Annotated in this window: 108 protein-coding genes, 1 pseudogene and 1 riboswitch (1 of these 110 running past the window's edge); of the genes and pseudogenes, 70 read left to right on the forward strand and 39 right to left on the reverse strand. The window is 69.7% G+C overall.

The window, feature by feature from the left end:
- Window positions 1-389, forward strand: the end of a protein-coding gene (locus QSK05_RS02060; RefSeq protein ID WP_285593287.1) for a PP2C family protein-serine/threonine phosphatase. It extends 481 nt beyond the left edge of the window; the window shows 389 of its 870 coding nt (coding positions 482-870); its start codon lies off the left edge, out of view; its stop codon occupies window positions 387-389.
- Here the strand turns inward: QSK05_RS02060 and QSK05_RS02065 are convergent.
- Both QSK05_RS02065 and QSK05_RS02070 read right to left on the reverse strand, forming a co-directional pair.
- A complete protein-coding gene (locus QSK05_RS02065) occupies window positions 376-1,950 on the reverse strand; it encodes a hypothetical protein (RefSeq protein ID WP_285593289.1) in 1,575 nt (524 codons plus the stop codon). The genes QSK05_RS02060 and QSK05_RS02065 overlap by 14 nt on opposite strands.
- Window positions 1,951-2,048: 98 nt before the next feature.
- Window positions 2,049-2,558: a MarR family winged helix-turn-helix transcriptional regulator gene (locus QSK05_RS02070; RefSeq protein ID WP_285593291.1), complete on the reverse strand. Its 510-nt coding sequence runs from the start codon at window positions 2,556-2,558 to the stop codon at window positions 2,049-2,051.
- 96 nt (window positions 2,559-2,654) lie between these two features.
- Between QSK05_RS02070 and QSK05_RS02075 the strand changes: the two genes are divergently transcribed.
- Both QSK05_RS02075 and QSK05_RS02080 read left to right on the forward strand, forming a co-directional pair.
- A complete protein-coding gene (locus tag QSK05_RS02075) occupies window positions 2,655-3,029 on the forward strand; it encodes a DoxX family protein (RefSeq protein ID WP_285593292.1) in 375 nt (124 codons plus the stop codon).
- Window positions 3,030-3,072: 43 nt separating this feature from the next.
- A complete protein-coding gene (locus QSK05_RS02080) occupies window positions 3,073-3,648 on the forward strand; it encodes a mismatch-specific DNA-glycosylase (RefSeq protein ID WP_285593293.1) in 576 nt (191 codons plus the stop codon).
- On the opposite strand, the gene QSK05_RS02085 is transcribed toward QSK05_RS02080, so the two are convergent.
- Genes QSK05_RS02085 through QSK05_RS02100 form a run of 4 tightly spaced genes read right to left on the reverse strand, consistent with a single transcriptional unit; the run spans window position 3,629 to window position 6,456 of the window.
- Window positions 3,629-4,105, reverse strand: a complete 477-nt coding sequence (locus QSK05_RS02085; RefSeq protein WP_285593294.1) for a Dps family protein — start codon at window positions 4,103-4,105, stop codon at window positions 3,629-3,631. The genes QSK05_RS02080 and QSK05_RS02085 overlap by 20 nt on opposite strands.
- Complete coding sequence (locus QSK05_RS02090) at window positions 4,102-4,527, reverse strand: Fur family transcriptional regulator (protein WP_352299677.1); 426 nt, start codon at window positions 4,525-4,527, stop codon at window positions 4,102-4,104. The genes QSK05_RS02085 and QSK05_RS02090 overlap by 4 nt, the downstream gene beginning before the upstream one ends.
- Before the next feature lie 37 nt (window positions 4,528-4,564).
- Window positions 4,565-5,245: an alpha/beta fold hydrolase gene (locus QSK05_RS02095; protein WP_285593298.1), complete on the reverse strand. Its 681-nt coding sequence runs from the start codon at window positions 5,243-5,245 to the stop codon at window positions 4,565-4,567.
- A 47-nt stretch (window positions 5,246-5,292) separates the two neighbouring features.
- Window positions 5,293-6,456: an endonuclease gene (locus tag QSK05_RS02100; RefSeq protein ID WP_502879726.1), complete on the reverse strand. Its 1,164-nt coding sequence runs from the start codon at window positions 6,454-6,456 to the stop codon at window positions 5,293-5,295.
- A 179-nt stretch (window positions 6,457-6,635) separates the two neighbouring features.
- Here QSK05_RS02100 and QSK05_RS02105 point away from each other — a divergent pair, with 179 nt between their 5' ends.
- The gene (locus QSK05_RS02105) at window positions 6,636-7,172 is read left to right on the forward strand and encodes a GNAT family N-acetyltransferase (RefSeq protein ID WP_285593302.1); all 537 of its coding nucleotides are present in this window, start codon (window positions 6,636-6,638) and stop codon (window positions 7,170-7,172) included.
- Between the two features lie 105 nt (window positions 7,173-7,277).
- Here the strand turns inward: QSK05_RS02105 and QSK05_RS02110 are convergent, their stop codons facing one another.
- Entirely contained in the window at window positions 7,278-9,125 is a 1,848-nt protein-coding gene (locus QSK05_RS02110; RefSeq protein ID WP_285593303.1) for a bifunctional metallophosphatase/5'-nucleotidase, read from the reverse strand.
- Between the two features lie 213 nt (window positions 9,126-9,338).
- Between QSK05_RS02110 and QSK05_RS02115 the strand changes: the two genes are divergently transcribed.
- The gene (locus QSK05_RS02115) at window positions 9,339-9,983 is read left to right on the forward strand and encodes a 5-oxoprolinase subunit B family protein (RefSeq protein WP_285593304.1); all 645 of its coding nucleotides are present in this window, start codon (window positions 9,339-9,341) and stop codon (window positions 9,981-9,983) included.
- A complete protein-coding gene (locus tag QSK05_RS02120; RefSeq protein WP_352299682.1) occupies window positions 9,983-10,852 on the forward strand; it encodes a 5-oxoprolinase subunit C family protein in 870 nt (289 codons plus the stop codon). Before QSK05_RS02115 ends, QSK05_RS02120 begins: the two co-directional genes overlap by 1 nt.
- A 103-nt stretch (window positions 10,853-10,955) precedes the next feature.
- On the opposite strand, the gene QSK05_RS02125 is transcribed toward QSK05_RS02120, so the two are convergent.
- The gene (locus QSK05_RS02125) at window positions 10,956-12,341 is read right to left on the reverse strand and encodes a uracil-xanthine permease family protein (protein WP_285593306.1); all 1,386 of its coding nucleotides are present in this window, start codon (window positions 12,339-12,341) and stop codon (window positions 10,956-10,958) included.
- Between the two features lie 298 nt (window positions 12,342-12,639).
- Here QSK05_RS02125 and QSK05_RS02130 point away from each other — a divergent pair, with 298 nt between their 5' ends.
- From QSK05_RS02130 to QSK05_RS02140, 3 genes are all read left to right on the forward strand, one after another.
- Window positions 12,640-13,512 carry an oxamate carbamoyltransferase subunit AllH family protein gene (locus tag QSK05_RS02130; protein WP_285593308.1) on the forward strand — a complete coding sequence of 291 codons (873 nt, stop codon included), beginning with the start codon at window positions 12,640-12,642 and terminating at the stop codon, window positions 13,510-13,512.
- Between the two features lie 367 nt (window positions 13,513-13,879).
- Window positions 13,880-14,902 carry an IPT/TIG domain-containing protein gene (locus QSK05_RS02135; protein WP_285593309.1) on the forward strand — a complete coding sequence of 341 codons (1,023 nt, stop codon included), beginning with the start codon at window positions 13,880-13,882 and terminating at the stop codon, window positions 14,900-14,902.
- 150 nt (window positions 14,903-15,052) lie between these two features.
- Window positions 15,053-15,772, forward strand: coding sequence for a maleylpyruvate isomerase family mycothiol-dependent enzyme (locus QSK05_RS02140; RefSeq protein ID WP_285595151.1), 720 nt, complete (start codon window positions 15,053-15,055; stop codon window positions 15,770-15,772).
- A gap of 40 nt (window positions 15,773-15,812) precedes the next feature.
- Here the strand turns inward: QSK05_RS02140 and mmuM are convergent, their stop codons facing one another.
- The 3 genes from mmuM to QSK05_RS02155 form a co-directional block, all read right to left on the reverse strand.
- Complete coding sequence (mmuM, locus tag QSK05_RS02145; protein ID WP_285593311.1) at window positions 15,813-16,688, reverse strand: homocysteine S-methyltransferase; 876 nt, start codon at window positions 16,686-16,688, stop codon at window positions 15,813-15,815.
- Window positions 16,689-16,703: 15 nt separating this feature from the next.
- Window positions 16,704-16,979 (reverse strand): DUF4235 domain-containing protein, encoded by a 276-nt coding sequence (locus QSK05_RS02150; RefSeq protein WP_285593314.1) that lies wholly within the window; start codon window positions 16,977-16,979, stop codon window positions 16,704-16,706.
- A 102-nt stretch (window positions 16,980-17,081) separates the two neighbouring features.
- Complete coding sequence (locus QSK05_RS02155; RefSeq protein ID WP_285593316.1) at window positions 17,082-17,234, reverse strand: hypothetical protein; 153 nt, start codon at window positions 17,232-17,234, stop codon at window positions 17,082-17,084.
- Window positions 17,235-17,305: 71 nt separating this feature from the next.
- A riboswitch (TPP riboswitch) is annotated at window positions 17,306-17,411 on the forward strand.
- An 81-nt stretch (window positions 17,412-17,492) separates the two neighbouring features.
- Between QSK05_RS02155 and QSK05_RS02160 the strand changes: the two genes are divergently transcribed.
- From QSK05_RS02160 to QSK05_RS02170, 3 genes are read left to right on the forward strand one after another with little or no spacing between them, the layout of a single operon-like run.
- Complete coding sequence (locus QSK05_RS02160; RefSeq protein ID WP_285593318.1) at window positions 17,493-18,254, forward strand: ECF transporter S component; 762 nt, start codon at window positions 17,493-17,495, stop codon at window positions 18,252-18,254.
- Window positions 18,247-19,767: an ATP-binding cassette domain-containing protein gene (locus QSK05_RS02165; protein ID WP_285593320.1), complete on the forward strand. Its 1,521-nt coding sequence runs from the start codon at window positions 18,247-18,249 to the stop codon at window positions 19,765-19,767. Before QSK05_RS02160 ends, QSK05_RS02165 begins: the two co-directional genes overlap by 8 nt.
- A complete protein-coding gene (locus QSK05_RS02170; protein ID WP_285593326.1) occupies window positions 19,764-20,555 on the forward strand; it encodes an energy-coupling factor transporter transmembrane component T family protein in 792 nt (263 codons plus the stop codon). Before QSK05_RS02165 ends, QSK05_RS02170 begins: the two co-directional genes overlap by 4 nt.
- A 3-nt stretch (window positions 20,556-20,558) precedes the next feature.
- Here QSK05_RS02170 and QSK05_RS02175 read toward each other — a convergent pair whose 3' ends face one another.
- From QSK05_RS02175 to QSK05_RS02200, 6 genes are all read right to left on the reverse strand, one after another.
- Window positions 20,559-21,815 (reverse strand): NADH-ubiquinone oxidoreductase-F iron-sulfur binding region domain-containing protein, encoded by a 1,257-nt coding sequence (locus tag QSK05_RS02175; RefSeq protein WP_285593328.1) that lies wholly within the window; start codon window positions 21,813-21,815, stop codon window positions 20,559-20,561.
- On the reverse strand, window positions 21,812-22,438 hold the full coding sequence (locus tag QSK05_RS02180) for a DUF8596 domain-containing protein (protein WP_285593330.1): 627 nt from the start codon (window positions 22,436-22,438) through the stop codon (window positions 21,812-21,814). Before QSK05_RS02180 ends, QSK05_RS02175 begins: the two co-directional genes overlap by 4 nt.
- Window positions 22,435-23,457 carry an FAD:protein FMN transferase gene (locus QSK05_RS02185; RefSeq protein WP_285593334.1) on the reverse strand — a complete coding sequence of 341 codons (1,023 nt, stop codon included), beginning with the start codon at window positions 23,455-23,457 and terminating at the stop codon, window positions 22,435-22,437. Before QSK05_RS02185 ends, QSK05_RS02180 begins: the two co-directional genes overlap by 4 nt.
- A complete protein-coding gene (locus QSK05_RS02190; RefSeq protein WP_285593336.1) occupies window positions 23,457-23,978 on the reverse strand; it encodes a hypothetical protein in 522 nt (173 codons plus the stop codon). Before QSK05_RS02190 ends, QSK05_RS02185 begins: the two co-directional genes overlap by 1 nt.
- A 161-nt stretch (window positions 23,979-24,139) precedes the next feature.
- Entirely contained in the window at window positions 24,140-25,513 is a 1,374-nt protein-coding gene (locus tag QSK05_RS02195; protein WP_285593338.1) for a sensor histidine kinase, read from the reverse strand.
- Window positions 25,514-25,516: 3 nt separating this feature from the next.
- Window positions 25,517-26,203 carry a response regulator transcription factor gene (locus tag QSK05_RS02200; RefSeq protein WP_231488267.1) on the reverse strand — a complete coding sequence of 229 codons (687 nt, stop codon included), beginning with the start codon at window positions 26,201-26,203 and terminating at the stop codon, window positions 25,517-25,519.
- Window positions 26,204-26,303: 100 nt separating this feature from the next.
- Here QSK05_RS02200 and QSK05_RS02205 point away from each other — a divergent pair, with 100 nt between their 5' ends.
- From QSK05_RS02205 to QSK05_RS02260, 12 genes are all read left to right on the forward strand, one after another.
- Entirely contained in the window at window positions 26,304-27,296 is a 993-nt protein-coding gene (locus tag QSK05_RS02205; RefSeq protein WP_285593343.1) for a hypothetical protein, read from the forward strand.
- Window positions 27,297-27,453: 157 nt separating this feature from the next.
- Window positions 27,454-29,319 (forward strand): molecular chaperone DnaK, encoded by a 1,866-nt coding sequence (gene dnaK, locus QSK05_RS02210; protein ID WP_285593345.1) that lies wholly within the window; start codon window positions 27,454-27,456, stop codon window positions 29,317-29,319.
- The gene (gene grpE / locus QSK05_RS02215) at window positions 29,319-30,116 is read left to right on the forward strand and encodes a nucleotide exchange factor GrpE (protein ID WP_285593347.1); all 798 of its coding nucleotides are present in this window, start codon (window positions 29,319-29,321) and stop codon (window positions 30,114-30,116) included. The genes dnaK and grpE overlap by 1 nt, the downstream gene beginning before the upstream one ends.
- Before the next feature lie 83 nt (window positions 30,117-30,199).
- The gene (locus QSK05_RS02220) at window positions 30,200-31,300 is read left to right on the forward strand and encodes a DnaJ C-terminal domain-containing protein (RefSeq protein WP_285593349.1); all 1,101 of its coding nucleotides are present in this window, start codon (window positions 30,200-30,202) and stop codon (window positions 31,298-31,300) included.
- An 8-nt stretch (window positions 31,301-31,308) separates the two neighbouring features.
- A complete protein-coding gene (locus QSK05_RS02225; protein WP_285593351.1) occupies window positions 31,309-31,764 on the forward strand; it encodes a heat shock protein transcriptional repressor HspR in 456 nt (151 codons plus the stop codon).
- Between the two features lie 11 nt (window positions 31,765-31,775).
- Window positions 31,776-32,261, forward strand: coding sequence for a heme-degrading domain-containing protein (locus QSK05_RS02230; protein WP_285593353.1), 486 nt, complete (start codon window positions 31,776-31,778; stop codon window positions 32,259-32,261).
- 456 nt (window positions 32,262-32,717) lie between these two features.
- Entirely contained in the window at window positions 32,718-33,044 is a 327-nt protein-coding gene (locus tag QSK05_RS02235) for a DUF192 domain-containing protein (protein ID WP_285593355.1), read from the forward strand.
- A 302-nt stretch (window positions 33,045-33,346) separates the two neighbouring features.
- On the forward strand, window positions 33,347-33,700 hold the full coding sequence (locus tag QSK05_RS02240) for a hypothetical protein (protein ID WP_285593357.1): 354 nt from the start codon (window positions 33,347-33,349) through the stop codon (window positions 33,698-33,700).
- 141 nt (window positions 33,701-33,841) lie between these two features.
- The gene (locus QSK05_RS02245; protein ID WP_285593358.1) at window positions 33,842-35,002 is read left to right on the forward strand and encodes an OmpA family protein; all 1,161 of its coding nucleotides are present in this window, start codon (window positions 33,842-33,844) and stop codon (window positions 35,000-35,002) included.
- Window positions 34,999-35,622 (forward strand): hypothetical protein, encoded by a 624-nt coding sequence (locus QSK05_RS02250; protein ID WP_285593359.1) that lies wholly within the window; start codon window positions 34,999-35,001, stop codon window positions 35,620-35,622. The genes QSK05_RS02245 and QSK05_RS02250 overlap by 4 nt, the downstream gene beginning before the upstream one ends.
- Window positions 35,619-36,302 carry a hypothetical protein gene (locus QSK05_RS02255; protein ID WP_285593360.1) on the forward strand — a complete coding sequence of 228 codons (684 nt, stop codon included), beginning with the start codon at window positions 35,619-35,621 and terminating at the stop codon, window positions 36,300-36,302. The genes QSK05_RS02250 and QSK05_RS02255 overlap by 4 nt, the downstream gene beginning before the upstream one ends.
- Window positions 36,299-36,901 carry a hypothetical protein gene (locus QSK05_RS02260; protein WP_285593361.1) on the forward strand — a complete coding sequence of 201 codons (603 nt, stop codon included), beginning with the start codon at window positions 36,299-36,301 and terminating at the stop codon, window positions 36,899-36,901. Before QSK05_RS02255 ends, QSK05_RS02260 begins: the two co-directional genes overlap by 4 nt.
- A gap of 30 nt (window positions 36,902-36,931) precedes the next feature.
- Here QSK05_RS02260 and QSK05_RS02265 read toward each other — a convergent pair whose 3' ends face one another.
- Window positions 36,932-37,534: an LURP-one-related family protein gene (locus tag QSK05_RS02265; protein WP_285593363.1), complete on the reverse strand. Its 603-nt coding sequence runs from the start codon at window positions 37,532-37,534 to the stop codon at window positions 36,932-36,934.
- 517 nt (window positions 37,535-38,051) lie between these two features.
- Between QSK05_RS02265 and QSK05_RS02270 the strand changes: the two genes are divergently transcribed.
- Window positions 38,052-38,765: an LmeA family phospholipid-binding protein gene (locus QSK05_RS02270; protein ID WP_285593365.1), complete on the forward strand. Its 714-nt coding sequence runs from the start codon at window positions 38,052-38,054 to the stop codon at window positions 38,763-38,765.
- A 170-nt stretch (window positions 38,766-38,935) separates the two neighbouring features.
- Complete coding sequence (gene clpB / locus QSK05_RS02275) at window positions 38,936-41,605, forward strand: ATP-dependent chaperone ClpB (protein ID WP_285593366.1); 2,670 nt, start codon at window positions 38,936-38,938, stop codon at window positions 41,603-41,605.
- Window positions 41,606-41,674: 69 nt separating this feature from the next.
- On the opposite strand, the gene QSK05_RS02280 is transcribed toward clpB, so the two are convergent.
- Window positions 41,675-43,726, reverse strand: coding sequence for a S8 family serine peptidase (locus QSK05_RS02280; protein ID WP_285593367.1), 2,052 nt, complete (start codon window positions 43,724-43,726; stop codon window positions 41,675-41,677).
- A 291-nt stretch (window positions 43,727-44,017) separates the two neighbouring features.
- On the opposite strand from QSK05_RS02280, the gene QSK05_RS02285 reads away from it, so the two are divergent.
- Window positions 44,018-47,041, forward strand: coding sequence for a hypothetical protein (locus tag QSK05_RS02285; protein ID WP_285593369.1), 3,024 nt, complete (start codon window positions 44,018-44,020; stop codon window positions 47,039-47,041).
- Complete coding sequence (locus QSK05_RS02290) at window positions 47,035-48,774, forward strand: ATP-binding cassette domain-containing protein (RefSeq protein ID WP_285593371.1); 1,740 nt, start codon at window positions 47,035-47,037, stop codon at window positions 48,772-48,774. Before QSK05_RS02285 ends, QSK05_RS02290 begins: the two co-directional genes overlap by 7 nt.
- Here QSK05_RS02290 and QSK05_RS02295 read toward each other — a convergent pair.
- Entirely contained in the window at window positions 48,771-49,553 is a 783-nt protein-coding gene (locus tag QSK05_RS02295) for an exodeoxyribonuclease III (RefSeq protein WP_285593373.1), read from the reverse strand. The two genes, QSK05_RS02290 and QSK05_RS02295, sit on opposite strands and share 4 nt — an antisense overlap.
- 157 nt (window positions 49,554-49,710) lie before the next feature.
- Between QSK05_RS02295 and QSK05_RS02300 the strand changes: the two genes are divergently transcribed.
- Genes QSK05_RS02300 through QSK05_RS02310 form a run of 3 tightly spaced genes read left to right on the forward strand, consistent with a single transcriptional unit; the run spans window position 49,711 to window position 53,428 of the window.
- Window positions 49,711-52,311, forward strand: a complete 2,601-nt coding sequence (locus QSK05_RS02300; RefSeq protein ID WP_285593375.1) for a putative bifunctional diguanylate cyclase/phosphodiesterase — start codon at window positions 49,711-49,713, stop codon at window positions 52,309-52,311.
- Complete coding sequence (pyrE, locus tag QSK05_RS02305; protein WP_285593376.1) at window positions 52,275-52,844, forward strand: orotate phosphoribosyltransferase; 570 nt, start codon at window positions 52,275-52,277, stop codon at window positions 52,842-52,844. Before QSK05_RS02300 ends, pyrE begins: the two co-directional genes overlap by 37 nt.
- An 11-nt stretch (window positions 52,845-52,855) precedes the next feature.
- Window positions 52,856-53,428, forward strand: a complete 573-nt coding sequence (locus QSK05_RS02310; RefSeq protein WP_285593378.1) for a LemA family protein — start codon at window positions 52,856-52,858, stop codon at window positions 53,426-53,428.
- On the opposite strand, the gene QSK05_RS02315 is transcribed toward QSK05_RS02310, so the two are convergent.
- Together QSK05_RS02315 and QSK05_RS02320 are read right to left on the reverse strand one after the other, a co-directional pair.
- On the reverse strand, window positions 53,421-54,041 hold the full coding sequence (locus QSK05_RS02315; protein WP_285593380.1) for a DedA family protein: 621 nt from the start codon (window positions 54,039-54,041) through the stop codon (window positions 53,421-53,423). The genes QSK05_RS02310 and QSK05_RS02315 overlap by 8 nt on opposite strands.
- A gap of 21 nt (window positions 54,042-54,062) precedes the next feature.
- On the reverse strand, window positions 54,063-54,908 hold the full coding sequence (locus QSK05_RS02320; protein WP_285593382.1) for a DedA family protein: 846 nt from the start codon (window positions 54,906-54,908) through the stop codon (window positions 54,063-54,065).
- Window positions 54,909-55,046: 138 nt separating this feature from the next.
- On the opposite strand from QSK05_RS02320, the gene QSK05_RS02325 reads away from it, so the two are divergent.
- Window positions 55,047-55,688, forward strand: a complete 642-nt coding sequence (locus QSK05_RS02325; protein ID WP_352300206.1) for a TrmH family RNA methyltransferase — start codon at window positions 55,047-55,049, stop codon at window positions 55,686-55,688.
- On the opposite strand, the gene QSK05_RS02330 is transcribed toward QSK05_RS02325, so the two are convergent.
- Window positions 55,666-56,511: a hypothetical protein gene (locus QSK05_RS02330; protein ID WP_285593386.1), complete on the reverse strand. Its 846-nt coding sequence runs from the start codon at window positions 56,509-56,511 to the stop codon at window positions 55,666-55,668. The genes QSK05_RS02325 and QSK05_RS02330 overlap by 23 nt on opposite strands.
- A gap of 663 nt (window positions 56,512-57,174) precedes the next feature.
- Between QSK05_RS02330 and QSK05_RS02335 the strand changes: the two genes are divergently transcribed.
- Genes QSK05_RS02335 through QSK05_RS02345 form a run of 3 tightly spaced genes read left to right on the forward strand, consistent with a single transcriptional unit; the run spans window position 57,175 to window position 61,281 of the window.
- Window positions 57,175-57,696, forward strand: a complete 522-nt coding sequence (locus QSK05_RS02335; protein WP_285593388.1) for a PadR family transcriptional regulator — start codon at window positions 57,175-57,177, stop codon at window positions 57,694-57,696.
- A 13-nt stretch (window positions 57,697-57,709) separates the two neighbouring features.
- Entirely contained in the window at window positions 57,710-58,456 is a 747-nt protein-coding gene (locus tag QSK05_RS02340) for an ABC transporter ATP-binding protein (RefSeq protein ID WP_285593390.1), read from the forward strand.
- The gene (locus QSK05_RS02345; RefSeq protein ID WP_285593392.1) at window positions 58,456-61,281 is read left to right on the forward strand and encodes an FtsX-like permease family protein; all 2,826 of its coding nucleotides are present in this window, start codon (window positions 58,456-58,458) and stop codon (window positions 61,279-61,281) included. Before QSK05_RS02340 ends, QSK05_RS02345 begins: the two co-directional genes overlap by 1 nt.
- A 44-nt stretch (window positions 61,282-61,325) precedes the next feature.
- On the opposite strand, the gene QSK05_RS02350 is transcribed toward QSK05_RS02345, so the two are convergent.
- From QSK05_RS02350 to QSK05_RS02365, 4 genes are all read right to left on the reverse strand, one after another.
- Complete coding sequence (locus QSK05_RS02350; RefSeq protein ID WP_231488241.1) at window positions 61,326-62,102, reverse strand: HAD-IIA family hydrolase; 777 nt, start codon at window positions 62,100-62,102, stop codon at window positions 61,326-61,328.
- A 96-nt stretch (window positions 62,103-62,198) separates the two neighbouring features.
- On the reverse strand, window positions 62,199-63,551 hold the full coding sequence (locus QSK05_RS02355) for an SGNH/GDSL hydrolase family protein (RefSeq protein WP_285593395.1): 1,353 nt from the start codon (window positions 63,549-63,551) through the stop codon (window positions 62,199-62,201).
- Window positions 63,552-63,639: 88 nt separating this feature from the next.
- Window positions 63,640-64,740, reverse strand: a complete 1,101-nt coding sequence (locus tag QSK05_RS02360) for an alanine racemase (RefSeq protein WP_285593397.1) — start codon at window positions 64,738-64,740, stop codon at window positions 63,640-63,642.
- Window positions 64,737-65,927: a lipid II:glycine glycyltransferase FemX gene (locus tag QSK05_RS02365; protein ID WP_285593399.1), complete on the reverse strand. Its 1,191-nt coding sequence runs from the start codon at window positions 65,925-65,927 to the stop codon at window positions 64,737-64,739. Before QSK05_RS02365 ends, QSK05_RS02360 begins: the two co-directional genes overlap by 4 nt.
- A gap of 164 nt (window positions 65,928-66,091) precedes the next feature.
- Here QSK05_RS02365 and QSK05_RS02370 point away from each other — a divergent pair, with 164 nt between their 5' ends.
- The 7 genes from QSK05_RS02370 (at window position 66,092) to QSK05_RS02400 (ending at window position 73,658) form a co-directional block, all read left to right on the forward strand.
- Window positions 66,092-67,498, forward strand: a complete 1,407-nt coding sequence (locus QSK05_RS02370) for a sensor histidine kinase (protein WP_285593401.1) — start codon at window positions 66,092-66,094, stop codon at window positions 67,496-67,498.
- Between the two features lie 123 nt (window positions 67,499-67,621).
- Window positions 67,622-68,389 (forward strand): response regulator transcription factor, encoded by a 768-nt coding sequence (locus tag QSK05_RS02375; RefSeq protein ID WP_352300209.1) that lies wholly within the window; start codon window positions 67,622-67,624, stop codon window positions 68,387-68,389.
- 365 nt (window positions 68,390-68,754) lie between these two features.
- Complete coding sequence (gene fbaA / locus QSK05_RS02380; protein ID WP_285593404.1) at window positions 68,755-69,777, forward strand: class II fructose-bisphosphate aldolase; 1,023 nt, start codon at window positions 68,755-68,757, stop codon at window positions 69,775-69,777.
- Window positions 69,778-69,891: 114 nt separating this feature from the next.
- Window positions 69,892-70,329 (forward strand): DUF3151 domain-containing protein, encoded by a 438-nt coding sequence (locus tag QSK05_RS02385; protein ID WP_285593406.1) that lies wholly within the window; start codon window positions 69,892-69,894, stop codon window positions 70,327-70,329.
- A gap of 23 nt (window positions 70,330-70,352) precedes the next feature.
- Window positions 70,353-71,354 (forward strand): NAD(P)/FAD-dependent oxidoreductase, encoded by a 1,002-nt coding sequence (locus QSK05_RS02390; protein WP_285593407.1) that lies wholly within the window; start codon window positions 70,353-70,355, stop codon window positions 71,352-71,354.
- A 116-nt stretch (window positions 71,355-71,470) separates the two neighbouring features.
- Entirely contained in the window at window positions 71,471-72,760 is a 1,290-nt protein-coding gene (locus QSK05_RS02395; protein WP_285593409.1) for an adenylosuccinate synthase, read from the forward strand.
- A 196-nt stretch (window positions 72,761-72,956) separates the two neighbouring features.
- On the forward strand, window positions 72,957-73,658 hold the full coding sequence (locus QSK05_RS02400; protein ID WP_285593411.1) for a hypothetical protein: 702 nt from the start codon (window positions 72,957-72,959) through the stop codon (window positions 73,656-73,658).
- On the opposite strand, the gene QSK05_RS02405 is transcribed toward QSK05_RS02400, so the two are convergent.
- From QSK05_RS02405 to ku, 5 genes are all read right to left on the reverse strand, one after another.
- Window positions 73,642-74,625, reverse strand: coding sequence for a SigB/SigF/SigG family RNA polymerase sigma factor (locus QSK05_RS02405; protein WP_285593412.1), 984 nt, complete (start codon window positions 74,623-74,625; stop codon window positions 73,642-73,644). The two genes, QSK05_RS02400 and QSK05_RS02405, sit on opposite strands and share 17 nt — an antisense overlap.
- A complete protein-coding gene (locus QSK05_RS02410) occupies window positions 74,622-75,053 on the reverse strand; it encodes an ATP-binding protein (RefSeq protein ID WP_285593413.1) in 432 nt (143 codons plus the stop codon). Before QSK05_RS02410 ends, QSK05_RS02405 begins: the two co-directional genes overlap by 4 nt.
- Window positions 75,054-75,455: 402 nt before the next feature.
- The gene (locus tag QSK05_RS02415; protein ID WP_285593415.1) at window positions 75,456-76,724 is read right to left on the reverse strand and encodes an MFS transporter; all 1,269 of its coding nucleotides are present in this window, start codon (window positions 76,722-76,724) and stop codon (window positions 75,456-75,458) included.
- 257 nt (window positions 76,725-76,981) lie between these two features.
- Window positions 76,982-79,000, reverse strand: coding sequence for an MFS transporter (locus tag QSK05_RS02420; RefSeq protein ID WP_285593416.1), 2,019 nt, complete (start codon window positions 78,998-79,000; stop codon window positions 76,982-76,984).
- A gap of 157 nt (window positions 79,001-79,157) precedes the next feature.
- The gene (ku, locus tag QSK05_RS02425) at window positions 79,158-80,093 is read right to left on the reverse strand and encodes a non-homologous end joining protein Ku (protein WP_285593418.1); all 936 of its coding nucleotides are present in this window, start codon (window positions 80,091-80,093) and stop codon (window positions 79,158-79,160) included.
- Window positions 80,094-80,309: 216 nt separating this feature from the next.
- Here ku and ligD (QSK05_RS02430) point away from each other — a divergent pair, with 216 nt between their 5' ends.
- From ligD (QSK05_RS02430) to QSK05_RS02445, 4 genes are read left to right on the forward strand one after another with little or no spacing between them, the layout of a single operon-like run.
- Entirely contained in the window at window positions 80,310-81,254 is a 945-nt protein-coding gene (gene ligD / locus QSK05_RS02430; protein ID WP_285593420.1) for a non-homologous end-joining DNA ligase, read from the forward strand.
- A 9-nt stretch (window positions 81,255-81,263) separates the two neighbouring features.
- Window positions 81,264-82,199, forward strand: coding sequence for a non-homologous end-joining DNA ligase (gene ligD, locus QSK05_RS02435; protein WP_285593421.1), 936 nt, complete (start codon window positions 81,264-81,266; stop codon window positions 82,197-82,199).
- A 31-nt stretch (window positions 82,200-82,230) separates the two neighbouring features.
- Complete coding sequence (gene mobA / locus QSK05_RS02440; RefSeq protein ID WP_285593423.1) at window positions 82,231-82,815, forward strand: molybdenum cofactor guanylyltransferase; 585 nt, start codon at window positions 82,231-82,233, stop codon at window positions 82,813-82,815.
- Between the two features lie 2 nt (window positions 82,816-82,817).
- Entirely contained in the window at window positions 82,818-83,081 is a 264-nt protein-coding gene (locus tag QSK05_RS02445) for a DUF6457 domain-containing protein (protein WP_285593425.1), read from the forward strand.
- Here the strand turns inward: QSK05_RS02445 and QSK05_RS02450 are convergent, their stop codons facing one another.
- Entirely contained in the window at window positions 83,082-84,149 is a 1,068-nt protein-coding gene (locus tag QSK05_RS02450; RefSeq protein ID WP_285595153.1) for an FUSC family protein, read from the reverse strand.
- A gap of 40 nt (window positions 84,150-84,189) precedes the next feature.
- Here QSK05_RS02450 and QSK05_RS02455 point away from each other — a divergent pair, with 40 nt between their 5' ends.
- Both QSK05_RS02455 and QSK05_RS36215 read left to right on the forward strand, forming a co-directional pair.
- Window positions 84,190-84,411, forward strand: a complete 222-nt coding sequence (locus QSK05_RS02455; RefSeq protein ID WP_285593427.1) for a hypothetical protein — start codon at window positions 84,190-84,192, stop codon at window positions 84,409-84,411.
- Window positions 84,381-84,598: pseudogene (locus tag QSK05_RS36215) on the forward strand (aspartate aminotransferase family protein); the annotation flags it as partial. The gene QSK05_RS02455 and the pseudogene QSK05_RS36215, both read left to right, overlap by 31 nt.
- 95 nt (window positions 84,599-84,693) lie before the next feature.
- On the opposite strand, the gene QSK05_RS02460 reads toward QSK05_RS36215, so the two are convergent.
- Window positions 84,694-85,494, reverse strand: a complete 801-nt coding sequence (locus QSK05_RS02460; protein WP_285593429.1) for a hypothetical protein — start codon at window positions 85,492-85,494, stop codon at window positions 84,694-84,696.
- Between the two features lie 177 nt (window positions 85,495-85,671).
- Here QSK05_RS02460 and purD point away from each other — a divergent pair, with 177 nt between their 5' ends.
- A complete protein-coding gene (gene purD / locus QSK05_RS02465) occupies window positions 85,672-86,979 on the forward strand; it encodes a phosphoribosylamine--glycine ligase (protein WP_285593431.1) in 1,308 nt (435 codons plus the stop codon).
- 44 nt (window positions 86,980-87,023) lie between these two features.
- Here the strand turns inward: purD and QSK05_RS02470 are convergent, their stop codons facing one another.
- Window positions 87,024-87,212: an antitoxin gene (locus QSK05_RS02470; RefSeq protein WP_285593432.1), complete on the reverse strand. Its 189-nt coding sequence runs from the start codon at window positions 87,210-87,212 to the stop codon at window positions 87,024-87,026.
- Window positions 87,213-87,370: 158 nt separating this feature from the next.
- Between QSK05_RS02470 and QSK05_RS02475 the strand changes: the two genes are divergently transcribed.
- Together QSK05_RS02475 and QSK05_RS02480 are read left to right on the forward strand one after the other, a co-directional pair.
- Window positions 87,371-88,615, forward strand: coding sequence for a GNAT family N-acetyltransferase (locus tag QSK05_RS02475; RefSeq protein ID WP_285593434.1), 1,245 nt, complete (start codon window positions 87,371-87,373; stop codon window positions 88,613-88,615).
- A gap of 102 nt (window positions 88,616-88,717) precedes the next feature.
- Window positions 88,718-89,881, forward strand: coding sequence for a GDSL-type esterase/lipase family protein (locus QSK05_RS02480; RefSeq protein WP_285593436.1), 1,164 nt, complete (start codon window positions 88,718-88,720; stop codon window positions 89,879-89,881).
- Here QSK05_RS02480 and QSK05_RS02485 read toward each other — a convergent pair.
- On the reverse strand, window positions 89,868-90,605 hold the full coding sequence (locus QSK05_RS02485; protein WP_285593438.1) for an MBL fold metallo-hydrolase: 738 nt from the start codon (window positions 90,603-90,605) through the stop codon (window positions 89,868-89,870). The two genes, QSK05_RS02480 and QSK05_RS02485, sit on opposite strands and share 14 nt — an antisense overlap.
- 133 nt (window positions 90,606-90,738) lie before the next feature.
- On the opposite strand from QSK05_RS02485, the gene QSK05_RS02490 reads away from it, so the two are divergent.
- The 7 genes from QSK05_RS02490 (at window position 90,739) to QSK05_RS02520 (ending at window position 97,638) form a co-directional block, all read left to right on the forward strand.
- The gene (locus QSK05_RS02490) at window positions 90,739-92,040 is read left to right on the forward strand and encodes an 8-oxoguanine deaminase (RefSeq protein WP_285593439.1); all 1,302 of its coding nucleotides are present in this window, start codon (window positions 90,739-90,741) and stop codon (window positions 92,038-92,040) included.
- A 60-nt stretch (window positions 92,041-92,100) separates the two neighbouring features.
- Window positions 92,101-92,571: a nucleoside deaminase gene (locus QSK05_RS02495; RefSeq protein WP_285593440.1), complete on the forward strand. Its 471-nt coding sequence runs from the start codon at window positions 92,101-92,103 to the stop codon at window positions 92,569-92,571.
- Between the two features lie 94 nt (window positions 92,572-92,665).
- Window positions 92,666-92,923: a phosphoribosylformylglycinamidine synthase subunit PurS gene (gene purS / locus QSK05_RS02500; RefSeq protein WP_231483285.1), complete on the forward strand. Its 258-nt coding sequence runs from the start codon at window positions 92,666-92,668 to the stop codon at window positions 92,921-92,923.
- Between the two features lie 5 nt (window positions 92,924-92,928).
- Window positions 92,929-93,630 carry a phosphoribosylformylglycinamidine synthase subunit PurQ gene (purQ, locus tag QSK05_RS02505; RefSeq protein ID WP_285593445.1) on the forward strand — a complete coding sequence of 234 codons (702 nt, stop codon included), beginning with the start codon at window positions 92,929-92,931 and terminating at the stop codon, window positions 93,628-93,630.
- Window positions 93,631-93,734: 104 nt separating this feature from the next.
- Window positions 93,735-95,981 (forward strand): phosphoribosylformylglycinamidine synthase subunit PurL, encoded by a 2,247-nt coding sequence (gene purL / locus QSK05_RS02510; RefSeq protein WP_352300212.1) that lies wholly within the window; start codon window positions 93,735-93,737, stop codon window positions 95,979-95,981.
- Between the two features lie 57 nt (window positions 95,982-96,038).
- Window positions 96,039-96,701 (forward strand): IspD/TarI family cytidylyltransferase, encoded by a 663-nt coding sequence (locus tag QSK05_RS02515; RefSeq protein WP_285593447.1) that lies wholly within the window; start codon window positions 96,039-96,041, stop codon window positions 96,699-96,701.
- A gap of 82 nt (window positions 96,702-96,783) precedes the next feature.
- Window positions 96,784-97,638: a DUF1206 domain-containing protein gene (locus QSK05_RS02520; protein ID WP_285593448.1), complete on the forward strand. Its 855-nt coding sequence runs from the start codon at window positions 96,784-96,786 to the stop codon at window positions 97,636-97,638.
- A gap of 177 nt (window positions 97,639-97,815) precedes the next feature.
- Here the strand turns inward: QSK05_RS02520 and QSK05_RS02525 are convergent, their stop codons facing one another.
- Window positions 97,816-98,889: a LacI family DNA-binding transcriptional regulator gene (locus QSK05_RS02525; protein ID WP_352299723.1), complete on the reverse strand. Its 1,074-nt coding sequence runs from the start codon at window positions 98,887-98,889 to the stop codon at window positions 97,816-97,818.
- Window positions 98,890-99,153: 264 nt separating this feature from the next.
- Between QSK05_RS02525 and QSK05_RS02530 the strand changes: the two genes are divergently transcribed.
- From QSK05_RS02530 to purM, 10 genes are all read left to right on the forward strand, one after another.
- On the forward strand, window positions 99,154-100,191 hold the full coding sequence (locus QSK05_RS02530; protein ID WP_285593452.1) for a sugar ABC transporter substrate-binding protein: 1,038 nt from the start codon (window positions 99,154-99,156) through the stop codon (window positions 100,189-100,191).
- 4 nt (window positions 100,192-100,195) lie between these two features.
- On the forward strand, window positions 100,196-101,200 hold the full coding sequence (locus tag QSK05_RS02535; protein WP_285593454.1) for an ABC transporter permease: 1,005 nt from the start codon (window positions 100,196-100,198) through the stop codon (window positions 101,198-101,200).
- Entirely contained in the window at window positions 101,197-102,021 is an 825-nt protein-coding gene (locus QSK05_RS02540; protein WP_285593456.1) for an ATP-binding cassette domain-containing protein, read from the forward strand. Before QSK05_RS02535 ends, QSK05_RS02540 begins: the two co-directional genes overlap by 4 nt.
- A 92-nt stretch (window positions 102,022-102,113) precedes the next feature.
- On the forward strand, window positions 102,114-102,917 hold the full coding sequence (locus tag QSK05_RS02545) for a class I SAM-dependent methyltransferase (protein WP_285593457.1): 804 nt from the start codon (window positions 102,114-102,116) through the stop codon (window positions 102,915-102,917).
- A gap of 251 nt (window positions 102,918-103,168) precedes the next feature.
- A complete protein-coding gene (locus tag QSK05_RS02550) occupies window positions 103,169-104,608 on the forward strand; it encodes a DUF1800 domain-containing protein (RefSeq protein ID WP_285593458.1) in 1,440 nt (479 codons plus the stop codon).
- A 141-nt stretch (window positions 104,609-104,749) separates the two neighbouring features.
- Window positions 104,750-106,039 carry a DUF1501 domain-containing protein gene (locus tag QSK05_RS02555; protein ID WP_285593459.1) on the forward strand — a complete coding sequence of 430 codons (1,290 nt, stop codon included), beginning with the start codon at window positions 104,750-104,752 and terminating at the stop codon, window positions 106,037-106,039.
- 157 nt (window positions 106,040-106,196) lie between these two features.
- Window positions 106,197-106,586 carry a sterol carrier family protein gene (locus QSK05_RS02560; RefSeq protein ID WP_285593462.1) on the forward strand — a complete coding sequence of 130 codons (390 nt, stop codon included), beginning with the start codon at window positions 106,197-106,199 and terminating at the stop codon, window positions 106,584-106,586.
- A gap of 17 nt (window positions 106,587-106,603) precedes the next feature.
- Window positions 106,604-106,990: a hypothetical protein gene (locus QSK05_RS02565; protein ID WP_285593464.1), complete on the forward strand. Its 387-nt coding sequence runs from the start codon at window positions 106,604-106,606 to the stop codon at window positions 106,988-106,990.
- An 86-nt stretch (window positions 106,991-107,076) separates the two neighbouring features.
- Window positions 107,077-108,645: an amidophosphoribosyltransferase gene (gene purF / locus QSK05_RS02570; protein WP_285593466.1), complete on the forward strand. Its 1,569-nt coding sequence runs from the start codon at window positions 107,077-107,079 to the stop codon at window positions 108,643-108,645.
- 50 nt (window positions 108,646-108,695) lie between these two features.
- Entirely contained in the window at window positions 108,696-109,817 is a 1,122-nt protein-coding gene (gene purM, locus QSK05_RS02575; RefSeq protein WP_285593468.1) for a phosphoribosylformylglycinamidine cyclo-ligase, read from the forward strand.
- Between the two features lie 257 nt (window positions 109,818-110,074).
- Here the strand turns inward: purM and QSK05_RS02580 are convergent, their stop codons facing one another.
- Window positions 110,075-110,332: a DUF3073 domain-containing protein gene (locus QSK05_RS02580; protein WP_352299730.1), complete on the reverse strand. Its 258-nt coding sequence runs from the start codon at window positions 110,330-110,332 to the stop codon at window positions 110,075-110,077.
- Window positions 110,333-111,154: 822 nt separating this feature from the next.
- Here QSK05_RS02580 and bldC point away from each other — a divergent pair.
- The gene (gene bldC / locus QSK05_RS02585; RefSeq protein ID WP_052533586.1) at window positions 111,155-111,364 is read left to right on the forward strand and encodes a developmental transcriptional regulator BldC; all 210 of its coding nucleotides are present in this window, start codon (window positions 111,155-111,157) and stop codon (window positions 111,362-111,364) included.
- A 416-nt stretch (window positions 111,365-111,780) separates the two neighbouring features.
- Window positions 111,781-112,326 (forward strand): hypothetical protein, encoded by a 546-nt coding sequence (locus tag QSK05_RS02590; RefSeq protein WP_285593474.1) that lies wholly within the window; start codon window positions 111,781-111,783, stop codon window positions 112,324-112,326.
- A gap of 663 nt (window positions 112,327-112,989) precedes the next feature.
- Here QSK05_RS02590 and QSK05_RS02595 read toward each other — a convergent pair.
- Complete coding sequence (locus QSK05_RS02595; protein ID WP_231483268.1) at window positions 112,990-113,226, reverse strand: hypothetical protein; 237 nt, start codon at window positions 113,224-113,226, stop codon at window positions 112,990-112,992.
- Between the last annotated feature and the right edge of the window lie 84 nt (window positions 113,227-113,310).

A 113,310-nucleotide genomic window follows, 5' to 3' on the forward strand; every position in this document is an offset into this window, starting at 1 on the left:
GGGTGCTGCGCGGCGGTGACGACGGCGGTACGGCCGAGGTCTCCCTGCACGAGGCCGTGCCCGGCGACCGCTACCTGCTGTGCAGCGACGGGCTCAGCGACTACGTGGCCGGTGAGGCCATCCAGAAGACGCTGGCGAGTACCAAGCACGCGGGCAAGGCCATCGACCGGCTGATCGCGCTCGCGCTCAAGGCCGGCGCCCCTGACAACGTCACCTGCGTGATCGGTGACGTGGTGGACGAGGACTCCACCCCCACCGTGGACGGCGAGTTCGTCGGGTCGGCCCAGGAACTGGGCGAGGGGGCCATCGAGGCGGCCGAGCAGAAGGTGGCGGAGGTCAAGAGCTCCGGAACCCCGGCCGGAAACTCAGGAATGCTCAAGAGCGCCTGAGCCCGTCGGGTACGGACTCCCAGAGCTGGCCGATGTCGTAGTCGTACACCCGCACCTGCACGCCGTCGTCCAGAGTGCTCACCTGGGCGGGTTCGCCGAGAACGGCGTTCCAGGCGGCTTCCGTACAGCCGTGCGGCTCGTAGTAGTCCGGCACCCAGATCAGGAACGAGCGCTGCGCGGGCCGGGTCAGCCGCGCCGTGTCGCTCACCCACGAGCGGGTCTTCATCTCGCCGTGCGTGCACTTCAGCTCGTAGACGGTGCGTCCGCCCCCGGTCAGGTAACTGGTGACGTTGCCGTACCAGTAGGGAGCGAAACCCTTGAGGACGCCGGTGGTGGCCACCTCGTCCATCAATTGGCTCTGGGCGATCAGGGCGTTCGAAGGACGCCGGTTCACCTCGAGCGCCGAGGCGGCGCCCCAGGCGGTGGTCACCAGGGCAGTAGCACTGAGGACGACCACCAGGGAGCGGGGGAGGCCCACCCGGGCGGGCGCTCGCTCACGCAGGCGGGGCAGCAGGATCACCGCGGTGACGACGAGACCGTAGGGCGCCAGGATCAGGTAACGGCTGGGATGCCCCTCCTGCACGAGCGTGCCGAGGAAGGCCAGCGGCCAGTTCACCGCGACCGCGAACGGGACGAGCTCGCGGGAGCGCCAGAACCACACCGCGCCGATCACCGACCCGGCCACCAGCAGGGCGAGAACCAGCACGGTGAGCACGTCGGCGGCGATCAGCAGGGCGGGGGCGCCGCGCCAGCGCTCGACCCCGGCCTGGGTGGCGGTGTCGTAGGCGAACTGACGCAGGCCGGACGACACCGATGCGAGGGTGGGGGAGAGCTGCTGGGTGTGGTCGATCTCCAGGCCGAACACCCCGACGCCCCACTGCAGCAGCGGTAACAGCAGGAACGAGACGAGCAGGCAGCCGGCCAGGGCGAGCAGGCGAGGGTTCCGGGTGCGCAGCAGGAACCAGGCCAGGGCCAGCACCATCAGCGGCGCGGCCATGAGCACCTGGAAGTACGGGTCGTCGAACCAGAACAGGGTCAGGCCCAGGGTGACCGGCCCGGCCCAACGGCACTGCTTCCGGAGGGAGCCGCGGCCGTCCAGATACCTGGCCGCCAGGGCCAGCAGCAGGAAGCAGAGGCCGAGCTCGATGTTGCGGTAGTTCGAGAGGTTGCGGTTGGAGCCGATGCCGCCGTTCATCGCAGCCAGGAAGAGCAGCGGCCCGGCCAGTTCGTACCAGCGGGCCCGCGGCGCGAGCAGCATCGCCCCGGCGCCGAGCAGCGCGAACGTCGCGGCCGTCAGCACCAGTACCGCGATCAGCAGTTTCGTGGTCGGGTCGAGGGCGAGCTGCTCGATCACCAGGTAGAGCGGGAACTTGAACAGCCAGGTGTCGGCCGGCAGGTGCGTGACGCCGTGGCCCACGTCCAGCCAGGTGCGCACGATGGACTGCTGCGCAGTGGAATCCGAGGTGTAGACAACGCGAGGATGCCGCAGCGCCGCCAGCAGGCCGGCGACCAGCGCGGGCAGGACGATCGCCGCGAGCATCCGGGGCGCGCGTTTCGCCAAGGATGCAGGCCTTTCGTCGGATGCCGACAGTTCCCGGTCAGACTAGTGCGGCGACCCGGTGCGGCGACCAGGAAAACCGGCCGCTTTCACTTCCGTGATCATGCGTCGTCGGTGGGTGAGGGCCAGGCGGCGCACGATCCCTCCGGGCTCAGGCCGTGGGAGATCCGCGTGCCGATCTCGCGCATCTGCCGTACCTGGCTCTTCGACAGCGGATCGAGCACCAGCTGCCGCACGGCCTCGACGTGCCCGGGCGCGGTGGCCACGACCTTCTCCCAGCCCGTCTCGGTCAGCGTGGCCGTGGTGTACCGGCCGTCGGTCGGGTCGGGGGCCCGCTCGACCCAGCCCTGCCGTTCCAGCCGCTTCACCACGTGCGACAGCCGGGACAGGGAGCCGTTGGCCAGGATCGCCAGGTAACTCATGCGCAGGGTGCGCCCCTGAGTCTCGGACAGGGCCGCCATCACCGTGTACTCGAAGTGGGTGATACCGGCGTCGCGCTGGAGCTGGGTGTCGAGGGCGGCCGGGAGCCCGAAGACGATGCCGGCCATGGCGCGCCAGGCGGCCCGCTCTTCGTCGTCGAGCCAGCGGGGCTCGGGGGCGGGGTCGCTCATGAACTCAGCCTAGGCCAGTTTCATGACTTGACCCTTCAAGTCATTGCCCACTAGCTTCACTTGAAGAGTCAAGTTGGCTAACCGAGGAGTGCAGTGATGAACGTAGTTCTGTGGGTGATCGCGGGACTGCTGGCCGCAGCATTCGCCGCGGCCGGCGCGATGAAGGTGGCCCGGTCGAGGTCTCAGATCATCGAGGGCGGCATGGGCTGGGCGGAGAGCTTCACCGACACCCAGGTGAAGCTGATCGGCGCCGTCGAGGTGCTGGGTGCGATCGGGCTGATCCTGCCCGCCGCGCTGGACATCGCCCCGGTGCTCACGCCGCTCGCGGCCGCCGGGCTGGCCCTGACCATGGCCGGTGCCGTGGTCGTGCACCTGCGCCGTGGTGAGACGTCCGGTGCGGTGCCGTCCTTGGTGCTCGGGCTGCTGGCCCTGTTCGTCGCCGTCCTGCGGTTCGGCCCGAACAGCTTCTAGAACAAGGTCCTAGAGTGCAGGTGTGGCGGCGGATTCGGGCAGAGTGTCATTTTCGCGTGAGCAGCTGGAGTCGTACCGCGACACCACGGTTCCCGATCTGCTCGGCCCGGGTCTGAAGCTGCTGTTCGTCGGCATCAATCCAGGGCTGTGGACCGCTGCCGTGCAGGCCCACTTCGCCCGCCGGGGCAACCGGTTCTACCCGGCGCTGTACCGTTCCGGCCTCACCGACCGGCTGATCGACGCCTCGGCGGGGTATGCGGAGGCCGACCGGCAGCACCTGATCGATCGCGGCCTCGGCATCTCGAACATGGCTCACCGCACCACGGCGCGGGCCGACGAGCTACGGCCGGAAGAGCTTCTCGAAGGGGCCCGGCGGCTGGACGATCTGGTGGCCCGGGCCCGGCCGAAGGTGGTTGCTTTCCTCGGGATTACGGCCTACCGCGTGGCTTTCGCGGCACCGAAGGCGAAGATCGGCCGGCAGCCGGAGAAACTGCACGACGCCGATGTCTGGGTGGCGCCCAACCCGAGCGGGCTGAACGCGCACACCCAGCTGCCGGAACTGGCCGAGGCCTTCCGCCGGCTGGGTGTGGCGGCCGGGATCAGCGGTTCTCGGACCTGATCAGCCAGGCCTGCTTCTCCAGGTCGTGCAGGACCGCGTGCAGGAGGTCGGCCGTGGTCGGGTCTTCGGAGTCCACGTCGTCGTGCACCGCGCGCACCGTGGCGGCGGCCTCGCCGATCAGCCCGGTGATGCGGTCGACGGCGTCGGCCGTGTTCACCTCGCCGGTGCCGAAGTCGGTCAGTGTGGACTGCGCGGCAACGGCTTTCGGCCCGGCATCGGGCAGTACGCCGAGGGCGCGCAGGCGCTCGGCGATCGTGTCGCTGTGCTCGCGCGCCACGTCGACCAGCTCGTCGAGCTGGAGGTGTAGGTCGCGGAAGTTCTTACCGACGATGTTCCAGTGGGCCTGCTTGCCGTAGAGGTGCAGGGCCACCAGGTCGACCAGGACCCGCTGGAGGTTGTCGGCCAGGAAGTGGGAGGCGTGGAAACCGCTGTTCTGGGTGTTCAGCGTCTCGGTCATGGTGCGGACCTCTTTTCTTCGCATGCGGTGCACATTCCCCACCAGATCAGCTCGGCCTCGTCGACGTGCGCGAAGCCCGGGTGCGACGCCGGCCGGAGGCAGGGGGCCTCGCCGGTGTGGCAGTCGACATCGACGACCGTGCCGCACGAGCGGCAGACCAGGTGGTGATGGTTGTCGCCCACACGCGTCTCGTAGCGGGTGGGCGATCCGGCCGGTTCGATCCGACGGACCAGACCGGACGTTGCCAGATCATCCAGGGCGTTGTAGATGGTCTGGTTGGAGAGCTGCCCCTCCACCGCCTGCGACAGGTCGGTGACCGTGGCGTGCGGGCGGGTGAGCAGCGCCTCCAGTACGGCCCGGCGAGGTGCGGTGCTGCGAAGGCCTGCGCCCCGCAGGAGCACTGTCGGATCCGTCATGACCATCACTGTACGCCTTGTTTTGAACCTGTCAAAAGAAGCTCTATCGGTCGCCCAGCCAGGTCAGTACCGTCTCGGTGAACTGTGTGGGAAGGCTGTCGTGCACGCTGTGGCCGCCCCCGAGGGTGATCAGCTCCGCGTCGGGGATGCGGGCCACCGCTTCGGCGAGCAGCTCCTGGGACACGTGACTGGTCTCGCCACCGCCGATGATCAGTGTGGGCGCCGTGACCGAGGACAGCCGCTCGCGCAGCTCGAGGTCGCCGGCGGTGATCTGCTGGCGCATCTGCAGAAGCATCTCCCAGTCGAACGGCAGGTCGCCCTCGGGCCGGTCGGGTATCTCGCGCGGCGCGAACGGCGGGCCCGGGGCCACGTCTTCCACCACCAGGCGGCCGACCAGGTCGGGTCGCTCGACCGCGAGCCGGAACGCCACCATGCCACCCAGTGAGTGGCCGAGCACGGTGCTGCCGTGTAGGCCGAGCGAGTCCAGCAGTTCGGCGACGTCGTCGAACATGGCGCGATAGCTGTACTCGGTGGGCCAGGCACTCGGGGAGTGGCCACGCAGCGTCACATTGATCACGCGATGGGCCTGCTCGAAGGCCGGGAGCAAAGGCTCCCAGCTCACCCCGCCCTCGCCCATGCCATGCAGCAACACCAGTACCGGCCCGGAGCCGGTACTGGTATAGCTGATGTCGATGCCGCCGGAAGTGGTGAAAACCGTTGCCATAAGAAGATCTTAGGGTCGGGTCGGAATCCGGGGCGAGGTTTCTTCCGTCAGCCGAAAACCGCGTCCACCCACTCCGGGTGGTCGATGAACGGGTTGCGGTTGTTCTGGAACTGTTCGTAGATGGCGTTGTTGCGGTTCTGCTCGAAGCTGTCCGGCGGGTCTTGCGCGTTCCACTCCAGCAGGGTCGAGAGCTTGCCGAAGCGGGGAGCTGTTCCGCCGGAGGTGTTCTCGTCGAGCGTCAGGTCGGAGAAACCGTCACCGCCGTCGTACCGCACGGCCATGTAGAAGATCATCCGGGCCACGTCGCCCTTCACCGCGTCGCGCGGTTCCCACGAGTCGGAGTCGGTGAAGTTGCCCGGCGCCTCGTCGGATTCGGACCCGCCGTCGTCGAAGTCCTTGTTACTGCGGTCGGAGTTCACCGTGACGTCTTCCGGGCGCAGATGGTGCAGGTCGGTGCCCGGGCCGGTGGCGGTGCCGAAGTCTCCGTGCGACTTGGCCCAGACGTGCTCGCGGTTCCAGTCGTCGGCGTCGCCGCCGTTCAGGCTCTTGGACCGGCTCGTGCCGCTGTACAGCAGGATCACGTTGCCGGAGTTCTTCGGGTCCTGGTCGGTGACCTTCAGCGCGTCCCAGACCTGGTCGTAGGACAGCTTCTGCACGTCGGTGGAGATGATCTGGTGCAGTGCCGTGTGCAGGCTGTTGCCGGTCTTGCCCACGGCGTCGTCGTAGTAGTCGCCGATGCCGGACGAGGGTGGGGACGTCGTGGTCGGGGTGGCGGTCGGGGGAGTGGTCGTCGGGGTGACCCCGGACGCGCTGATCGCCGTGGGTGACTTCAGCCCGGGGTGGGAGAAGTAGGCGCTCAGGGAGCCGGTGACGTCGAGCCGGGTGCCGAGGAGGCCCGGGTTGGTCTTCAGTCCGTACGCGCTGCGGTAGGCGCTCGTCACCTGCACGTAAAGCATGTCGCCGGTGTCGGTCTCGCTCGCCGAGTCGGCCAGGGCGATGGCGGTGTCGCCGGTGAAACCACTGCGTTTGACCGTGCTGGTGGCGGTGGGCTCACCCACCACGTAACCCCGGACGGTCTGGCTGCTGCCGGTCTGCTGCGAGATGGCCGCGGCGACGGTGAGCGGTGTGACCGCGGCGACCTGCGCCGCCGGTTCGGCCGTGGCCACGGTCGGGGCGACCGCGATACTGGTAGGACTCGCGCAGCCGCTCATGGCAGCCAGGGCGAGAGCAACGGCAGGGACGAGGAACCTCGCCCGATGGTGCGTATCGGTCATCACTGGATATTTCCCCCAAGCCGGTCAGGTACGGAAGGGATGACTGAGCGATTCCAGGTGACAGGTTGGTCACCGACCAGAGACACCAGGTGCTCGTGAGCAATATCTTCCCCTATGTGACCACAGACCACGTGATCCGTGACGCACGACTTGCGGACGCTGCCGCCTGCGCGGAGATCTACGAGCCCTATGTCCGTGAGACCACCATCAGCTTCGAGGCCATGCCCCCGACCGCGGAGGAGATGGCCGGGAGGATCGCCGACGCCATGGTGCGTCACGCCTGGCTGGTGCTCGAGGTGGACGGGGCGGTGGCCGGTTACGCCTACGCCAACAAGCTCGGGGTGCGCCCGGCCTACCGCTGGGCCTGTGAGGTCAGCATCTACATGGCCCGGGACAGTCGTCGCCGGGGCGGCGGCCGGGCCCTGTACGAGGAGCTGCTGGGGCGCCTGGAGAAGCGCGGCTACCGGCAGGCCATGGCCGTGATCTCGATGCCGAACGGGCCGAGTGTCGGGCTGCACGAGGCATTGGGCTTCAAGCAGGTCGGGTTCCACGAGAACGTCGGCTTCAAGAAGGGCGAGTGGCTCTCCGTCGCCTGGATGCAGCGCGCCCTCGGTGAGGGCGCATCCCCCGGACGCCCCGCCGAGCCGCGCTGACCTGCGTTCCCTGTCCTTTCTCGACCAGGAAATCGGCCAGGAAACGAGACAGCGCCCCCGGCGACCGTGGGAGGTCACCGGGGGCGCTGCGCGTTCAGTGGTGGATCAGTCGAGCGCGGTGACGCGGTTCGGGGTCGGGCCGGTCACCGGGGAGTTGGCGGTGAGGTAGGTGTTGAAGGCGTCCAGGTCGACGCCGCCACCGATCCGGTTGGTGCCTTCCTTGAGAACGAGGAAACCGTCACCACCGTCGGCCAGGAACGAGTTGACCGTGATCCGGTAGGTGCTGGTCGGGTTGATGACCGTGCCGTCCAGCTTGATGGTCGACGCGTTCACCTTGCTGCCGACCGCAGCCGACTTGGAGTAGCTGTAGGTGAAGCCGTCCGAGACGCCCATGTGCAGGAACTTGAGGCTGCCGTCGGTCTGCGTCGTCCACTGCTGCTCGAGCATGGTGTCGATCTGTGCGCCGGTCACGTCCATCGAGACCAGCAGGTTGCCGAACGGCTGCACGGCGAACGACTCGCCGTAGGTGACCTTGCCGTCGCCCTCGTTAGCGACACCGCTGGCGTAGGTCAGGTCGGTCCGCACGCCACCGGGGTTCATGAACGCGATCTGCGAGCCACCATCGCCGGCGGCCTGGGTGGCGGAGAGCTGGGCGTCGGCGATCAGGTCGCCGAGGCTGGACTCACCGTCGCGGCTGACGCTGCGCTTGATGTCAGCGGTGATCTCGCCGATCACCTTGTTGGCGATGGGTGCCGCCAGGGCGCTCCACTTGGCGATGGCCTTGGTCTGGTCCGCGGCCTTGGCCTGGGTGCGCTCGACCAGGACGTTCTTCGACGTCGACTGGGTGCGGATGACGTCCTTCGTCTTCTTGCTGATCTTCAGGTTGGTCTCGGTGACCGTGCGGCCGTAGGACAGGTCGCTGGTGACCAGACGCGGGTTGCCCTTCGGGTCCGGGATGGTGCAGTTGTAGGAGTTGTGCGTGTGACCGGAGACCACCAGGTCGATGCTCGAGTCGAGCGTCTTCGCGATGTTCACGATCGGGCCCGAGATACCGGCGGAACTACCGGAGTTGCAGTCGAAGTCGTAGGTGGCGCCGGTGGGCGGGATGCCGCCCTCGTGCAGCAGCACCACGATCGCCTCGACACCCTTCTTGCGAAGGTCCTTGGCGGCCAGGTTGGCGGAGACGACCTCGTCGTTGAACTGGACGTCCTTGACACCGGCCGGGGCGACCAGTTCGGTCGTGCCCTCGAGGGTCATGCCGATGAAGCCGACCTTGACGCCGTCGACCTTCTTGATCGAGGTCGGGGGCAGCACGGTGCGGCCGGTCCGGGCCTTGAACCAGTCGCCGTAGTTCTTGGCCTTCTTCGGCTTGGTGACCTTGACGCCGTCCTTGTACTCGACGTTGGCCGCCAGGTACTGGAAGTCGGCTCCGCTGTAGCCGTCCGTGTCGAAACAGCCCTCGGTCGGGTGGCAACCGCCGTACTGCATGCGCAGCAGTTCGGTCACACCCTCGTCGAACTCGTGGTTGCCGACGCTGGAGACGTCGACGTCCATGTTGTTCAGGGTCTCGATGCTCGGCTCGTCCTTGAACAGGCCGGACATGGAGGGTGAGGCGCCGATGAGGTCACCGGCGGCGACGGTCAGCGTGTTCTTCTGACCCTTGCGCAGGGTGCGGAGCTCATTGGTGAGGTACTCCGCCCCACCGGCCAGGACCGAGCCCGTCGTGGTGGTCACGGTGCCGTCGGTGCCGGTCGGCGGTTCGAGGTTGCCGTGATAATCGTTGAAACTGAGGATCTGAAGGTCGACGGTCTTGTCGGCCTTGGGCTTCGACTTCGCCGCAGCCACGTCGCTGGCCTGGGCAGGTGAGGACGGCAGCGCGAACAGGGCTGCTGCGACGGTGCTCGCGGCGACTGCCGCGGTGAGCCCGCCTCTCCGCTTGATGAGGGGCTTCATGTGGGCAAGCTATCCACTGACTGTGTGGGGATCCAGGAACTAAAGGGCAATATCGGGTTACAGCGGCAGAATTGATCTGATGTTCACACAGCTAAGACCCAGATTCCGTTATCGATTCTTGACTGCTTCCACCGGTGTCACGATCAATGTCCGCTGCGCGCCTTCGAAGGAGCCGCGCAACGCCTCCGGATCGGGGAACCTGTGATGTCAGCTGTGCCCAGCACTGTCCCGAGCACGTCGCTGATCGCCTGGCCGGCGGGGGAGTCCGGCTATCTCATCGACGTGCCCCAGGCCGACCCCGCCCTGGTCGCCCAGGGACTGCGGACCATGGCCGGGCGACGGCGCATCCAGCTGGTCGACGTCGTGCCGGGTCTGTCCACGGTGCTCGTCGTGCTGGCGGACCCCATGCCCTACCCCCTCTTCCGGGTGCTGCTGGCCGAGATCGAGCAGGAACCCGTCGAGGCCGCGGCCGACACCGGCATCATCACCCTCGACGTGCGCTACGACGGCCCCGATCTGGAAGAGGTGGCTTCCCTGACCGGGCTCAGTGTGCGGGAGGTCGTCGAGATCCACACCGGAACCGATTTCCACGCTGCTCTGAGCGGTTTCGCACCTGGCTTCGTCTACCTCACCGGTGTGCCCGAGCAGTTGCGGGTGCCCCGGCGGTCCGAGCCCCGGTCGGGCGTGCGGGGCGGATCCGTGGCGCTCGCCGACCAGTTCACCGCCGTCTATCCGCGCCGGAGTCCGGGCGGGTGGCGGCTGATCGGGAGCACCACAGCGCGCCTGTGGGACGAGAAGGCGGATCCGCCGGCCGTGATCCGTCCCGGCATGACCGTTCGATTCCGGCCGGTCGTTTGATGTTCCACGTGCTTGACCCGGGTCTGTTCACCACGATCCAGGACGACGGCCGCCCCGGTCACGCGCATCTGGGCGTGCCGTCGTCCGGTGCGCTCGACCGGTTCTCGTTCCGCCTGGCCAACCGGCTGGTCGGCAACCCGGCCGGGGCGGCGGTCCTGGAGACCACCCTGCGCGGTCCGCGGCTGCGGTGGGAGGGGACGGCTCCGGTCACGGTCGCGGTCACCGGGGCCCCGGCACCGGTGCTGGTCGACGGCCGGCCCGCCGCCTTCGACGCGGCGGTGCGCGTGCGCCCCGGACAGACGCTCGAGATCGGTGCGATCACGGCCGGGTTGCGCTCGTACATCGCCTTTTCGGGTGGGCTGATGGTGGACGCCGTGCTCGGCAGCCGTTCCACCGACGTTCTCAGTGGGTTGGGTCCCCCGGTCCTGACCGAGGGCTCCGGGCTACCGGTCGGCCCTCCGGGTGAGGTGCCGCCGGTCGATTTCGTCGCCCCGCCGGGCATTCTCCGCGACCCGGTGCTCGACGTGATGCCCGGGCCCCGGGCGGACTGGTTCACCGAAGCGGCCCTGGTGACCCTCGTCCGTACGCTCTGGAAGGTCTCCCCGACCAGCAACCGGGTGGCACTGAGACTGGAAGGCTCCCCGCTGGAACGGGCCCGTCCCGGCGAACTACCGTCCGAGGGCACGGCCACGGGCAGTCTTCAGGTGCCCGGGAACGGGCTGCCCGTGCTGTTTCTCAACGACCACCCGGTCACCGGCGGCTATCCGGTGATCGGAGTGGTGACCCGCCGGAGTCTTGACCGGGCGGCTCAGGCGGCCCCCGGCACCGGGCTGCGGTTCCGGGTGTTCAGTTCGCGAGCATCCCGCTGATCGCCGTGCGGGCCCGCTCGACCCTCTCCGTCCGAGCCTGATGTCGACGTGCTCGGGTGGTGACAGAACACTGCCTTCCACCACCCGAACCTCGTCGGACCGATCAGACTCGGCTGGCCTTCAGCTGTTCCTTGAGATGGGCCGGAGCCACCGCCCGGGCCAGGTGCCAGCCCGCCACCGCGATGATCGTGCCCAGCGCGATCCCGGAGAGCGAGAAGTCGTCGGTGACCTTCAGGCTCACGTTGCCGATCGCCACGATCAGCCCGGCGGCCAGGGGCACCAGGTTGATCGGGTTGCCGAAGTCGACCTTGCTCTCGATCCAGATCTTGGCGCCGAGCAGGCCGACCATGCCGTAGAGCACCACGGTGATGCCGCCGAGCACGCCACCGGGTACGGACGAGACCAGCGCGCCGAACTTGGGGCAGAGACCGAACAGGATCGCGACGATCGCGGCCACGAAGTACGCCGCCGTGGAGTAGACGCGGGTCGCGGCCATCACGCCGATGTTCTCGGCGTAGGTGGTGGTGGGGGAACCGCCCACCGCGCTCGCCAGCACGGTGCCCACCCCGTCGCCCGCGATCGCCCGGCCGAGCACCGGGTCCAGGTCGGCGCCGGTCATCTCGCTGACCGCCTTCACGTGTCCGGCGTTCTCCGCCACCAGGGCGATCACGGAGGGCAGCACCAGCAGGATGAACGCGGCCGAGAAGGTGGGGGCGTGCCAGCCGGCGACCTCCAGGCCGTCCGGGCCGACCATGGTCTTGTCCGGGAACCCGATCCAGGAAGCGCTCTCGACGCTGTCCCAGACCACCCGCCAGTGCGTGTCCACCTCGCCGGTGCCCGCGTTGAAGGCGGTGATCTGCCCGAACACCTGGTCGAAGAGCCAGGAGACGAGGTAGCCGAACACCAGGCCGAGGAAGATCGCGATCCGGCCGATGAAACCGCCCACGGCCACGCTGAGCACGATCACGAAGATCATCACCAGCAGGGCCACCCACTGGTCCTGCGGCCAGTAGGTGTCCGCGACCACCGGGGCCAGGTTGAAGCCGATCAGCATCACCACCGCACCCGTGACGGCGGGCGGCAGGATCTCGTTGACGATCTGGGCGCCCGCGAAGTGGATCACCAGGCCGACCGCGACCAGCGCCAGGCCGGCGACCAGGATCGCGCCGGTGACGTCGGAGGAGTCACCGCCCTGGGCCCTGATCGCCGCCACCCCGCCGACGAACGAGGCGCTGGTGCCGAGGTACGACGGAACCTTGTTCTGCACGATCAGCAGGAACACGATCGTCGCGATGCCGCTCATCATGATCGCGAGCTGTGGGTTGAGCCCCATCAGCACCGGGAACACGAACGTGGCGCCGAACATGGCCACCACGTGCTGGGCCCCGAGACCGATCGTGCGGTCCCAGCTCAGCCGCTCGTCCGGTGCCACCACTTCGCCCGGTGCCAGCGTCTTGCCGTCCCCGTGCAACTTCCATCCGATGGCCATGTGGCCCCTCCCTGTCGTTACCTGCGGCGAAGCGTAGGAGGAGGGGTGACTCCTCGTCACCAATCGGTGTCTGCTTTTAACGCGAACCTCACAAACGACGCCACCAGCGGCTTCCTGCCGGTACTCGTGCGTATTCGTCCGGTCGCCGCCCGTGGCGCGTCGTGCTCCCAACGGACCGCCTGAGCGCGTCGGGACGTTTCGATGTCTGATGTGTCGCCGACGTCCGGTAGTTTCAGCAGCGTTCCTCAGACGTGCTGTTGTCCGTGGGGTTACTTCGCGGACGTTCGGAGGTTAAGAAATGACGGCCGCGAGCCTGACCCTGTTCCCTCTGCTCGCCGGTCCTGCGAGACCGGCGCGGGTGAGCGCGATCGTCTCCGGTGCCGTCTATCTGGAGATCGATCCGGTGACGGACGAGACCGAGGGTTACCGCCCCGGTGCCGTGGTGGCCCTGCTCGACCCGGCGGCCGTGCAGCTGCCGATCGGCCTGACGCTGCCGCCCGGTGTCGCCGATCTGCTGCCGGTCTCCGTCGACGGCGACCCGGTGTCGCACGGCCCGATCGTCTTCGGCCACGGTGCCGTCTCGATGGCCGGCACCCGGCTGCCGGTGCTGCGCTGGTGGAACCCGACCGTGCCCAAGCAGGTCATGCCGCCGCCGGCCCCCGAGCTGCTGCCCACGGCCCTGCTCGACCAGTTGCTGGAAGCTGCCGCGGAGCCCCTCGCCGAGGGTCTCGACCTGCTGCGCTCCGGTGACACCGAGAAAGCCTTCGAGGCCCTGCTCGGTACCGGCCCGGGGCTGACACCCGCCGGTGACGACGCTCTGGTCGGTGCCCTGGCCGCGCTGGCTGCCTGGGCCCCGCGTTCCACGGCCCACCGCCTGCTGGCCGACGGTGTGGCGGGTGCCGACGGTCGCACGACGGCCATCTCCGCCGCCCTGCTGCGCTCGGCTGTCGCCGGTGCCGTGGTGCCCCAGCTGATCCGTTTCGTCGGCGCCCTGAGCACCGGCGACCCGGCCGCCATCCGCCCGGCCCTCGAAGAGGTGCTGCCGGTCGGGGCCAGCTCCGGTGCGGCCATGGCCGCCGGCGCCGTCGCCCAGCTGACCAACCTGATCCAGGGGCCGGGCCGCCGGCGCGTGGCCATCGACGCCACCGGGCCGATCAGCGCCCTGTACTGACGTCTGGCCGACTTCTGGCTGACTCCAGCAGCATCCGCAACATCCGGGCAGGCCGTCCATCGGGCGGCCTGCCGTCTTTTGTCCGGGGCGCACAGGTCCGTCCGGGCGTGCCCGGTGACCGTGCGGCTTGAGCCCTCGCACCGAGGTTCTCGGCATCGCTCTGACAGGCGGCTTCGACATGCCCGTTTTCACCCCTAATGCCGTCGCGCAGAGTAGTGAGCCGTAGTGTCTGGGTGACGGAATGTCGATCCGGTGAGCTGTTCGGGTGAGCGCCGGACTCCGTCGTTAAAACCCCCGGGGTCGCGTCGATAGGCATCTCGGTGGGGTTCACGAAGGATCCCGAAGCTCTCTCACGGAGGAGACACGCATGCGTACCCCCAAGTTCACGGTCAAGCGGGCCGTCAGTATGACCGTCGCCGGCGCCCTGGCCATCGCGGGCACCGTGGCCGTCGCCAACATCGCCCAGGCGGCGAGCACGGCCATCAAGATCAGTCCCGCGGCCACCGGTTCGACGGCGGGTGGAAACCAGCTCACCGTCACCGGTACTGGCTTCCAGGATTCCACGGGTGCGGACGTGGCCGCGGCGGTCAGGTTCATCCTCGGCACCACGTGTGGTGTGGACGCGACCGCCGGTACGGCCGCCACCGCGTTCAACGTGGTCTCCAAGACCAAGGTCGGGGTCACCTCGCCGGCGGTGGCCGCCGGTAGCTGGATGCTCTGTATCTTCGACGGCACCACGGCCACCCAGACCCTTCTGGGCGGCGGTAAGTTCGTCGTCGCGGCTCCGGCGACCGCCACCACCATCTCCGGTGCCGTCACCAACGTGGCCAAGGCGTCTGCTCTCGGCGGCACCACGGTCGTCGTGACCGGCACCAACTTCTCCAAGACCACCACCGCCACCATCGACGGGGTCAAGGCCGCGGCCACCTACGTCAGCGCCACCAAGCTCTCGGTCAAGCTCCCGGCGCACGCTGCGGGCACTGGCTTCAGCATCAAGGTGGACAACGGTTACGGCTCTGCTATGACCACCGACACGGTCAGCTTCGTGCCGGTCGTCACCGTCTCGCCGACCAGCGGCAATGGGACTGCCGGCAACGTGGTCACCATCACTGGTAGTGGTTTCAGCGGCAGGACCTTCAGCGAGGTGGCCGGCATCTCGATCGCCTTCCTCCCGGCCGGGACCGCGCTGGTCTCCGGAACCACCACGATCGCTTCGCTGGACACCTGCACCAGCGTCATGGTGGAGTCCGACACCACGCTGAGCTGCAAGGCCCCGGCGCTGACCACCGGTGCTTACTCGGTGCAGTTCCTGACCGCGCTTGCCAGCGAATACGACGCGGACTACAGCACCATCTCGAAGAGCGCCACCTACACGGTTGCCGCTTTCTGATCAGGTAGGAGGAGTCAGCACCAGCTGAACCAGCACCGGAGCCCGGTCCCCCTCACGGGGGGCCGGGCTCCGGCCTTGGGGAAAGTCCTGGGCGCGGAGCCGTCGCATGGGCGAGGATGCCTCTCCCCGACAGTGAGGCTGGTGCCCCCGATGGTCATCCCGATCGATTTCCTGCGGATCGCCGCGAACGGCACCGAACAGTTCGCCGACGTGCTGGAGTCCGCCGACCTGGGGGCGCCGGTGCCGTCCTGCCCGGGCTGGACCGTCGTCGACCTTGCCGATCACGTCGGTGGGGTGCACCAGTGGGCCACCCACGCGATCGTCGTGGGCAACGCGGGCGGGAAGCCCACCGCCGCGCCGCGCGACCGGGACGGGCTGGTCGCCTGGTACCGGGAGTCGGCCACCGGCCTGCTGCGGGCGCTGCGGGAGAGGCCGGACGACGCCCCGGCCTGGCACTTCGGGCCCGGACCGCAGGTGTCGGGCTGGTGGAAGCGGCGGCAGGCACACGAGATCACGATGCATCGGTGGGACCTCCACCAGGCGCTCGGCCGGGAGAACCGCATTGATCCCGCGCTCGCGGCCGACGGGGTGGACGAGGTCCGCAGGATTTTCTTCCCCCGGCAGGTGCGGCTGGAACGGATGCCACCGCTGACGCAGTCGCTGGCCGTGGTGGTGGCCGAGACCGGGCAGGAGTTCGTATTCTCCGGCGACGGCACGACGGACGAGCCGGCCGACGCCACGGTCACCGGGCCCGCCGAGGCGCTCTATCTGGCTCTCTGGCACCGCATCTCGCCCGACGACCCGTGCCTGGAGATCACCGGCGAGGTGGAGGTCGTTCGTTCCGTGCTCGGCGCGCAGGTGACTGCGTGACCGTGCTCATGGAGAAGTTCGGTATCCGCCGGAAAAGGGCCTAGGGGCGCACCACGTCGGCGATCGAGCGGATCTGGTCGGGGGTGACCCGGCAGCAGCCCCCGACGATGCGGGCGCCCGAGCGCAGCCAGCCGTCCACGTCGCCGAGCAGAAGGCCCTGTGATGCCGGCAGCCAGGCCCGGTGCACCGCGTCCCAGCCCTCACCGCTGTTGGGGTAGACCACGCCGGGTTTACCGCCGAACTCGACGGCCAGGTCGACCGCGAGCCCCACGCCCGACGGGTCGGTGCAGTTGACGCCCACGGCGATCACCGAGGACACCGACGTGGCCATGGAGAACGCCTCCCCGGCGGGTTCGCCGCGGCGGGTGAGCAGGCCGTCGGTGGTGAGGCTGAGCCACGCCGGGTGTCCCAGCCGGTCCAGCTCGGCGAGCAGGGCCTCCACCTCGGCGAGGGAGGGAATGGTTTCGACGGCCAGCACGTCGACGCCGGCCTCGGCCAGGAGCTCGAGCCGGGGACGGTGGAAGTCCCGGAGTTCGTCGACCCCCACCGATCCGTAGTCACCGGTGTATTCGGCGCCGTTGGCGAGCATCGCACCGTAGGGCCCCACCGAGCCGGCCACCAGGGCCTCGCGACCGGACTCCTCGACGGCCCGGCGGGCCAGCTCGACCGATCGCCGGATCAGTTCCTGACCCGTGGCGAAAGGGATTCCCGCGCGAGAGAAACCCTCGGCCGAGGCCTGGTAGCTGGCGGTGGTGACGATGTCGGCACCGGCGTCGAGAAAGGCCCGGTGCGCGTCGACGACGGCGTCGGGGGCGTCCAGCAGGAGCTGGGCCGACCAGAGAGTGCCGGAGATGTCGTGGCCCCGGCTCTCGAGCTCGGTGGACAGACCCCCGTCCAGGACGAGGGGCCTGTCCATCAGGTCGATCACCGGTCAGTCCCGCACCAGGGCCTTGGGCATCTTGCCCGTGGACCTCACGTAGTAGGCCGCAGCCTGCCGCGTGGCGAACATCCGGGCGACGCCCATGATCGCGCCGGACAGCGCGGCCCAGGCGATGGCCTCTTTCCAGGTGGTCTCCGGGTCTTCGGGCACGGTCGGCGGCTGGCCACCGGTTGCGCCCTTCCAGATGATGTTGAGCGACTGGTTGGCGGCCTGGGCCGCCGCAATCGCCGACGCGGCCGACAGGATCTTCCACATCACCGAATTCATGCTGTTCTCCTCATCGCACCGCCGGATGTCCGTACTGGGACTCAACTGGGACTCAGGTCAATCCTGACCTAAGGATCGCTCCCGGGCATTGCCAGGGGGGCGTCAGAGCAGGGCGATCACCCAGCGCACCACCGGGATGAGCACCGGGGCGCTGATGCCGAGCATGCTCAGCAGGACCAGCAGCGCGAGCAACCGGGCCAGTGGGCTCGGCCCGTGGCCCGACGTCGTGGAGCTGCGCAGCATCCTGAGGATCACCGTCACAGGGTGGCACGGGTCCTGCCGGAAGTCCTAGGCCTCACAGAAACCACTCAGTAGGTGTACCGTCACAAGCGCGACAGGGGAGCGCCAACAGGGCGCTGAGAGTGCAGGCAACTGCAGACCCTCGAACCTGATCCGGGTCATGCCGGCGAAGGGAGTCGAGCTTCTCGGTCATGGCCGAGCTGTGTGCCTTCGTCTTCGGAGGGGCGCGGCGGCGGGTCACGGCACCCCTCCGAAGACGGAGGAGCAACACCCATGAGAAACATTCTCTGGACCGGTCCGCGGCTGTACGCGGCCCTGGCCGCGATCGCGCTGGCGATGGTGATCTACCTGGTCGGCCTGCCGGCGGGCGTCTCGGTCTTCGACACGACACTGGCCGACCTGACACTGCCGATCGCGCTGTTCGTGGGCACGGCCGGCGTCGCGATCACCGCCGCCACGGCGAGGGCCGGACGCTGGCGGGTCGTGGACATCGTCACCGCCAGCGTGCTCGGTGTCGCGGGCGGCCTGGTGTTCGCGGTCTGGAACGCTGCCTCCACCCCGCTGCGGGACGCGATGGTGCCTCCCACCTCGGCGATCATCGCCGGGGTATGGCTGTTCCCGGCCGTGCTCGGGGCCCTGGTGGTGCGCAAGCCGGGCGCCGCGGTCTACACCGAGCTGGTCGCGGCGGCGCTCTCCGCGCTGGTGGGCAACGAGTGGGGCTTCTCCACGGTCTGGTACGGCCTGGTCGAGGGCATGGGGGCCGAGGTGGTGTTCGCCCTCGTGCTCTACCGGCGTTACGGGCTGCCCACCGCGCTGTTCGCCGGGGCCGGGGCCGGTGTCGCGGTCGGCCTGCTCGACAGCCTCATCTACTACCCGGAAACGCTCGGTGCGGCCGGGAAATTGGCCTACGTGCTGATCGCGATGGCTTCGGGTGTGGTGATCGCCGGGATCGGTTCGTGGCTGCTCACCCGGGCCCTGGCCGCCACCGGAACCCTGGCCCCACTGGCCTCGGGACGCAGCGCCGAACGTGTCTGAGGCCCGCCCTCCGCTGATCGAGGCGCGGGGCTGGGGCTGGCGGCACTCCACCCGCAAGGCCTGGGCGGTGCAGGGGCTCGACCTGCGGGTCGAGCCCGGCGAGCGGGTGCTGCTGCTCGGTGCCAGCGGGGCCGGTAAGTCCACCCTGCTCGCGGGTCTGGCCGGGCTGCTCGACCCGGAGGAGACCGGAGGGGACGAGGAGGGGGCCCTGCTGCTGGACGGCGTGCAGGCCCGTCGGGCGCGGCAGGAAGCCGTGCAGGACGGGCAGGCTCTCACCGGCCTGCTGCTGCAGGACCCGCAGGCCCAGACGGTACTGGCCCGGTGCGGTGACGACGTGGCCTTCGGGCTGGAGAACCACGCCGTGTCCGACATCTGGCCCCGGGTGCGGAAAGCCCTGGAAGGCGTGGGGTTTCCCTATGATCTGGCCCATCCGACCGGAAGGCTGTCCGGTGGGGAACGGCAACGGCTCGCCCTGGCCGGGGTGCTCGCGCTCGATCCGGGCCTGCTGCTGCTCGACGAACCCACCGCCATGCTCGACCCGGAGGGCGCCGACCTGGTGCGCCGCACGATCGCGACTGTGCTGGAACTGACCGGTGCGGGCTGCATTCTCGTTGAGCACCGGGTGCAGCCGTGGCTACCGTTCATCGATCGGGTCGTGGTGCTGGAACCCGGCGGTGGCGTGTACGCGGACGGACCGCCGGATCAGGTCTTCGACGAGCAGGCTTCGTCGCTGGTCGCGGCGGGTGTGTGGGTGCCTGGAGGGCGTCCGGAATGGAGGACGCGGGTGAGCGGGGAGGTTCTGCACGACCACGAACGGGGTTTGCCACTGCTCACGGCGGAGAAGCTGGCGGCTCGCCGACCGGGTCAGGCCGAGCCTCCGGTGCGGGACGTCGACCTGACGGTCCGGGCCGGGCGGGCGCTCGCCGTGACCGGGCCCAACGGGGCCGGGAAGTCGACCCTGGCGTTGGCCCTGGCGGGCCTGACCGCTCCCGCGGCCGGCGACCTCACGGCCTCCGAACGGCTTGCGAAGGGTCTCGGCCCGCACCCGCACGCCTGGAAGGCGGGTCAGCTGGTGAGCCGGATCGGCACGGTGTTCCAGGACCCGCAGCATCAGTTCGTCGCGCCGACCGTGGCCGGGGAGCTCGCGGTCGGGCCGGAACGGGTTGCGGCTCAAGGTAAAAGCTGGTGGCAGCGCCAACCGGGCGGGCACGCGTCCGCCATCGGGTCGGAAGAGATCCTGCAGCGCCTGCGGTTGGACCACCTGGCGCGGGCCAACCCCTACACCCTGAGCGGGGGCGAGCAGCGGCGGCTCTCGGTGGCGACCGTGCTGGCCACCGCCCCCGACGTGCTGGTGCTCGACGAGCCGACCTTCGGGCAGGACGCGCGCACCTGGACCGAGCTCACCACGCTGTTGCTGGAGTTGCTGGGCGAGGGCCGGGCGGTGGTCGCGGCCACGCACGACCTCGACCTGGTGACGGTGCTGGCCGACCACGGAGAGGTGATGGCGCTGTGACTGCGCTGCTGGAGGGTCTGGACATCCGCGAGGCCTCCCGGGCGCCTCTGGCCCGGGCCAATCCGGCCGCGAAACTGGCTGTGGCATCGGTGATCTCGATCGGCCTGATCCTCACGGTGGATCCGGTGACGGCAGGGGTGGCCCTGGCCCTGGAGTTGCTGGCGCTGCCCTTCTGCGGTCTGAGCCCCCGGAAACTGTTCCGCAGCAGCTGGATCATCCTGCTCGGGGCGATCCCGGCCGGACTGCTCACGCTGGTGTTCGGGGTGGACGACGGGGCCACCCTGATCGGGCTCGGCCCGGTGACGATCACCGAGGGCTCGCTCAGCTCGGCGATTGCGATCACCCTGCGGATCCTGGCGATCGGGCTGCCCGGGGTGGTGCTGCTGGCTACCACCGACCCCACCGACCTGGCCGACGCGCTGGCCCAGAACCTGCACCTGCCGCACCGGTTCGTGCTCTCCGCCCTGGCCGCTCTGCGCCTGGTCGGTCTGCTGGCCCAGGAGTGGCAGACGCTGACGATGGCCCGTCGTGCCCGGGGTCTCGGCCATGGTCTGAAACAGGCGCTGGGTCAGGTGTTCGCGCTGCTGGTCATCGCGATCCGGCGGGGTACGGTGCTGGCGACCACGATGGAGGCCCGGGGATTCGGGGTGGACGCACCCCGCACCTGGGCGCGGCCCAGCCGGTTCACCTGGTTCGACGGGGTGGTGGTGCTGGGTGGTGTGCTGGTGGCGGTGGCTTCCACGGCCGCGGGGATCGCGGCAGGCACCTGGAACCTGGTGCTCACCTAGGGGTTACTCGTAGGTGCAGAACCCGTCCACGTGGTTCCCGATCTCCGGGCTGAAGGTCTCGAGCATGGAGTTCACCAGCCGGGCCGTGCCGTCCGGGTGCGCGCACGCGCCCCGGCCGGTGACCAGGCCGGTGAGCTGCTCGATCCGCTCCACCAGACTCGCCGCCTCGCGGTGTGAGCGCACCCGCGGAAGGCGCGTGCAGGCGTCTGCCAGCGCCGGCAGTCCGTTGGTGCACGGGCCGCACCGCTTGGCCCGCTGCCCGGCGAGATAGTCGACGATCGATGCGGTGTAGCTGAGGGGACAGTCACCGGGCAGCATCGGCAGCAGTACCCCGGCCCCCAGCCTCGCGCCGAAACGGGCCAGGTCGGCGGGGCTGAGCGTGCAGCTCGTGACCTGCTGCGGCGACAGCCAGGTGCCGTGGTAGCCGCCGACCAGCAGCGGCCGGGCCGGGTCGTACCCGCAGAACTCGAGCATCTCGGCCAGCGGCACCCCGTGCGGGGCCTCCAGCACCAGACCACCCGGGCCGTCCGCCGAGATCGACAGCAACCGGGTACCGGGGTCGGCCGAGGTGCCCCAGCGGGCGTATCGCTCGGGCCCGAGGTCACTCACGGCCGCCAGGTGGGCCAGCGTCTCGGCGTTCGAGAGCAGGGTGGGGCGCCCGCGGAGTCCGGAGTAGGCCGACGGGGTGCGCGAGGTGACCGGCAGGTTGTCGCGGCCGGAGATCATCTCCAGCACGGCCGCCGACTGCCCGCCGACGAATCCTCCGCTGGTGGTGTGCATCTCGTACTCGACGGCCTTGCGCCCCCGGTCCCGCTCACCGATCGCGGCGCGGATCGCCGCGACCACGCTCGGCCGTTCACCCGGAACCGCGACGTGCACGTGGTGAATGTCGAGCGCATCGGCCAGGAGCTGGGCGCCGTCGAGCACCAGGTGCGGGGCCGACAGCATCAGGCTGCTGTCTTTCGCACTGGCCGGTTCCCCCTCGGAGCAGTTCACCACCAGCTCGCGCTTCTTGCCCGACTCCACCGCGGCCTGCAGCTTGCGGGCGAACGGGAACTCCGCCCCGCCGCGCCCGGTCAGGCCGATCTTCCAGCTCATCTCGATCAGTTGCGGCACCGTCGTGCGGGCCGGCTCGTTCCACAGCCGCCGGTGTACCGGCAGGCTCGCACTGCCGTCCGGGCCCACGCCGCGCAGGAGCAGCGGGCCGTCCAGCAGGGAGACCACGCCGTGGAAACCGGCCTCCACGTCGGTGTGCGTCATCGGGACCGCTCCCGGGCCCGGGCCTGCCGGCGGCTACCGGCCGGCGAATGGCGCTCCAGGCGGCGCTCGGTGCCGAACGTGCCCAGCCGCACCACCACCGACCAGACCACCACACCGACGCAGAGCACGCTGACCGCGACCGACCAGGTCTCGCGGCTGTCGGTACCGATACCGAAGCCGTGCACCAGCCCGGCGCCCCAGCCCAGGTACGAGGTCAGGTGGATGGCCCGCCAGGTGCGCGAACGGAACCGGGTGCGGGAGAGTCCGGTGAGCACGGTGACGATGATGAAGTCGGTGGCCAGCGTGCCGAGACCCAGCCACAGCGGCTCGTATTCGCCCCGGAACGGGACGAGGACGTCCCACCAGCGGATGTTCACGAACTCGTCGATCACCGCCAGCGCCGCGTGCGCGATCAGCAGGGCCACCGCCAGCAGCGAGATGTTGCGGTGCAGGTGCTGGGTGACGAACCGCGGCCAGAACCGGGACGACGCCCGCACCGTGGAAAGTACGCCGAGCGCTACGGAGAGCGTCATCAGGACGAGCAGGATCACGCCCGTGCCCCGGTTCAGGAACCAGGTCAGCCGGTCGTCCTTGAACGCCTCGGTGAAGAAGTCGAGACTCATGCGCTCACGGGCCAGCCCGCGACCCGGTGAACCATGCCGTCCGCGTCGACCAGCCGCGCGGCCACGTCCTCGTGCTCCAGCCAGTCCACGGCGTCGCGGCCGCGCACGATCGACGAGGTACTGATGGCGTTCGCCTCCACGCACGAGACCCCGCAGGCCGTGACCGTGCGGAAGGCGGCATCCACCGGGCGACCGGTGCGCGGGTCGAGCAGGTGGTGCAGCTCACCGTCGTTCCACCAGCGCCGGGCCAGAACGGACGAGGTGGCCAGGCCGCCCTCGGTGATCACCACGATCTCGGCGCCCGGCTCGGCCACGTCTTCGGGGAGTTCGGTGACCGAGACCCGCCACGGGTGGGTACCCGGCGGGGTGGTCGGCAGCAGGCCGATCGCGACGTCACCACCCAGGCTGATCACCAGGTCGGTTCCCACCTCGGAGGGCACGGTCTCGGCAATCAGGTCGGCGGCGAACGCCTTACCGGTCGCCCCGAGGTCGAGCGACACATCGTGGGGAACCCGCACTGCACCCTGGGGGTCGATCTCGATCTCCCGCCAGGCACTCGTGCGGGCCGGGTAGGACGCCTGGGCCGGATCGCCGGAGACCAGGCCCGGCGTGATCGTGGAGTCCAGGGCCTGCCCGGCCGCCATCGACCGGCGCAGCTCGTCGATGTCCCGGTCGTAACCCAGCGCGAGCAGCTGTCGCCCCAAGGTCGGGTCGACCAGGCCGTCGGTCAGGTCGGCCGCCCACACCGCCGCGGACACCGCCCGGCACAACAGCGGCGTCACACCCACCCAGTCACCGGCGGCCCGGTTGACCCGGGCCAGGTCGGAGTCGGTGCGGAACCGGCTGGCCGCCCGGTCCACGTCGGCCAGGATGCGCTCGCAGGCCGCCCGCGCCGCGTCCAGCTTCGCGGCGTCGGCCACGACCAGGGCGGCGTAACTGCCCAGCGCGTTCCAGCGGGCCGTGCCGTAGCTGATGGTCGAGCTGATGGTGGTGCCGGAGCTTTCGGGGGCGGAGGGCATCAGGAGCCGCTCGAGGGGACCGCCGGCGGCGACGTGGTCGTGGTGGTGGTCGTCGTCGTGGTGGTCTCTTCCTCGGCCGCGGTGGTGGTCGTGCTCGTCGCCGGCGTGGTGGGTTTCGAGGTGGCCGTCGAGGTCTTGGTGGTCGCCTTCGTCGTGGCGGCCGAACTGGGGACGTCGGTCCCGCCCCCCTGCGTGGCCCGGGTTTTCGTGGTGGTGGCCGCGGCGGTGGAACCCTGCTGGCCCGTGGTGCTGCCGCCGGCCCGCTTCTTCCGGCGGGGCGCACCGGTGGCCTCGGCGGTGGGGGTGGCATCCGCCGAGGACTTGTTCCCGGACTGGTCCGGGGCCTGGGTCTGAGCCTGCTGCGCCTGCTGGGCGGTGGCCTTCTTCACCTCGTCCTGACCGCGGGTCTGCGAGGCGGCCAGCGCGGTGGTGCCGCCGACGGCGACGAGGGTGATCGCGGTGACCGCACCGGTCAGGGTGCCCGCGACTCTCAGGCCGCGGTCTCGGTCGTCAGGGCTCACAGAACGCACCCGCCCACTGTGGGGTCACCTCGGTGAAGAGCCGGTCATCCAATTCTCAAATAAACCTCAACCGAACGGAGTTGCCGCAGGTCGGTGTACGCAAGTGATCACGGACGGCTAACGGTATGAACCGTTCGGCCCCAGCTGCGTTCCGGCGTCCCTCAGGACTGTCCGACGAGCTTGCGGAGCTTCTGGCCCAGACCGCCACCGGCCGAGCCGCGTCGCTGCCGCATGCGCTCGCGGGTCCGGGTCTCGGCGGGGCTCAGCACCACCTGCACCTTGGCCCCGCCCAGACGGGAACGTCCCAGTTCCAGCCGTCCGCCCGAGGCGATCGCCGCCCGGCGCACGATGTCCAGGCCCAGACCGGAGGAGCCGGCGTTGCTGTGCCCCCGGGCCACCACGTCGGCGCCCGGCAGCCCGTTGCCGCCGTCCTGCACGGCCAGCACGATCTCGTGCGCGGCGTTGGTGTTCACCGTGACCTCGAGCGGCACGCCCTCCTCGGTGTGAGCGAACACGTTGTCGATCAGCACGTCCACCACGTCGGTGAGCTCCACCGGGTCGATCCGCGCCCAGGTGGGGCGGCTCGGCAGCCAGGTGCGCAGGGATCGTCCCTGCTCGTCGGCCAGCGCCGACCAGAACGCCACCCGCTCACCGACCAGCGCGGCCACGTCGCAGCGCGAGGCCACGTTCGGCCGGACCGGGCGCCGGGCGTCCTGCACCACCGCGTTGACCGTGCGCTCCAGCGTGGCCACGTGCTCCTCGATGCGCTGGGCGACCTCCGGGTCGGCGATGGCCTCGACGTCCAGGCGCAGCGCGGTGACCGGTGTGCGCAGGCGGTGCGAGAGGTCGGCGACCGACTCCCTCTCGGAGATCAGCAGCTGCTCGATGCGGGCCGAGAGCCGGTTGAGCGCCCCGGCCATGGCCACCACCTCGGGTGGCCCGTGCTCGGGACTGCGGATGTCGAGGCGGCCGTCGCGGATCGAGTCTGCCGCTGCGGCCAGGTCTTTGATCGGGTCGCTGAGTCTTCGCGCCAGGGTGTCGGCGGCTCCGACGGAGAGCGCCAGCAGCAGCGCGCCCAGGGCGCCGAGGATCCAGCTGGCCTGGCCCACGCCGTCGTGCAGCTCGGCCCCGCTGACCTCGGTGCGCACCACGTAGGCGCCCTCGGTGCTCAGCACCGGCGCGTAGACCACGGCCTCACCGTCGGCGCGGTTGGTGAACGCCAGTCCGTTGCGGGCGCGGTCGACGTTCGTCGAGTCGTTGCCGACCTTGGCGCCCAGGGTGTCGCCGTCCGGCAGGAACACCGTGGTGATGCCGAGCGGACCCTTGGGAGCCTTCGCGGCGGTCTTCAGCGCTTCCTCGGCCGCGCCCGCACCGTTCGCGGCGGCGATCTGCGCGAGGTTCGTGGCGTCGGACGTTGCGGTGGACAGCGTGCGTTCCTCGGCCAGCGACCGCAGCAGCAGCGTGAGCGGGATCAGGAATGCCAGCACCACGGCCGAGGTGGTGGCGGCAACCAGCAGGGTCAGACGCCAGCGCATGTTCTAGTCGGCGCCCGGTGCGACCAGACGGATGCCCACGCCACGCGTGCTGTGCAGGTAGCGCGGCTCGGCGGCCGACTCCCCGAGCTTGCGGCGCAGCCAGGACAGGTGCACGTCGATGGTGCGGTCACCGCCGCCGTACGGCTGCTGCCAGACCTCGGCCAGCAGCTCGCGCTTGCTGACGACCTCGCCGGCGCGCTGGGCCAGGGCCAGGAGCAGGTCGAACTCCTTGCGCGACAGCTCCAGCGGCTCACCGTCCAGGGTGGCCACCCGGGTGCGGGCGTCCAGCGCCAGACCGCCGACCGTGAGCGGGCCCTCGGTCTTCTGCGGCCCGCCGCGGCGCAGCACCGCGCGGATCCGGGCGTCCAGGTGATCCGCGCCGAACGGCTTGGTGACGAAGTCGTCGGCACCCGCGTCCAGCGCCTTGACGGCGTCCGTGTCCTCGTCCCGGGCCGTGACGACGATCACCGGGACCTCACTGACGGCACGCAGCATCGTCAGCACCTGGATGCCGTCGACGTCGGGGAGACCGAGGTCGAGCAGGACTACGTCCGGCCGATCGTCGATCACCGACTGCAGGCCGGGGAGACCGCCCGGTTGCCATTGCACTGCGTGACCGCGATCGGTCAGAGCTCTGGAGAGGGCCGCGCGGATCCCCGCGTCGTCCTCAATGATCAGAATGACCGCCACGTGCGCGACGCTACCGGCTGATGAGTGGTTCCGGACATTCTGAATGTCCGGATCTACACCCACCCGGCTCAACGCTATGGTGCCGACGGAGGTGATTTGGGTGAAACGCCGGTTCGTCGGCACCCTGCTCGCATGGCTCGTGGCGGTCGCCCTGGTGGCCGCGATCGCCTCTTTCGCCATCACTGCGGCGGGGCGTCAGGTGACGTCCGCGCCGGTCTCCGACTCATCACCCATCGCAGTTCCGGCCCCTGCTGACGCGGCACTCGTCACTGACAGTGGCTCGCTCTTCGGCGTTCCGTCGACCGGTCCGGTGCCCGTTCCCGAGGTTGACGAGGAGCGACCCGTCAGCCGCGTCGTGAACGCGCGGGGAGGTCAGATCCAGGCTCGTTGTGCGGGGCAGGACGTGAGTCTGGCCGGTGGATACGCGCGGCCCGACCGGGGCTGGCGGGCTCAGATCCGCTCCGCCGAGCCGAACCGGCTCGAGATCGTCTTCTCCCACGAGTCCCGGCGGGCCGCGCTGGTCACAGCGGTGTGCGACGACGGCGAGCCGACGTTCCGGCAGGCCTCGATCGACCCGCGGGCCTCGGTCCGGGCGCCGGAGGGCCCGTCCAGGAGCGAATCCGGGCGCCCCGATTCACGTGTGACGGAGATCTCGTCGCGTCCTACCCTTTCGGCTGAACCCGCGATCCCTTCCCGCACTCCCGCTCCCTCGCCCACCGGAGCCCCGACGTCCTCGCGCACGGGGACCGCGCCGGCTCCCGGCGGTGGGGCGACCACCTCACGGAACCCACCGGTGACCTCGTCCGGTGGTGAGTCCGGTGGTGGGTCCGGCGCGCCGCCGGCCGGTATCGCCGCGACGACGCCGTCGCCCGGGCGCTCGCGGGTGCCCTCGGCTCCTGCGGTTCCACTGGATCCGACGGCTTCCCCGGCCGACCGGGGGTCTTCGTGTGCTTCGCCCGGCCCGGGTGCAGCGACCGTGCCGCAGGGGGAATCCGGTTGCGGGACGGCCACGTCCGGCGTTCCGGGCGATTCGGGCGGCGCCGATGGATCGGACGGCGAGGGGTCGGCACCGGCCGGACCGGTCGGCCGGTGAGCCGATCGGGTTTTCCTGGGATCCGGGAACATCGGTCGCGTGCCGGTAGTTGAGTGAGGCAGACTCAAGTTTGGTCAGTCCCGAATTGACTAGGTCGACGGACTGCACCAACCTGAGTGGGGGCCACTCAGCTCTTACACGAAGGGAACCAAACATCATGGCAAGAGCGGTCGGAATCGACCTCGGAACCACCAACTCGGTCGTGGCCGTGCTCGAGGGCGGCGAGCCCACCGTCATCGCCAACGCCGAGGGTGGCCGCACCACGCCGTCCGTCGTCGCGTTCGCGAAGTCGGGTGAGCCGTTGGTCGGCGAGGTTGCCAAGCGCCAGGCCGTCACGAACGTCGAGCGGACCATTCGCTCCGTGAAGCGGCACGTGGGCACGGACTGGAACATCGCGATCGACGACAAGAAGTACACGTCGCAGGAGATCTCGGCCCGGGTGCTGCAGAAGCTCAAGCGCGACGCCGAGGAGTACCTGGGCGAGACCGTCACCGACGCGGTGATCACGGTCCCGGCGTACTTCAACGACTCGCAGCGTCAGGCCACCAAGGAGGCCGGCGAGATCGCGGGCCTGAACGTGCGCCGCATCATCAACGAGCCCACCGCCGCGGCCCTGGCCTACGGTCTGGAGAAGGGCAAGGCCGACGAGCGCATCCTGGTCTTCGACCTCGGTGGCGGCACGTTCGACGTCTCCCTGCTCGAGGTCGACGTGGAGGAGGGCGGCAGCACCGCCATCCAGGTCGTCTCGACCGCCGGTGACAACCACCTCGGTGGTGACGACTGGGACCAGCGCGTCATGGACCACCTGGTCAACACCGTGAAGAGCTCGACCGGTGTCGACCTCTCCAAGGACAAGATCGCCATGCAGCGTCTGCGTGAGGCAGCGGAGCAGGCGAAGAAGGAGCTGTCCAGCGCGACGTCCACGACGATCTCGCTGCAGTACCTCTCGATGACCGAGAACGGTCCGGTCCACCTGGACGAGAAGCTCACCCGGGCCCAGTTCCAGCAGATGACCGCAGACCTCCTCGAGCGCACCAAGGCGCCGTTCCTGTCGGTGATCAAGGAAGCCGGTATCTCCGTCTCCGAGATCGACCACATCGTTCTCGTCGGTGGCTCCACGCGTATGCCGGCCGTCAGCGAGCTGGTGCGTGAGCTGACCGGTGGCAAGGAGCCCAACAAGGGCGTCAACCCGGACGAGGTCGTCGCCATCGGCGCCGCTCTGCAGGCCGGTGTCATCCTCGGTGACCGTAAAGACGTGCTGCTCCTCGACGTCACCCCGCTGAGCCTGGGTATCGAGACCAAGGGCGGCGTGATGACCAAGCTCATCCACCGCAACACCGCGATCCCGACCAAGGCGTCCGAGGTCTTCACCACGGCCGACGACAACCAGCCGCAGGTGCTCATCCAGGTCTTCCAGGGTGAGCGTGAGCTGGCTCGCGACAACAAGCCGCTGGGCAACTTCGAGCTCACCGGTATTGCTCCCGCCCCGCGTGGCGTGCCGCAGATCGAGGTCACCTTCGACATCGACGCCGACGGCATCGTGAACGTGTCCGCCAAGGACCGGGGCACGGGCAAGGAGCAGGCGATGCGCATCACCGGTGGCAGCGCCCTCAGCAAGGACGAGATCGACCGCATGGTCAAGGAGGCCGAGGCGCACGCGGAGGAAGACCGCCAGCGTCGCGACGAGGCCGAGGTCCGCAACGGTGCCGAGCAGCTCGTCTACTCGACCGAGAAGTTCCTGCGCGACAGCGACGACAAGCTGCCCGACGAGGGCAAGGCCAAGGTCAACACCGCGATCGCCGAGCTGAAGACGGCGCTCGAGGGCACCGACATCGGTGAGATCAAGGCCAAGCAGGAAGCCCTGTCCACGGCCAGCCAGGAACTCGGCGCGGCGCTCTACGCGCAGCAGTCCGAGGGTGGCGCCGAAGGCGCTGCGGGTTCGGCCGGCGCGAGCGCCGGTGCGGGCAGCACGTCCAAGGACGATGACGTCGTCGACGCCGAGATCGTCGACGAGGACAAGTGATGGGTGAGCAGACTGTCGATCCGTCGGAAGGTGACGGTTCGAGTTCCTCGGGGCCGACCATCCGCGACCGACGTCGGCTCGACCCGGAAACCGGCGAGGTGCGCCAGGACTCGTCCGCCGAGGGTGAGCCGGAAGAGTCCGGCTCACCCGAGTCGGCCGGGAAGGACTCGGCGAAGAGCCAGAACGGCGGCCGGCACGTCGGGAAACCCTCGTCCTCCGGCTCCGAGGACCTCGGGGAAGGCGTCGTGCCCGGTGAGACCGGGTCCGACCGGCCCGACGAGAACGAGAACGACGGCGAGGGTGAGGGTGAGGAGAGCGTGACTGCGGAAGAGATTTCGCTGGACGGGATCCTGGCCGACCTCGACGCCGCCCGGTCCTCGGCGGCCGAGCGGCTCGGCGACCTGCAGCGCCTGCAGGCCGAGTTCGTGAACTACCGGCGCCGGGTCGACCGTGACCGCGACGTGGCCAAGGACACGGCGACCGCCGGTGTGCTGGAGGCTCTGCTTCCGGTGCTCGACGACGTCCACCTGGCCCGTCAGCACGGCGATCTGGAGACCGGGCCGTTCGCGGCGATCGCGGAGAAGCTCGAGGCGGTGCTGGAGCGGTTCGGTCTGGTCCGGTACGGCGAGGCCGGGGAGGAATTCGACCCCTCCGTCCACGAGGCGCTGATGCGCACCGAGGCGGAACTGGCCGAGGGCACCACGACGACCACGGTCGTCCAGGTGCTCCAGCCCGGCTATCGCAGTGGTGACCGGGTGCTGCGAGCAGCCCGGGTCGCCGTCGCCGACCCAAACTGACACCTCGTCCGTGACCGGAGCGGGAAGCGGCTGCTGTCAGCCGCTTCCCGCTCCGGGCCTCCCGGCGGCTCAAGGAGAGACACATGGCGGGCCAGGACTGGTTCGAAAAGGACTTCTACTCGGTACTCGGGGTGCCGCAGAACGCCAGTGCTGCGGACATCAAGAAGGCGTACCGCAAACTCGCGCGCCTGCATCACCCGGATGCGAACCCGGGCGACAAGGGTGCCGACAAGCGGTTCAAGGAGGTCGGCGAGGCCTACGCGGTGCTCTCCGATGCCGAACAGCGGCAGCAGTACGACGCTATCCGGGCGATGTCCCGGGGCGGTGCGCGGTTCACGGCCGGCGGTGGCGGTGGTCCGTCCGCGGGTAACGGTGCGGGCTTCGAAGACCTGCTGGGCAACCTGTTCGGCGGCGGTATGCCGGGCGGTGGCGGTATGCCCGGCGCCGGGCAACAGCGGGTGCGCTACACCACGGGCGGAAACGCGGGTGCGGGTACGGGGGCCGGCGGCCGGAGCGGCGCCGAGTCGCCCATCTTCGAAGACATGCTCAACGGTCTCTTCCCGCCGGGGAGTGCCGGTGCCGGTGGTTACCGGTCACCGCGCGGCCCGATGCGCGGCGGCGACCTGAATGCCACGGCCACCCTCACTTTCCGGCAGGCGATGGAGGGTGCACAGCTCAATCTGCGGGTCGACGACCCGCAGGCCGGACTGCGCACCATCACGGCCCGGATCCCGGCCGGGGTCAGGGCCGGCCAGAAGGTACGCCTGCGGGGCAAGGGCAAGATGTCGGACGTCGGCGGCGAGCCGGGCGACCTCTGGGTCACCGTCTCGGTCGAGCCGCACCCGATCTTCACGCTCGACGGGGCCGACGTGCGCGTCACGGTGCCGGTCACCTTTCCCGAGGCTGTCTTCGGCACCGAGGTCGAGGTGCCGACACCCGACGGTGCCCGGGTGAAGATGAAGGTTCCGGCCGGCACACCCTCCGGGCGCACGCTGCGTGCCCGCGGCCGTGGGGTGAAGACGGCCAAGCGTACCGGCGACCTGCTGGTCACCCTCCAGGTGGCCGTTCCGCAACGGGTGGACGGCAAGGCCCGCGAGGCGCTGAAGACGTTCGCCGAGAACACGGCCGGGGAGAACCCCCGCGCCGACCTGTTCTCCCGTCTCGACGACAACCGCCCGAACTAAGGCATGTCATGGCTGACGAGATCAACGTCGAGTTCAGCGTCGACCCGGACGCACCCATCTTCGTCATCTCGGTAGCGGCACAACTCGCCGGGATGCACCCGCAGACGTTGCGGCAGTACGACCGACTCGGCCTGGTGACCCCGGGCCGGTCGGCCGGCCGCGGCCGTCGGTACTCGGCCCGTGACGTCGCGTCCCTGCGCGAGGTACAGCGCCTTTCCCAGGAAGAGGGCGTGAACCTGGCCGGGATCAAGCGGATTCTCGAGCTGGAGTACGAGAACCGGGCCTTGCGCGGCCAGGTCGAGCAGCTCATGGACGAACTGCGCCTGATGCAGGCCAAGCTGCGCAGCGCCGGGAGGGTCTTCGCGGCCGAGCCCGGCGGCGACATCGTTGCGGTGCCTCCCGGTCGCCGTCCGCGACGGCCTGTCACCTCCACGGCGCTGGTCGTCTGGCGGCCCGGCCGGTAAGACTGGTGCCCATGGATTCCGAGCTTGCCTCCCTCATCGAGGAGATCGAAGACCAGGAGCGCCGTCTGCGGCTGCCTGGCTTCGACAATGACGACGCCTGGCAGATCGGCATCATCCTGGTCGAGCTCGCTGCGTCCCGCCGTGCTCCGGTGACCGTCGACCTGCGCCGCAACGGCCAGCAGCTCTTCCACTACGCCCTGCCCGGCACCAGCGCCGACAACGATGCCTGGATCCGCCGAAAGGCGGCTGTGGTAGATCGTTTCGGGCTGTCTTCGCTCCTCGTGGGCCGTCAGGCGTTCGCCGACGGCGTCTCTTTCGAAGAACGCTTCCGGCTCGACCCCGACCAGTACGCGGCGCACGGCGGGTCGTTCCCGGTGCACGTGCACGGTGTGGGAGTGGTCGGCACGGTCACCGTCTCCGGTCTGCCGGAGGTGGAGGACCACCGGATGGTCGTGGCCGGGCTGGAGCAGTACCTGGACGACCTCAGCAAGAACTGATCTCAGGAGGAACAGGCACGACGGGCGCTGACGGCGATTGCGGGGATCGCCGTCAGGAGCACCAGGAGGGCCCGCCCAGCTTCCTCCGGCGATCACCCCGTTCACCGCGTTCCCGGGGTACGCAGGTCGATGCGGACGCCGACGCGCCCGGTGAAGGGCTCGGGCTCTGAAGCCTCATCGACGTCCAAAAGTTCTGCCATCAGACCGAATCCAGAGTCGGCAACCAAGTCGGCCGCCCCCGGATCCCCACCGCCGACTCGAGCGCGAGCGGCCGTGACCGGCTCTGCCGGTCGTGGGTTGCTGAGCAGCGGCAGCGCCGGCTCCGCAGTCGTGTGGGCGCTCACCTGGTGTCCGGGCGAGCTGGTTGACGGGCCATCAGGCTCACGACAGGTCACTGGGTCCCACTGCGCGGTTACATGGTGCGAATCGCGTGATGGTGACTTTCAGGAGGATCAGGTGACCGGGTTGCTCGTGGACGGTGTCGAGGTTGCCGAGGTGGAGGTGGCTACGAGCTATGTCCAGCGGTCGCGGGGGCTGCTCGGCCGGGACGGGGTGGCGACCGGGCTGGTGCTCCGGCCGGGGTCGAGCGTGCACACGATCGGCATGCGTTTTGCGATCGACGTGGTCTATGTGCGGCGCGACGGAACGGTGCTGGCGGTAGTGACGATGGTTCCGCAGCGGGTCGGGCTTCCCAGGCTGCGCTCCGGCTGGATCCTGGAGACCGAGGCCGGGCGGGCAGCGGGATGGGGCATCGCACCGGGGCGTCATCTCAGCCTGATGTGACCACTCAAGGTAGTCGACTACTTTCGGTCGCCTGTTCCAATTCCGGTTTCTGCTAAGCATTTGATAGCTCAGTGTTATGAACGCTGCGCATCTAGCGTGATCTCATTCACTGAGAGTGCGTCTCGGGTTCAATTGGCCCTAAAGTGGTCCACGTCGTCGTGAGTACACCGTGTGATCGACTCGCGGCGTCCGGAGGGAAGAAGGGAGATGCCCGAGTGTTCAGGGGACAGTTGAGTCCGCGTCTTCGGAGGGGAGAAGCGGATGGCGCTGCACTCGGGGAGATCCCGCCCGGGGTCGAGGCGGTGCGCGGTTGGTGGCAGGACCTGCTGAGTGGGACGAGGTCCCGCGCGGAGGTCTCGGCCCTGGCCGAGGGCTGGGCCCGGGGCTCGCGCCTGGTGGAGTGTCCTTTCGCGCGCCGGGGGCTGTGGCACCTCTACCGGGCGGGGCTGCTCGACGCCGAGACCGGGGCGCCGGTCCGGTCCCGGTCGGAACTCCTTGCGGCGTATGAGACCTGGTGTGCCGACCAGGTTCTGGCCGCGCACGATCCGCAGGCCTGGCGCCTGGTGGCGCGGGACCGGACGCTCGCGGTCCTCGAGGCCTCCCGGTCGGCCGGTCGTCCGCTGCGGCGACGCCCATCCCTTTCACGGATGCACTGATTCGGCCACGGCCCGGAGTGCCCGTCTGGCGCTGAGTTACGCACCAACCGTTCTGGCCTAGGGGTTTTGCCGGAGTGTGACCGGCTCGGGCGGTTCTGCCCTAGGGTCGGCGCCCAGTGGGGACTGAAGGGATATCTTCCGTTGGATACCAATGTTTTCGGGGGGACGGCGGTGCGCCGTGCCTCGATCGGTGTCGTCGTTCTGCTGACCGTCGCCGCGGTCGCGGGGTCGGCGCAGGCCTCGGCCACCCCGACGGCCACCCCGACGGCCACCCCGACGACCACCCCGACCGCGATGCCGCAGGACCAGCTGGCGGCGCAGAAGGTGCCGGTGCTCGGGTCCACCACCCTGCGCCAGGAGATGGACGGCACCAAGACGAAGGCGACGCTGCTGGTGAACGGGGTTCGCCGGATTCCCGGGGCAACGGTGCTCTACTACTCGGCCGGTCTGTCCGAAGGTGCGCGCCCGGAGGACTGGTACAAGTTCACCTCCGGTGCGACCGACCGGAACATCGCTATCAGCAGCATCGGGAACGTGCGCCTGGTGGACTTCTCCGGCGAGAGGATCTACACGCCGCTCCACGAGGACGACGGCGGCACCGACGGCACGGCGATGACCTCGCCCTACCGTTCCTGGCCGAATTTCGAGCCGGGAGGCACGTTCTACACGTTCTACGCGGTGATGCCGGAGCTGCCCGAAGACCTCGACTCGGTGGACGTGCTGGTCGGGCACGGCGACGTCGTGCAGAACGTGCCGATCAGTGACGGCGTGATGGAACCGGCCTCCCTCCAGGTGGAACCGATCCGGATGGGCGAGGCCTGGCCGCAGATCGACCAGGCGGCGGCCGCTTCCTCGCTGCGCCCGCAGGACTCGGTGCGCCCGCTGACCACGACCGTCGCGAATGCCGACGGCACGGTGACGCAGGAGAGCACCGACGAGACGACCACGGTCAACCTCTCGTCGGACGTGTTGTTCGGGGTCGACTCCGCGACGCTCGACCCGTCCGCCGACCAGGTGCTGCAGAAGGCCGCCGACGCGGTGAACTCCTCGGCCGGGAGCGGCGAGATCGAGATCGTCGGCCACACCGACAGTTCCGGCAGCGATGAGCACAACCTGAAGCTGTCCCGGCGCCGCGCCCGGGCCGTGGCCCGGGCCTTGAAGCCGCTGATCACCGTGCCCGGGGTCACCTACCGGATCTCCGGCCGGGGAGAGCAGGACCCGGTCAGCGGCAACGACACCGAGGCGGGCAGGAAGAAGAACCGCCGGGTCGGCGTGGTCTTCGGGCAGGAGGGGGCGAAGTGAGGCGATCGGCGATCGTGGCGGTGCTGGGGCTGCTCCTGGTGGCCGGGGCCGGTGGGCTCTACCTGTCCGGCCGGGACGAGCCGGCCGCCGCTGCCCCCGAGGCGGCACCGGTGGCCACGACGGGTGAGCTGACCGTGGAGGACGCCACCCGGACGTTCCTGGGAGACAGCGCGCCCGTCGGTCCGGCGGTCGCCTCCGAGAAAGGCGTGATCTACGCCTACGACCAGGACACCTCCACGAGCTACGACGCGCCCGGAACCCTCGACATCCTGGCCGTGGACGTCAGCGAATCGTCGACCCACGTGAGGTTCTCGATGAGCGCTGAGTCGGAACTGCGACTTCGGCTCGCCGGGTACATCGAGACCACGCTGTCGGGTTTCCACACCGCCACGCTGGTGGCGGAACAGGCCGACCTGTCGATGACCGGGGCCCGGTGGATCGGCGCGAACGAGCTGTCGGCCGACTGCACCTGCGGCCGCCGGCCGGAGGTCGTCGACGCCGACGGGGTCGAGGTCAGCCTGCTGTTCCCGGCCCTGCCCGCGTCCGTCACCGAGGTCCAGCTCAAGGTGCCGGGTTTCGTCCCGCTCACCGCCCCCGTCAACCGAGTAGGTGCGGAATGAGACACATCATCGCGCTGGCCCTGGCCGGGACCCTGACCTCGGCCACCACCGGCGGCGTCTCGGTCGCGGAGCTGGGTGACCAGAAGGTGCCGGTCCTGGGTTCCACCACACTGGCCCAGGACATGGAGTCCGAGGGGGTCAAGGCGACGGTGCTGGTGAACGGGGTGCGCCGGATCGACGGGGCGACGATCGTCTACTACTCGGCCGGGCTGCCGAAGGGCGCGCCGGCGCAGAGCTGGTCCGCCTTCAACGCCTTCGCGTCGGACCGCGTCTCGGCGGCCTCGGGTGGTGTCGGCAACGTGCGGCTGATCGATTTCCCGCACCAGAAGATCTACCTGCCACTGGTGAAGATGTCGCAGTACGGCACCGAGCAGGCCATGGTGTCGCCCTCGGCGGCCTGGCCCTCCGACGAGTCCGGGGGCACCTTCTACACGTTCTACGCGGTGATGCCGGAGCTGCCCGACGACGTCGGCACGGTCGATGTGATGGTGGGGCACGGCGACATCGTGCACGACGTGAAGGTCGACGAGGGTGTGATGGAACCGGCCTCCTTGCAAGAGAAACCGATCCGGATGGGCCAGGTCTGGCCGTTGATCGACCAGGTCGCCGCGGCGGGTTCGGTGGCGCCGGAAGACTCGGTCCGGCCCCTGATCGGCAGATCGACGGAGGAGGGGCAGTGATCAGCAGGGACAGACGCCGCGCCGGGCTGGTGCTCCTGGCGGGCCTGGTGGCGGTGGCCGTGGCGGCGGTGATCTTCGTGCAGGGTGGTGGCCTGACGAAGTGGCGTACCGGGGGCGAGGAGCTGTCGGTGCGCGATGCCACTGCGAAGTATCTCGATCAGGCGCCGCAGCGGGCGCCGGCCCTGGCCTCGGAGCAGGGCGTGATCTATGCGTACTCGCCGGACGACTACCAGAGTTACGAGGCGACCGGCACTCTCGAGGTGCAGGCCGTGGACGCCGGGGAATCGTCGACACATGTGCGGTTCTCACTGAGCGCGTCGTCGGAGCAGCAGCTGAGTTCGGGCCGGTACACCGACAGCAGCGGCGCGGGATTCCGTACGGCCACTCTCACGGCGGCCGGGCAGACCGTGACGGGCGCCGAGTGGACGGGCGCCGACGGGGGCCGGGCGGACTGCACGTGTGGCCGGGAACCGAAGACCGTGGGGCCCGCCGGGATCGACATCAGTCTGCTGTTCCCGGCCCTTCCCGGGTCGGTGACCGAGGTTCAGCTCACCGTGCCGGGTTTCGTTCCGCTCACGGTTCCCGTGTCCGGGCGATGACATGACCCGGACACGGGAGGCCGGGATGGGTTACCGGGACTGCAGGGCGTCCAGCGCCACGGCCATGGCGGCGGCCAGACGGCCGTCCAGACGGGCGCCCGGCACCTCGACCTCGTAGCGGTCACGCAGTGAGCGCTTGCGCTGCGAGCTCAGGAGCACCGTGCCGTCCGGGTCGGTGAAGTCGAAGTGGAAGACGAACGGCGACGGCAGATCGCTGAGGACGGGCAGGAACTCCCAGACCCGGCGGGCGATCGCCACGTTCTTGTTGCGCTCGGTGCCGAACAGTTCCACCGGGCTGTTGGCGAAGCCCATGTGCCACGAGCTGCGCAGGAGTGACTTGCCGAAGTCCTTACGGAACCAGCCGATGGTCTGGCCGGTGGCGTCCTGGACGTCGTAGGTGGCGCCGAGGTCGAGACGCTGACGGGCCTTGAAGCTGAACACCGGCTCCGTGCGGTTCTCGTCCGCGTAGAAGGTGACCTCCTCCTTGAACGCCAGGCGCTTCTGCTGGGCGAAGGCCAGCAGGTCACCGGTACTGCCGTCGGGCCGCAGCTCGCGGATCTCGTAACGGTTGACCATCAGGGTGATCTTCTGGGTCACCGCGAAACGCTCGATGCTCCTCAGGTCGGAGACCATCAGTTCACGCTTCTCTCTGTACAGACGTCCGATATGTGCGGGTCATTGTTGCGTAGGGCAGCGTTCCGTGTCCGGCGCTTTGAACGGTCCACCCATTGCTCACTTAAAGTAGTGATCCACCGCGATTTCGTCGATATGACCCCAATACTCCTTGACGTCGGATTGCGCTATCTGAGAGGTTTTTCCAGCAAGGTTCGGCGGTGTCGATCCAGTCCTCGTGACAGCCCGTACGAATCTCACCACATACTCAGAACTGCAACTAGGACACTCTGCGTGAGGCATCGGCCCGCATGAGTCCCACCAGGCTGCGGGGCCTGGGTGGTGCGACATCGAGCGCGCTGCCCAGGTCTCGCCCCCAACCGCGGTTCCCGGGTGGCCGGAATGCGCCAATCGCGATCTCATTCCTTCCAGCGGTCCCAATTGTTGCTCGGCCGTTCGGGTATGCCACGGTTACCCGGCAGTGCGCCGGCAAGGTGCGTGCTCAGCCTGCTCCCAGATCGTCATGAAGGGTTTGGTCGTGATCATCCGTCGGCTCGTCGGGGTCGTACTCGTGGTGCTTGTGCTGCTGGTCGTTGTCGACCGCGTGACATGGTGGGCAGCCCGCCGCGTGGTCGCCGAGAGAGTCCAGAGCGAGGCCGGCCTGGCAGAGCGACCAGATGTCGAGGTGCACGGATTCCCGCTGCTCACTCAGGCTCTCGGGGGTAAGTACGACCAGGTCAACGCCAAGGTCGACGACCTCAGCGTGCAGGACGGCGTCACTGTCGACCAGCTCGACGTGGAGATGCGGGGCATTCACGCCAGCCTCGGCGACCTGGTGAAGCACCGCGTGGGTGACGTGCCGGTCGACTCCGCCGTGGCCGACGCGACGGTGGGGTACGCGTCCATCGACCGGGTGGTCGCGGACAACATGCCCGACGACAACCTCAAGGTGGAATTCACCGAGGGCGACGGCGGAAACCTTTCCATCACCGGCACCTACGAGAGCCCGCTGGGCAGCACCCAGTTGCAGGGCGAGGCCGGCGTCACGATCAAGGACGGGGACCTGTTGCTGCAGCTGACGCAGGACTCCCTCGCCGACATCGACCCGCTGCTGCGCCCGCAGGTGAAGTCGCTGCTGAACCGCTCCTACCACCTGCCCGAGCTGCCGTTCGGGTTCACCGCGCAAGACGTGACGGTGGGCCAGGAGGGCGTGACGGTTCGCGCCACGACCACCGAGGTCCAGTTGAGCTGACGTCACACCGAGGCCATGAGGGCCGGGATCCCCACTCGGGGTCCCGGCCCTTTTTCGTTCCCGGGAAAGCAGATGACGCAGGCATGCGCTAACTTGAGTGGAACAGACTCAACTCTGTCAGCGTTGCGAAGTGCAGTAGTTCCATCAGCACTCGGAGGTAACTGAGCACCATGGACCTGAAGCTCACCACCCGCAGCCAGGAGGCCATGGCCTCCGCCGTCCGGCGCGCCGCCACTGACGGTGCGCCGCAGGTAGAGCCGGCGCACCTGCTGGGCGCCCTGCTCGAGCAGCCCGACGGGGTCGCTCCCGCCCTTCTGCAGGCCGTGGGCGCCGACCCGCAGGCCCTGCGTCGCTCCAACACCGCTCTGGTCGAGGGCCTGCCCCGGGCCAGTGGCAGTTCGGTCAGCTCGCCCAGCCTCGGCCGCGCCTCCTACCAGGCGATGTCGGCGGCCGGCGAGGCCGCCCGGGAGCTCGGCGACGAGTACGTCTCCACCGAGCACCTGCTGATCGGTCTGGCCGCGGGTGACAGCGGTGTCCTCCAGAGCGCGGGGATCACCCGCGACAAGCTGCTGGCCGCGCTGCCCAAGGTGCGTGGCAACGCCCGGGTCACCAGCCCCGACCCGGAGGGCACCTACAAGTCCCTGGAAAAGTACGGCGTCGACCTGACCGCCGCCGCGCGCGACGGCCGTCTCGACCCGGTGATCGGGCGGGACGCCGAGATTCGCCGGGTGGTGCAGGTTCTGAGTCGCCGCACGAAGAACAACCCGGTGCTGATCGGTGAGCCGGGCGTGGGTAAGACCGCGGTGGTCGAAGGTCTGGCCCAGCGCATCGTGGCCGGCGACGTGCCCGAATCCCTGCGCGGCAAGCGACTGATCAGCCTCGACCTGGCCGCGATGGTGGCGGGTGCGAAGTACCGCGGGGAGTTCGAGGAGCGGCTGAAGGCGGTGCTCGAAGAGATCAAGTCCTCCGAGGGCCAGGTGGTCACCTTCATCGACGAGCTGCACACCGTGGTCGGTGCGGGCGGCAGCAGCGACGGGTCGATGGACGCCGGCAACATGCTCAAGCCGATGCTGGCCCGGGGCGAGCTGCGCCTGGTCGGCGCCACCACGCTGGACGAGTACCGCGAGAACATCGAGAAGGATGCCGCGCTGGAGCGTCGTTTCCAGCAGGTCTACGTGGGTGAGCCGAGCGTGGAGGACACCGTGGCCATCCTGCGGGGCCTGAAGGAGCGTTACGAGGCGCATCACAAGGTCGCGATCACCGATGCCGCCCTGGTCGCCGCCGCGGGTCTGTCGCACCGCTACATCCCCGGCCGTCAGCTGCCCGACAAGGCGATCGACCTGATCGACGAGGCCGCCAGCCGGCTGCGCATGGAGATCGACTCCTCGCCCGAGGAGATCGACGCCCTGCGCCGTCAGGTCGACCGGATGAAGATGGAAGAGATGGCGCTGGCCAACGAGGCCGACCCGGGCAGCCAGATGCGTCTGGAGAAGCTGCGGGCCGACCTGGCCGACCGTTCCGAGCAACTGGCCGGCCTCACGGCGCGCTGGGAGCAGGAGAAGGCCGGTCTCAACCGGGTCGGTGACCTGATGAAGCGGGTCGACGAGCTCCGTAGTCAGGCCGAGAAGCTCCAGCGCGCCGGTGATCTGGGGGCGGCCTCGCGGCTGCTGTACGGCGAGATCCCGACCATCGAGAAGGAGATTGCCGAGGCCCAGGCCGCCGAGGAGGTCCTGGAAGACCGGGCCGAGCCGATGGTGAAGGACGAGGTCGGTCCCGACGACATCGCCGACGTGGTGGCGGCCTGGACCGGTATCCCCGCCGGGCGGCTGCTGGAGGGCGAGAGCGCCAAGCTGCTGCGCATGGAAGAGGTCATCGGAGGGCGGCTGATCGGGCAGAAGAACGCCGTGCGGGCGGTGTCCGACGCGGTGCGCCGAGCCCGGGCCGGTATCAGCGACCCGGACCGTCCGACCGGATCGTTCCTGTTCCTCGGCCCCACCGGTGTCGGTAAGACCGAGCTGGCCAAGGCCCTGGCCGACTTCCTGTTCGACGACGAGCGGGCGATGGTCCGCATCGACATGAGCGAGTACGCCGAGAAGCACAGCGAGGCCAGGCTGATCGGTGCCCCGCCCGGCTACGTCGGGTACGAGTCGGGTGGTCAGCTGACCGAGGCGGTGCGCCGTCGTCCCTACTCCGTCGTTCTGTTCGACGAGGTGGAGAAGGCTCACCCGGACGTGTTCGACGTGCTGCTCCAGGTGCTCGACGACGGCCGGCTCACCGACGGTCAAGGCCGCACGGTCGACTTCCGCTCGACCATCCTGGTGCTGACCTCCAACCTGGGCTCGCAGTTCCTGGTCGACCCGACGCTGTCGGACGAGGCCAAGAAGGATGCCGTGCTCAGCTCGGTGCGTTCCGCGTTCAAGCCGGAGTTCCTCAACCGGCTCGACGACGTGGTGGTGTTCGACCCGCTCGGCATGAACGAGCTGTCGCACATCGTGGAGCTCCAGATCGGGCTGCTGGCCCGGCGTCTGGCCGACCGGCGGCTCGCGCTTCAGGTCACCGCGGCCGCTCGCGACTGGTTGGCCCTCACCGGCTACGACCCGGCTTACGGGGCCCGGCCGCTGCGCCGCCTGGTGCAGCGCGAGATCGGTGACAAGCTCGCCCGGGCTCTGCTGGCGGGCGAGATCCACGACGGCGACGGAGTTCTCGTTGATGCGGCGCCTGCTGCCGACGGCTTGGTCGTGCGGCGGCTCGAGCCGGGCGAGCAGGTCGACTCGGTGGTCCGGTCTCACGCCAATCCGGACAGCGGCCTGATCGAGCTGGAGTCCGGCCCGACGATCTGACACTCGCCATGAAGCAGCGAAGCCCTCGCCGATCCCGGCGAGGGCTTCGCTGCTGTGAGGACGTCGGGGTCAGCGGGCGGTCCAGATCACCTTGGTGCCACTTGTCTTCACCAGCTGGAGCTTGCCGTTGCTCAGCAGACGCAGCCGGTTGGCACCCTCGCCCGCGGTCTTGGAGGTCCAGGCGGTGGTGCCGTTGGAGTTGACCAGCGACAGGTTGCCGGTGCTGGTGACGGTGAGCCAATCGGCGTTCTTCTTGCCGGTGCTCCAGATGACGCCCGCGCCCTTCTCCGTCACCGTGAGGTTGCCGTCGGTGCGGAAGGCCAGGCTGTACTTCCCGTTCTTCGACACCAGCGTGCGGCCGCCGCGGTAGAGCGCCGAACCCGTGTTCAGGGTGGCGCGGCCGGCGACGTTCTGCGTGGGAGCCGTCTTCTGGGCCTTGTTGCTGGCCCAGGCCGTCTTCTGGGTGGAGCTGGTGACGATGGTCAGCCGGCCCTCGTTGGTGACCTTCAGCGTGGAGGCGCCGCCGCTGGTGCCGGACGACCAGACCCGCTGCCCGTAGGCGTTGTACGACACCAGATTTCCGGTGGTGGTCAGGCGTGTGTAAGCAGCGCCACGGCCGGAGTGCCAGAGCACCCGGCCGCCGGGCTTGCTCAGCGTCAGGTCTTTGCCGGTCTGGGACAGCACGTACAGGCCGTTCGGGCTGGAGATCGACGAGCCGTTGTGCAGGGAGGTACCGCTGGTGAGCGACGTCTTGGAGGCGGTGGCCACCGGGAGTGTCACCTTCTGCGGCGAGAACAGGAGCCGCCGCGGCCATTTGGTGCTGACCTTGGTGACGGCGTTCTCGGTGGAGGCGCCGATGACGGCCGCCTGCACCTGCTTCGGCGTGGCCTTCGGGTGCTTCTGCAGGTACAGCGCCACGGCGCCGGTGACGTGCGGCGTGGCCATCGACGTGCCGGAGAGCTTGGCGATACGGGTGTCGCCGGTGGCCCAGTCGGAGGTGATGTTCAGGCCCGGCGCGTACAGGTCGACGCAGTCGCCGTAGTTGGAGAACGTCGCCTTCTTGTCGGTCTTGGTGGAGGCGCCGACCACGATGGCGGCCTTCACATCGCTCGGGGAGACGTCGCAGGCCGGGATGCCCTCACCGGCTGCGTCGCCGTTACCGGCGGCGATGACCACGGTGACGCCGTCGGCGATGACCCGCTTGACCGCGGCCTCGACCACCGGGTCTTCGCCGCCCTCGTTGGTCAGGCTGAGGTTCGCGACGGCCGGCTCACCGCTCTTGTGGTGCGAGACCACCCAGTCGAGCCCCTGGGCCACGATCGAGCTGGTGCTGCCGCCCTCACAGTCGAGCACCCGGACCGGCACCAGCGAGACCTCTTTGGCCACACCGTAGTTGGTGCCGCCGATGGTGCCGGCCACGTGCGTGCCGTGGCCCTCGCAGTCTTCGGTACTGGTGTCGCCGGACAGCGTGGACTTACCGCCGGAGACCCGGCTCGTGCCCTGCTTGCCGGACAGCGTGGTGGTGAAGTCGCGGTGGGTGCTGCGGACCCCGGTGTCCACCACGTAGGCGGTGACGCCCTTGCCGGTGTTCGAGTAGTAGTACGAGCCGTTCAGCTTGCTCGCGTGCTGGTCGATGCGGTCGAGCCCCCACTCGGCGTCTTTCTGCGTGTCCGAGGTGGCGGTGGAGGTGTACCGCTGGTTGACCGCGACGTAGTCGACGGCCGGGTCTTCCCGGATGTCGGCGAGCTCGTCGTCCGACAGCGTGGCCGAGTAACCCTGCAAGGCCTCGGTGAACCGGGCGTGCACCTGGGCACCGGCATCCTCACCGCGCTCCACGGCCGCGGCCACCAGCGAACCGGCCGACGACCCGGCGCCGTCGACACCGGCGGCGCTCAGGCCCGCCTGGTCTTTCAGCATGACCAGGTACTCGCCGTCGATCGCGCTCTTGCTGTCGGCACCCACCAGCGGAGCCGGATCCGTGCCGCCCAGGGCAGCGGGCAGGGCGTCGGCGACCGGCGTCAGCGTGACCACGGCGGCCGTCGCGGCCGACAGCCCGAGCGCGATCCTGATCAACGCTTTCCGGCGAGGTAGGGCCCGGTGGGGGGCGCGGGGATCCGTCACGCGCAGCACTCTACGGGGGCGCACCGACAGGATGCCGGACCCGCGACCGGGCACAGGGGCGAAAATCGTGCGTTCCGTAGTCACCCTCATACGTTTCGGTGATCGATTGACTGGTCCTTCCGGACCTCCTATTTCGTGCTTGACCGAGATTTAAATTGTGGAATCTGAACGGCCCGGGCGTGTCCGGCGTCAGGAAAAGCGTTTCCGGTCGGTCGAGACAAGTGCGGTGTCGGTTCCCGGCTACGTCACTGGAGCCCCGGTGGACCCGGGCGTTCGCTAGGTTTACCGGGTATGGGACCGGTGGCCGGGTCGTTGGTGCTCGGCCGGCTGGCAGCAGCGCGAGGGCGTCAGGCCGCGGTGCTGATCGCGCTCGCCGTCGCCGTGCTCATCCCGGTGCTGATCGGTGCGTCCACCCAGATCACGGCCGATGCCGCGCTCGGCCGCGCGCTCCAGCGACTGCCGGTCGGGGAACGCAGCGCGATCGTCTCGTTCAACGGCTTTCTCACCCCGGACGAGCTCGCGGCCATGGATCGGCTCTCCCGCGATCGTCTCGCCGACCTCACCCAGGGCCCGGTCCGGCGCCAGCTGGTGCACCGCACGCTGTCCGACGGTTCGGGCGTCGACTTCGTGCTGGCCGCGACCGACGGACTGGCCGGGGCGGTGCGCCTCGTCAGCGGCCGGATGCCCGCCGGCTGCACGCCGCAGCGCTGCGAGGTGGTCGAGATCGAGGCCACCACGGGAGATCTCGCCGGTGCTCAGCCGCGCGTCGCGGACCTCGGCCTGGTGGTGGTCGGCACGGTGCGGCGGTCCGACCCGCTGCTGCTCAGCGGCACCTTCGGGATCGACGGGCGGACACCGGTGCTGCTGGCCGACGGCGTCGGGCCGGTGACCGGGGTGAGCGCGTTCTCGGCGATCGGCCACAGCTACGGCTGGGTGGGAGAACTCGACCGTTCGGTGATCTCGGCCCGGGGGGTCCAGGGGTGGATCGGGGTGGTCGACGCGGCGGCGGACGCGCTGGTGAGAGGTCGTCCCGGAACCATTCTCACCGTTCCGGAGAGCGGGGTGGCGGCCGAACTGGACCGGGCGGACGCTTCCGCGAGCCGATTCAGTCTGCTGGCCGGTGGGTGCGGGCTGCTCCTGCTCGGCGCGGCGATGATCGGCGGGGCCGCGTTACGGCCCGACGTCCTGCGCTTCGCCGAGGCCCTGCGGCGGCGTGGGCTGGGACCCGTGCGGATCCGCGTCGTGGTGCTGGGGGAAGCGCTCGTCCTGGTCGTGGCGGCGGGTCTGGTCGGCCTGGGGCTCGGGGCCGGTGCGGCGGGCGTGTTGCTCGCCGACGCGGGGCTGCTCACCCGGGCCGCGGTCGGGGAAGCGCTCGTCTCCGCCCTGCCGATGGTGATCGGTCTGCTGGCAGCCGCTTTCGCACTGCTCGCGATCGTGCTGCGGCCCGGTGCCGCGAACGAGCCGGCGGCCTGGCGGGCGGTGACCGGGTCGGCCGCCGGTGCTCTGGCGGCCCTGGTCCTGATCGCCTCCCGGGGCAGCGCCGACAGCAGCCGGCCAGACTCGCTGCTCGTCGCCCTGCCCGCGCTGCTCCTGCTATCGGCGGCGCTGCTGGCCGCCCGCACCTGGCCCTGGCTGGTGCGCGCGGTGCTGCGGTTGCTGCCCCGCCGCGCGGTGGCCGCCCGCCTGGCCGTCACGGGTATCGCCGGGCGCCCGCTGATCGCGGCCTCCTGTCTGGCCCTGCTCGTCGCGGCCATCGGGGCCACGGGTTTCGCGGCCTCCTACCGGGCCACGCTGGATCGGGGAGCGCTGGATCAGGCCGCGTTCGCGGTGCCCACCGACGTTCGCGTCACCTCGGGGTCGAGGCCTGTGCTCGCCGAGGCCTCCCTCGCCGACTACGCCCGGTTGGCGCCCGGTTCCACCGTCGTCCCGGTGCTGCGGCAAGCCGGTTCGCTCAAGGTCGGCGCCGGTCGCACCGACGTGATCCAGTTCGTCGGCACCGATCCCGCGGCGCTGACGGGGATCCGGAGATGGTCGGCGGTGGTGGGTGACCCCGACCCGAGGGCCGTGGCCGGCCGGATCGATGTGGCGAAGGCATCGGCCGGGCTCGGGCTCCCGGCCGGATCGGTGATGAAGATCGCTCTGCGCCGCGAACTTCCGGACGTGCTGGTGATCGCCTGGCTGCGGGCCGCGGACGGCCGCGAGAGCGCGGTTCATCTGGCCTCGAAAGACGATGTGCTGGTGGGTGAGCTGCCGGCCGGTCGCTGGTCACTGGCCTCGCTGGCGGTGAGTCAGGACGAGGGCGCCGGCACGCGCCGTCAGCATCGTCTCGGGGAGAGCGCCAGTACGGCCGAGATTCCCTCGGGTGTCATCGGTCTGGGGTCGGTGACAGTCGACGGCGCCGCGGTGGACAACCCGTGGGGAGCCTGGAACGGCGAAGGGCTGACGATCGCGCCGGGCGGTGCCTGGGCGGACTTCACCTACCGGATCACCGCGGCCAGCGCGTTCGTCTGGTCCACTCCGATCCCGGCCGGTGCCCCCGGATCGAGCGTGCCGCTGCGGGTGGCGGCCGACCCCGTCACCGCCGCCCAGTCGTCCACCCTCACGCTGACCCTCGCCGGTCAGAGCGTGACTGCCCAGGTGGTCGCTACCCTGCCCCGGTTCCCCACGGTCTCCGGCCGGTTCGTGCTGGCCGACGCCGACGGTCTCGGCCCGCTGTTCTCCCGCCTCACGCCCGGGGCCGGGCAACCCGGCGAGATCTGGCTCGGGCTGCCGGATCTGCCGGATCTGCCGGATTCTGGAACGACGGACGAGGTGAGGACGGCGTTCGCGGCGGCCCCCTTCGACGGGGTCACCGCCCAGTGGTCGGCCGGGGTGGCGCGCGACCTGCGCACCGACCCGGTGGCCCAGGGGGCGCAGCGGGTGCTGTTCCTGGCCGCCCTGGCGACCCTGGCCGTGGCGCTGGCCGCGGTGGTGCTGCTGGTGGTCGGTGAGCGCACGGAAGACGCGGCCGAGTTCCTCACCTGGGAAGCAGGCGGGTTGCGGCCCGGGCTGTTACGTCGGGCGCTGTGGGGGAGAGCCGTGCTGATCGTCGTGGTGGCGGTACCGGCCGGGGTGGTCGCGGGCCTGGCCCTCACCGTGCTCACCGCGCGGCTGGTCCGCCTCACGGCCGGGGCCGGGGTACCTCAGCCGCCACTCGTGCCGGTGGTCGGCGCCGGTACCGCGATCCCGCTGGTGCTGGGCGCTTTCGTCGTCGCCCTGGCCGTCGCCGCCGGGGTGGCACTGACGTCGTTCCGGGAGGAGGAGCCGCGATGGTGACCGTGGACGTGCACGACGCGTTCTGTCTGCACCCACTGCCGGAGGGCGGGGCGGTCGCGGCGTTGCGAGGGCTGGGCCTGAGCGTGCCGCGCGGTGAACTGCTGGTTGTCCACGGGCCCAACGGCTCCGGAAAGACCACGCTCATGCGCGTTCTCGCCGGTGAGCAGCGACTGGCCGCCGGCCGGGCCACGGTGGCCGGGCTGGATCTGGCCACCGCCGGGGCTCGTGACCTGGCCCGCTGGCGGTCGGGTCGACTCGGTCAGGTCGACCAGGACGCGCGTCGGCTGCTGCGCCCGGAGTTCGACGTGCTCGACAATGTGGCGTTGCAGTCGCGGATCGCCGGTAAGCCGCGGGCCCAGGCCCGTTCCCTGGCCGCGGCGGCGCTGGACGAGCTCGGCCTGGGCGATCTGGCGCGCTGCCGGGTGAGTGAGCTGTCCGGCGGTCAGCGGCAGCGGGTGGCGATCTGCGCCGCCCTCGCCCACCGCCCCGATCTGGTGCTGGCCGACGAGCCGACCGGGGAACTCGACCTGGCCTCGGCCGACCAGGTCTACGGGCTGCTGGAGAAGGCTGTGCGCGAGGCGGGGGCCACGCTCGTGATGGTGACCCACGACCGGCGGGCGGCCCAGATCGCCGACCGGGTCGTGCGGATCCGCGACGGCCGGATCAGTGAGAGCTGGGTGCCTTCCGGGTCGGAGGCACTGGTGATGGACGACCGCGGCTGGATCCGTCTGCCCCAGGCCGTTCGCGATCAGGTGCCGGGTGGTGCGCTCTGGGCCCCGGAGGTCGGGGAGGGAAGGGTCGGTCTGCGGCGAACCGGGCTCTCGGACGCTCGCGGAGAGGTTCTGCCTGATCACGGACGAGGTCTGGCTGCGGGTCGTGCGGGTCGTGCGGGTCGCGGGGAGGGAAGGCCCGGGCACGCCGAGGGTCTGGCGGGTGGTCGCGGGGAAAGTTCGCCTGATCACGGACGGGGTCTGGTCGGTGATCGCGGGGAAGGGCCGCCGGATCACGGCGCGGGGCTGGTCGGCGGACGTGGGGAAGGGCTGCCCGATCGCGGCGTGGGTCGGGGGCGTGGACGCGGGGAGGTCGTGGTTGAGCTCTCCGGGGTTCGGCTCAGCTATGCCGGTTCCTCACGGCAGTACGTGCTGGGGGCACCGCCCGGGCCCGGTCTGGACCTGACCGTGCGCGGCGGGGATCTCGCGGCGGTGTCGGGACGGTCCGGCACCGGGAAGAGCTCGCTGTTGCGGGTGGTGCTCGGTCTCCAGAAACCGGACGAGGGCGTGGTCCGGCTGGGTGGGCAGGACCTGACCGGGCTGGACCGGGACCAGCGGGCCAAGCTCCGCGGTCAGCTGAGTGCGGTGGTGATGCAGCAGGTGCATCTGGCCCTGACCGCCGACGCGGCCGGGGTCATCGACCTGGCCCGCGCCGCCCGGGGGTTACCGGCCGACCGCGAGCGGGTGCTCGAACTGCTGGGCCGGCTCGGGCTCCAGGGGCTGGCCCGCCGCCGGGTGGCCTCCCTGTCCGGCGGGGAGCGTCAGCGCGTGACCCTGGCCCGGGCGCTCGCGCTGGACCCGGGGCTGCTGGTGCTGGACGAGCCCACATCGCAGCTCGACGAGGCCTCGGCCCAGCTGGTCACCGCAGTGCTGGAGCAGACGGCGCGCAGTGGCACCGCGGTTCTGGTGGCCACCCACGATCCGGTGCTCTCAGCGGCCGCCAGTCACCTCGTCCTTCATTAAGAAAGCTCGACGATCACCGGAGCGTGGTCGGAGGCACCCTTGCCCTTGCGCTCCTCGCGGTCGATCGACGCGGTCTTGACCCGCTCGGCCAGGGCCGGGGAGGCCAGGGCGAAGTCGATGCGCATGCCCTGGCGCTTGGGGAAGCGCAGCTGGGTGTAGTCCCAGTAGGTATAGGCGCCGGGGGTGTGAGCGCGCACGACCTCGGCGAAGCCGGCCTCCACCACACCGTTGAAAGCGTCGCGCTCGGGCTGCGACACGTGGGTGCTGCCCTCGAAGGCCGCCATGTCCCACACGTCCTCGTCGAGCGGAGCCACGTTCCAGTCACCGACCAGGGCGATCTGGGCCTGCGGGTCAGCGGCGAGCCAGTCCTGGCCGGCGGTCTTCAGCGCGGCCAGCCACTCCAGCTTGTAGACCAGGTGGGGATCTTCGAGCGTGCGGCCGTTGGGCACGTAGAGGCTCCAGAGACGCACGCCGGCGCAGGTGGCGCCGATGGCCCGGGCCTCGGCGGCCGGCGGGTCGCCCCAGCTCGGCATGCCCGGGAAACCGAGCTCGACGTCATCGATCCCGACCCGCGAGATGATCGCGACGCCGTTCCACTGTGAGTGGCCGAGGTGGGCCACCTGGTAGCCGATCTCCTCGAACCGCGCGGTGGGGAACTGCTCGTCCTTGCACTTGGTCTCCTGGACGGCGACCACGTCCACGTCGCTGCGTTCCAGCCAGGCCACGGCCCGGTCGACCCGTGCCCGCATCGAATTCACGTTCCAGGTAGCGATCCGCACCTCGCGAGGGTATCTGCCGATGACTGCCGATGAGGCCACGACTGCACCTCACCCGAACGGCTGCGGACCGTCCGAGTGCAAGGAGTGATCAGCCACTGACATCCGACTACACAGTGCGATGAACTGTCATTCAATCGGACGTCAACTGGATGGAGCGATGGGACATCTCTGGGTGACCACGAAGAGCCCTGCCGCCCGGTTCGCAGCGGGGGCCGGCGTGCTCGGTGTGCTCGTGATCGGCCTGGTCCCGGTGCTGCTCGGCCGGCCCGCCCCGCTTCTGGGCACGAGCACCCTGCCCTGGTGGGCGTTCGCGATCGCGTTCGCCGTCACCGAGGCCTGCGGCCTGAACGTGAACGTCCGGGGGCGTCGCTACCCGATCTCGCTCAGCGGTATCCCGCTGATCACCGGCCTCTACCTGTCCGACCCGGGCCCGCTCCTGATCGCCCGCCTGCTCGGCAGTGTGGCCGTGGCCGCCTGGTACCGCCGGCACAATCCTGTCACCCTGCTCACCGGGGCCTTTGCGGTGATCGCCGGCACCGGGGTGGCCGAGCTGCTGTTCCGCACCCTGGTGCTGCCGTACGGCGTGCTCAGTTACCCCGGCCGCCTGATGACGCTGGCCGTGGTGGTGGTCGCGGCGCTGGTCGAGATCTGCCTGCTGCTGCGGGTGCACCTCGACGCCGCCGGACGGCGGGCCGAGGCCCTGCGGTTACTGGTGCGCGCGGTCGCGGCCGGGGTCATGGGTGCCGCGATCGGCCTGATCCCGGTGATCTCGATCAGCCGGGGGGAACCCTTGCTGACCGCGGCCGTGATCGGCCCCGGTCTGGTGCTCGGCCTCCACGCGTTCGCGATGCTCTCCGAACGGCACGCCCGCCTGCACCGCCTGTACGAGCTCTCCGAGGCCCTGGCTCACCAGCCGGCCCCGGCCCGCGCCATCCCGCTGGTGCTCGAGCAGTCTGCCGATCTGCTGCGCGCCCGCTACTCCGAGCTGGTGCTCAACGACGATCTGGGCCGTTCCACCTCCGGCCGGCGGCTCTGGAGCCACCGCTCGGGACACGTGATCGGCCCCCGCACCCCCGCGGACGACCTCTTCCCGCTGCCCTTCCCACCGATCGGCCCGTCCGGGGCCGGGATGCTGGTGCGTGGCCGCGACCGGGCTGAGCGCGACTTCCTGCGGGCCCGCGGTCTCGGCCAGGCCGTGCTGGTGCCGCTGCGCATCGACGACGACGTGGCCGGGCACCTGCTGGTCGGTGAGCGCAGCGGTGGGGAGCGCGGTTTCGCCGCGTCCGACCTGGCCACGCTGCAGACCGTGGCGGGCCGGGCCGCCGTCGCCCTGAGCAACGGGCACCTGATGGAACGGCTGCGCTTCGAGGCCCGGCACGACGAGCTCACCGGTCTGCCCAACCGCCTGGACTTCCGGGCCCAGCTGGACGGGTGGGTGCCCGAGCTGGTGTCGGGCAGCCGGTCGTGCGCGGTGATGCTGCTCGACCTCAACGGTTTCAAGGCCATCAACGACACCCTCGGTCACCAGGCCGGCGACCAGTTGCTGCGGGAGCTCGCCGGTCGTCTCGGCCGGGTCGCGGGTCGCGGCACGACGGTCGCGCGGCTCGGTGGCGACGAGTTCGCGGTGCTGGCCCCGGGCCTGGGCGACGATGCCGCCCGGGCCCTGGCCCGGCGCCTGCTCACGGTCTTCGACGAGCCGGTCACGCTGGAGGGCCAGGAACTGCGGGTCAGCGGCTCCCTGGGAGTGGCCGTCGGCCCGGACCAGGGCACCACCGGGGCCGAGCTGCTGCGCCGCGCCGACGTGGCGATGTACGTGGCCAAGTCAGCCAAGTCAGCCAAGTCGGCCGGCGGCGGGTACCGGATGTTCACCCGGTCGATGGACCTGCCCGCGTCGCAGTTGCAGACCCTGGCCACGGCCCTTGAGGAGGCCCTGCTCCAGGACCGCATCGGCATCGCCGTGCTGCCCGTGGTCGATCTGGTGACCGGCCGGGTGCACGCACTGGAGGCCCTGGCCCGGTGGAACCACCCGGAGCTGGGCGAGGTGCCGCCCGAGGACTTCTTCGCCGCCGCCGAGCGCAGCGGCCTGGTGACCGAGCTGTCCCGCCGGGTGCTCGACCAGGCGCTGGCCGCGGCCCGCGAGTGGCTGGAGAACGGCCAGCAGGTGCGGGTCGCGGTCAACCTGGCTCCCGGCTGGCTGGCCGACCCGACCCTGCCCGAGCAGATCACCACCGCGCTCGCGGTGCACGACCTCCCGCCCGACCTGCTCTACCTGGAGGTGACCGAGGGCGATGTGATCGACGAGCAGGATCATGCGCTGGCCTCGTTGACCCGGCTGCGGGCCTTGGGGGTGCGGTTGTCGGTGGACGACTTCGGCACCGGATACTCCTCGCTCACCTTCCTGAGCCGGCTGCCGGTGAGCCAGGTCAAGATCCACCAGTCGCTGGTGCAGGAGCTGCGGGCCGGCGGGACCGGCCGGGCCGTCGTCCAGTCGATCATCGACCTCGGGCGCAACCTGGGCCTGGAGGTGGTGGCGGAGGGGGTCACGGACGCCCACACCCGGATCGAGCTGAAGCGGATGGGCTGTGGTTTCGGCCAGGGCTACTACTTCAACGCCCCGGTGGCCGTGGGTGATCTGACCTGGGCGGCCGGGCACCGGCTGCGCACTCCGGTCACCCTTCCACCGGCCCCGCGGGTGGTCGGGGCCCTGGATACCCTGGACGAATGCAGCCCACAGACAGCCCCTCCCTCGGCGCCGTGAAAGACGAACTGCGCGAGCTGATCCGCAAACTCGCCGTGGTGCACGGCAAGGTCACGCTGTCCAGCGGCAAGGAGGCCGACTACTACGTCGACCTGCGCCGCATCACGCTCGACGGCCAGGCCGCGCCGCTGGTCGGGCGGGTCATGCGCGACCTGGTGAAAGACTGGGAGTTCGACGCCGCGGGCGGGCTGACCCTGGGCGCCGACCCGGTGGCCACCTCGATGCTGCACGCCGCCGCGGCGGCCGGTGAACGGCTCGATGCCTTCGTCGTGCGCAAGCAGGGCAAGGCCCACGGTCTGCAGCGCCGCATCGAGGGGGCCGACGTGCCGGGCCGTCGCGTGCTCGCCGTCGAAGACACCTCGACCACCGGTGGTTCCGTGCTGACCGCCGTCGAGGCGCTGCGCGAGGCCGGTGCCGAGGTGATCGGGGTCGCCGTGATCGTCGACCGGGGCACCGGCGCCCGGGAGAAGGTGGAGGCCGCGGGTCTGCCCTACCGGTACGCGTACGACCTGTCCGATCTCGGGCTTTCCTGACACGCTGGACCATGCTCATCGCGCTGGTCGTCGTGGTCGTTCTGCTCGGGGGCCTCGCGCTGGGGCTCGGTTACAACGGCCTGGTCCGGCGGCGGAACCAGGTGCAGGAAACCTGGAGACAGATCGAGGTCGAGCTGACCCGGCGTCACGACCTGGTCCCGAACCTGGTGGAGGCGGTCAGGGGTGACGCCTCGTCCGAGCGGGAGCCCCTCGATGCTGTCCTCCGGGCCCGGGACAACGCTGCCACGCCGGGCGCCTCGGTCGCTGAACAGGCTGAGCACGAGGGGCAGCTGTCCCAGGCCCTGGGCCGGCTGCTCGCCGTCGCCGGGGCGTGTCCCGGCCTGACGGCGAACGAGAACTTCCTGAGCCTGCAGAACGAGCTGGTGAGCACGGAAGACCGGATCGCGGCCGGCCGGCGCTCCTACAACGCGCACGTGCGTGACCTGAACACCCGGGTCGAGTCGGTGCCGACGAACATCGTTGCCGGCGCATTCGGCTTCGAGCGGGCCGACTACTTCGAGGCTGAGAACGGGCACGTGGCCGCGCCGATCAAGCCCAGCGAGCCGGGCAAGCCGATCAGCTAGGACCCGCCTTGACGCGGTGGGACCGGCGCCTGTCCACCACCAGCGCCACCACGGTCGCCGTGATAGCGACGGCGGCGACGACGTAGGCGGCCCACTTCACCCACGGCACGTGGTGGGCGGCGTAGCCGATCAGGATCATTCCGCTGCCCCAGATCAGGGCTCCGAGCACGTTCGCGAGCAGGAACTTCGGGTACGGCATGCGGCCGATCCCGGCGATGATCGGCGTGAAGGTGCGCACCCAGGGGATGAACCGGGCGACGATGATCGCCAGTGGGCCCCAGCGTTCGTAGAACGCCTCGGCCCGGTGCACCCGGTCGGCGTTTCTGCCCGCCCGGCGTAACAGCCAGGGCCGGCCGAAGCGCCGCCCGGTCCAGTAGCCCACGGCGTCACCGGCCACCGCGGCCACCGCCGTCCCCCCGGCCAGCAGGCCGAGGTTCAGGTCGGAGGCCGGCTCGGCGGCCAGGAGCCCGGCCGCGAACAGCACGCTGTCACCGGGCAGAAAAAACCCGACGAGCAGACCGGACTCGACGAAGACCAGGGTGAACACGACGAGGTAGACCGTGGTCGTGGCCATCGACGAGATGTCGGAGAGACTCGTCCACCAGTGCGCCATCGGTTGCCGCCGGTCGCCGGATCAGCGCCGGCCGTCGTACCCCTGATCGGGGCGGTTCGGGTCGTAGTGCTGCTGCGGGATGCCGCTGGGGATCGTCGCGTCGTCGGCCGCGTAGGGCTGGCCGAACTGGTCGTGGCTGCTGGCGAACGGGTCGCTCTCAGCCGGCGGCAGGAACGGCTCCTCGCCGGCGTCCTGCGCCGCAGCGGCCGTGGCCTCCGGCGAGACGGTGGCCGGCTTGCTCCGGTGACGCCACGCCTCGAAGCCCATCGGAATCACCGACACCACGACGAGCAGCAGCAGGCCCGCCTCGATGTGGTCGCGGAACAGCGGGATGTTGCCCAGCAGCTTGCCGAGGACGGTGATGCCCGAGGCCCAGAGCACGGCGCCGATGGCGCTGTAGATGAGGTATTTGCGGCGGTCCATCTTGCCGACGCCCGCGGTCACGGTGATGAAGGTGCGCACCAGCGGGGTGAACCGGGCCAGCACGATCGCGACCGGGCCGTAGTGGTCGAAGAATTCCATCGTCTTGTCGACGTACTCGCGCTTGAACAGCTTCGAGTTTTCCTTCTTGAAGATGGCGGGCCCCGCGGCCCTGCCTATCTCGTAGCCGACCACGTTGCCCAGGAAGGCGGCCAGGGTGAGCACCAGGCAGGCCAGCCAGAGCGGGAAGTCGATGTCGCCCCGGCCGATGAACAGGCCGATCGTGAACAGCAGGGAGTCGCCGGGCAGGAAGAACCCCAGCAGTAGCCCGCATTCGGCGAAGATGATGAGCGCGCCGACCCAGAGGGCGACCCCACCCAGGTCGGTGAGCAGGGTGTCAGGATTCAGCCACGCCGGCCCGAGGGCCATGGGCACGCTTGTCAGCACGGCGCCCAGCCTACGGCGTCAGGCTGGGCGCTTTCTGTCCGTCTCATGAGGGCTTGGTCCACGAGGACGTACAACGTGGCCCACCCCACAGCTGGTTCCCGGTTCTAGGGCAGGATCGCCCGTGTGAGTGAGCAGTCGATGGTGGACGACGAAGAGTTCCGTTCCGCGCCGGTGGGGGTGGGACCGTGGCCCGGCCCCTGGCCGGAGGACCCCCGGTACGACCCGGAACTGCTCGGGCAGGGCGACCGGCGCAACGTGCTCGACGAGTTCCGGTACTGGACCGTCGAGGCGATCGTGGCCGAGCTCGACACCCGGCGGCACGCGTTCCACGTGGCCATCGAGAACTGGGCCCACGACCTGAACATCGGTTCGGTGGTGCGCACCGCGAACGCCTTCAACGCGGCCGGGGTGCACATCGTCGGGCGCCGTCGCTGGAACCGGCGCGGGGCCATGGTGACCGACCGCTACCTGCACGTTCACCATCACGAGGATGCGGACGCCCTCACCCGGTGGGCCGCCGGCGAGGGGCTCACCGTGATCGGCATCGACAACGTGCCGGGTTCGGTACCGATCGAGACCGCCGTCCTGCCGCGCGACTGCGTGCTGGTGTTCGGCCAGGAAGGGCCCGGCCTCTCGCAGGCCACGCTCGACGCCTGCTCCCAGGTGCTGTCGATCACCCAGTTCGGATCGACCCGCTCGATCAACGCCGGGGCCGCGGCCGCGGTCGCCATGCACGCCTGGGTGCGGCAGCACGCGGTCATTCCTGGCGCAGTGCCGTGATCCGCCCGTTCGGGGTCAGCGTCACCCGCACGTAGGCCTCCCCGCCGGGCAGGGAGCGGTTGAGCGTCTGCACCAGCTCCTCCGGGGTCTTGCGGCCGTCGACGAGCAGGGTGGCCCCCGGCTCGATGACCAGCTGGGTCGCCGGGCCGGTCACCCTCGTCGGCTCCTCCCGGCTCATCGGCTCGAAGGTGACCCGCACCGATCCCTGCTCGCTGCGCCCGGCGCTGATCCGGCCGAAGAGCAGGGTGCTTGAGGACGTCGCGGTCATCTGCGTGCGCACGGTGCCCGGGACGGTGGTCGGCTCCCGGGGGGCCGGCGGCATCGAGTGCCCCAGCCAGATCGCCAGCAGGGCCGCGGCGACCAGACAGGCACCGGCCACCACCCATCCGGCCCGACGGCGGCGGCGCAGCCAGGCGCCCCGCCGCATGACGGTGGCGAGATCGTCCGGGCCGGGGCCCGGGATCTCGCCGGGCCGCAGTTCGGTCTCGTCGTCGAGCAGTACCTCGCGGCCGGGCTGCTGACGCTTGAGCAGGCCGAGGGCCTGGGTGCGCGCGGCCATCGAGACCCAGGCCACGGCCGAGGCGGCGAAGCCGGTGGTGCCCGACCAGCGCGCGTGGGCCCGGGCCAGCGTGGCCAGGGTGACCTCCTGGGCGCCGGCCCGGTTGCCCAGCTCGGTGTGCGCGGCTGTGAACGCCGAGCGGTAGAGCTCGGGAAAGAGGGTGGCGAAGTCGGCCGGACGGCCCACCCGGGTCGGCCGCGGTGTGTTCTGCGTGTGCTGTGTGGTCTGTGGAGTCTGGGGGGTCTGCGTGTCGGTGGTCGTCATCTCACCGCCGTCTCCTCTTCGGGTCTGCGGGCGCTCGCTCACGCTACTGGGCGGTGCGGGGACAATTCTCGCGATCGGTGCAGGTCGCAGCCCTTCGAGCGGCATGTCAGCCGCAGGGGCGAGGTGCCTGTCGGGCGTACCGGCGATGGCGGTGGGCACCTGTGCCCGGGTTCGGTCACGAGTCAACAACGGGCGGCCGGTGCCTGTGAGCCCCTCTTGCGGGGCCGGTGCCGGGTGGTTGCCGACAGGTGCCGATGGACGACCTCGGCTGCCGGTTCGTTGCTGGCGTGTCGGGCGGGAATCACTCCGCCGGGAGGGAACACCTCTCAGGAGATGAACTGCTCGAACAATGACGTGATCGTGTTGTCGTCGGTGAGCCGCATCCAGACCCCGACCTGGGTGGGACCGCCGGCGTCCTGGTGGGCGTCCCAGTTGCGCTTCATCTGGGCGATCGAGATCTTCCGCCCCTTGGTCGCGGAGCCGTCCGCCGGGTCGAGCAGCGCGTCGGCACCCTCGATCCGGGCCTGGGGGTCGAGCCGGAACTCCGTGGGCTGGTGCCCTTCTTCTTGCCGTCCAGACCCCTTGCTTCGTGATGCATACCCGGTATAGCTTTCCTCTCGCCATACTGGGTATGCAGTGCTGATCTTGGAGGGGAGTGCCGGGATGTCTGTCCGTCAGAGCCTGCTCGCGATCCTCGCGGAGGGGTCGCAGTACGGGTACCAGCTCCGGCACGAGTTCGAGGTGCGCACCGGCCGGACCTGGCCGATCAACATCGGCCAGGTCTACACGACGCTGAACCGCCTGGTCCGGGACGGACTGGTGGAGGAGGCGGAGCGGGGTGAAGACGGTTCGGTGAACTACCGGCTCACCTACTCCGGGCGCGAGGAGGTCGAGCGGTGGTGGGGTACCCCCGTCGACCGTCAGGCGCCGAACCGCGACGAGGTGGCCATCAAAGTGGCCCTCGCAGCCACGGCGCCGGGCGTCGACGCGTTCGCGGTGATTCACCGCCAGAAGGCCGAAACCCTGCGCGTACTGCAGGGATATACCAAGGAGAAGCGCTCGCTGCCGGATCCGGTGCAGGGTGACGCCCTGGCCCGGCAGCTCGTGCTCGATCATCTGATCTTTGTGGCTGAGGCCGAGGCACGCTGGCTCGACCTGGTCGAGCAGCGGCTGCGTGCCCGCTGAGAGGGGCAATGCCATGAGTGTCGAAGCACAGTCCACCGGGTCGTCGGCTCTGCCGGACCGCCGCCCCGTGCTGCTCAGCCTGAACGACGCAGCCCGGGTGCACGGTGAGGGAACCGCTGTGCCGGTGCGCGCCCTGAACGGCGTGAGCCTGGAGGTTCGCGTGGGTGAACTCGTCGCCGTGATGGGCCCTTCCGGTTCCGGCAAGTCCACCCTGCTGCACCTGGCCGGCGGTCTCGACACCCCCACCTCGGGTGACGTGGTGGTCGACGGGGTGAGCATCGCCGGGCTCTCGGTGAAGGCCCGGGCGGCCCTGCGTCGTCGCAGCGTCGGCTACGTGTTCCAGGATCTGAACCTGGTGCCGGCCCTGACCGCCGCCGAAAACGTCATGCTTCCGAGGGAACTCGACGGTGTCGGAACCCGGCAGGCCCGGCAGGAGGCCCGCGGGGCCCTGCGCGAGGTCGGCGTGGAAGATCTGTTCGACCGGTTTCCCGAGGAGATGTCGGGCGGTCAGCAGCAGCGGGTCGCGATCGCCCGCGCGCTCGTCGGGCCGCGCCGTCTGGTGCTGGCCGACGAGCCCACCGGCGCCCTCGATTCGCTGACCGGTGAGGCCATCATGAAGGTGCTGCGGGCCCGGGTGGACGACGGTGCGGCCGGACTGCTGGTCACGCATGACGCCCAGCACGCGGCCTGGGCCGACCGCGTGGTGTTCCTGCGCGACGGCAAGATGGTGGAATCTGCTGCCGGAAGCGGAATCTCGTGATGCTCGAGAGAATCGTGGTGTGGCGTGCGGCTCTGCGCCTGGCCCGCCGGGACGCCTGGCGCAACAAGGGCCGCAGTGCTCTGGTCGCCCTGATGGTGGCCCTGCCGGTGCTCGCCCTGGCGACGGTGTCGGTGCTGTGGCGCTCGGACGAGCGTGATCCCCAGGACGACGTGCGGGTGCGGCTGGGTGTGCAGGCCCAGGCCGAGATCACGTACGGCTACGAGGCCGCGCTCGTGCAGACCCCGGACGGCCGCGACTACACCTCGCGCGACGACCCGCCCGTCGACGAGGAGCCCGGCCCGGCGACCATGGCGCAGTTCGAGAAGGCGGTCACCCCGCTGATCCCCGCCCGCGACCAGGTGGTGTCCGAGTGGTCGGTGAACTCGAACCGCAACCTTCAACGGGGAGACCGGCTGATCGGCGCGACCCTGCGCGAGATCGACTACACCGCCAACGGTCTCGGAGGTCTCCTGGAGCAGGTGGCCGGCCGGGCCCCGGAACGGGCCGGTGAGGTGGTGGTCAGCCGTCGTCTCGCGGACGCCGGGGAGAAGGTGGGTGACCCCGGGGTGAAGGTGGGTGACCGGCTCACCTATCGGCCCGCGGGGAACCCGGAGCGGAGCCTGACCGTGGTGGGCGTCGTGGACGGCCTGACCCTGGAGAGCAGCAAGGAGGTCATCGGGCGGCCCGGCACCTTCATCACCGCTGCGGTACGGGGGGCGCTGAAGCCCCAGGACGACACTTATGGCGGCGCCTACACCCGATCCCGGTTGATCGTGGTCGGTCCGGACCCGGTCACCTGGTCCGACGTGCTCGACCTCAACGAGCGGGGTGCGGTGGTGCTGAGCCGCCAGGTGATCGCCGACCCACCTCCCGCCACGCAGTTGTTCTACAACAACGACCGTGACCTGGGGGATACCTCCGGTGAGTTCGTGGGCATCACGGTCGTGGTGATCGGCATGGTGCTGCTGCAGATCGCCCTGCTGGCCGGGCCCGCCATCGCGGTCGGCGCGCGCCGCAACCAGCACACCCTTGCCCTGCTGGCCGCGACCGGTGCGCAGCGGCGTCATCTGCGCACCGTCGTGCTCGCCACGAACGGGGTGATCGGCCTGGTCAGCTGCACCGCCGCGGCCGGGCTGGGAACCCTGCTGGGCATCGTGATCATCGCCGTGCTGCGGGCTCACGACGTCACGATCGTCCGGATCGACGTGCACCCGATCGACCTCCTGGTGCTCGTCGGGGTCGGCGTGTTCACCTCCCTCGGGGCATCACTGATCCCGGCCCGGCAGGCGGCGAAGCTCGACGTCGTCGCGGCCCTGACCGGCCGTCGCGGTTACTCCCCGCCCGCGCTGCGGGTGCCGGTGCTCGGCCTGGTGCTCGTGGCGATCGGCACCGGGCTGGCGGTGTTCACCTCGAAAGCCGACCTGCCCTTCGTGACCGTTCTCGGTCTCGGCCTGGCTGAGATCGGCCTGGTCGCGGCCTCCGGTGCGATCGTGGCGCTGGCCGCCCGCCTGGCCGTGCGGCTGCCCTTCAGCGCCCGGTTCGCCCTGCGCGACGCCGCCCGTCAGCGTGGCCGTACCGCTCCGGCCGTGGCCGCGGTGCTCGCGGCGATCGCCGGTGGCAGCGCGGCGCTGGTCTACATGGCCGCGCAGGACGATTACGACCACCGCAACTACCGGCCGACCGCGGCCGCCGGGGTGATCACGGTCGACGCCCACGGCTACTCGTTCGACGACGCGGAGGTGTCGTTGCCCCGGGCCGAGGCATTGCTGCGGAAGGAGCTGCCGATCGGCACGTTGCAGCCGTTCCGGACGCCGAAGTGGGGGGACGACGGGGACACGGAGGTCATGCTGATCCCTCTTCTGCCGCCTGACCTCGAGTGCCCGTCCTTGCCCATCGACGCGGGGGTCTCGATGAGTGCTCCCGCGAGCATGGTCACGGGCTCTGAGCCGGGCCCCTGCCCGGGCCGCAGCGAGCCCGAGACCATCGAGTTCGGGCGCGGCGACCTCTTCGACGACGGCACCGTGCTCCAGGTCCTGACCGACGGGGCGGCTCCGGCCGCCGCGGCCGCGCTCACGGCGGGCCGGGTCGTCACCACCGACCCGGAGGTGATCTGGCCGGACGGCAAGGTGCACATCTCGGTCGAGCGCTGGTCGGACGACGACGATGACGGCGATGACGACATCCAGGCCACCGTCGTCGCCCTGGACGCCGTGCCGTGGCCCTCCGGAGACCGGAAGCTCACCGGTCTGGTGTACCCGCCGGCGGCCGCCGGGAAGCTCGGGGTCGAGCTGGAGGCGAGCGGCTTCCTGGCCGACACCACCCGATCGGTGACCAAGGACGAAGAAGATCGGATCAACGATCTGCTGCATATCGAGGCCGGTGTGCAGATGGACGTGGAGCGCGGTTACGTCAGCCAGTACGCGCTGGGGCTGCTGGCCCTGCTCGTGGCCGCCGCGGTGATCAGCCTGGTCGGCACCTTCACCGCGGTCGGTCTGGCCGCGGCCGAGTCGAGGGCCGACCTCTCCACGCTGGCCGCCGTCGGTGCCGGGCCGGGAGTGCGGCGCCGGCTGGCCGCGGCCCAGGCCGGGGTGATCTCCGGACTGGGTGGGGTGCTCGGGGTGGTGAGTGGGATCCTGGCCGGCTGGGTGCTGATCCGGATGCAGCGGGACTGGAGCGCCGTCACCTCGGACGAGAACCTGTGGCGGCTGGTCCTGCCCTGGTGGCACCTGCTCGCCGTCGGCCTCGGGATCCCGCTGCTGGCGATGCTGATCGCCTTCGGCACGACCCGTTCCCGGCTCACCGTGGTACGCCGGCCCGGGCAGTAGAGACGTCCGGGGTGCCCCGGGAGGAGGGCACCCCGGACCGCTTCTCACACCAGGTCGATCAGGGTCTCGATCGACGGCACGATGTGGGACGGGCGGAACGGGTAACGCTGCACGCCCTCCCGGGTGGTGGAGCCGGTCAGGACCAGGAAGGTCTCCAGGCCCGCCTCCATGCCGGCCACCACGTCGGTGTCCATCCGGTCGCCGATCATCGCGGTGTACTCGGAGTGGGCGTCGATCTTGTTCAGGGCGCTGCGGAACATCATCGGGTTGGGCTTGCCGACGATGTACGGGTCCCGGCCGGTCGCCCGGCTGATCAGCGCCGCCACCGCACCGCAGGCCGGCAGCGGGCCCTCGGCCGAGGGCCCGGTCGGGTCGGGGTTGGTCGCGATGAACCGGGCGCCGCCCTCGATCAGCCGGATTGCCTTGGTGATCGCCTCGAACGAGTAGGTGCGCGTCTCACCCAGCACCACGAAGTCCGGGTCGGTGTCGGTGAGCACGTAACCGGCCTCGTGCAGGGCCGTGGTCAGCCCGGCCTCGCCGATCACGTAGGCCTTGCCGCCGGGCAGCTGGTCGGCCAGGAACTGGGCCGTGGCCAGGGCCGACGTCCAGATCGACGACTCCGGCACGTCGAGGCCGGAGGAGAGCAGGCGGGCTCGTAGGTCTCGCGCGGTGTAGATCGAGTTGTTCGTCAGCACCAGGAAGGGGCGTTCCTTCTCCTGCAGACGCTGCAGGAACTCGGCGGCTCCCGGCAGAGCCAGGCCCTCGTGGACCAGAACGCCGTCCATGTCGGTCAGCCAGCAGCGGATCTCCCGCGTGTTCATGCTTCTCCTACCTGTTCGAGTCGTATGCCCCCGGCTCGAACCGTACTGCGGCTGGTCGCCGAAGACCCGCGGGGGAAGTGGGGGCGCCTCCCCGGGTTACTTGCCCACCCATGCGTCGAGGTCGAAAGCCGCTGCCAGCGCCGCCATCCCGGCGTCGCTCGGGTGCAGGTGGTCGCCCGAGTCGTTCGCCGGGAGCAGCCGCTGCGGATCCGCCGGATCGCGCACGGCCGCGTCGAAGTCGACCACCGCGTCGAACTCCGGCGCCGTGCGCACCCAGCCGTTCACCAGCGTCCTCTGCTGCTCCTTCTCCGGTGTCAGGCAGCCGGTCGCACAGGTGAAGGGGGTGAGCGTGGCCCCCACCACCCGCAGGCCGTGCTCGTGGGCGCGGTCGGCCAGCTGGGTCAGGCCGTCGATCACCGTGGTGGCCGGGGTACCCGAGGCGATGTCGTTGATGCCCAGCGCGATCACCACGACCCGCACGTCCGGCCGGTCCAGGACATCGTGCCCGAACCGGCGCAGCCCGGAGGCGCTGGGCGAGGCGCAGCCCTGGTTCTCGGACACCACCCGGTTGCCGCCGATGCCCTCGTTGAGCACGCCCAGGGTGGCCGTGCCGGCGTGCTGGTGCATCCGGGCCGCGAGGAGATCGGGCCAGCGCCGGTTCGCGTCCGGGGTGGAACTGGCGCCCTCGGTGATCGAGTCGCCGAACATGCTGATCGTGCCGGTGCCGGCCGGATCGGGCACGTCGATGCCCTCCAGCCAGTACCAGGACGACACCGAGTGGGTGAACACATCACCGGCGGTCGCACCCGCGTGATCGCCCTCGGCGAGGTAGGAGGTCGCGACCGGCCGGCTGTGCCCGGTGCCGGCCGCGGTCGGGCCCCGGGGCACCACGTCGATCGCCAGCGACCGGCGCAACGGTCGGGAGAGTTCGACCGGATCGCTGATCACCCGCCCGCCCGGCGGGATCTCGACGTCCCGGGCGCCGCCGAACGTCACTGGACGCACCGAGCCGCCCTGCACGGACGGACCGTTGTCCAGGGCGAGCCCGGCGGTGACCTTCGACAGACGCACCGGTTCGGTGCCGAAGGTGTTGGCCAGGCGGAGCTGGAAGCGACTGCCCCCGAGGGTGGGGCGAACCACCTGGCGCAGGGTGCGGCCGGTGAGGTCGGGGCCGTCGATGTCCTGGACCGCTGTGCTCCAGGCACCGCTCCAGCCGGGCTCCACGGTGCGGGGCAGGGCCGAGATCGTCCGGTCGGCGCTGGAGGGTGAGGGGGTGGGTGCGACGGTGACCGTCTCACCGGGGAACGCCGCGGTGGGGCAGGAGTGGGCGCCGGCGGACGGCGCGGCGCCCAGACCGTGCTCATGCCCGGCCGACACCAGCACGACGACCGCGGTGACGGCCCCGGCCGAGGCCAGGGCCATCCAGGCGTTACGGGTGTGCCTCTTCACTGCCCCTCCCGGCGGGACGTGTGAATCTCATTCGGCACACCCGCGGGCCGGCTGAAGAATCAACTCCTCAGTGGAGCACTAGGTTCCGTCAGGAGGCAGCGGGAAACGTGGCACCCCGCCCGACGGCCCCACCGGTCCGGGCCGGGTTCATCTCGACCTCGTCGAAGGTGCTGACGGTCATCCGGACATCACAGGCCAGGCGATCACCGACGGCCGGCGGCTTCACCCCGGGCGGCACGATGAGCATCGAGACCTGCATGTGCGCCACGTCGGCGTAGTGCAGTTTCTTCCCGGCCCAGCGGAACGGCGAAGGACTCCAGCCGGCGCCGTGCGCGGCGCCCTGCACCACGCTCTTCATGATGTTCTTCAGGCCGACCCGGCCGGAGCTGGCCTGCAACCCGATGCCGTGCGCGGTGCCGCCCGAGACCACGAGCAGCGTGCCACCGTGCATCCGGCGCTGCCGGTACCCCACGGCCTCGCGGTGCGGCACCGTGCGGGCGTCGAGCACCGTGCCGGTGACCTTGAAGGTGCTGCGGTCGGCCAGCCACAGACCGGTGCCGACACGCGGGCGGACGGTGATGCCGGGCTCGGCGGCCCGGAGCGCGGTCAGTTCGGCCGCGGTCAGGTGCGATACCCAGAACGTGTCCACCGGGACGCGCGCCGTGCGCAGTTCGTAGATCGCCCGGTGCACCGACTGCACCACTTCCTGCCGGTCACCACCGCTGGGCAGGTGCATGGCGATGCCGGCCAGGCGCACCCGGCTCAGCGGTTCGGCGAGCCCGGCCAGTTCGGTGAGCTGCACGCCGTGCCGGTGCACCGGCGAGTCCAGCTCCAGAATCACCTGGATGCCGGTGTCGCCCTGGTCGGCCAGGTAACGCAGCACGTCGGCGTGGGCGACCGTGCGGATCACCGAACCCGCCGGCCGGGAGGCCTTCAGCGCCTCGGCCATGGTCATCGGGCCGAGCACCGCGATGCTGCCGTGGAATGCCGTTCGTACCGAGGCCATCTCGGCCTCCGTGCCCACCGCCACCGTGTCCACGCCGAGTCGCGTGGACAACTCCGCCAGCCGTTCGCGTCCGAAACCGTAACCGTTGCCCTTGATCACGGGCACCACCGCCGGGAACTGCTCGGCCGCCCCCCGGACGCTGGCCTCCCAGCGGGGCTCGTCGATCGTCAGCGTGAAAGTCATGCCCGCGCCCTCTGAACTTTCTGGTAGGTCTGGAAAGCCTTGTGCCAGAACGGGGAGAGGGAGAATTCCCACTCGCCCGCGGTCTCCACCACGTGACCGCCGGCGCCCAGCTTGAACCGCAGCAGACCGGCGAGCCGATCGTTCTCGTCCAGGGTGTCGGCGATGCCCCGGAAGTCGTAGACCCAGTTCCCGCGGGCCAGCGCGGCCTGCATGGAGGTCCACTGCATGGCGGTCGGGGCCTGCACCTCACGGTGCCGCGAGGTCGAGGCGCCGTAGGTGTACCAGCAGGTGCGATCCACATCCACGGTCAGCGCCGCGGACAGGGCCTCACCCTGATACTCGCTGATCCACAGGCGCAGCATCGGCTCCGGGCCGGAGTTCAGCGCCTTCCACATGGTGGTGAAGTAGTCGGCCGGGCGCGGCGTGAAACCGTCACGCTCACCGGTCTCGACGTACAGCTCATGGAAGATCGGCAGGTCGCCCGCATCGCCCTGGCGCACCGTGACACCGGCCGCGGCAGACTTCTTGATGCTGCGGCGCCACTGCTGGTTCATGTTCTTCAGGAGCTGCTCGGGGGTGCGGTCACGCATGTCCACCCGAACACCCAGGCGCGGCTGCCCGGAGGTGAACTCGCCGGAGTCGTTCTCCAGCGAGACCCAGCCGGTGGCCTGCAGGATCCGCATCAGCGACAGACCGGTGGGAACGGCCTCGTCGGGCTCGAGCCCGGAGAAACGGGTGACGCCCTCGGCGGCCAGACCGCTCTTGGCGGTCGCCGTGCCCCAGGTGCGTACCGTCTGGGTCGGGCCGATCCGCAGGGCGAACGCGTGCTGCGCCTTCAGATACTCCTGGAACGGGTCCAGCCACTGACGCGGCGCTTCCACCACGCGGTCCCAGGGCAGCGTCGGCCCCTCGGGCACGTAGGCCAGGCTGCGGTTGGTACCGGGCACCGGCCGGTACAGCACCAGGGCAGCGCCGACCACCTCACCGTCTTCGATCCAGCCGATGCTCTCGTTGCGCCAGGCCTTCTTCACGCCGCCCCAGGCCGGGGTCTGCAGAATGCTCGCCGCGTGGGTCTGGGCGAAGCGGGTGTGCTCGGCGGCCGGGATCTGCCGCACCGTGAGCCCGGGCTGCTTCGCGGGCCACAGGACGGTGCCGGAGCGGGTGGAGCGGACATCTGTTCCAGGCATGTGTATGAGGGTGCTTCCTGTGGCCGGGTCACCACATCAGGCCACGGTATGGTCCCGTGGTGCTTTTGGGGGATTGTCTCCTCCTGAAGTACGACCACGGGTCGCCCTTTCGTTCATCCTCCAGAAGGAGGAACCCGGCCACGTCCTGCCTTTATCGTCGTAGGGTGACCATTCAGCCACCCACCGACGTCACGCAACGTGCCAGGGTGAGTGCGGTCCGGGGCTTCCTGCACGACCGGGTTCTGCCCCCGCTGCCGGCCGCGATCATCGCCGCCGGGCTCTTCGTGACCACCTTCGCCGGGGTGCCCTGGCTGATCCGGAACGGCTGGGACCCGGCGAATCCCGGCAGCTACCTCTGGCTGTCCGCGGTCATGACGGTCGTGCTGCTGACCCGCGACCGGTTTCCCCGGGCCACCCTGCTGGCGCTGGTGCTGCTCTACCCGCAGGTCTACGGCGGCTGGCTGGACACCGACCTGCACGTGCTGCCCTTCGTCCTGGCCGGCTACTCGGTCGCGGCCCAGGGTGCCCTGGCCACGGTGTGGACGGTGCTGGCGTGTGAGATCGGGGTGCTGCGCGACTCGCTGTTCTACGGTCCGGACCCGCAGGAATGGGCGGTCCGGGCCCTCTTCGACGACCCGGCGAACGTCGGGTTCATCAACGTCCCAAGGATTTTCATCCTTTCCGCCGCTGTGATCGCCACCGTTCTGCTCGGCCGGGCGTCGTATCGGCAGAGGCGGGCGAACGAGGAGCTCCGCCACCGGCAGGAAGAGCTGGAACGGTTGCGTGAGATTCAGGCCGATCAGCTGGTCGCCGCCGAGCGCACCCGGATCGCCCGGGAGCTGCACGACGTGGTGGCGCATCACATCAGCGCGGTCGTGCTGCGGGCGCAGGCCGCCGACCGGGTCGCCGACGCCCGTCCCGAACAGCTGCGGGAGGCCGTGCGCTGGATCGCCCTGGACGGTCAGCAGACCCTGGCCGCCATGCGCCAGGTGGTGAAGGTGCTGCGGTCCACCGACTCGGCCGGGCCCCTGACCCCGCAGACCACCCTGGCCGAGATCCCGGAGATCGCCGGCCGGATGGAGGCCGTGGGCATGCCGGTGGAGCTGCGTCTGCCCCCGGTGCAGCCGATCCTGCCCGCGGCGGTGGAACTCGCCGCGGTGCGGATCATTCAGGAATCCCTGACGAACGCCCTGGTGCACGCCCGGGCCGGCCGGGCCCTGGTGGTGCTGCAACTGACGGGCGACAGCCTGCTCATCGAGGTGCACGACGACGGCGGCCCGGCCGCCGCCAAACCTGACGACGCATCCGCGGTCGCCCGCTGGGCGCGACGCCCGGTCACCACCCCCCGGGGCATCGCGGTGGCTGACAGCCCGCAGGAGTCGCGCCGTGCGTCCACCTTCGGGTCCGGCCACGGCCTGGTCGGCATGCGCGAGCGGGCCGCCTCGTGCGGGGGCACACTGGAGACCGGTCATTCGTCGCTGGGTGGGTGGCTCGTGCGGGCCCGGCTGAGCATCTCGATGGAGAACGACTCCGCTGGGGAACCGCACGCGGCGCTGCGCCCGGCTGTCTGAAGCCGTCGATGAGCCGTCGATGAGCCGTCGATGAGCCGTCGTGAAGGCCGTCTCGCACCCGACCCGGACATCGTGCGAGAGTGCGCCGGACCGATGCCGTTCGAGCAGGGAACCCGCGATCTCATGACCACTGCGCACATCTCGGCGCCCGGCCGGCCCATCCGGGTCGGCGTCGTGGACGACCAGGGCGTGATCCGCGCCGGGCTCACGATGATTCTCGACCATGAGGCCGACCTGACCGTGGTCGGCGAGGCCGGTGACGGGGCCCGGGCACTGGAGATGGTCGCCGCCGTGCGGCCCGACGTGGTGCTGATGGACATCCGGATGCCGGTGCTGGACGGCATCGAGGCCACCCGCCGCATCGTCGCGGGCGAGGGGCCCGTGCCCGCCGTGCTGGTGCTCACCACGTTCGACGACGAGGAGTACGTGCTCGGCGCGATCCGGGCCGGTGCCAGTGGTTTCCTGCTGAAGGACGCGGGTCCCGACGTTCTGGTGTCCGCGGTGCGGACGGTGTTCGGCGGCAACTCGCTGGTCGACCCGGTGGTGACCAACACGCTCATCGCCCACTGTCTCGAACTGGAACGCTCACTGCCCCCGGCGGTGCCCGCGTCGTCCGTACCCCTGGCCCCTGGCACCGCGGCGGCCCGCACTCTCTGGGCCCCCAAACTGGCCGCCCTGAGCGAGCGAGAGCGGCAGATCCTGGTGGGCATGGCCCGGGGGCTGTCGAACACCGATCTGGCCGGTCACCTGGTGGTCAGCGAGACCACGGTGAAGTCGCACGTGAGCTCGGTGCTGGCGAAACTCGGTCTACGCAACCGGGTGCAGGCGGTCGTGGTGGCCTACGAGACCGGTGTGGTGTCGCCAGGCGACCAGGCGCCCCAGAGCTGGTGAGTAGCCTGGATCACTCGTTGCCTGGCTCACGTCACGCAAAGCGCCCACTTGTGTCACTTTAGTCCCGAATGTCTCTTGGGTCACGTCACTTGTCCGGACAAGTTGGACACGCGCCCCGGAGAATTTTTTCTGAGACGCGTCAAACGTTGACATGGGCCAGTGCAAGTCAGATCCGGGCCTTCGAAAGCACGGTCATAGCCTCACGTAAGCGCGCGCCCGGAGGCGGTTCACGTGCAAGGATCGGCGTAGCGAGAGCGACATGAAGGTCCGCAGGGCTCCTCTCCTGACCGTGCGCCGGTGTGGGTGGCCCCCTGATGGGACCACCACGCTGATAACGCACGACGAAACGCACAGGAGCTCCTCTGATGCCGATTGCAACCCCCGAGGTCTACGCGGAAATGCTCGACCGCGCCAAGGCCGGGTCCTTCGCCTATCCCGCCATCAATGTCACCTCGTCCCAGACGCTGAACGCCGCGCTGCGCGGCTTCGCCGAGGCGGGAAGCGACGGCATCGTGCAGATCTCCACCGGTGGGGCCGAGTACGCCTCGGGTTCCACGGTGAAGAACATGGTCACCGGTGCGGTGGCGCTGGCGCAGTTCGCGCACGAGGTGGCGAAGAACTACGACATCAACATCGCGCTGCACACCGACCACTGCCCGAAGGACAAGCTCGACGGCTACGTCCGCCCGCTGCTGGCGATCAGTACCGAGCGCGTCGCCCGCGGCGAGAACCCGCTGTTCCAGTCGCACATGTGGGACGGCTCCGCGGTGCCGCTCGAAGAGAACCTGAAGATCGCCTCCGAGCTCATCGACCTCACGGCCGCCGCCCGGATCATCCTCGAGGTCGAGATCGGTGTCGTCGGTGGTGAGGAGGACGGCATCGCCAACGAGATCAACGACAAGCTCTACACCACGGTGAACGACGCGCTGGCCACCGTCGACGCGCTCGGCCTGGGTGAGAAGGGCCGCTACATGACGGCTCTCACCTTCGGCAACGTGCACGGCGTGTACAAGCCGGGCAACGTCAAGCTGCGCCCGGAGATCCTCAAGGAGATCCAGGACGCGGTCGGCTCCCGCTTCGGCCGGGAGAAGCCGTTCGACCTGGTGTTCCACGGCGGCTCGGGCTCGCTGCCCGAAGAGATCTCCGCCGCCGTCGACTTCGGCGTGGTCAAGATGAACGTCGACACCGACACGCAGTACGCCTTCACCCGGCCCGTGGTCGAGCACATGTTCCGTAACTACGACGGCGTGCTCAAGATCGACGGGGAGGTCGGCAACAAGAAGATGTACGACCCCCGGGTGTGGGGCAAGGCGGCCGAGGGAGGCCTGGCCGCCCGCGTGGTCGAGGCCTGCCAGGCACTGCGCAGCGCCGGCACGAAGATTTCCTGACGTAGGAAGATCGGGGTCCGTGCGGTTCTGACCCGTGAAGGGGAAGAACCGCACGAACAGGCCCGGACGAGCCCGGACGAGCGTCTCATCGCTCCACTGGGGCAGAATCACCTCGTGACCACGCATCAGAACCTGTTCAACTCGCCGCCGCCCACTCTCCTTCCGGACGACGCGGTGTCTCGCGATGCGATCGCCGCCGGCGCCCCGCTGGAGAACGTGGCCGCGACGACCCCGTCGCACTGCCTTCCCTGGGCCGCCCTGGCCGAGCGTGCGCTCGAGGCCGGTAACGACGTCGAGGCGTACGCCTACGCCCGCACCGGCTACCACCGTGGCCTCGACGCACTGCGCCGCGGTGGCTGGAAGGGCCACGGCCCGGTGCCGTGGTCGCACGTCCCGAACCAGGGTTTCCTGCGCGCTCTCGCGGCCCTCGGCCGCGCCGCCGCCGCCATCGGTGAAGACGAGGAGCGCGACCGTATCGCCGCGTTCGTCGCCGACTGTGACCCGGAGGCCGCCGCTGCGCTCAACGTGCTGAGCTGGGCGGTCGAGCGCTGAACCAGACCCGCGGCAGTGCCCCGGTGGTCGTCGTGGGCGCCGGGATCGCCGGGGTGGCCTGTGCGCGGCGCCTGCACGACGCTGGGGTGCGGGTGCGGCTCTACGAGCGCGGTCGTCGCATCGGGGGCCGGATGGCCGTGAAAACTGAGTACGTCGGCCCGGTCTCGTCCTTGTCGGTCGGGCACTCCGTAGACATCGGCGCACCCTACTTCACTGTGCGCGAAGCACTTTTCGCGCACGTGGTGGGAGCCTGGCGAGAGGCCGGCCTGGCCCAGCCGTGGACCGACCACTTCAGCGTGCTCGACGACGAAGGGCTGCGCCCGGGCAAACCGGGGCCGCAGCGCTGGTCGACCGTGCCCGGTACCGGGGGCCTGCGAGGACTGGTCGAGAATCTGGCGCAGGGGCTCAGGGTCGAGACGGCGCACCTGGTCGAGTCGGTGACGGTGGAGCACGGGCGGCCTCTGGTGGACGGTGAGCCGGCCGCCGCCGTCGTGATGGCCATGCCCGACCCGCAGGCCGAGCGGCTGTTGCCGCCCGGTACGGCCGCCGAGCTCGGTGTGGCCGGTTCCGGGCAGCATCCGGTGCTGACGCTGTGGGCTGCCTGGAACGCGCGCTGGTGGCCGGAGTTCGACGGGGTGTTCGTCAACAACTCCGACACGATCACCTGGATCACCGACAGCGGTCGCAGCCATGCCGACGGGGTGCCGGTGCTCGTCGCCCACAGCACCGACGCGTTCGCCCGGCCCCGGCTGCGCGAGGCGAGTTCGGGGATCGAGCCGATGCTCGCCGAACTCGGCCGTCTGCTCGGCTCCGGCACCGTCCCGCAGGCGGAGTGGGCCCGCATTCACCGCTGGTCGTTCGCAGCGCCGATGCGCACCCATCTGGAGCCGTTCCGTCTTCTCGGACCGGGGGAACCGGCCCTGATCGGGGTCTGTGGGGACGCCTGGGGGCCCCGCTCACGGGTCGAGCAGGCCTGGATGTCGGGCAACGGGATGGCGGAGCAGCTGCTGAAGCAGTTGGGATGACTTGGGATGACACCGACAGGCGCAGACGGTGGGGGTCGTCGGGGCGAACAGCGGCTGTCGCGCTAGCATCAATCACCGGACCCCACACCCAGGGGTGGAGTAAGGAGCCCGGTTCAATGCCCGCGATCGTTCTGGTCGGCGCCCAGTGGGGCGACGAGGGTAAGGGCAAGGCCACCGATGCCCTCGGTGCCGAGGCGGACTATGTCGTCAAGTTCAACGGCGGCAACAATGCCGGGCACACCGTGGTCGTCGACGGCGAGAAGTACGCCCTTCACCTGTTGCCCTCGGGCATCCTCACCCCTGGTTGCACGCCGGTCATCGGCAATGGGGTGGTCATCGACCTCGCCGTGCTGTTCGAGGAGATCGACGGCCTCACCGCCCGTGGCATCGACTGTTCCAAGCTGCTGATCTCGGCCAACGCCCACCTGATCCCCTCGTACAACCGCACGCTCGACAAGACGGTCGAGCGGTTCCTGGGCAAGCGCAAGATCGGCACCACGGGCCGCGGTATCGGCCCGACCTATGCGGACAAGATGAGCCGCGTCGGCATCCGGGTGCAGGACCTCTTCGACGAGAACATCCTGCGGCAGAAGATCGAGGGTGCCCTCGACGCCAAGAACCACCTGTTGGTCAAGGTGTTCAACCGCCGTGCCATCACGGTGGACGAGGTGTTCGAGGAACTGATCTCGTACGCCGACCGGCTGCGTCCCATGGTCACCGACACCGGTAAGACCCTGGTCGACGCGCTGGACCGCGGTGAGATGGTGCTCTTCGAGGGCGGCCAGGCCACCCTGCTCGACGTCGACCACGGCAACTACCCGTTCGTCACGTCGTCCAACGCCACCTCCGGCGGTGCCTGCACCGGCTCCGGGGTGCCGCCCACCCGCATCGACCGGGTGATCGCCGTGGCCAAGGCCTACGCCACCCGCGTGGGCGAGGGCCCGTTCCCGACCGAGCTGCACGACGAGTGGGGCGACCGGCTGCGCGACGTCGGCGGTGAGTTCGGCACCACGACCGGCCGTCCGCGCCGCTGTGGCTGGTACGACGCCCCGATCTCGCGCTACGCGGCTCGGATCAACGGCGTCACCGACTTCGTGCTGACCAAGCTCGACGTGCTCACCGGCATCGAGCGCATCCCCGTCTGCGTGGCCTACGAGGTCGACGGTGAGCGTCACGAGGAGATGCCCATGACGGAGACCGGTTTCCACCACGCGAAGCCGATCTACGAATACTTCGACGGCTGGACCGAAGACATCTCCGCCGCGCGTACCTTCGACGACCTGCCCAAGGCCGCCCAGGTGTACGTCAGTGCCCTGGAAGCGATCTCGGGGCAGCGCATCTCGGCTGTCGGGGTCGGCCCGAGCCGTGAGCAGACCGTGGTGCGTCACTCCCTGCTGCCGGAGTAAGAAGCCTTCACACCTGAGGACGCCGCTGGTCACCGACCGGCGGCGTCCCTCGTTTGTGGGGCGAGAACCTTTCTGGTTCAGGCATTACCGGAAGGTCCGAAGCCGCCACGCCGTCCCGGGCACGTTCTGCGCCGGACGGTCACCCTTAGTCTCTGGTCGTTCGCGTGGGGAGCGCGGCCGTTCCGGGGGAGATTCGGTGCTCGAATGGGTTGTCTCGTCGCTGGCCGTGCATGCGTTCGGGGTCGGCACCGTGGTGCTGGCGGTGGCCGTCAGCGTGCCGCAGTACCTGCATCTGCGACGGGGCGGCACGGCGGCCGGGGTCAGCCTGCCGGCGGTGCTCAACTCCGCGATCAGTTTCTTCGCCTGGACCGCCTATGCGCTGTACATCACGGACGGCTGGCTGATCGCTTCCTCCGCCGTCGGCCTGCCGTTCGCGGCGATCACCGTGTACGCCGCCTGGAAGGCCGGGGCCGCCCGGGAGCGGATGTGGTTGCCGGCGGTGTGGTCCGGGGTGCTGCTCGGCACCGGGATGCTCGATCTGATCACGGGCCGGCACGCGGCCGAACTCGTCGTGGGAGCCTCGATCGGCTGGTTCGTGATTCCCGCCATCGTGAAAGCCTGGACCAGTAGAGATGTTTCCGGGATCGCCGCGGGGTCTTGGTGGGTCCAGGCGCTGGAGGGCGGGCTCTTCCTCGGCTACGGGCTGGCCGGTGACGTCTACGCGTCAGTGGTCTACGGGGTCGTGGCCATGGCCGGATCCGGCGCCGTGCTGGGACGTCTTGCACTGGGCTACCGCCCGCTCCGGGTGCCGCGTCATCGGGCCGACACACCGCGCATCGTGCCGCAGCGCCACGTCCGGTCCCGTACCGGGCCGGTGCGCCTCACAGCTCCTGGGTGAGTCCGCTGCGCAGGATGTTGAGGCTCTTGGTCAGTAGCCGGGAGACGTGCATCTGCGAGACGCCCACCTCGGCCGCGATCTGGGACTGTGACAGTCCTTTGCCGAAACGCAGCTCCAGGATGCGGCGTTCGCGCACCGGGAGGCGGGCCAGCAACGGTCGCAGGGTCTCCCGCTGCTCCACCAGCTCGATCCCGGCGTCTTCGAAAGCCTTGCCCATGCGGTCGGAGTCGTCGGCCGTCGTCTGCAGCGGCACGGTGATGTAGGCGCTCGCGGTCTCCAGCGCTTCGAGCACGAGATCCGCGTCCACGTCGAGGTATTGGGCGATTTCCCGGACGGTGGGGGAGCGGTCGTGGGTGTGGGTGAGGGTTTCGCGGGCTTCGGAGACGCGGCGGCCGAGGTCTTGGATGCGGCGGGGGATGCGCATGGCCCAGCCGCGGTCGCGGAAGTGGCGGCGGATTTCTCCGACGATGGTGGGGACGGCGAAGGCGGCGAAGGCTCCGCGTTGGGGGTCGAAGCGGTCGACGGCGTGCAGGAGGCCGATGGTGCCGACCTGGACGAGGTCGTCGTAGGGTTCGCCGCGGCCTTTGAAGCGTTGTGCGAGGTGGTGGACGAGGGGCAGGTGCGTCTCGATGACCTTGCGCCGCAGCTGCTGGTAGTGCGGGTGGGTCGCCGGCATCGCGGCCAGGCGGTACAGATCCGGGTCGCCCAGTGCCACCGCGTTGTCGGGGTCGTCGGGGTCGTCAGGGTCATTGAGGTCATTGAGGTCATTGAGGTCGCTGAGGTCGTCCGGGTCGTCTACGTCGCCCCGGTGTTCCCGGGGATCATCGTCCGGGATGCCGGGAGCCTCGGCGATGACCTGTTCATCGGGTTCCCGCGGTGCCGCCGGTTTCTCCGGGCACCGGATGATCTCCGGCTGACTTCTCGGGAGCACGCGCAGGCGGGCGTCGGCGTCCGGCTGCAGACTCACTTCTCCGCCCGCCCCGGCACACTGAGCTTGATCCAGGTGCCGTCCTGCCAGGCGCCGGTGACCACGTCGCCGGCCAGAGCCCGCAGCACCGACCAGGAGAAGCTGGCCTCGCGCGGCAACTCGGCGACCGGCCCGGAGATGGTCACGGACAGGTTCTGGCTGCCGACCAGGCCGACCTCGAAGGCGGCGTCGAGAGTGCGGCCCGGGTGCGCACGACCGGCCAGCAACAGGGAGCAGGCCTCGTCCACCGCGATGCGCAGGTCTTCGATCTCGTCGAGGGTCAGGTCCAGTCGGGTGCCGAGCCCAGCGGCTGCGGTACGCACGACGGCGAGGTAGGCAGGATCAGCCGGAACCCGCAGATCCACCGTGTCGAGGTTCCGGTCTTGCTCGACGACGCCGGAGCGCTGCCTACCGCGAATCGTGCTCACATCCCCCCGTGACAAAGACCGACCCCGGCCGTAGCGGTGCGCGGATCGTTCGTCACGGAACGATACCAATGTCACCATCGGAACAGGGTAGTGCACTCAGAGTTGCAGTTGTCCAGGCCTCAAGACAAGGCCAAGCAACGGAACCCACTCGGCCGGTCACGAGTAGTGAAGCCCCGTACCTGTTCGGCCTTATAGGTAATTCTGCCCGTCCGGGGGCGCATCGTCCGCTGTTTATGGCCTCGCCCAGAAGTTTCTTGAGGTCAGTTCTGAGCAAGTCGCGCCTGCAGTAAGAGTGCAATGCGACATAAGGAGCGATAGGCGTAAATCGAACGACGGCAACTCAGTTCATGGTCGGAGGGCCCAGTCGTCCGGCGCCCGGGCCGAGCACGCAGGCGCGCCTCCTCAGCGCTTGCTCAGGGCGCCCTCGCGTGACTGAGGGGCGCCCGCAGTCGGAGGCTGGTGGACGTCCTCCATGGTGGTGGTGCGGACGACCTGCGTGCTGGGGCCCTCGGTCATGCCCGCGTACACCGCGATCGCGACGCCGAGGAAGCCGAGGCCCACGGCGACGAGGTTGGGGGAGTTGTAGCCCCAGCCGGCCGCGATGGTCGCACCGCCCAGCCAGGCACCGATCGAGTTCGCGATGTTGAAGGCCGCGTGCATGCTCGCCGCGGCGAGGTTGGGGGCACCACCGGCCAGGCTGATGATGCGGTTCTGCAGGGCGGGGAAGGCCATGGTGTTGGCGAACGGGAACAGGAAGATCAGTGCGGCCGAAGCGATCTTGTTGCTGGAGGCGAAGTAGAAGATCGCGGCGATGACGACGTTGGCGCCCATCGCGCTGTAGATCACCCGGGTGCCGTCGTAACGGTCGGACAGGCGCGCGCCGATCAGGTTGCCGAAGGTCATGCCCAGACCGAACAGCACCAGCAGGGGGGTGATGCTCGACTCGGCGTAGCCCGCGACCTCGGTCATCATCGGGGCGATGTAGCTGAAGGTGGCGAAGGTGGCGCCACCGCCGATGGTGGCCACACCCAGGGACAGCCAGATCTGCTTGTTCTTGAAAGCGCTCAGTTCGTGCCGCAGGTGCGGGGCGTCGGGCGAGGACGGGTCGATGCGCTCACTGCGCGGCACGGCCGCCAGCACGCCCAGGGCCCCGGCCAGCTCGACCACGGCGACCAGCACGAGCACCAGTCGCCACGAGGTGTTCTGGCCGATGAAGGTGGTCATCGGCACACCGACGACGTTCGCGATGGTCAGCCCGGCGAACACCACGGCCATGGCCTGACTGCGCTTGTTCTTCGTTACCAGGTTGGCGGCCTGCACGGCGGCCACGCCGAAGAACGCGCCGTGCGGCAGACCGGAGAGGAACCGCATCACCAGCAGCGACCAGAAGCCCGGCATCATCGCGGAGACGAGGTTGCCCACGGCCAGCGCCACCACCAGGCTGACCAGGAGTCCTTTGCGCGGGAAGCGGACGGACGCGGCGGTCAGGAGGGGCGCTCCGATCACCACACCGATCGCGTAGGCGGAGATCAGGTTGCCCGCCTGGGGCACGCTGACGTCCAGGTCGTTCGCAATGTCCGGAAGTAGACCCAGGGCGACGAACTCGCCCGTGCCCAGGCCGAAACTACAGATGGCCAGTACCAGTAGCGCGCGCCGTACGGGAGTGATCACAGTTCTGCCGCCCCTTTCGCAAGTTTTCGAGGATGGCCAGGGGCGCGCGGGCGCACCACGAACCGCCCGAGAAAATGCTCCACCAGGGAGTAATTTCGGGCGGTGCGGGACAAGTTGCGGGGCGGCATCATTGAGCCCTAGTGCCGAGCGAGTCGACGACTGCTGGCGCCACTGGCTGTTTCACAGGGTACAACCGGCTACCCCGCGTCGTATTCCCCTGCCACGTAAACACTAGGTGCCATCGCGGGTACTCCTGGTCACGACCGTCGCTCGCCGGGAGGGGTCCGCCGGTTCTGGAGGGCCCGGGCGAGGTCGGCGGCCGAGGCCCAGCCCGGGCGGGGGCCGGATTTCTCGGTCGCGCCGGGGCCGGTGACGACGGGGATCGGGTTGGTGTCGTCGCTGGGCGGGCCCGGTGGAAGGCGGTCCGGGATCGGGCGCTCCGGGGCGGGACGCTTCGACGGCGGGTCATGGGGGACGTGGTGGTCGGGACGGTCGTGGTGGTCGGGGATGCGGTGCCCCGGCACCAGGTGTTCCGGGGTGGGGTGTTCCGGGGCGGGGTGCTCCGGTGCCGGGCGGGCTGAGACGGGGCGTTCCGGCATCTGGCGTTCCGGGGTGGGACGTCCTGGTGTCGTGCGGGTCGAGACGGGGTGTTCCCGAGTGGAGCGTTCCGGAGCACTGCGTTCCGCGGCGGGGTGTCTCGGAGCCGGGCGCGCCGGCCCACGGTGGTTCAGGGCCGTGCGTTCTGGTGCCCTGAGTTCTGGTGCCGTGCGTTCCGGGGGCAGATGTTCCAGGGCTGCGTGTTCCAGGCCTGGACGTTTCGGAGCGGGGCGGTCCGGCGCCGCGAGCTGGGGTGCCGTGCGTGCGGGTGCCGTGCGTTCGGGTGGTGTGCGCTCCTGGACGTGACGCTCCACGAAGCGCCGCTCCCGGACGGGGATGACCGGGTGGGGCTGGCTGATCCGGGGCACCGGCCCGGTGTTGCTGTACCGGCCGATCACGGGGATCGGGTTGGTGTTCAGCCCGACGACCGGGATGCGGATCGGTGCCGTGACGGGGCGGGCCGGATTGGACCCCGGCACGGTCTGCGGGGGTGGGAGGGCCGAGGCGAGGGAGTACCGGGTGCGGGAGGCGTGCCACGCGATCCCGGCGGCGACCAGTCCCAGGCCGACGGCGACGAGGTTGGGTGAGTTGTAGCCCCAGCCGGCCGCGATGGTCGCGCCGCCCAGCCAGGCGCCGAGGGAGTTCGCGATGTTGAAGGCCGCGTGCATGCCCGCGGCGGCCAGGTTCGGGGCGTCGCCGGCCATGCTGATGATCCGGTTCTGCAGGGCGGGGAAGGCCATGGTGTTGCAGAACGGGAAGAGGAAGAGCAGGAACGCCGAGGCGATCCGGTTGCCCGCGCCGAAGTAGAAGGCGGCCGAGACGATCACCTGGGCGGCCATCACGCCGTAGATCACCCGGGTCACGTCGTAGCGGTCGGCCAGCCGGGCACCGACCAGGTTGCCGAAGGTCATCCCCAGCCCGAACAGCACCAGCAGCGGCGTGATGGCAGAGGCGCCGTACCCGGCCACCTCGGTCATCATCGGTGAGATGTAGCTGAAGGTCGCGTGGATCCCGCCGCAGCCGATCACGGCCACCACCAGGGACAGCCAGATCTGCCGGTTCTTGAAGGCGTTCAGCTCCCGCCGCAGGTTGGGGGCGTCCGGCAGACCGGGAGCGATCCGCGGGCTGCGCGGCACGACCACGAGGACGCCCAGGGCGCCGATCAGCTCGACCGCGGCGATCAGCACGAACACCATGCGCCAGGTGGTGTGCTGCCCGGTGTAGGTGGCCAGCGGCACGCCGACAACGTTGGCGATGGTCAGCCCGGCGAACACGATGGCCATCGCCTGGCTCCGGCGGGCGGGCGGCACCAGCTTCGCGGCCTGCACCGAGGCCAGCCCGAAGAACGCGCCGTGGGGCAGACCGGAGAGGAACCGCAGCACGAGCAGGCTGCGGAAGTCCGGCATCGCGGCGGAGAGCAGGTTGCCCAGCGCCAGCGCCACCACCAGGCTGATGAGCAGGCCCTTACGGGGAAAACGGACGGAGGCCGCCGCCAGCAGGGGAGCGCCGATCACCACGCCCAGCGCATAGGCCGAGACCAGGTGGCCGACCTGGGGCACGCTGGCGTCCAGATCGTTCGCGACGGCCGGCAGCAGGCCGACCACGACGTACTCGCCCGTGCCCAGCCCGAAGGCGCAGACCGCCATGGCCAGCAGTGCGCGGCGCACCGGATCGAGCATGCTGGCCGTCCTTTGCCTACTTCTGGTCCTGTGCCCGACCGGGACCGGTGGCACCTCCTAGGGCGGTGAGCCCGAGCCGGAAAGTGACTGTGTCATAAGATGCGGCTAGCCGCCAGGTGCCGTTTGTGCTATCGACCAGCCACTGAATGTTGTTGCGCTATGCCGACTTGCGCGCCGGGGTCTTCTTGGCTGCGGTCTTGCTCGCGGTCTTCTTGGCCGGGGCCTTCCTGGCCGTGCCGGTCTGGGCGGCTGCGGTCTTGCGGGCAGGGCTGCGGGAGGCGGTCTTCTTCGCCGGGGCATCGGCCGGCTTCTCGCCCCGGGACGCCTTCGCCCGGTCGACACTGGCCTGCAAAGCCGAAAGCAGGTCCACCACCTCGGTCGTGGCCTCCTCGTCGGCCTTCACCGGAGCCGGCTCGGCGCCCTCGAGCTTCGCCTCGACCAGCTGCACCAGCGCCTGCTGGTACTCGTCCTCGTACTGATCCGGCTCGAAATCCGCGGCCATCGAGTCGACCAGCGACGCCGCCATCCGCAGCTCCTGCGGGCGCAGGTCCACCTCGTCCTCGAGGATCGGGAACTCCGCCGCCCGGATCTCGTCGGGCCACAGCAGGGTCTGCATCATGATGACCCGATCGCGCACCCGCAGTACGGCGAGTGACTCACGCTGACGCAGGGCCACCTTCACCACGGCCACCCGGTCGGTCGCCTCCAGGGCCTCGCGCAGCAGGGCGTAGGGCTTGGCGGCGCGCGCGTCGGGCTCCAGGTAGTACGACTTGCCGAACAGCACCGGGTCGACCTGGCCCGTCGGCACGAACTCGACCACGTCGATCTCGCGGCCCGTGCTCAGCGGCAGGGCGTCGAAGTCCTCGTCGGTGAGCACCACCAGGCGGCCGTCTTCCGACTCGTAGCCCTTCGCCAGCTGGTCCCACGCCACTTCTTCGCCGCACACGCTGCACATCCGCTTCATCCGGATGCGCCCACCGTCTTCCCGGTGCACCTGGTGGAAGCGGATGTCGTGCTCCTGGGTCGCCGAGAACAGCCGGACGGGAACGTTGACGAGGCCGAACGAGACCGCGCCCTTCCAGATGGCTCGCATCGTCTGTCTCCTCAGTTGTCGCGCTGATCGACCCTGGCAGGACGGTTTAAATCCGACAGGACATGTCAAGTCGGACACGCCGAAAACCTGGAACCAAGCATGACTGCTTGGTCTCACTCCTGCCAGTGTCGACTCGGTTACCCGCTGAAAATCATCGGTCCGCGCGGCGGGGCGATTGAGGCCGTGATCGACACCCCCATGTGCTCTCATGTGGCCATGCGCCCCATGCTCGCGACGCCGGCCGATGCCGACCGCGGGCTCCCGACCGACGCCGAACGCTGGGCCTACGAGGTCAAATGGGACGGCTGGCGGGTGCTCGCCGACATCCACGACGGCGCCGTGCGGCTCTGGAGCCGGTCGGAGCGGGAGATCACCCCGGCCTTCCCCGAGCTGGAGGCGATCGGCCGGGCCCACCCCGACGTGCTGCTCGACGGCGAGATCGTCATCCTCTCCGGGGGTGTGCCGTCGTTCACGGCGCTCGCCGACCGCATCCACGTGACCGACCGGCGCAAGGCGCAGGCGCTCGCCGCCCGGGCTCCGGCCACGCTGATCGCCTTCGACGCGCTGCGGATGTACGGCGTGGACCTGAAGCGTCGCACCTGGCAGGAACGGCGGGAGGCCCTGGAGCGGCTGCCCGCCTCGGGCGATCACTGGCAGCTGTCACCGGTCTACGACGACGTCGGCATCCTGCTGCACGCCACTCTCGAGCAAGGGCTGGAAGGAGTGGTGGCCAAGCGGCGCGGTTCCGACTACCGGCCCGGCGTGCGCAGCAGTGACTGGCGCAAGCTGGCCCACCGCCGGGTGCAGTCGGTGATCGTCGGGGGCTGGCGGCCCGAGGTGAACGCGCGCAACCCGGTCGGAGGGCTGCTGATCGGCATTCCGTACCAGGGGCAGTTGCGGTTCGCGGGGCGGATGGGCAGTGGGTTGACCGCACCGGGGGTGCAGGCCGACCTGCGCCGTCTGCTGACGCCGTTACAACTGGAGAAGTCACCGTTCGACGACCCGGTGCCCCGGGCCGACGCCAAGGGGGCGACCTGGACGCAACCGCGTCTGGTGGTCGACGTGCGGCACATGGGCCGCACGGACAACGGGCGACTGCGGCAGCCGGTCTTCCGGGGCATCCGGGCCGATCTGGAAGCGCAGGACGTCCGCCACGAGTGAGGGGGAACAGTGGCCGGAGAGGAACAGCTGGTCGAGGTCGAGGGACACACCCTGCGGCTGCGGAACCTGGACAAGGTGCTCTACCCCTCCACCGGCACCACCAAGGGTGAGCTGCTGCACTATCTGACCGGGGTGGCCGACCTGCTCCTGCCGCACCTGAAAGACCGTCCCGCCACGCGTAAACGCTGGCCCGACGGGGTGGAGGGAAGCACCACGTTCTTCGAGAAGAACGTGCCGCGCGGTGCCCCCCGATGGCTGCGCGACGTCACCCTGCCCGCGCCCGGCAGCACCAAGGACCGCGAGATGGTCACCTACCCGCTCATCGACGATCTGGCCGGGCTGGTCTGGGCCGCGAACCTGGCCGCACTCGAGCTGCACGTGCCGCAGTGGCGGGTGGGCCCGCGCGGTGCCGCGAAAGACCCCGACCTGCTGGTCATCGACCTCGATCCGGGCGCGCCCGCGGGGTTGCCGGAGTGCGCGGAGGTCGCCCTGGCGGTTCGGGAGAAGCTTGAGGACGACGGGTTGCACCCGTATCCCGTCACCTCCGGGGGCAAGGGCATGCAGCTCTACGCCGCGGTCTCGGGCCGGCAGGACGCTGCGTCAGTGGGGAATTACGTGCATCGTCTGGCCGAGCAGCTGGAGCGCGAGCTGCCCCGGCTGGTGGTGTCGCGGATGGCCAAGAACCTGCGCAAGGACCGGGTGCTGCTGGACTGGAGCCAGAACCACGCGGCCAAGACCACCATCTGCCCGTTCTCACCCCGGGGCCGGGAACGCCCGACCGTCGCGGCCCCCCGCACCTGGGACGAGCTGGACGATCCCGGTGCCCTGCGGCAACTGGAATTCGGTGAGGTGCTGGAACGCTGCGCCGATCTCGGTGATCCGCTGGCCACCTTGCTGCCCTCGGGTTCGCGGACCGGGGCGGGCCCGAGGGTACCGACCGGATGACCGTCGGACTACGTTCACGATCATGAAAACGATGAGCGCTCTGGGTGTCGTGGTGCTCGCCGGTGGATCCGGTGAGCGACTGGGCGGAGTGGACAAGGCCACTCTGACCCGGGCCGGGGTGACGCTGCTCGACGGTGTGCTGCTGGCGACCTTCGCCGCGGAACACACCGTGGTGGTCGGTGAACGCCGTCCGACGGTGCGAGAGGTCGGGTGGACGCGCGAGGACCCACCCGGAACCGGGCCACTGGCCGGGCTTCTCGCGGGCGTCGAGGCGCTGGAACCCACCGCCCCGACCCTCGTCGGCGTGTTCGCGACCGACCTGACCAGACTGGGGGCACAAGACGTCCACCGGCTCGTCGAGGCCCTGGCCTGCGCCCCGCACGCCGACGCGGCCCTCTTCGTCGACGCCGAGGGCCACCGCCAGCCACTCGCGGCGGTGTACCGCACGCCCGCGCTCATCCGTGTGCTGCGGGAACTCGAACCGCTGGAGGGCCGGCCGATGCGGGCCCTGGTGCGGGAACTGGACGTGATCGAGGTGCCGGACCTCGGGGCCTCGCAAGACTGTGACACGCCGGAGCAACAGGCCCGGCTCGACGAGCTCGACGATGGGGAGTGACCATGCTTGAGGGTTGGGTGGACGAGGTCGGGGAGCACCTTTCGGTTCCCACGGGTGACGTGCAGGTGGCGGAGATCCTGGATCTGGCCAAGGAGGCGGCCCACGGCATTGCGCGTCCCGCCGCGCCTCTCACGACGTTCCTGGTCGGCTACGCCGCCGGGCTGAAGGGTGGCGGGCGCGACGAGATCGCCACCGCCGTGGGTGAGGTGCTGCGCCTGCTCGCGACCCGGCCCCCGGAGCTGGAGCAGGAGTCGGAAAAAGCCTGATCAGCCGGGCAGCAAGGTCCGGGCCTGGTGTTCGTCCATCCCGGTGGCGCCCAGCAGGTCCACCACCACCGACCGGATCTGCCCGACCACCACGTTGGCCGACAGCGACTGCGCGCCGAGCTGCTCGGGGTCGAGGCGGGCGGCCAGGGTGGCCAGGGCGGTGGTGGAGACCAGACGTTCCTGCGCCGTGCCCACCTCACCCTCCAGCAGGTGCAGGATCTCGGCCAGATGGTCGAAGATGTCGGCCAGGGCCATCGGCATCTCGGTGCCGGTGTCCAGGGCCGCGGCGATGCGGCGCACCGCCACTCGCATGTTGCGGGTCGCCCGGTCCAGTCCGGTCAGACCGCGGCGGTACCGCAGCAGCTCGGGCTGGTGCCGCCGGCGCAGCGGGGAGATCCGGCTGATCTCCTCGCCGCCGCGCAGGGCGTCGGTCCAGGCCTGGATGTCGTCCTGGGTCCGCCGGGCCCGGTCGAGCACCGCGTCCGCCCGGGCGGCGTCACCACTGCGCAGCACCGCCGCCGACTCCGACGAGATCGCCGCCAGCTCGCGGATCAGGTCCTGTGCCTCCTTCCGTACGAACCGGCCCGGATCGGCCGGGAGGAAGGCGACGATGAGCAGTGCCGTGGTGCCGCCGATCAGCGCGTCCTCCCAGCGGTAGAGCCCACCGCCGGGGGTCTGGGGCAGCGCGGCCAGGAAGATGCTCTGCACCGCCGACTGCGTGGTCATCAGCGCGCCGCCCCCGAGCAGCTGGGCGATCGACATGGAGATCAGCACCACCAGTGTGATCTGCCACCAGCCGTTCCCGATCTGGGTGACCAGCAGCTCGGCGATGCCCACCCCGATCGTCACGCCCAGGGCCAGCTCGACCATGCGGCGCAGGCGCTGCGTGTTGGACAGGCCGAGGCAGACCACGGCGGCGACCGGGGCGAAGAACGGGCGCGGGTGGCCCAGCAGGTTCTCGGCGATGATCCAGGCCAGGGCGGCCCCGATCCCGCACTGGAAGATCGCGAACGCGTTCGTCCGGATCCGGAGAACACCGTCCCGCACGGCCGTGCCCGACGTAGTCATCACGGGCCAATCCTGGGGGAGCAATCCTTACCCTGCCACCATGGCGAGCACGCGTCCCCCGCTCCCGTGCACCGCACCGCTGCTGCCCGTCGATCCAGACCGGGCGGAAAGGGCAAAGCGGGCAATGGAACTCGACCTCGGGTACGTCTTCCACTCCTGGCCGGCGCAGGACGGCCGCCAGCCCTTCACCGCCGACGGCGCCCAGGTCTCGTGGTGGTGGGACGGCGCGGGCACGGCATTCTCTGGATCGCGGACGAGGTGATGTCCGGTTCCGGACGCGCGGGGCGGTGGTTCGCGGTGGCTCGCGGCCGTTCCCGGGCGGTCTCACCTACTCCGGTCACCCGCTCGCGTGCGCCGCGGCCGTCGCGAACATCGGTGTGCTGAGCGACGACTCACTGATCGGGAACGCCGGCCGGCTGGGTCGTGAGGTGTTCGGACCCGCGAACCGTTGGTGCCGGCCCTGAACATCACCGACGAGGAGGCCCGGTACGGCCTGGCCCTGCTCGGGGAGGCGCTCGCCGAGGTCGAGGCCGGCCTCTGAGGGTCAGGCACTGAGCGGCGGCGCCTGGCCCGTGGACTCTTCCCAGGTGATCGGGTGCGGCGGGGCCTCGAGCACCAGCGGGTCGTTCCAGAGGGAGTAGATCGCGCGGAAGTCCTCCTCGCGGTGCAGGAGCACCTGGCGGGCGCCGTCCGTGCGCACATAGGTACGGCGCTCGCCGCCCTCCAGGCCCAGGGCGACCGTCGGGAGCCCGTCCAGGGTCTTGTGCTCGTACGTCCTCCACGGGGCGTCGACATCGGGCAGGTCGAGCACGTCGTCGACCAGGAGGGGCATCTGCGTGGCCGCGAAGATCTCTTCCGTCTGGTCGTTCCGGGTGATCGAGATCCACTGCCCGGTGAGCCACCCCGGGGTGCCCGGCTCCTGCGGCGGCAGGTTCTCGCCGTACTGCACGTACCCGGTGTCCCCCTGCAGGATCACCCGGGTCTCGCCCCCCTCGGTGTTCGAGATCCGGCCCAGAGCCTGACCGTTCCGGTCGATGCTGAGGTCGTACCGGAGGTGCTGGCCGTAGCCCACAGTGTCGGCCTCCACGTGCACGGAGGTGGCGGTGAACGCGGCCTCCATCGCACTCCGCGCGAGGTCTCCCGCGTAGTCGTGGTCGCTCGGCGGTTCCGAGGAGACGGGCGTGCTGAAGAGCGAGGTCCAGGGTTCGGCCGGGGCCGCGGTGGGCTCGACGGGCTGGTCGATGCGCTCGTTCACCCAGGTCAGGGAGAGCAGTGCGGTCAGGATCAGGACGGTGGCCAGCAGGACGACCAGAAACCGCTGGCGGCGGAGAGCAGACGACGACATGACGGATCCGTTCGGTGAAAGTGTGCGCCGCCCCGTGGTTCCGGGCGGCGAGTCAGCCTAGTTCCGCTCCGTCCGGTTCTGTACCGATTTATTGCCCGCCCGGGTCTCGATTGCGTGAATCCCACCCCGGCCCGGAGCGGAGCGCCCGCACCCCCGGACCGATTACCCTCGTCCCCCGTGAAGGTTCTTGTGGTCGGGCCAGGCGCCCGCGAGCACGCGCTGGTCCGTTCTCTCGCCACCGACCCGGGGGTGACGGGGCTCTACGCGGCCCCCGGCAACCCGGGTATCGCCGGGATGATCGGTGAGCGCAACTGCTTCGCCGTCGATGCTCTCGACCCGCAGGCGGTGGCCGGCCTGGCCGGCGACCTGGCGGTCGACCTGGTCGTGGTCGGGCCGGAGGCGCCGCTGGTCGCGGGGGTTTCCGACGCCGTGCGGGCCGCCGGGATCCCGTGCTTCGGTCCTTCGGCCGCCGCCGCGCAGCTCGAGGGCAGCAAGGCCTTCGCCAAAGACGTGATGGCCGCGGCCGGAGTGCCCACCGGAGCCTCGTTCGCCTGTTCCACGCTCGCGCAGGCGAACGACGCCCTGACCGAGTTCGGCGCCCCCTACGTGGTGAAGGACGACGGCCTGGCCGCGGGTAAGGGTGTGGTCGTCACCGAAGACCTGGACACGGCGCTCTCCCACGCCGCCGCCTGCCTCGAGCGCGAGGGCGGCCGGGTGGTGATCGAGGAGTACCTCGACGGCCCCGAGGTCTCCCTGTTCTGCATCACCGACGGTGTGACCGTGCTGCCGCTGGCCCCCGCGCAGGACTTCAAGCGGGCGCTCGACGGCGATCTGGGTCCGAACACCGGTGGCATGGGCGCGTACTCGCCGCTGCCCTGGGCCCCGGACGATCTGGTCGACGAGGTACTGGAGCAGGTTGCCCGCCCGACGATTGCCGAGATGGCAAACCGGGGAGCACCTTTCGTCGGTGTTCTGTACTGCGGCCTGGCCCTGACCAGTCGTGGGGTGAAGGTGATCGAATTCAACGCCCGCTTCGGCGACCCCGAGACCCAGGTCGTGCTGGCCCGCCTGGCCACGCCTGCGGGGATGCTGCTGCGCGCCGCCGCGGTGCAGCACCTGGAGCACGTGCCGCCCCTGGAGTGGCACGAGAAGGCCGCCGTCACCGTGGTACTGGCCGCCGAGAACTACCCCGACACGCCGGTGCGGGGTGACGTCATCACCGGCGTTGACGATGCCGACGGCTGGCCCGACGCCTGGGTGCTGCACGCCGGCACGGCCCTGGAGGACGGTGACCTGGTCGCCGCCGGGGGGCGGGTGCTCTCCGTGGTGGGAACGGGTGACGATCTCGAGGCGGCCCGCACCACCGTCTACGCCGCGCTCGACCGGATCGGCCTGCGCGGTGGGCAGTTCCGGACCGACATCGCCGAGGCGGCGGCCGCCGCCGAGCTCACCGGCCGGCTGGGTCACCCGGTCGCCCCGAACTGAGGTTCGGGCGTGCGGCGGGGTGAACCCGCCGCACGTCCGAGGTGTTACCCGCCGATGGCGCCGTCCGCCTTCTGCTGGGCGGAGTCGACCTGCTTCCCGTACTTGTCCCCGGTGGCCTTGTCGGCCTGATCGCCGCCCTTGTCGATGGCCTGGTCACTGGCCTTCTCGACCTGCTCCGGGTGGTCCTGGGCGTAGTCCTGGCCCTTGTTCTTGATGTCGTCGAACGCACCCATGTCGAACTCCTCCCACGGATCATGGCGGTGGATCATGGCGGTACCGCAGCGATTCCGTGAACCAGTCGAACCCGGACCGGCCGGGACCGCGAGTTGACCATGTCCCCCGGGGCAATAAGCACATGCAGACCGCCTCGGGTGCCCGTTAGCGTTCCGGTGTGGCAGCTCTCGCGATCAACATCGGCCCGGTCGGCACCGACGAACTCGAGGCGTGGGCAACGCTGACGCACCGGGCCTTCCTGGCGCCCCACCGGCCGACCACGGCCCGGCTCGACCTGCTGCGCAAGGCTTCGGCCGACCAGCGGTTCCGGGTCGCCCGCATCGGCGACGTGGCCTGCGGCACCTACCGCACCTGGGACGCGGACCTGCCGGTGCCCGGTGGCAGCACGGTGAAGACCCTGGCGATCACCTCGGTATCCGTGCTGACGAGCCACCGCCGTCGGGGGGTGGCCACCGCGCTCATGGCGTCGTCCCTGGCCGAGGCCCGTGAGCAGGGGGCGGCGCTGGGCTACCTGATCGCCAGCGAGGGTGGGATCTACGGCCGGTTCGGGTTCGGCCCGGCCAGCGAGACCGTGCACCTCACCGTGAGCAGCCCGCGCCTGCGGTTCGGCGCCGGGCTCACCGAGGGCATCGACCTGGAGGCGACGGACGACCTCGCCCTGCGCCAGGTGGCCCCGGAGCTGTACCGCACGGTCTCCGCCGGCCTGCCCGGCGCTCTGCCCCGCTCCGACCTGTGGTGGGACATGTCCTGCGGGGTGTTCCCCGAGGCCGGGGAGGAGGGCCTGGCCCGGCCCGCCGTGATCGCCCGGGACGCGGCCGGCACGGTGGTCGGCACCGCCAGCTACCGGATCAAGGGTGACTGGACCCTCTCCACGCAGGCCGGCATCGACCTGCTCGACCTCACCGCATCCACTCCGGCCGCCTACCGGGCCCTCTGGCGGTACCTGGCCGACCTCGACCTCACCGACCGGATCGTGGCGGCCGACCGGCCCGTCCACGAGCCCCTGGCCTGGATGGTGACCGACCGCCGGGCCATCGGCGAGACGAACCGCACCGACTTCCAATGGGTCCGCATCGTCGACGTGCCGGCGGCCCTCACGGCCCGCCGGGCCCAGGCGCCCGGCCAGGTCGTCGTCGAGGTGACCGACCCGGCCGGGTATGCCGCCGGGCGCTGGCAGATCGATGCCGACGAGAACGGAGAGGTGGGGGTGACCGCGTCCACCCGAACCGCCGACGTCACGCTGCCCGTGTCGACGCTGGGCTCGGTCTACCTGGGGCAGAATCCGCTCACCAGGCTGCATCTGGCGGGTCTGGCCGATGAGCACCGGGCGGGAACGGTGCGGCGGCTGGACGCGATGCTGACCTGGACCCCGACCGCGATGGTGGGCCATACCTGGTTCTAGGGCCTGTCCAGGACCACTCGCTGCACTACCGTCCGTGAGCTGTTGCGGACACAGCGAACCGGGTGCGACTCTCGAGGGCAGGCATCCTCGGGGGAGGTACGCGTGGCCCGGAGCGCAGTGCAGGGCAAGGCCCTGGTCGTCCTGACCGTGATCACGGCAGTGCTGTTCGGCATCCCGACGGCGGCCCGGGCGCAACCGAGGCTTCCGGCGGGAGACCCGGTCGTGGTCAGCCTGGGCGACAGCTACATCTCCGGCACCGGCGCGCGGTGGGCCGGCAACTCCGACGACTTCCTCTTCGACCGGGGCGGCACCGATCGGGCCTGGTCGCGCCCGAAGGGCAAGTTGTTCGGCAGCTCCGACCGCGCCAAGATCTACGGCGCGACGGCGAGAACCGGCTGCTACCGCTCCGACTCGGCACCGATCAACAGCGCTGTGGCCCAAGGACTGAGCCTCGGCCGCGCGGTGAACCTGGCCTGCTCCGGGGCCCGTGCGGCCCATGTGCTGCGGGCGAGCGAGGGTGGGGTCGGTCTGCGCGGCGAGCAGCCGCAGAACGACCAGCTCGCGGCTCTGGCCCGCACCAGCCGGGTGAAGCTCGTCGTGCTCTCGATCGGGGGCAACGACCTGAGCTTCCCCGACCTGGTCTACCGCTGCATCACCGCCTACGCGCTGCGCAACGACCCGTGCAAGACCAAGCAGCAGCCGCGTCTCGACGTCGAGCGGCCGGCGATGGGGGCAGCGGTCGGCGCGGTGCTCGACGACATCCGGGCCACGCTCGCCGGGGCCGGATACCGGGACGGTGACTACCGGCTGATCCTGCAGTCGTACCCGAACCCTCTGCCCAGCGCGTCGGAAGACAAGTACGAGGGCTACCAGCGGGCGTTCAAGTGGACCGGGGGCCGGTGCCCGTTCACCGACCCGGACCTGACCTGGATCGCCCGCCAGGTGACCCCGTCGATCACCGCCACGCTGAAGAGCACGGCGCACCGGCACGGCGCCACGTTCCTCGACCTCAGCAACGCCTTCGACGGGCATGAACTGTGCGCCGAGGGCACCCGGCACCCCCAGGGCGACCCGGTCTCGGCCGAGGTGGAATGGGTGCGGTTCGTCGACTACACCGGGCAGGGCGACTACGCCGAGTCCCTGCACCCGAACTTCTACGGGCAGCAGGCGATCGGCATCTGCCTGGCTGGGGCCGCCCGGATCGCGGGCGATTCGGCCTGCGCGAGCACCCCGGGCCGGGGCCTGCGAGGGCTCAGAGTTCGGTAGGCCCCTGGCCGGCCAGGTCGACGATCTGCGCGCCCTCGGGCAGCAGTCCGGCCAGATTGCGCAGGTACACCGCTCGCCCGGCGGGCTGCAGCAACCCGTCGTGAATCGGGAACAGCCGGCCCGGGCCGATGGCGCGTACGAAGTTGGCGGTCTCGCTGAACTTGGCCCAGGGCGCGTTCAGCGGCACGGCCAGAAGGTCGATGCCCTCCGGCTGGGCCCCGTAGGAGTCGCCGGGGTGGAACAGGGCCAGGTCGCCCGGTGAGCTGATGGTCAGGCCCATGTTGCCGATCAGCGGGATGTCGGCATGGATCTCGGCGTGCGTGCCGCCCACCGCGGTCAGCGTCGCCCCGGCGATCGTGACCGGCTCGTCGAGCATCAGCTGTTTCACCGGCACCCCGGCCTTCTCCAGCAGCGCCGCGGTCTCCGGCTCGGCCAGCACCACGGCCTGCGGGTTCCCGGCCAGCAGGGCGGGCAGGCGCTCGGTGTCGAGGTGATCCATGTGCTGGTGCGTCACCGCGATCGCATCCAGCCCGGTCAGGTCCTCGAAACCCTCGGCGAACGCGCCCGGGTCGGTCAGGATGCGGGCGCCCCCGGTCTCGACCAGGAGGCATGAGTGTCCGATATGAGTGATCTGCACATCATCCAGATTGGCACGCGGGACGGCCGGATGCACCAGAGACAGGCCGTACCCCGGCGTACGTCTGGCGCGCGGCACCTCGGTCATCCCCTTCGTCCGTGATCATGCAGACGTTCCCGGCGATGAGGGGGATCGCATGATCACGGACGAAGGAGCCACATCCGGCCTGGCGCGCTGGTCGTCAACGTGTCTGCAACACGTGGTCGGTAGCGTCGGCGGCATGGTGAAGTCAGAAGGACGACTGGTGATCCGGGGTGCCCGGTGGCCGGGTGACGTCGCGGTCGAGGACGGCCGGATCGTGGCGGTCGGGGTCGTGCCGCCCGTGCCCGGTGAGCGGGTGCTGCGGGTGGACGGCGACATTCTCACCGCGGGTCTGGTCAATACCCACCATCACCTCTACCAGTGGGCCACCCGGGGCCGGGCCGTCGACTCGACCCTCTTCGGCTGGCTGACCGAGCTGTACCCGGTCTGGGCGAAGCTCGACCCGGACGACGTGTACGCCGCCGCCCTGGTCGGGCTGACCGAACTGGCGCTGTCGGGCTGCACGACCGCCGCCGACCACCACTACCTGGTGCCGCGGGGCGACGACCGGGTGTTCGACCGCATCGCCGAGGCCGCCGGGCAGGTCGGCATCCGGCTGCACCTGGCCCGCGGTTCGATGGATCTCGGCGAGTCCGCCGGTGGGCTGCCGCCCGACGACGTGGTCGAGGACACCGAGGCGATCCTGGCCAGCACCGAGGCCGTCCACGCGCGGCTGCACGACGGCGAACGGGTCACCGTGACCGTGGCGCCCTGTTCGCCGTTCTCCGTCACACCTCGCCTCATGGTCGAATCGGCGCAGTTGGCAAGGCGTCTCGGTCTCCGTTTGCACACCCATCTGGCCGAGACCCTGGATGAGGAGCAGGCGGTGGCGCAGCGGTTCGGCCTGCGTCCCCTCGCCTTGATGGACGAGTGGGGCTGGCTCGGCGACGATGTCTGGTTCGCGCACGGCATCCACTTCGACGACGCCGAGATCGCCCGGCTGGGGACGGCGGGAACCGGTGTGGCGCACTGCCCGTCGAGCAACGCCCGGCTCGCGGCCGGGATGTGCCGGGTGAGTGACCTGTTGCGCGCCGGGGCCCCGGTCGGTCTCGGGGTGGACGGCGTGGCGAGCAACGAGGACGGCGGTCTGGCCACCGAGATGCGGCAGGCTCTGTTCACCGGTCGTCTGCGCACCGGCGACCCGGCGAATCTGACCGTGCGCCAGGCGCTCGATCTGGCCACGGTGGGCGGTGCCGCCTGCCTGGGGCGGGACGACATCGGCGTCCTGGAACCGGGAAGGCGTGCGGATATCGCGGTTTGGCCGGGGGATGATGTGCAGGACATCGCCGATCCGGTCGCCGCGCTGGTGCTGGGGCCCCGCCGGCCCGTGCGGCACCTGCTGGTCGGTGGCGATCCGGTGGTCCGTGACGGGATCCCGGTCGGCGTCGACCTGGCCCGTGCCCGAAAGGAACTCGCGCGGGTGTCGGAGCGGTTGTCCTGACCGGATCCGGTGGGTCCGGCTGGTCCGATGATGAGAAGTGACGAACGGGAGTAGTGGAACATGGCCGACGAGACCGTGTGGCTGAACCAGGCAGTGGCCCTGGCCGCCGAGAACGTCGCAAACGGAGGGGGCCCTTTTGGTGCCCTCGTCGTCCTCAATGACGAACTGATCGCGACCGGCACGAACCAGGTGACCCCGACGCTCGACCCGACGGCGCACGCCGAGGTGGTCGCGATCCGGGCCGCCTGCCAGGCGCTGGGCACCTTCAAGCTCGACGGCTGCCTGCTGGTGGCGTCGTGCGAGCCCTGCCCGATGTGCTTCGCCTCGTCGCTGTGGGCGCGGGTGGACCGGATCATCTACGCCGCCGACCGCCACGACGCGGCCAAGGCGGGCTTCGACGACCGGGTGTTCTACGAGGTGTTCGAGAGCGAGCCGTCGAGCTGGCCCCTGACCCTGGCCCAGGTGCCGCTGCCGGGGGCGACACTCCCGTTCGACCACTGGGAGGTCAAGGCGGATCGGACAGACTACTGACGGACATCTGATCAGGCGCGATGCGGCTCTGTCGGTGAGGTCGGGTAGCGTCTGACGTGCATTGAGCCACCTCTCCACCTAGGGAGCACACGTCATGGGTCGCGTCGTGATCGACGTCATGCCGAAGCCTGAGATCCTCGATCCGCAGGGCAAGGCGGTCGTCGGGGCCCTCGCCCGGCTCGGTTTCGCCGAGTTCGCCGGCGCCCGTCAGGGCAAGCGGTTCGAGCTCGAGTTCGAGGGCGAGGTCGACCAGGCCGTCCTGGACCGTGCTCGCGAGGCGGCGCAGACGCTGCTCTCGAACCCCGTCATCGAAGACGTCGTCGCGGTCCGCGCGGCCTCAGACCCGGAGTGACGGCCATGCGCATCGGTGTCGTCACCTTCCCGGGCAGCCTCGACGACCGCGACGCCGTGCGCGCGGTCCGCATCGCAGGCGGTACCCCGGTCTCCCTCTGGCACGACGACGCTGACATCAAGGGTGTCGACGCCGTCGTGCTGCCCGGCGGTTTCTCCTACGGCGACTACCTGCGCTGCGGAGCGATCGCCCGGTTCTCCCCGGTGATGAACGAGATCATCCGGCTGGCCGGCCCGCCCGACCAGGTCTCCTCCGGGCTGCCGGTGCTCGGTATCTGCAACGGTTTCCAGGTGCTCACCGAGTCGCACCTGCTGCCCGGGGCCCTGGTGCGCAACGAGAAGCAGCAGTTCATCTGCCGCGACCAGTTGCTCCGCATCGAGCGCACGAGCACCGCGTGGACCAACGGCTACGCCGAGGGCCAGGAGATCGTCATCCCGCTGAAGAACGGTGAGGGCGGCTTCATCGCCGACGAGTCCACGCTCGACCGACTCGAGGGCGAGGGCCGCGTGGTCGCCCGCTATCTCGACGTGAACCCGAACGGCTCGCGCCGCGACATCGCCGGCATCAGCAACGCCTCCGGCACCGTCGTCGGCCTGATGCCGCACCCCGAACACGCCACCGAGGCGGGCTACGGCCCCGAGGTCAACAACGGCACCGACGGTCTGGCCTTCTTCACCAGCGCACTGCAGGGAGTGCTCTCCGCGTGACCAGCGACAGCATCAACACCTACGGCGAGAACCTCGACGCTCTGGGGGCGTCCTCGCCCCTGACCGAGCAGCAGCGGCAGGCTCTCGACACCGTCGACAAGGCTATGAAGAGCCCCGACGTCGATCAGCCCTGGGCCGCGCTCGGGATGAAGGCCGACGAGTACGAGGCCGTGCGCAAGATCCTCGACCGCCGGCCCACCGGGTCGGAACTGGCGATGTACTCGGTGATGTGGAGCGAGCACTGCTCCTACAAGTCGAGCAAGGTGCACCTGCGTCAGTTCGGCGAGAAGACGACGCCGGAGATGCAGGAGCACCTGCTGGTCGGCATCGGTGAGAACGCCGGCGTGGTCGACATCGGCCAGGGCTGGGCGGTCACCTTCAAGGTGGAGAGCCACAACCACCCCAGCTACGTCGAGCCCTACCAGGGTGCGGCCACCGGTGTCGGCGGCATCGTGCGCGACATCATCTCGATGGGCGCCCGCCCGGTCGCGGTGATGGACCCGCTGCGCTTCGGTGCTCTCGACCACCCCGACACTCTCCGCGTTCTGCCCGGGATCGTCGGCGGCGTCGGTGGTTACGGCAACTGCCTGGGTCTGCCCAACATCGGTGGCGAGGTCTCCTTCGACCCCTGCTACCAGGGCAACCCACTGGTCAACGCGCTGGCCGTGGGCACCCTGCGGCACGAAGACATTCACCTCGCCAACGCCCGCGGCAACGGCAACCTGGTGGTGCTGTTCGGCGCCCGCACCGGCGGCGACGGCATCGGCGGGGCGTCGATCCTGGCCAGCGACACCTTCACCGAGGGCGGCCCGACCAAGCGCCCGGCCGTGCAGGTGGGCGACCCGTTCGCCGAGAAGGTGCTCATCGAGTGCTGTCTCGACCTGTTCAAGGCCGACGTCGTGCAGGGCATCCAAGACCTCGGAGCGGCCGGCCTGAGCTGCGCGTTCTCCGAGCTCGCCAGCAACGGTGACGGCGGCATGCTCGTCCACCTCGACCGGGCCCCGCTGCGTGACTCCACGCTCGCCCCGGAAGAGATCCTGATGAGCGAGTCGCAGGAACGCATGATGGCCGTGGTCACCCCGGAAGACCTGCCCGGCTTCCTGGCGATCACCACCCGCTGGGACGTCGAGGCCACCGTGATGGGCGAGGTCACCGAGACCGGCCGCCTGGTGGTGCTGTGGCACGGCGAGACCATCGTTGACGTGCCGCCGCGCAGCGTGGCCCACGACGGCCCGGTCTATGACCGGCCCTATGCCCGTCCAGACTGGATGGACGTGCGTCAGGCCTCGGTCCCCGACCTGCTGCCCCGCCCGCAGACCGACGCCGAGCTCGGCGAGCTGGTCGTGAAGATGGCCGGTACGCCGAACCTGGCCAGCCGTTCCTGGGTCACCGACCAGTACGACCGCTACGTGCAGGGCAACACGGCACAGGCCATGCCCGACGACGCGGGCGTGCTGCGGGTGGACGAGGAGAGCGGCCTGGGTGTCGCCATCGCCACCGACTGCAACCAGCGTTTCGCTGCACTCGACCCGTACACCGGTGCGCAGCTGGCCCTGGCCGAGGCGTACCGCAACGTGGGTGTGGCCGGCGGTCGTCCGCTCGCCGTCACCGACTGCCTGAACTTCGGATCGCCCGAAGACCCGGCCGTGATGTGGCAGTTCGCCGAGGCCGTGCGCGGTCTGGCCGACGGTTGCCAGCAGCTCGGCATCCCGGTGACCGGTGGAAACGTCAGTCTGTACAACCAGACCGGCACCACGGCCATCCACCCGACTCCGGTCGTGGGTGTGCTGGGTGTGCTGCAAGACGTGGCCAAGCGCACCCCTTCGGGCTGGAAGACCTCCGGCGCGCAGTTGTTCCTGCTGGGCACCACCAAGGCCGAGTTCGCCGGTTCGGAATGGGCCTGGTCGCAGCACGAGCACCTGGGTGGTCTGCCGCCGGCGGTCGACCTGGAGGCCGAGCGGGCCCTGGCGTCGGTCATGGCCACGGCCGCCGACGAAGGTCTGGTGTTCGCCGCGCACGACCTGTCCGACGGTGGCCTGGCCCAGACGCTGGTCGAGGCGTCGCTGCGCTACGGCGTGGGCGCCTCGGTCTCGCTGGACGCGGCCCTGGAGCGTGACGGTGTAGACGCGTTCACGCTGCTCTTCGCCGAGTCCACCGCGCGCGCCGTGGTCGCGGTGAAGCCCGAGGCCGTGGAACAGTTCACGCAGGCCTGCGCGAGCAACGGCGTCCCGTTGGTGGAGCTGGGTTCGACCGGCGGCGACTCGCTCGCCGTGGCCGGCCGGTTCAGCCTCACCCTCGACGAGCTGCGGGCCTCGCACGAGGCCACGCTGCCGGCGGCACTGAACGCCTAGTAGTTCCTGGTCATCGCCCGTCGGTCCTCGGGACCGGCGGGCGATACCGTTTTTCCCATGAGCGTCTGGGGCGTTGTTCTTGCTGGTGGTGGCGGTACCCGGTTCGGCGGGCTGAAGCAGTTCGCCGTGCTCGGTGGACAGACTCTCCTGGAGCGGGTGGTCGACATCGCGGCGCAGAGCTGTGACGGTGTGGTCGTCGTGCTCCCGGCCGGTCACCCCTGGTCCGGCCCGGGGGTCCGGGCCACCGGCGGCTCCACCCGGGCCGAGTCGGTGCGCTCGGGCCTGGCGGCCCTTCCCGCCGACGCCGAGGTCGTCTGCATCACCGACGCGGCCCACCCCCTCGCCACGTCCGTCCTCTACTACCGGGTGATCAACGCGGTGCGTGCCGGTGCCGACGCAGCCCTTCCGGGGCTGCCGCTCACCGATGCGGTCAAGAAGATCAAAAAGGTGGACGAAGAAGGTCTTCTGGGCCTGGCCGGGGCCACCACCCCGGCCGGTGGCAGGGTCTCCGCGCAGATGCCCATGGCGTTCTCGCTGCCGGTGCTGCGCCGGGCTCACGAACAGATCGCGGACGCGGTCGAGGACTCCGCCATGGTGGCCGCGGCGGGCGGCCGGGTCGTGGTGGTTCAAGGGGAGCCAACCAACGTGCACGTGACCACGCCGGCCGAGCTGGCGGTGGCCCAGGCCCTGCTACCGCTGTCCCAGGCCTGGAGTCAATAGCTGATCATTCTCGATATGCGGGGTTGGTCTGCCTGTGCGACGTTGGTTGTCGATCATCTTCATGAGGAGTGAGAGGCAAACGATGGCCAGTTCCACGCCGACACGAAACGGCTCGTCCGGCGCCGAGGGCAAGGCGTCCGGCGCCCAGAAAAGTGCTGAAGGTCTTGCCCGTCAGGCCAATTCGAAATGGCTGAAGCGGCTGGGGCAGGTCGGTGTGGCAGCGATCGGTATCGTCTACCTGCTGCTCGCCTGGATCTCCCTGCAGGTCGCCTGGGGCGGTTCGTCGAAGAGTGCCGACAACACCGGTGCGCTCCAGCAGGTGGCTGAGAAGCCCTTCGGCAAAGCACTTCTCATCATCATGGGCATCGGCCTGATCGGCTTCGCGGTCTGGCAGCTGTTGCTCAGCATCATCGGCCCGCCCAGCGACGACAGCGCCTTCAAGCGCGTGAGCGCCGCGGGTAAGGGACTTTTCGGCGCCTCGCTGGCCGTGCAGTCACTGCGTATCGGCTTCGGCGGTGGCAGCCAGAGCTCCAGCAGCAAGACCGCCGACTGGACGGCTTCGCTGATGGAAGCCCCGGCCGGTCGTGTGCTGGTGGTCATCGTGGGTCTCGCCGTCATCGCCTACGCCGGGTACATGGCGTACAAGGGCGTGAAGAAGAAGTTCCTGGAGAAGCTCGAGGGCAACCCGGGGCAGGGTATTACCCGTCTCGGTCAGGCCGGCTGGATCTCCCGGGGCGTCGCTTTCGGCACGCTGGGCATCCTGATCGTCGTGGCCGGGGTGAAGTCGCAGCCGGAGGAGGCCCGAGGTCTCGACGCCGCGTTGAAGACCCTGGCCGACCAGCCGTTCGGCCAGTGGATCCTCACCCTGGTCGCTCTGGGCCTGGCCTGCTACGCGGCCTTCCAGCTGCTGACGGCCCGGATCCACAAGGAGGGCTGACCCCGCTCTCGCCGACACGGGAGATTCATCGAAACCTCGTTGGCGAGAGGGCGTCCCCAGCTCGTTGGTGAGGGAAGCGTCCCCAACCGTGTTGGTGGGGGATTCGCCCCCCAACCTTGTTCGTGATCATGCAAAGTGTCCCCAGACCGACGATTCGGTCTGGGGACACTTGCATGATCACGGTTGGTGCGGGGGGCGGATCTCGCCCGAGCCCCGGGTTATCAGCCGGGTCGGCACCACATGCGTCTCGGGCGGGCCCTCGTGGCCCCCGATCCGGTCGAACAGTACGGTCGCGGCCAGCCGCCCGATCGCCGTCGGGTCCTGCGCGACCACGGTGATCCCCGGGTCGAGCAGGTCGGCCAGGGGGAAGTCGTCGAATCCCACCAGCGCCACCGTGTGCTCACGCTTCAGCTGCCGCAGGGCCCGGGCCACGCCGATGGTGACCAGGTTCTGGGCGGCGAACACGGCGGTGGGCGGATCGGGCTGCTTCAGCAACTGGATCGCGGCGGCCTGGGCGAGTGTCTGACTGGTCAGATCGCTCAGCACGATGCTGGTGTCGATCGGGATCCCGGCCGCGGTGAGAGCCTCGGTGTATCCCTCGTACCGTTGCTGCGCCGTGGTGATGTCGGCCCGGTCACCGAGGAACGCGATGCGCCGGTGGCCGTGGTCGAGCAGATGCTGCATCCCGGCCGCCGCCCCGGCCACGTTCGTGGTGAGCACCGAGTCCACCTCGAGCCGCTTGGCCTCGCGATCGATGCAGACGATGGCCGTACCCGCGCGCAGCTCGCTCTCCAGGTACGACTGGTCGTTGCTGGCCGGCGCGATGATCAGGCCGTCGGCCCGCCGCGCGCTGAAGGCCCGGGTGAGCTCGCGCTCGCGCTGCGGGTCTTCGTCCAGGCTGGCGGTGAACACCATGACGCCACGCGGTATCGCGACGTCTTCCACGGCTCGCTGCAACGTCGACGAGAACGGGTTCGACACGTCTTCGAGCAGTAGCCCGACCGTGGCCGTCCGGCCCCCGGCCCGGCGCAGACTGCGTGCGCCGATGTTGGGCCGGAAGTCGAGTTCGTCGATCGCCTCGCGCACCCGCCGGCCGAGAGTGCTGGACACCCCCGGTTCCCCGTTCACCACCCTCGAAACGGTTTTGAGGCTGACGCCCGCGACCGCGGCGACATCCCGCATCGTCGGACGTCGCCCGAGTTGCTGGCTCCGTATCGGCATTCCTGCAGTCTCCGGCAGCTGGCTGTCCATGGCCCGCCGCTCCCCTCACGCCCGAGATCAACATCCCCTGCCGAGAACCTACCGCGCGGTCGTGATGCACGGAGTGCGTTCGCACTAGCTGCGCCCAGCGGACTCGTTCAGTGACGGAGCGGTTACCGAATTTCCAGATCTGGCGTAACTTGTAAGAGTTCGTCCAGTAGCCGACAAAGATGTCGGGAGCCTGTCCGGGTGTGCCCACTCACGCTTGAAAGTGCCCGGCCACGGCGGCTCGACGCGAACCGAAGGAGCCGCTTCGTGCCGCGTTCAGGTCCCCACCGGCTTGCCGCCGTCGTCCTCGCCGTGTCCGCCGTCGGTCTGGCCGCCTGCTCCGGGGGCAACGACGGTCGTCCCATCATCGGACTGATCACGAAGACCGACACCAATCCGTTCTTCGTGACGATGAAGAAGGGCGCGCAGGCGCAGGCCGCGAAAGACGGCATCGACCTGCGCACGTTCGCCGGGAAGATCGACGGCGACAACGAGTCGCAGGTCACCGCGATCGAGAACCTGATGGCGCTCGGCGCTGAGGGCTTCATGATCACGCCGAACGACTCGCGGGCCATCGTGCCCGCGATCGACCGGGCGAAAGAAGCCGGACTGGCCGTGATCGCGCTGGACACCCAGCTCGACCCGGCGGACGCCGCCGACTCCACCTTCGCCACCGACAACTTCACCGCCGGAAAACTGGTGGGGGAGTGGGCCAGGGCCAAACTCGGCGACCAGGCGCAGGACGCCCACATCGCGTTCCTTGACCTCACGCCCGACCAGGTCTCCGTCGACGTGCAGCGTGATCAGGGATTCATGGAGGGTTTCGGCATCGACACCGCGGACCCGAACCGGATCGGCGACGAGAACGACCCTCGGATCTCCGGCCACGACGTCACCGACGGAGCCGCCGAGGGCGGGCGCACCGCGATGGAGAACCTGTTGCAGCGCGAACCCGACATCAATCTGGTCTACGCCATCAACGAGCCGGCCGCGGCGGGGGCGTACGAGGCGCTGAAGGCCGCGGGCAAGGCCGAGTCGGTGGTGCTGGTCGCCGTCGACGGGGGTTGTCCTGGTGTTCAGAGCGTGAAAGACCTTCAGCTGGGAGCCACCTCGCAGCAGTACCCGTTGAAGATGGCATCCGACGGGGTGACGGCCATCTCGAAGTTCGCCTCGACCGGCGCCCGGCCGAGCAACCCCGCGGGCCAGGACTTCACCGACACCGGAGTCACTCTGATCACCGATGATCCGCAGTCCGGCGTGGAGTCGAAAGACACCACGTTCGGCGCCGAGAACTGCTGGGGGTAGCGAGATGACAACTGGTTTCGAGGAACGCCGGCAGGAGTCGGCGCAGGACCGGATTCAGCACCTGCTGCACGCCCGACCCACGCTCGGCCCGCTGGCGGTGCTCCTGCTGGCCGTCATCGTGTTCTCCGTCATCAATACCCGGTTCTTTCATCCGGAGAACCTCAGCCTGGTGTTGCAGCAGGTCACCGTGATCGCACTGCTGGCTCTCGGGCAGACCCTGGTCATCCTGACCGCCGGCATCGACCTGTCGGCCGGGGCCATCGCCGTGTTCTCCTCGATCCTGATGGCGAACCTGGCTTTCGACACCGGTTTTCCCGGGGTCCTGGCTCTTCTCCTGGGGCTGGTGTTCGGGACGCTGATGGGTGCGGTCAACGGCACCCTGGTCACCCGGCTCGGCCTACCGCCGTTCATCGTCACGCTCGGCACTCTGTCCGTCTTCTTCTCGCTGAACTCGGTGGTCTCCGGCAGCGAGACGGTGCGGGGCAGCGACATGCCCGCGATCATGACCTGGACCGGCGAGACCATCCCGCTCGGCAGCTTCCGTCTGACCTACGGCTCGATCATCATGCTGCTGCTCTTCGGCTTCTTCTTCTACCTGCTGGCGCACACCGCGTGGGGCAAACACGTGCGCGCCACCGGAGACGACGCCGAGGCCGCCCGGCTGGCCGGTATCCGTACCGACCGGGTGCTGCTGTCGGTCTACGTCGTGGCCGGTGCGGTCTACGGCGTCGCGGCCTGGGTGCTGATGGGGCGCCTGGCCTCGGCCGATCCGAACGTCGGCACCGAGTACAACCTTGACTCGATCACCGCCGTGGTGCTCGGCGGTACCAGTCTCTTCGGCGGCCGGGGTGGCGTCATCGGCACGCTCGTCGGTGCGCTGATCGTCGGTGTGTTCCGGAACGGGCTGGTGCTGGCCGGGGTTCAAGTGGTCTGGCAGGGCTTCGCGATCGGTCTGCTCGTTCTGCTCGCGGTCACCATCGACCAATGGATTCGGAAGGTGAGGGCATGAGTACCCAGACGCCCGGCGAGGGCGAAGTCCTGCACAGGGTGGAACTGACCGACCGGACGCCGGTGATGCGGGCCCGGGGTCTGGTGAAACGCTACGGCCGGGTCACCGCCCTGGACGGCTCCGACCTGGAGCTGTACCCGGGGGAGATTCTCGCGGTGATCGGCGACAACGGGGCGGGGAAGTCCAGTCTGATCAAGGCTCTGTCGGGAGCGCTGGTCCCGGACAGCGGGGAGATCTGGCTGGACGGGGAGCGGGTGAACTTCCGTACGCCGATGGACGCGCGCACGGCCGGTATCGAGACGGTGTACCAGACCCTGGCCGTGGCACCGGGTCTCGATATCGCGGACAACCTGTTCCTGGGCCGGGAGGAGAGAAGGCCCGGACCTCTCGGGTCGATCTTCCGGATGCTCGACCACCAGCACATGCGTTCCGAGGCTCAGCGGCACATGGGCGAACTCGGCATCGCGACGTTGCAAGACATCGGACAGGCCGTCGAAAGTCTTTCCGGTGGACAGCGTCAGGGTGTGGCGGTGGCCCGGTCGGCGGCCTTCGGCAGCAAGGTCGTGATCCTCGACGAGCCCACTGCCGCGCTCGGGGTGAAGGAGGGCAACCGGGTGCTGCAGCTCATCCGCGACGTCCGGGACCGCGGTCTGCCGGTGATCCTGATCAGCCACAACATGCCGCACGTGTTCGAGGTGGCCGATCGCATCCACATCCAGCGCCTGGGGCGGCGGGTCGCCGTGGTGACACCGGCGTCCCACTCGATGTCCGACATGGTGGCCATCATGACCGGTGCCGCACCGCCACCACCGATCGAATAATGGTGGACGTCCGGGAGACTCGAGTGGTCGGCGGTCGGTGCGCGGTGGCTGGTCCCGGGAAACTGTCGGACCCCTGATCTACAGTCCTCTTCATGACGTGGGAACAGCAGCGGGTTTCATTCGGTGCCAACGCGACCACCTACGACAGCATCAGGCCGGACTGGCCGGCGGCCACGGCGGCGTGGCTCACCGGCACCGAACCGGGGTCGGACCGCGAGGGCGTGGTGCTCGACGTGGCCGACCTGGGCGCGGGCACCGGCAAACTCACCAGCACGCTGACCTCGTCGGGGCACCGGGTGACAGCGGTGGAGCCCGACGAGGGCATGCTGAGGGTGCTGACCGGGAAGCTGCCGCAGGTGCGGGCGATCCAGGGGTCGGCCGAGCAGATCCCGCTGCCCGACCACAGCGTCGATGTCGTCACCGTGGCGCAGGCCTGGCACTGGATGAAACAGCCGGCCACCGCGCTGGAGATCGCCCGCGTGCTGCGCCCGGGTGGTCTGCTGGCGGTGGCCTGGCACCAGCGTGACGTCTCTGTGCCGTGGCTGGCCGAGCTGAACGATCTGGCGGGTGGCCCGGAGTGGACCGAGACGTCGGCCGCGGACGGTTCAGTGGATGCGTCCCAGCAGGTTCACGCCGGCCACACGAGGATCGACCTACCCGGTGCTTTCACTCCGGTCGAGGGCGCCACGTTCGCCTACACCCTGCAGCTCCCGGTTCCCGACCTGGCCCGCCTGGTCTCCAGCTGGTCGTACGTGGCCACCCGGCCCGACCGCGACGAGGTGCTGAAGAAGTCCGGAGCGCTCGGCGAACGGGTGGCGGCCGAACAGGGAACCCCGGGAATGCTGGCCATGCTCCACCGAACCCACTGCTACCGGGCGCGCACGGTGGCGGGGTGACCGTGGGCCCGGGGCCGCCGGACCCTCCTGGACCGGTTGGTTCCACGGGCCGTCCCGTCCCGGGCTTCTGCGCTTCGGCGTCCGTCACTGAACCGCGTGTCCTGGGTCCCGTCTCGCAGTCATGGGCCCCGCCTCGCTGTGTGCCCGCCCGCTCAGAGGTGCCTTCGCCCGTAAAGGTGCGGGCGAACGTCCACCATGGGATCGGTGACCCGGTCGCCTCACCCACCCGGCCGCTCAGCGAACCCGAACGGATGCCGACAGGCAGCCCGATGGACGCCCAGACGCTGCTCCTCGTGCGACGAGCCACCTATGGCCCGACTCCTGCCCTGCTGGCCGAGGCCCAGGGTCTGGGCCGGGCAGCCTGGCTCGACCGCCAGCTGAAGCCCGAGACGATCAAAGACTCGTACGTGGAAGGCATTCTCCAGCGCTTCCCCCGGGTGAACTGGTCGATCTCCAGGATCCGCAGCGAGTACGCCAAGAGCTTCGGCAGCTGGGACGTCATGGTCCAACTGACCCGGGCGACCATGGTGCGGGCGATCTGGAGCGAGCGGCAACTCTTCGAGCTGATGGTCGAGTTCTGGTCGAACCACCTGAACGTGACCTGCCCGTCCAGTGATGTCTGGGACTCGCGGGCCGACTACGACCGGGTGGTCCGCCGGCACGCCCTGGGTCGGTTCGCCGATCTGCTGGTGGCGGCGAGCCTGCACCCGGCGATGCAGAGCTACCTGGACAACGCCTCGTCCACCAAGGACCACCCGAACGAGAATCAGGGCCGCGAGCTGCTGGAACTGCACACGGTCGGGATCGGCGCCGGGTACTCCGAAGAAGACGTCAAGAACAGCGCACGCATCCTCACCGGGCTGGGCACCGACGGCTCGGGCGAGGCGACCTACCGGGCCGGCCGGCACTGGGTGGGGCCGGTGCAGGTGCTTGGCTTCACCTCCGCCAACAACACGGCTGCGGGCGGTAAAGACGTCGCGGTCGCGTACCTGACCTACCTGTCGAGGCACGAGAACACGGCCCGGCAGCTGGCGACGAAGCTGTGCCTGCGGTTCGTCGGTGACAGCCCACCCGAGGCGCTGGTCGCCCGGCTCGCGTCGGTCTACCTGGCCAACGACACGGCCATCGTTCCGGTGCTGCGAGAACTCTTCGGCAGCAACGAGTTCGCAGCATCGACGGGGCAGAAGGTGCGCCGTCCGTACGAAGACCTGGTCGCGACATTGCGCATTCTCGGGGTGAAACCCGATGTCAAGGGCATCGAGGGCATCGAGAACCTGCACTGGATGATCCTCGACATGGGCCACTCGCCGCTCTACTGGGGGCCGCCGAACGGGTACCCCGACGTGGCGACGGCCTGGCAGTCCCCGGCCGGCACTCTGGCCCGCTGGAACTCGCACCTGAACATCGCAGACCGATGGTGGCCGACCACGTTGACCGGCCCGGACCTGGGCACTCTGATCCCGAGACCTCGCCCGGCGACGCACGGTGCACTGATCGACGCCCTCTCCGAACGGCTTCTCCAGCAGAAGGCCACGAAGGTCCAGCAGGTGGCGATCTGCGAGTTCCTGACCGATGAATGGCACAAGATCACTCCGTCGACACCCGTGACGAAAGACAGTTACGCCATCGGTGGAAGGCTTCCCTACGTGGTCGGTCTGCTGCTCGACTCACCGGCGCACGCATTGCGGTAACGAGCTCCCGGGTCTCATGACACCTCGTCGCCGGCCGACGGTAGTCGCGTATGGGCTGTATCGCTCCAGACGGGGCGCCCGCGCCGATCCGACGACCTCCTGCCGCCAGACCGACCCGACGCCGAGGACACCACAGCCCGCATGAGCATCCCCACCCTCGCCCCTGACTGCCTCTGCCCCGAGGCCCCCGCCGGCCTGTCCCGCCGTACCTTGTTGCGAGGGCTGGCCGCGACCGGAGCGCTCGGTGGTGTGCTCACCGCCGTCGAGGGTTTCGGCGCCCACTACGCCTTCGCCGCCTCGCCTGCCGCCTATACCGGCGACGTCCTGGTCGTGCTCTCGCTGCGCGGAGGCTTCGACGGGCTGAACGCGGTGGTACCGATCGGTGATCCGGGCTATCTGAAGGCCCGCCCGACCATCGGTATCCACGAGCGCTCGCTGATCCCGGCCGGTGGCGTCTTCGGGCTGCACCCGGCTCTGAAACCACTGAAGAAATTTTGGGACGCAGGGACTTTCGGGGCTGTGCACGCGGTGGGCCAGGACAGTCCGACCCGCTCGCACTTCCAGGCCATGCAGGAGCTCGAGCGCGCCGCCCCCGGTTCCGGTCTGCGCACCGGCTGGATCGACCGCACTCTCGGAAGCCGTTCCCGCGGAACGATCTTCCAGGCCTCTCAGGTCGGCTCCACGCAGGTTCCCCTGGCCCTGGCCGGACCGAATCCGGAGATGGCCCTGGGCAGCGTCGACTCGTTCCGGATCGGTGGCGCCTGGGACGCCGCCGAGCGCAAGCGCTGGACGAAGGCGCTGACCGCGATGAATGCCGGTGCCCCGGAATCGATCTCCGCCCCAGCCACCGCCACCCTGCGGGCCACGGCCACCACCGCATCGATGGCCGCCTACCATCCCGCGAACGGTGCTACCTACCCGAAGGATTCGGCGGTCGGCGACGCCCTGCGCGACGTCGCCCGGATGATCAAGGCCAATGTCGGTCTGCAGGTGGCCTGCGTCGACGAGGGCGACTGGGACATGCACGCGGCCATGGGCTCCGCCACCGATGGCTGGATGCACGACCACCTCAGCGACCTGGCGCTCGCCCTGGCCGCGTTCGCCACCGACCTGGGGTCGAGGTTCAGGAAGGTCACCGTGGTCACGCTCTCCGAGTTCGGTCGGAGGGTGGCCGAGAACGGTTCCGGCGGAGTGGATCACGGCCACGGCAACGCGGTGCTGCTGATGGGCGGGGGAGTCGTCGGAGGAAAGGTGCACGGTCGCTGGCCCGGCCTTTCCGACGCGGATCTGGTGGACGGCGACCTGGCCGGCACCACCGACTACCGCCAGATCCTCGGCGAGATCCTGCAGAAACGCTGCGGAGCCGGATCCCTTGCCCAGATCTTCCCGGGCCTGAGCGGATCCCCGTTAGGAATAGCCATAGCCCCCTGAAGCCCCCGCCAAACCTTCTCCGTGATCATGCAAAACCTCCCCGGAGTTCTAGAACTCTCATGTCGACAGTTCTAGAACGCCGGGGAGTGGGGGCACCTCCCGGCCGAAGGCTGGGGGATTTGCATGATCACGACGGGGTTTGGGGGAGGATGGGCTCGTGGTGGTGAGACGGCGCAAGATTGATGTCGAGGTGGGGCGGGGCGACCTGCAGGCCTGGGTGGCCGATCCGACCGGTGTTCCCCGGCCGACCCTGGCCAGTGCGGTGCGTTTCACGCTGGAGGAGATCGCCGCCCGGGCGCCCGGGCCGACCACCGAGGTGCGCGTGCCGCCGTTCGGGGCGGTGCAGTGCATGGACGGGCCGCGGCACACCCGGGGCACGCCGCCGAATGTTGTGGAGACCGACCCGCAGACCTGGCTGGAACTCGTCACCGGACATCTGACCTGGGCCGAGGCGGCTCATCGGGGCCGGGTGAGGGCCAGCGGCAGCCGGGCCGATCTGTCCTCACTGCTACCGCTGGGCGGTCTCGTCGCCGGGGGTGCGCAATAGTCGGTACCGTCGTGTCCGTGGCTGAGAGCAAGGAACTGTCGGAGAGCGCTGCCGAAGGTCAGGAGCCGGTGAGGCCGGCCGATGACCTGGTGGTCGGTGCGCCTGCCGGGCCCGAATCGCCTGCCGGGCCGGAATCGCCTGCCGGGCCGGAATCGCCCGCTGATCCGGAATCGCCGGCTGCGCCCACTTCGTACCGGTTGCGGCGGGCTCCGCGATACCGCGCCTTCGGATTCACCGGGGCGGCGATCGGAATCGTGATCGGTGCCCTGCTCGCTCTTTCGTCCCAGGTGGCCGGGGACTACTCGGAGCAGACCATTCTGGGCTACTTCGTGGCTATTTTCGGGCTGTTCGGCGCCCTTCTGGGCTGCGGCGCCGCCGTTCTCCTGGACCGCCGCAAGGGCTGAAAGGCAAGGCCGCCGGGCCGTGGCGGGGCGGGTCTGCCCTTCCGGCCGATGCTGCGACCTCCTCCAGATGTGCGACACTCGACAACGTGGCGCGCGGCGACGGACGGCTTTCGCACGAACTGCTCCCCGGCGAGAAGGGTCCGCAAGATGCTTGCGGAGTCTTCGGAGTCTGGGCCCCCGGTGAAGAAGTTGCGAAACTGGCCTATTACGGCCTGTACGCACTTCAGCACCGCGGCCAGGAGGCAGCGGGGATTGCTGTCAGCAACGGCAAGCAACTACTGGTCTACAAAGACATCGGCCTGGTCTCCCAGGTCTTCGACGAGACCTCACTCGAGTCTCTTCGTGGGCACATCGCGGTCGGTCACTGCCGGTACAGCACCACCGGTGGGTCGACCTGGCAGAACGCGCAGCCCACGCTGGGCGATACGGCGGCCGGCACGGTGGCCCTGGGTCACAACGGCAACCTGGTCAACGGCCACGAGCTGCGTGAGCTGGTGGCGGAGCGCTACGGCACGCTCGACCGCGGTGAGATCGTCCAGGGCAACACCACCGACACTGCACTGGTGACGGCGCTTCTGGCCGGTGATCCCGATCACACGCTGGAGGCGACCGCTCTGGAGGTGCTTCCGCACCTGCGCGGGGCCTTCAGTTTCGTCTTCATGGACGAGCACACGCTCTACGGCGCCCGCGACCCCCACGGTGTCCGCCCGCTGGTCATCGGCAAGCTCGAGACCGGCTGGGTGATGGCCAGCGAGACCGCCGCACTCGACATCGTCGGGGCCGCGTTCGTGCGTGAGGTCGAGCCCGGAGAGTTCATCGCGATCGACGCCGACGGCCTGCGCTCGCGTCGTTTCGCCGAGCCCACCCCCACCGGCTGCATCTTCGAGTACGTCTACCTGGCGCGGCCCGACACGACGATCAACGGCAAGGTCGTCCACGAGGCCCGGGTCGACATGGGCCGTCAGCTGGCGCGGGAGCACCCGGTGGAGGCCGACCTGGTCATCCCGGTGCCGGAGTCGGGCACCCCCGCCGCCGTGGGCTACGCCCAGGAGTCGGGCATCCCGTTCAGCCAGGGCCTGGTGAAGAACGCCTACGTCGGGCGCACCTTCATCCAGCCCAGCCAGACCATTCGCCAGCTGGGTATCCGGCTGAAGCTGAACCCGCTGAAGAACGTGATCAAGGGCAAGCGCCTGGTGGTGGTGGACGACTCGATCGTCCGCGGTAACACCCAGCGCGCCCTCGTACGCATGCTGCGTGAGGCCGGCGCCGCCGAGGTGCACGTGCGCATCTCCTCCGCCCCGGTCACCTGGCCGTGCTTCTACGGCATCGACTTCGCCAGCCGGGCCGAACTGATCGCCAGTGGTCTGGGTATCGACGAGATCCGCGCCAGCATCGGCGCCGACTCCCTGGGATACATCTCCCTGGACGGCATGGTCGAGGCCACCGAACAGAAGCCCGAGCGGCTCTGCACGGCCTGCTTCACCGGCAAGTACCCGATCGCGCTGCCCGACTCCGAGCACCTGGGCAAGCACGCCCTGGAGCAGCCCCAGCTCCCCCTGGGTCTGGAGATCACGGAGACGACCGGGCGCCGTGACGTCGAGGGTGTGTCGACCGGCATTGCCGGTGGCGCCGTCGACGCCCTCACCCGTCCCTGAGACCGACCGGTTCTCGGTCCGTCTGCATTTCCTTGAGTAGGGTGATCTCTGTGGCTTCAGTTGAGCCGGGTTCCACGGCCCTGACCTATGCCTCCGCCGGTGTCGACACCGAGGCCGGCGACCGCGCGGTCGAATTGATGAAGGCTTCCGTCAAGCGCACCCAGGGCCCCGAGGTCCTGGGCGGCCTGGGCGGCTTCGCCGGGCTGTACGACGCGAGTTTTCTCACGTCGTACCGGCGGCCGCTGCTGGCGACGAGTACCGACGGGGTCGGTACCAAGATCGGCATCGCGCGGGCGCTCGACATCCACGACACGATCGGCATCGACCTGGTCGGCATGGTCGTGGACGACATCGTGGTGTGCGGTGCCCGCCCACTGTTCATGACCGACTACATCGCGGTCGGCAAGGTCGTGCCCGAGCGCATCGCCGCGATCGTCAGCGGCATCGCCAAGGGCTGCGAGCTGGCCGGCACCGCACTGGTGGGCGGTGAGACGGCCGAGCACCCCGGTCTGATGGCGGCCGACGAGTACGACGTCGCCGGGGCCGCCACCGGTGTGGTGGAGGCCGACGACGTGCTCTCACCCGAACGGGTCCGGGCCGGCGACGTGGTCATCGGTCTGGCGTCGTCCGGGATGCACTCCAACGGCTACTCGCTGGTGCGCAGCGTGCTGAAACTGGCCGGCTGGTCGCTCGAGCGAGACGTGCCCGAACTGGGCCGCACCATCGGCGAGGAGCTCCTGGAGCCCACCCGCATCTACACCGCAGACGTCCTGGCGGCCGCACAGGCCCTGGGAGGCCAGCTGCACGCCGTGTCACACGTGACCGGGGGCGGACTGGCCGCCAACCTCGCCCGGGTCCTGCCGGCCGGTACCAGCGCCGTGCTGGACCGCTCCACCTGGAGCCCGCAGCCCGTGTTCGACCTGCTGATGAAACTCGGATCGGTGCCCCTGGCCGACGCCGAGGGCACGTTCAACCTGGGTGTCGGCATGGTGCTCGTGGTGGATCCGGCCGCCGCCGACCGCACGCTGGAGCTCTTCGCCGGCCGCGGTCTGCCCGCCTGGGTACTCGGCCAGGTCGGAAACCACGACGGATCAGCCGCTGAGGGCACCGTCCAGGGCACCAAGGGTGTCGACGGTGGGGCCGTGCGTCTGGTCGGGAACTACCGGGCCTGAGGGCCGGCGTGGCGACATGGACCGCACTCTGACAGGGCGAGACATGACAAGAGGTGAACCCGGCACGTTCTGCTGCCGGGTTCACCTCAAGCTCCGTGCGGACACGCGACCTCGTTGTGGCGTGTCGTCATGCTGTTCGTTCTTGCTCGTCGCCGGGCCTGATCAGCCTTGCGGAGGAGGAGGACGATGATCGCCCGGAGTCGCCCTGACAGACTCGGCCCCGGTACCCCTGCGGATACCGGGGACCGAGTCTTCAGTCAATGGTGACGACCGTTTGATGCCCAATCGGCGTACTCGTCGTACTCATCGTCGTCTCGACCGGCATCCGTGTCCTCCACAGGCATGCTCGGGCTCGGCCGACGATCATGAGTGCCGAGTTCCTGCTGCAAGGCGTCATAGTCGGTGCTGGGGCTGTAGTACTTCAGCTCCCTAGCGACCTTCGTCTGCTTGGCCTTCTGACGGCCGCGCCCCATGGCGTCGACCCCCTTAAACGTCGACCCGGCGCAGGCGCACATGGCGCGGCCCCGGAGTGGTCATCAGTCTCTCGTGACGCCAAACGCTACATCGTCTGGTGCGGTTCCGGCATCCCGGTTGGAACGACTGACCCAACCAGGGGGTAGTCGTAACCCGTTTGCCGACCGCGGTGCTGCGTGTTCCATCCTACGTGCAACCTGCGTACGACGCTCACCCCGCCGCTCCGGGAGTCACTTCTCGCGGTCGCTCATGCCTCTGCGTGCAGTGTCCGGTCTCACATGACGGTCACGTGAAGCGACGAATCGGTGCGCGTGGTTTGATAGCTATGTCCTAATCGTGGGCAACACGCCCGTGAAGGTTGTCGCGATCGCCGGGGGGTCGGCTCGTGGTCACGAGGGGTTCACCCGGGGTGAGGGTCACTGTGAGAAATGACGTCACCCGGAAGCCGCACCGTGACGCTTCGTCCCCATCAGGGTCTGAGAATATGGATCTGGGCGCTTCGGGGGTGCTCCACACAGTGATGGCTGCTTTAGTGGGGCACACGCCGACCTCGAGGGGGTTTGATGTGTTCCGGGTGATACCGCATGGCCCGGTTGAGGGGCATACATCCGGTGTTCAGCGGACACATCGGCTATCGAGGGAGTGCTCACGAGAGCGAACGTTAGAACCGACCCGCGAGGCGTGTCGGATGGGCCACATTCGTGGTTCGATCACTGTAAGGTGCCATGCCGTGACCGTACGTACACAACCAACGTCATGCTTCCTCCTGATGGGGGATCATCCGTCTGGATTGTTCCCGCGACGTGTCCTAACAAGGCACGATGTCGGAAGCCGGGGTATCCGCCCCGTTCATGGAGGCTGACATGACCACCCGATCGCCCGACGCCGAGCCGCTGCTGACACCGGCTGAGGTTGCCGCGCTATTCCGTGTCGATCCGAAGACCGTCACCCGGTGGGCTAAGGCCGGCAAGCTCTCTTCGATCCGAACGCTCGGTGGCCATCGCCGCTACCGCGAGTCGGAAGTTCGGGCTTTGCTTGCTGGAATCCCACAGCAGAGGCTCGACGAGGACTGAGATCCTGACGACCCGAAATCCGTGACCGCCGGGGCCCACTGTGGCCTCGGCGGTTTTCGGCTTCTCGGGGGCCACTAGTGGAAACACCTACCCGTAGGAAGTTTTGGGACGCGGGTGGTCCGGTCGCAGACCGGGCTCGTGGTGTCCGGATTCATGATCCGGATACCCACGGGTGTTCTTCCCGGCCGTCAGGTACGGCTCTGGCGCCCGAAAGTACTAGAGGCCGTCAGTAACACCAAAAGGTGTCACTGACGGCCTCTAGTAGCTTTCCGGAGCCTTGTCGACGTCTTGTGTGCTGATGTCAGAAGATCGTCGGCACATGGGCCGGGTCGGTGAGATCAGCGAGAGCAACAACGATTGAACTGGCGCTTGCCGAAGTTGTCTTCGTCGTACTTCCGGTGGAAGTGGTACTCCCGGTGGAATCCGACGCCGGCGTGTTGGCGGCCGGGGCGCTGGGTTCCTCCGCCGGTGTGCTCGGTTCGTCCGTCGATGTCGATGTGGACGGCACCGGGCTCGTGGTGGTGGGCGACTTCGTCGGGGACTTGGTGGGCGACTTGGTCGGCGACTTCGTGGGTGACTTCGTCGGGGACTTGGTGGGCGACGTGGTCTTGCTCGTCGACTTCGTGGTCGAGGGCTTGGACGTCGACGAGGTCGACCTGGTCGACGACGGTTTGGTCGTCGACCCCGGGTTTGAGGCATCGCCGTTGTTCACGGCCGGGCGTGTGGTGGTCGTCACCACCCGGTTGCCCTGGGCGTCCGTAGTCGTGGTCACCACGACCTCGGACGGGGTGTCGTCGTCCGTCGCCGTACCCGACCGGGACGATGGGGAGCCGGTGGGCGTGGTCGCCGGCACGTCCGTGGCGTCGAGTGCATCGTCCGTGGGGTCGCCGTCGGCCGCTGCGGGCAACTGGGTGCCGTCGGCGATGCTGGTCGCCGAGTCACGGGCCGGAGCGGTGGGCTGATGGAGCGGGCCACCGGTGACCGCCCAGGACGGCACGGCAATGACAACGGCTGCCGCAACGCCACCGACAATGGGGCGGCGTAGCAACAAGGGGCGTGGTGCCCGGTGTCTACCGACGTACCTCATGGCTCGCTCTCGTCTGCCGGATCTGCTGACCCCGTACGTTCCTGACCGGCCGGTCAGTGGTGTGCCCACCGGCGTCCGATTCGATACCTGAGGTGCACTATGCTCTATATCGAGCTATGCCCCGTCTGTGTTACTGACCGGACGTTAACAGGCCTATCGCCTCAGGGGCGATCCCGATGTGGACACTCGGGCATCCTGCCCCCGGCGCATCCTTCGGTACCGATCGCAGGCTTCCTGTCCTCGGCGATCAGTTCTAGCTTGCTGCAGCCGAGGCGTTCGTGGCAGCTGTTCGGGAGATTGATAAGGCCTGGATAGCCCTTATTTGAGCCAACGGGCCACATGGATGGCTTCGCTCACAGCGGGAACAGCTCGTTCTGGTTTCGCCGGCCACCCAGACCGGCCACCCGGACCGGCCGCCAGACCGGCCACCCAGAGCCGGCCACCGAGGGCCGAGGCGATGAGAGCGCACACATCCGTACCCGGACATGCGTGAGGCCGGCCTCGGGGAAACCCGTGGCCGGCCGAGGACGAACGTGTCCTAGTTGTGCAGGATGCAGCGAGCGTTAACGACCTCGACGCACTCGCCGTAGCGGTCGCTGAGGTGTCGCTCGATCGAGGCGACGGTGGCGCTGCCGCTGACGTCGACCTGGGTGCTGCGGGTGAACCGGCTGGACGGAATCGTGACCTTGAGCTCGAACCGGCCCCGCTCCAGGACGGTGCCTGGGGTAACAGGGATGAACTGCGCGAGCGCAGCGGTGCTGGCGTTCTCAAACATGGGAAACAGCGATCCTGAACGTAGTGCCCTTCGTGGTAGACGCGGGCACTTCACCGTGCTCCGCACCCATACCACAACGTGACA

The organism is Kineosporia sp. NBRC 101731 (assembly GCF_030269305.1).
Lineage (GTDB): Bacteria > Actinomycetota > Actinomycetes > Actinomycetales > Kineosporiaceae > Kineosporia.

Coding starts and splice junctions, on each gene's coding strand:
- purS (WP_231483285.1), top strand. CDS start 92,666: ATGGGTCGCGTCGTGATCGACGTCATGCCGAAGCCTGAGATCCTCGAT.
- pyrE (WP_285593376.1), top strand. CDS start 52,275: ATGCAGCCCACAGACAGCCCCTCCCTCGGCGCCGTGAAAGACGAACTG.
- bldC (WP_052533586.1), top strand. CDS start 111,155: ATGACCACCCGATCGCCCGACGCCGAGCCGCTGCTGACACCGGCTGAG.
- QSK05_RS02525 (WP_352299723.1), bottom strand. CDS start 98,889: ATGGACAGCCAGCTGCCGGAGACTGCAGGAATGCCGATACGGAGCCAG.
- QSK05_RS02220 (WP_285593349.1), top strand. CDS start 30,200: ATGGCGGGCCAGGACTGGTTCGAAAAGGACTTCTACTCGGTACTCGGG.
- QSK05_RS02540 (WP_285593456.1), top strand. CDS start 101,197: ATGAGTACCCAGACGCCCGGCGAGGGCGAAGTCCTGCACAGGGTGGAA.
- QSK05_RS02085 (WP_285593294.1), bottom strand. CDS start 4,105: ATGACCGAGACGCTGAACACCCAGAACAGCGGTTTCCACGCCTCCCAC.
- ligD (WP_285593420.1), top strand. CDS start 80,310: ATGCGCCCCATGCTCGCGACGCCGGCCGATGCCGACCGCGGGCTCCCG.
- QSK05_RS02090 (WP_352299677.1), bottom strand. CDS start 4,527: ATGGTCATGACGGATCCGACAGTGCTCCTGCGGGGCGCAGGCCTTCGC.
- QSK05_RS02180 (WP_285593330.1), bottom strand. CDS start 22,438: ATGAGTCTCGACTTCTTCACCGAGGCGTTCAAGGACGACCGGCTGACC.
- QSK05_RS02395 (WP_285593409.1), top strand. CDS start 71,471: ATGCCCGCGATCGTTCTGGTCGGCGCCCAGTGGGGCGACGAGGGTAAG.
- QSK05_RS02365 (WP_285593399.1), bottom strand. CDS start 65,927: ATGCCTGGAACAGATGTCCGCTCCACCCGCTCCGGCACCGTCCTGTGG.
- QSK05_RS02485 (WP_285593438.1), bottom strand. CDS start 90,605: ATGACCGAGGTGCCGCGCGCCAGACGTACGCCGGGGTACGGCCTGTCT.
- QSK05_RS02470 (WP_285593432.1), bottom strand. CDS start 87,212: ATGGGTGCGTTCGACGACATCAAGAACAAGGGCCAGGACTACGCCCAG.
- mobA (WP_285593423.1), top strand. CDS start 82,231: ATGAGCGCTCTGGGTGTCGTGGTGCTCGCCGGTGGATCCGGTGAGCGA.
- QSK05_RS02075 (WP_285593292.1), top strand. CDS start 2,655: ATGAACGTAGTTCTGTGGGTGATCGCGGGACTGCTGGCCGCAGCATTC.
- QSK05_RS02340 (WP_285593390.1), top strand. CDS start 57,710: ATGAGTGTCGAAGCACAGTCCACCGGGTCGTCGGCTCTGCCGGACCGC.
- QSK05_RS02175 (WP_285593328.1), bottom strand. CDS start 21,815: ATGACGCACACCGACGTGGAGGCCGGTTTCCACGGCGTGGTCTCCCTG.
- QSK05_RS02120 (WP_352299682.1), top strand. CDS start 9,983: ATGTTCCACGTGCTTGACCCGGGTCTGTTCACCACGATCCAGGACGAC.
- QSK05_RS02185 (WP_285593334.1), bottom strand. CDS start 23,457: ATGCCCTCCGCCCCCGAAAGCTCCGGCACCACCATCAGCTCGACCATC.
- purQ (WP_285593445.1), top strand. CDS start 92,929: ATGCGCATCGGTGTCGTCACCTTCCCGGGCAGCCTCGACGACCGCGAC.
- QSK05_RS02375 (WP_352300209.1), top strand. CDS start 67,622: ATGACCACTGCGCACATCTCGGCGCCCGGCCGGCCCATCCGGGTCGGC.
- QSK05_RS02330 (WP_285593386.1), bottom strand. CDS start 56,511: ATGACGACCACCGACACGCAGACCCCCCAGACTCCACAGACCACACAG.
- QSK05_RS02490 (WP_285593439.1), top strand. CDS start 90,739: ATGGTGAAGTCAGAAGGACGACTGGTGATCCGGGGTGCCCGGTGGCCG.
- QSK05_RS02265 (WP_285593363.1), bottom strand. CDS start 37,534: ATGGTCTCCGACCTGAGGAGCATCGAGCGTTTCGCGGTGACCCAGAAG.
- QSK05_RS02450 (WP_285595153.1), bottom strand. CDS start 84,149: ATGACTACGTCGGGCACGGCCGTGCGGGACGGTGTTCTCCGGATCCGG.
- QSK05_RS02160 (WP_285593318.1), top strand. CDS start 17,493: ATGAGAAACATTCTCTGGACCGGTCCGCGGCTGTACGCGGCCCTGGCC.
- QSK05_RS02325 (WP_352300206.1), top strand. CDS start 55,047: ATGGTGGACGACGAAGAGTTCCGTTCCGCGCCGGTGGGGGTGGGACCG.
- QSK05_RS02315 (WP_285593380.1), bottom strand. CDS start 54,041: ATGGCGCACTGGTGGACGAGTCTCTCCGACATCTCGTCGATGGCCACG.
- QSK05_RS02230 (WP_285593353.1), top strand. CDS start 31,776: ATGGATTCCGAGCTTGCCTCCCTCATCGAGGAGATCGAAGACCAGGAG.
- clpB (WP_285593366.1), top strand. CDS start 38,936: ATGGACCTGAAGCTCACCACCCGCAGCCAGGAGGCCATGGCCTCCGCC.
- QSK05_RS02285 (WP_285593369.1), top strand. CDS start 44,018: ATGGGACCGGTGGCCGGGTCGTTGGTGCTCGGCCGGCTGGCAGCAGCG.
- QSK05_RS02100 (WP_502879726.1), bottom strand. CDS start 6,456: ATGAGCGGCTGCGCGAGTCCTACCAGTATCGCGGTCGCCCCGACCGTG.
- QSK05_RS02360 (WP_285593397.1), bottom strand. CDS start 64,740: ATGACTTTCACGCTGACGATCGACGAGCCCCGCTGGGAGGCCAGCGTC.
- QSK05_RS02535 (WP_285593454.1), top strand. CDS start 100,196: ATGACAACTGGTTTCGAGGAACGCCGGCAGGAGTCGGCGCAGGACCGG.
- QSK05_RS02300 (WP_285593375.1), top strand. CDS start 49,711: ATGGGACATCTCTGGGTGACCACGAAGAGCCCTGCCGCCCGGTTCGCA.
- QSK05_RS02110 (WP_285593303.1), bottom strand. CDS start 9,125: ATGAAGCCCCTCATCAAGCGGAGAGGCGGGCTCACCGCGGCAGTCGCC.
- QSK05_RS02555 (WP_285593459.1), top strand. CDS start 104,750: ATGAGCATCCCCACCCTCGCCCCTGACTGCCTCTGCCCCGAGGCCCCC.
- QSK05_RS02460 (WP_285593429.1), bottom strand. CDS start 85,494: ATGTCGTCGTCTGCTCTCCGCCGCCAGCGGTTTCTGGTCGTCCTGCTG.
- fbaA (WP_285593404.1), top strand. CDS start 68,755: ATGCCGATTGCAACCCCCGAGGTCTACGCGGAAATGCTCGACCGCGCC.
- grpE (WP_285593347.1), top strand. CDS start 29,319: ATGGGTGAGCAGACTGTCGATCCGTCGGAAGGTGACGGTTCGAGTTCC.
- QSK05_RS02445 (WP_285593425.1), top strand. CDS start 82,818: ATGCTTGAGGGTTGGGTGGACGAGGTCGGGGAGCACCTTTCGGTTCCC.
- QSK05_RS02545 (WP_285593457.1), top strand. CDS start 102,114: ATGACGTGGGAACAGCAGCGGGTTTCATTCGGTGCCAACGCGACCACC.
- QSK05_RS02095 (WP_285593298.1), bottom strand. CDS start 5,245: ATGGCAACGGTTTTCACCACTTCCGGCGGCATCGACATCAGCTATACC.
- QSK05_RS02455 (WP_285593427.1), top strand. CDS start 84,190: ATGGCGAGCACGCGTCCCCCGCTCCCGTGCACCGCACCGCTGCTGCCC.
- QSK05_RS02125 (WP_285593306.1), bottom strand. CDS start 12,341: ATGGCCATCGGATGGAAGTTGCACGGGGACGGCAAGACGCTGGCACCG.
- QSK05_RS02195 (WP_285593338.1), bottom strand. CDS start 25,513: ATGCGCTGGCGTCTGACCCTGCTGGTTGCCGCCACCACCTCGGCCGTG.
- QSK05_RS02290 (WP_285593371.1), top strand. CDS start 47,035: ATGGTGACCGTGGACGTGCACGACGCGTTCTGTCTGCACCCACTGCCG.
- QSK05_RS02070 (WP_285593291.1), bottom strand. CDS start 2,558: ATGAGCGACCCCGCCCCCGAGCCCCGCTGGCTCGACGACGAAGAGCGG.
- QSK05_RS02580 (WP_352299730.1), bottom strand. CDS start 110,332: ATGTGCGCCTGCGCCGGGTCGACGTTTAAGGGGGTCGACGCCATGGGG.
- QSK05_RS02420 (WP_285593416.1), bottom strand. CDS start 79,000: ATGCTCGATCCGGTGCGCCGCGCACTGCTGGCCATGGCGGTCTGCGCC.
- QSK05_RS02595 (WP_231483268.1), bottom strand. CDS start 113,226: ATGTTTGAGAACGCCAGCACCGCTGCGCTCGCGCAGTTCATCCCTGTT.
- QSK05_RS02520 (WP_285593448.1), top strand. CDS start 96,784: ATGGCCAGTTCCACGCCGACACGAAACGGCTCGTCCGGCGCCGAGGGC.
- mmuM (WP_285593311.1), bottom strand. CDS start 16,688: ATGGACAGGCCCCTCGTCCTGGACGGGGGTCTGTCCACCGAGCTCGAG.
- QSK05_RS02225 (WP_285593351.1), top strand. CDS start 31,309: ATGGCTGACGAGATCAACGTCGAGTTCAGCGTCGACCCGGACGCACCC.
- QSK05_RS02135 (WP_285593309.1), top strand. CDS start 13,880: ATGCGTACCCCCAAGTTCACGGTCAAGCGGGCCGTCAGTATGACCGTC.
- QSK05_RS02255 (WP_285593360.1), top strand. CDS start 35,619: ATGAGACACATCATCGCGCTGGCCCTGGCCGGGACCCTGACCTCGGCC.
- QSK05_RS02515 (WP_285593447.1), top strand. CDS start 96,039: ATGAGCGTCTGGGGCGTTGTTCTTGCTGGTGGTGGCGGTACCCGGTTC.
- QSK05_RS02140 (WP_285595151.1), top strand. CDS start 15,053: ATGGTCATCCCGATCGATTTCCTGCGGATCGCCGCGAACGGCACCGAA.
- QSK05_RS02150 (WP_285593314.1), bottom strand. CDS start 16,979: ATGAATTCGGTGATGTGGAAGATCCTGTCGGCCGCGTCGGCGATTGCG.
- dnaK (WP_285593345.1), top strand. CDS start 27,454: ATGGCAAGAGCGGTCGGAATCGACCTCGGAACCACCAACTCGGTCGTG.
- QSK05_RS02130 (WP_285593308.1), top strand. CDS start 12,640: ATGACGGCCGCGAGCCTGACCCTGTTCCCTCTGCTCGCCGGTCCTGCG.
- ku (WP_285593418.1), bottom strand. CDS start 80,093: ATGCGAGCCATCTGGAAGGGCGCGGTCTCGTTCGGCCTCGTCAACGTT.
- QSK05_RS02550 (WP_285593458.1), top strand. CDS start 103,169: ATGCCGACAGGCAGCCCGATGGACGCCCAGACGCTGCTCCTCGTGCGA.
- QSK05_RS02350 (WP_231488241.1), bottom strand. CDS start 62,102: ATGAACACGCGGGAGATCCGCTGCTGGCTGACCGACATGGACGGCGTT.
- QSK05_RS02495 (WP_285593440.1), top strand. CDS start 92,101: ATGGCCGACGAGACCGTGTGGCTGAACCAGGCAGTGGCCCTGGCCGCC.
- QSK05_RS02345 (WP_285593392.1), top strand. CDS start 58,456: ATGCTCGAGAGAATCGTGGTGTGGCGTGCGGCTCTGCGCCTGGCCCGC.
- purL (WP_352300212.1), top strand. CDS start 93,735: ATGAAGAGCCCCGACGTCGATCAGCCCTGGGCCGCGCTCGGGATGAAG.
- QSK05_RS02335 (WP_285593388.1), top strand. CDS start 57,175: ATGTCTGTCCGTCAGAGCCTGCTCGCGATCCTCGCGGAGGGGTCGCAG.
- QSK05_RS02310 (WP_285593378.1), top strand. CDS start 52,856: ATGCTCATCGCGCTGGTCGTCGTGGTCGTTCTGCTCGGGGGCCTCGCG.